The sequence below is a fragment of the Mangrovimonas sp. sgz306409 genome (assembly GCF_059735265.1).
On the sequence record NZ_JCAPEU010000001.1, the window covers coordinates 1 to 115,343 of the forward strand.

Annotated in this window: 109 protein-coding genes, 2 tRNA genes and 2 pseudogenes (1 of these 113 running past the window's edge); 55 read left to right on the top strand and 58 right to left on the bottom strand. The window is 38.9% G+C overall.

From position 1 onward, the window contains the following. Positions 1 to 146 precede the first annotated feature (146 nt). Both AC6I5C_RS00005 and AC6I5C_RS00010 read right to left on the bottom strand, forming a co-directional pair. A complete protein-coding gene (locus AC6I5C_RS00005; RefSeq protein WP_497903360.1) occupies positions 147 to 533 on the bottom strand; it encodes a hypothetical protein in 387 nt (128 codons plus the stop codon). Between the two features lie 162 nt (positions 534 to 695). Beyond that, positions 696 to 768: transfer RNA gene (locus AC6I5C_RS00010), tRNA-Gln, on the bottom strand. Between the two features lie 152 nt (positions 769 to 920). On the opposite strand from AC6I5C_RS00010, the gene AC6I5C_RS00015 reads away from it, so the two are divergent. Both AC6I5C_RS00015 and AC6I5C_RS00020 read left to right on the top strand, forming a co-directional pair. Continuing rightward, positions 921 to 4,238: a glycosyltransferase family 117 protein gene (locus tag AC6I5C_RS00015; protein WP_497903361.1), complete on the top strand. Its 3,318-nt coding sequence runs from the start codon at positions 921 to 923 to the stop codon at positions 4,236 to 4,238. A 48-nt stretch (positions 4,239 to 4,286) separates the two neighbouring features. Continuing rightward, positions 4,287 to 4,949, top strand: coding sequence for a polysaccharide deacetylase family protein (locus AC6I5C_RS00020; protein WP_497903362.1), 663 nt, complete (start codon positions 4,287 to 4,289; stop codon positions 4,947 to 4,949). Between the two features lie 6 nt (positions 4,950 to 4,955). Here AC6I5C_RS00020 and AC6I5C_RS00025 read toward each other — a convergent pair whose 3' ends face one another. The 3 genes from AC6I5C_RS00025 to AC6I5C_RS00035 form a co-directional block, all read right to left on the bottom strand. Beyond that, entirely contained in the window at positions 4,956 to 5,252 is a 297-nt protein-coding gene (locus tag AC6I5C_RS00025; protein WP_053976990.1) for a thioredoxin family protein, read from the bottom strand. 108 nt (positions 5,253 to 5,360) lie between these two features. Beyond that, positions 5,361 to 6,587, bottom strand: coding sequence for a metallophosphoesterase (locus AC6I5C_RS00030; protein ID WP_497903363.1), 1,227 nt, complete (start codon positions 6,585 to 6,587; stop codon positions 5,361 to 5,363). A gap of 104 nt (positions 6,588 to 6,691) precedes the next feature. After that, entirely contained in the window at positions 6,692 to 8,104 is a 1,413-nt protein-coding gene (locus AC6I5C_RS00035; protein WP_497903364.1) for an aldehyde dehydrogenase family protein, read from the bottom strand. Positions 8,105 to 8,277: 173 nt separating this feature from the next. On the opposite strand from AC6I5C_RS00035, the gene AC6I5C_RS00040 reads away from it, so the two are divergent. Beyond that, positions 8,278 to 8,559, top strand: coding sequence for a hypothetical protein (locus AC6I5C_RS00040; protein WP_497903365.1), 282 nt, complete (start codon positions 8,278 to 8,280; stop codon positions 8,557 to 8,559). A 125-nt stretch (positions 8,560 to 8,684) separates the two neighbouring features. Next, entirely contained in the window at positions 8,685 to 11,525 is a 2,841-nt protein-coding gene (gene polA, locus AC6I5C_RS00045; protein WP_497903366.1) for a DNA polymerase I, read from the top strand. Positions 11,526 to 11,579: 54 nt separating this feature from the next. Here the strand turns inward: polA and AC6I5C_RS00050 are convergent, their stop codons facing one another. Next, positions 11,580 to 11,912, bottom strand: coding sequence for a DUF2853 family protein (locus tag AC6I5C_RS00050; protein WP_053976985.1), 333 nt, complete (start codon positions 11,910 to 11,912; stop codon positions 11,580 to 11,582). A 267-nt stretch (positions 11,913 to 12,179) separates the two neighbouring features. Here AC6I5C_RS00050 and AC6I5C_RS00055 point away from each other — a divergent pair, with 267 nt between their 5' ends. The 8 genes and pseudogenes from AC6I5C_RS00055 (at position 12,180) to AC6I5C_RS00090 (ending at position 19,346) form a co-directional block, all read left to right on the top strand. Further along, entirely contained in the window at positions 12,180 to 13,004 is an 825-nt protein-coding gene (locus AC6I5C_RS00055) for a PAS domain-containing protein (RefSeq protein WP_053976984.1), read from the top strand. A 57-nt stretch (positions 13,005 to 13,061) separates the two neighbouring features. Further along, positions 13,062 to 14,387 carry an adenylate/guanylate cyclase domain-containing protein gene (locus AC6I5C_RS00060; RefSeq protein ID WP_053976983.1) on the top strand — a complete coding sequence of 442 codons (1,326 nt, stop codon included), beginning with the start codon at positions 13,062 to 13,064 and terminating at the stop codon, positions 14,385 to 14,387. 214 nt (positions 14,388 to 14,601) lie between these two features. Continuing rightward, positions 14,602 to 16,269 carry a formate--tetrahydrofolate ligase gene (locus AC6I5C_RS00065; RefSeq protein ID WP_497903367.1) on the top strand — a complete coding sequence of 556 codons (1,668 nt, stop codon included), beginning with the start codon at positions 14,602 to 14,604 and terminating at the stop codon, positions 16,267 to 16,269. Positions 16,270 to 16,400: 131 nt separating this feature from the next. Next, on the top strand, positions 16,401 to 16,751 hold the full coding sequence (locus AC6I5C_RS00070) for a DUF2200 domain-containing protein (RefSeq protein ID WP_053976981.1): 351 nt from the start codon (positions 16,401 to 16,403) through the stop codon (positions 16,749 to 16,751). Positions 16,752 to 16,866: 115 nt separating this feature from the next. Further along, positions 16,867 to 17,604 carry an outer membrane beta-barrel protein gene (locus AC6I5C_RS00075; protein WP_497903368.1) on the top strand — a complete coding sequence of 246 codons (738 nt, stop codon included), beginning with the start codon at positions 16,867 to 16,869 and terminating at the stop codon, positions 17,602 to 17,604. Positions 17,605 to 17,674: 70 nt separating this feature from the next. Next, positions 17,675 to 17,746: pseudogene (locus tag AC6I5C_RS00080) on the top strand (DUF2200 family protein); the annotation flags it as partial. A gap of 281 nt (positions 17,747 to 18,027) precedes the next feature. Continuing rightward, on the top strand, positions 18,028 to 18,630 hold the full coding sequence (locus AC6I5C_RS00085; RefSeq protein ID WP_497903369.1) for a zinc ribbon domain-containing protein: 603 nt from the start codon (positions 18,028 to 18,030) through the stop codon (positions 18,628 to 18,630). Positions 18,631 to 18,680: 50 nt separating this feature from the next. Continuing rightward, complete coding sequence (locus tag AC6I5C_RS00090) at positions 18,681 to 19,346, top strand: hypothetical protein (protein ID WP_497903370.1); 666 nt, start codon at positions 18,681 to 18,683, stop codon at positions 19,344 to 19,346. A gap of 277 nt (positions 19,347 to 19,623) precedes the next feature. Here the strand turns inward: AC6I5C_RS00090 and AC6I5C_RS00095 are convergent, their stop codons facing one another. Together AC6I5C_RS00095 and AC6I5C_RS00100 are read right to left on the bottom strand one after the other, a co-directional pair. Further along, positions 19,624 to 23,661, bottom strand: coding sequence for a pectinesterase family protein (locus tag AC6I5C_RS00095; RefSeq protein ID WP_497903371.1), 4,038 nt, complete (start codon positions 23,659 to 23,661; stop codon positions 19,624 to 19,626). A gap of 320 nt (positions 23,662 to 23,981) precedes the next feature. Then, the gene (locus AC6I5C_RS00100) at positions 23,982 to 25,307 is read right to left on the bottom strand and encodes a pectate lyase family protein (RefSeq protein WP_497903372.1); all 1,326 of its coding nucleotides are present in this window, start codon (positions 25,305 to 25,307) and stop codon (positions 23,982 to 23,984) included. Positions 25,308 to 25,556: 249 nt separating this feature from the next. Here AC6I5C_RS00100 and AC6I5C_RS00105 point away from each other — a divergent pair, with 249 nt between their 5' ends. Both AC6I5C_RS00105 and AC6I5C_RS00110 read left to right on the top strand, forming a co-directional pair. Next, positions 25,557 to 25,949: a hypothetical protein gene (locus tag AC6I5C_RS00105; RefSeq protein ID WP_497903373.1), complete on the top strand. Its 393-nt coding sequence runs from the start codon at positions 25,557 to 25,559 to the stop codon at positions 25,947 to 25,949. A 264-nt stretch (positions 25,950 to 26,213) separates the two neighbouring features. After that, on the top strand, positions 26,214 to 27,542 hold the full coding sequence (locus AC6I5C_RS00110) for a DUF5723 family protein (RefSeq protein WP_497903374.1): 1,329 nt from the start codon (positions 26,214 to 26,216) through the stop codon (positions 27,540 to 27,542). A gap of 52 nt (positions 27,543 to 27,594) precedes the next feature. On the opposite strand, the gene AC6I5C_RS00115 is transcribed toward AC6I5C_RS00110, so the two are convergent. Then, complete coding sequence (locus tag AC6I5C_RS00115; protein ID WP_497903375.1) at positions 27,595 to 29,451, bottom strand: helix-turn-helix domain-containing protein; 1,857 nt, start codon at positions 29,449 to 29,451, stop codon at positions 27,595 to 27,597. 293 nt (positions 29,452 to 29,744) lie between these two features. Here AC6I5C_RS00115 and AC6I5C_RS00120 point away from each other — a divergent pair, with 293 nt between their 5' ends. The 3 genes from AC6I5C_RS00120 to AC6I5C_RS00130 all read left to right on the top strand — a co-directional run bounded on the left by AC6I5C_RS00120 (position 29,745) and on the right by AC6I5C_RS00130 (position 31,533). Then, complete coding sequence (locus AC6I5C_RS00120) at positions 29,745 to 30,338, top strand: hypothetical protein (RefSeq protein WP_497903376.1); 594 nt, start codon at positions 29,745 to 29,747, stop codon at positions 30,336 to 30,338. 210 nt (positions 30,339 to 30,548) lie between these two features. Continuing rightward, positions 30,549 to 30,860 carry a hypothetical protein gene (locus tag AC6I5C_RS00125; RefSeq protein ID WP_497903377.1) on the top strand — a complete coding sequence of 104 codons (312 nt, stop codon included), beginning with the start codon at positions 30,549 to 30,551 and terminating at the stop codon, positions 30,858 to 30,860. Between the two features lie 319 nt (positions 30,861 to 31,179). Beyond that, the gene (locus AC6I5C_RS00130; protein WP_497903378.1) at positions 31,180 to 31,533 is read left to right on the top strand and encodes a hypothetical protein; all 354 of its coding nucleotides are present in this window, start codon (positions 31,180 to 31,182) and stop codon (positions 31,531 to 31,533) included. A 73-nt stretch (positions 31,534 to 31,606) separates the two neighbouring features. Here AC6I5C_RS00130 and AC6I5C_RS00135 read toward each other — a convergent pair whose 3' ends face one another. After that, positions 31,607 to 31,876 (bottom strand): LexA family protein, encoded by a 270-nt coding sequence (locus tag AC6I5C_RS00135; RefSeq protein ID WP_497903379.1) that lies wholly within the window; start codon positions 31,874 to 31,876, stop codon positions 31,607 to 31,609. Between the two features lie 237 nt (positions 31,877 to 32,113). Here AC6I5C_RS00135 and AC6I5C_RS00140 point away from each other — a divergent pair, with 237 nt between their 5' ends. Next, positions 32,114 to 33,055, top strand: a complete 942-nt coding sequence (locus AC6I5C_RS00140) for a T9SS type A sorting domain-containing protein (RefSeq protein WP_497903380.1) — start codon at positions 32,114 to 32,116, stop codon at positions 33,053 to 33,055. A gap of 277 nt (positions 33,056 to 33,332) precedes the next feature. Next, complete coding sequence (locus AC6I5C_RS00145; protein WP_497903381.1) at positions 33,333 to 34,265, top strand: hypothetical protein; 933 nt, start codon at positions 33,333 to 33,335, stop codon at positions 34,263 to 34,265. A gap of 242 nt (positions 34,266 to 34,507) precedes the next feature. Here the strand turns inward: AC6I5C_RS00145 and AC6I5C_RS00150 are convergent. From AC6I5C_RS00150 to AC6I5C_RS00175, 6 genes are all read right to left on the bottom strand, one after another. Next, positions 34,508 to 34,581 (bottom strand) — tRNA-Asp (locus tag AC6I5C_RS00150). An 81-nt stretch (positions 34,582 to 34,662) separates the two neighbouring features. Next, positions 34,663 to 35,592 carry a DUF58 domain-containing protein gene (locus tag AC6I5C_RS00155; protein ID WP_497903382.1) on the bottom strand — a complete coding sequence of 310 codons (930 nt, stop codon included), beginning with the start codon at positions 35,590 to 35,592 and terminating at the stop codon, positions 34,663 to 34,665. Positions 35,593 to 35,610: 18 nt separating this feature from the next. Then, positions 35,611 to 36,153 (bottom strand): ClpP family protease, encoded by a 543-nt coding sequence (locus tag AC6I5C_RS00160; protein ID WP_497903383.1) that lies wholly within the window; start codon positions 36,151 to 36,153, stop codon positions 35,611 to 35,613. An 80-nt stretch (positions 36,154 to 36,233) separates the two neighbouring features. Further along, the gene (trxA, locus tag AC6I5C_RS00165; protein ID WP_053976964.1) at positions 36,234 to 36,551 is read right to left on the bottom strand and encodes a thioredoxin; all 318 of its coding nucleotides are present in this window, start codon (positions 36,549 to 36,551) and stop codon (positions 36,234 to 36,236) included. A gap of 153 nt (positions 36,552 to 36,704) precedes the next feature. Next, on the bottom strand, positions 36,705 to 41,093 hold the full coding sequence (gene dnaE / locus AC6I5C_RS00170; protein ID WP_497903384.1) for a DNA polymerase III subunit alpha: 4,389 nt from the start codon (positions 41,091 to 41,093) through the stop codon (positions 36,705 to 36,707). Between the two features lie 216 nt (positions 41,094 to 41,309). Then, the gene (locus tag AC6I5C_RS00175; RefSeq protein WP_497903385.1) at positions 41,310 to 42,005 is read right to left on the bottom strand and encodes a DUF6252 domain-containing protein; all 696 of its coding nucleotides are present in this window, start codon (positions 42,003 to 42,005) and stop codon (positions 41,310 to 41,312) included. Between the two features lie 168 nt (positions 42,006 to 42,173). Here AC6I5C_RS00175 and AC6I5C_RS00180 point away from each other — a divergent pair, with 168 nt between their 5' ends. The 3 genes from AC6I5C_RS00180 to AC6I5C_RS00190 all read left to right on the top strand — a co-directional run bounded on the left by AC6I5C_RS00180 (position 42,174) and on the right by AC6I5C_RS00190 (position 44,085). Beyond that, positions 42,174 to 42,701, top strand: a complete 528-nt coding sequence (locus tag AC6I5C_RS00180; protein WP_053976961.1) for a 30S ribosomal protein S16 — start codon at positions 42,174 to 42,176, stop codon at positions 42,699 to 42,701. Between the two features lie 127 nt (positions 42,702 to 42,828). After that, positions 42,829 to 43,356 carry a ribosome maturation factor RimM gene (gene rimM, locus AC6I5C_RS00185; RefSeq protein WP_497903386.1) on the top strand — a complete coding sequence of 176 codons (528 nt, stop codon included), beginning with the start codon at positions 42,829 to 42,831 and terminating at the stop codon, positions 43,354 to 43,356. Between the two features lie 15 nt (positions 43,357 to 43,371). Next, positions 43,372 to 44,085, top strand: a complete 714-nt coding sequence (locus tag AC6I5C_RS00190; RefSeq protein ID WP_497903387.1) for a tRNA1(Val) (adenine(37)-N6)-methyltransferase — start codon at positions 43,372 to 43,374, stop codon at positions 44,083 to 44,085. 59 nt (positions 44,086 to 44,144) lie between these two features. On the opposite strand, the gene AC6I5C_RS00195 is transcribed toward AC6I5C_RS00190, so the two are convergent. Beyond that, positions 44,145 to 44,759, bottom strand: a complete 615-nt coding sequence (locus tag AC6I5C_RS00195; protein WP_497903388.1) for a YceI family protein — start codon at positions 44,757 to 44,759, stop codon at positions 44,145 to 44,147. 282 nt (positions 44,760 to 45,041) lie between these two features. Here AC6I5C_RS00195 and AC6I5C_RS00200 point away from each other — a divergent pair, with 282 nt between their 5' ends. Beyond that, on the top strand, positions 45,042 to 46,220 hold the full coding sequence (locus AC6I5C_RS00200; protein WP_497903389.1) for an acyl-CoA dehydrogenase family protein: 1,179 nt from the start codon (positions 45,042 to 45,044) through the stop codon (positions 46,218 to 46,220). Between the two features lie 60 nt (positions 46,221 to 46,280). Beyond that, a complete protein-coding gene (locus tag AC6I5C_RS00205) occupies positions 46,281 to 47,186 on the top strand; it encodes a metallophosphoesterase (protein WP_497903390.1) in 906 nt (301 codons plus the stop codon). Here AC6I5C_RS00205 and AC6I5C_RS00210 read toward each other — a convergent pair. The 11 genes from AC6I5C_RS00210 to trmB all read right to left on the bottom strand — a co-directional run bounded on the left by AC6I5C_RS00210 (position 47,173) and on the right by trmB (position 56,276). Next, entirely contained in the window at positions 47,173 to 48,561 is a 1,389-nt protein-coding gene (locus AC6I5C_RS00210; RefSeq protein ID WP_497903391.1) for a di-heme oxidoreductase family protein, read from the bottom strand. The genes AC6I5C_RS00205 and AC6I5C_RS00210 overlap by 14 nt on opposite strands. Before the next feature lie 19 nt (positions 48,562 to 48,580). Next, positions 48,581 to 49,663 (bottom strand): imelysin family protein, encoded by a 1,083-nt coding sequence (locus AC6I5C_RS00215; RefSeq protein WP_497903392.1) that lies wholly within the window; start codon positions 49,661 to 49,663, stop codon positions 48,581 to 48,583. Between the two features lie 28 nt (positions 49,664 to 49,691). Then, a complete protein-coding gene (locus AC6I5C_RS00220) occupies positions 49,692 to 51,035 on the bottom strand; it encodes a putative porin (RefSeq protein ID WP_497903393.1) in 1,344 nt (447 codons plus the stop codon). A gap of 60 nt (positions 51,036 to 51,095) precedes the next feature. Further along, positions 51,096 to 51,425, bottom strand: coding sequence for a 2Fe-2S iron-sulfur cluster-binding family protein (locus tag AC6I5C_RS00225; protein ID WP_497903394.1), 330 nt, complete (start codon positions 51,423 to 51,425; stop codon positions 51,096 to 51,098). Between the two features lie 50 nt (positions 51,426 to 51,475). After that, positions 51,476 to 51,823, bottom strand: a complete 348-nt coding sequence (locus AC6I5C_RS00230; protein WP_497903395.1) for a four helix bundle protein — start codon at positions 51,821 to 51,823, stop codon at positions 51,476 to 51,478. Positions 51,824 to 51,866: 43 nt separating this feature from the next. Continuing rightward, complete coding sequence (locus AC6I5C_RS00235; RefSeq protein WP_497903396.1) at positions 51,867 to 52,928, bottom strand: NAD(P)/FAD-dependent oxidoreductase; 1,062 nt, start codon at positions 52,926 to 52,928, stop codon at positions 51,867 to 51,869. A 99-nt stretch (positions 52,929 to 53,027) separates the two neighbouring features. Next, a complete protein-coding gene (locus AC6I5C_RS00240) occupies positions 53,028 to 53,270 on the bottom strand; it encodes a NifU family protein (RefSeq protein WP_497903397.1) in 243 nt (80 codons plus the stop codon). 23 nt (positions 53,271 to 53,293) lie between these two features. After that, positions 53,294 to 54,427 carry an Mrp/NBP35 family ATP-binding protein gene (locus tag AC6I5C_RS00245; RefSeq protein WP_497903398.1) on the bottom strand — a complete coding sequence of 378 codons (1,134 nt, stop codon included), beginning with the start codon at positions 54,425 to 54,427 and terminating at the stop codon, positions 53,294 to 53,296. Positions 54,428 to 54,640: 213 nt separating this feature from the next. Further along, complete coding sequence (locus AC6I5C_RS00250) at positions 54,641 to 54,970, bottom strand: MGMT family protein (RefSeq protein WP_497903399.1); 330 nt, start codon at positions 54,968 to 54,970, stop codon at positions 54,641 to 54,643. After that, positions 54,967 to 55,599: a LysE family translocator gene (locus AC6I5C_RS00255; protein WP_497903400.1), complete on the bottom strand. Its 633-nt coding sequence runs from the start codon at positions 55,597 to 55,599 to the stop codon at positions 54,967 to 54,969. Before AC6I5C_RS00255 ends, AC6I5C_RS00250 begins: the two co-directional genes overlap by 4 nt. Beyond that, positions 55,596 to 56,276 (bottom strand): tRNA (guanosine(46)-N7)-methyltransferase TrmB, encoded by a 681-nt coding sequence (gene trmB, locus AC6I5C_RS00260; protein ID WP_053976947.1) that lies wholly within the window; start codon positions 56,274 to 56,276, stop codon positions 55,596 to 55,598. The genes AC6I5C_RS00255 and trmB overlap by 4 nt, the downstream gene beginning before the upstream one ends. 159 nt (positions 56,277 to 56,435) lie before the next feature. On the opposite strand from trmB, the gene AC6I5C_RS00265 reads away from it, so the two are divergent. Beyond that, on the top strand, positions 56,436 to 57,491 hold the full coding sequence (locus tag AC6I5C_RS00265; protein WP_497903401.1) for a glycosyltransferase: 1,056 nt from the start codon (positions 56,436 to 56,438) through the stop codon (positions 57,489 to 57,491). Here AC6I5C_RS00265 and AC6I5C_RS00270 read toward each other — a convergent pair. Both AC6I5C_RS00270 and AC6I5C_RS00275 read right to left on the bottom strand, forming a co-directional pair. Continuing rightward, positions 57,465 to 58,514, bottom strand: coding sequence for a sensor histidine kinase (locus tag AC6I5C_RS00270; protein WP_053976945.1), 1,050 nt, complete (start codon positions 58,512 to 58,514; stop codon positions 57,465 to 57,467). The two genes, AC6I5C_RS00265 and AC6I5C_RS00270, sit on opposite strands and share 27 nt — an antisense overlap. After that, positions 58,514 to 59,197, bottom strand: a complete 684-nt coding sequence (locus tag AC6I5C_RS00275; protein WP_053976944.1) for a response regulator transcription factor — start codon at positions 59,195 to 59,197, stop codon at positions 58,514 to 58,516. Before AC6I5C_RS00275 ends, AC6I5C_RS00270 begins: the two co-directional genes overlap by 1 nt. 286 nt (positions 59,198 to 59,483) lie before the next feature. Here AC6I5C_RS00275 and AC6I5C_RS00280 point away from each other — a divergent pair, with 286 nt between their 5' ends. Continuing rightward, complete coding sequence (locus tag AC6I5C_RS00280) at positions 59,484 to 61,211, top strand: T9SS type A sorting domain-containing protein (RefSeq protein ID WP_497903402.1); 1,728 nt, start codon at positions 59,484 to 59,486, stop codon at positions 61,209 to 61,211. Between the two features lie 71 nt (positions 61,212 to 61,282). After that, on the top strand, positions 61,283 to 62,263 hold the full coding sequence (locus AC6I5C_RS00285; RefSeq protein WP_497903403.1) for a LuxE/PaaK family acyltransferase: 981 nt from the start codon (positions 61,283 to 61,285) through the stop codon (positions 62,261 to 62,263). A gap of 104 nt (positions 62,264 to 62,367) precedes the next feature. On the opposite strand, the gene tyrS is transcribed toward AC6I5C_RS00285, so the two are convergent. Next, entirely contained in the window at positions 62,368 to 63,681 is a 1,314-nt protein-coding gene (gene tyrS, locus AC6I5C_RS00290; RefSeq protein WP_497903404.1) for a tyrosine--tRNA ligase, read from the bottom strand. A gap of 90 nt (positions 63,682 to 63,771) precedes the next feature. Between tyrS and AC6I5C_RS00295 the strand changes: the two genes are divergently transcribed. Continuing rightward, complete coding sequence (locus AC6I5C_RS00295; protein ID WP_497903405.1) at positions 63,772 to 64,785, top strand: NAD-dependent epimerase/dehydratase family protein; 1,014 nt, start codon at positions 63,772 to 63,774, stop codon at positions 64,783 to 64,785. A 6-nt stretch (positions 64,786 to 64,791) separates the two neighbouring features. Here AC6I5C_RS00295 and AC6I5C_RS00300 read toward each other — a convergent pair whose 3' ends face one another. From AC6I5C_RS00300 to AC6I5C_RS00310, 3 genes are read right to left on the bottom strand one after another with little or no spacing between them, the layout of a single operon-like run. After that, positions 64,792 to 65,283, bottom strand: coding sequence for a DUF4296 domain-containing protein (locus AC6I5C_RS00300; protein ID WP_497903406.1), 492 nt, complete (start codon positions 65,281 to 65,283; stop codon positions 64,792 to 64,794). Then, complete coding sequence (locus AC6I5C_RS00305; protein WP_497903407.1) at positions 65,280 to 66,626, bottom strand: dihydroorotase; 1,347 nt, start codon at positions 66,624 to 66,626, stop codon at positions 65,280 to 65,282. Before AC6I5C_RS00305 ends, AC6I5C_RS00300 begins: the two co-directional genes overlap by 4 nt. A gap of 1 nt (position 66,627) precedes the next feature. Further along, on the bottom strand, positions 66,628 to 67,350 hold the full coding sequence (locus AC6I5C_RS00310; RefSeq protein ID WP_497903408.1) for a polyprenol monophosphomannose synthase: 723 nt from the start codon (positions 67,348 to 67,350) through the stop codon (positions 66,628 to 66,630). A gap of 103 nt (positions 67,351 to 67,453) precedes the next feature. Here AC6I5C_RS00310 and AC6I5C_RS00315 point away from each other — a divergent pair, with 103 nt between their 5' ends. Further along, the gene (locus tag AC6I5C_RS00315; RefSeq protein WP_497903409.1) at positions 67,454 to 68,101 is read left to right on the top strand and encodes a DUF4271 domain-containing protein; all 648 of its coding nucleotides are present in this window, start codon (positions 67,454 to 67,456) and stop codon (positions 68,099 to 68,101) included. 22 nt (positions 68,102 to 68,123) lie between these two features. Further along, positions 68,124 to 68,873 carry a uroporphyrinogen-III synthase gene (locus AC6I5C_RS00320; RefSeq protein ID WP_053976935.1) on the top strand — a complete coding sequence of 250 codons (750 nt, stop codon included), beginning with the start codon at positions 68,124 to 68,126 and terminating at the stop codon, positions 68,871 to 68,873. A 77-nt stretch (positions 68,874 to 68,950) separates the two neighbouring features. Here the strand turns inward: AC6I5C_RS00320 and pckA are convergent, their stop codons facing one another. Together pckA and AC6I5C_RS00330 are read right to left on the bottom strand one after the other, a co-directional pair. Beyond that, positions 68,951 to 70,567 (bottom strand): phosphoenolpyruvate carboxykinase (ATP), encoded by a 1,617-nt coding sequence (gene pckA / locus AC6I5C_RS00325; RefSeq protein WP_497903410.1) that lies wholly within the window; start codon positions 70,565 to 70,567, stop codon positions 68,951 to 68,953. Between the two features lie 64 nt (positions 70,568 to 70,631). Continuing rightward, on the bottom strand, positions 70,632 to 71,024 hold the full coding sequence (locus tag AC6I5C_RS00330; protein WP_497903411.1) for a DUF423 domain-containing protein: 393 nt from the start codon (positions 71,022 to 71,024) through the stop codon (positions 70,632 to 70,634). Between the two features lie 75 nt (positions 71,025 to 71,099). On the opposite strand from AC6I5C_RS00330, the gene AC6I5C_RS00335 reads away from it, so the two are divergent. The 4 genes from AC6I5C_RS00335 to AC6I5C_RS00350 all read left to right on the top strand — a co-directional run bounded on the left by AC6I5C_RS00335 (position 71,100) and on the right by AC6I5C_RS00350 (position 76,479). Next, positions 71,100 to 72,464 (top strand): saccharopine dehydrogenase family protein, encoded by a 1,365-nt coding sequence (locus tag AC6I5C_RS00335; protein ID WP_497903412.1) that lies wholly within the window; start codon positions 71,100 to 71,102, stop codon positions 72,462 to 72,464. A 59-nt stretch (positions 72,465 to 72,523) separates the two neighbouring features. Further along, positions 72,524 to 73,285, top strand: coding sequence for a LuxR C-terminal-related transcriptional regulator (locus tag AC6I5C_RS00340; protein ID WP_497903413.1), 762 nt, complete (start codon positions 72,524 to 72,526; stop codon positions 73,283 to 73,285). Positions 73,286 to 73,359: 74 nt separating this feature from the next. Beyond that, the gene (locus AC6I5C_RS00345) at positions 73,360 to 75,882 is read left to right on the top strand and encodes a T9SS type A sorting domain-containing protein (protein ID WP_497903414.1); all 2,523 of its coding nucleotides are present in this window, start codon (positions 73,360 to 73,362) and stop codon (positions 75,880 to 75,882) included. Between the two features lie 126 nt (positions 75,883 to 76,008). Beyond that, on the top strand, positions 76,009 to 76,479 hold the full coding sequence (locus AC6I5C_RS00350; RefSeq protein WP_076662958.1) for an Lrp/AsnC ligand binding domain-containing protein: 471 nt from the start codon (positions 76,009 to 76,011) through the stop codon (positions 76,477 to 76,479). Between the two features lie 106 nt (positions 76,480 to 76,585). Here AC6I5C_RS00350 and AC6I5C_RS00355 read toward each other — a convergent pair whose 3' ends face one another. The 4 genes from AC6I5C_RS00355 to leuS all read right to left on the bottom strand — a co-directional run bounded on the left by AC6I5C_RS00355 (position 76,586) and on the right by leuS (position 82,501). After that, entirely contained in the window at positions 76,586 to 77,290 is a 705-nt protein-coding gene (locus tag AC6I5C_RS00355) for a Bax inhibitor-1/YccA family protein (protein WP_497903415.1), read from the bottom strand. Positions 77,291 to 77,385: 95 nt separating this feature from the next. Then, positions 77,386 to 78,090 carry a zinc metallopeptidase gene (locus AC6I5C_RS00360; RefSeq protein ID WP_497903416.1) on the bottom strand — a complete coding sequence of 235 codons (705 nt, stop codon included), beginning with the start codon at positions 78,088 to 78,090 and terminating at the stop codon, positions 77,386 to 77,388. 70 nt (positions 78,091 to 78,160) lie between these two features. Further along, a complete protein-coding gene (gene ald / locus AC6I5C_RS00365; protein WP_497903417.1) occupies positions 78,161 to 79,267 on the bottom strand; it encodes an alanine dehydrogenase in 1,107 nt (368 codons plus the stop codon). Between the two features lie 414 nt (positions 79,268 to 79,681). Then, positions 79,682 to 82,501 carry a leucine--tRNA ligase gene (gene leuS / locus AC6I5C_RS00370; protein ID WP_497903418.1) on the bottom strand — a complete coding sequence of 940 codons (2,820 nt, stop codon included), beginning with the start codon at positions 82,499 to 82,501 and terminating at the stop codon, positions 79,682 to 79,684. A 329-nt stretch (positions 82,502 to 82,830) separates the two neighbouring features. On the opposite strand from leuS, the gene AC6I5C_RS00375 reads away from it, so the two are divergent. Together AC6I5C_RS00375 and AC6I5C_RS00380 are read left to right on the top strand one after the other, a co-directional pair. Then, positions 82,831 to 83,709 (top strand): cell division protein FtsX, encoded by an 879-nt coding sequence (locus AC6I5C_RS00375; protein WP_497903419.1) that lies wholly within the window; start codon positions 82,831 to 82,833, stop codon positions 83,707 to 83,709. A 27-nt stretch (positions 83,710 to 83,736) separates the two neighbouring features. After that, entirely contained in the window at positions 83,737 to 84,378 is a 642-nt protein-coding gene (locus AC6I5C_RS00380; protein ID WP_497903420.1) for a class I SAM-dependent methyltransferase, read from the top strand. Positions 84,379 to 84,836: 458 nt separating this feature from the next. On the opposite strand, the gene AC6I5C_RS00385 is transcribed toward AC6I5C_RS00380, so the two are convergent. Continuing rightward, complete coding sequence (locus AC6I5C_RS00385; RefSeq protein WP_497903421.1) at positions 84,837 to 85,706, bottom strand: hypothetical protein; 870 nt, start codon at positions 85,704 to 85,706, stop codon at positions 84,837 to 84,839. A gap of 337 nt (positions 85,707 to 86,043) precedes the next feature. Between AC6I5C_RS00385 and AC6I5C_RS00390 the strand changes: the two genes are divergently transcribed. From AC6I5C_RS00390 to AC6I5C_RS00410, 5 genes are read left to right on the top strand one after another with little or no spacing between them, the layout of a single operon-like run. After that, positions 86,044 to 86,313, top strand: a complete 270-nt coding sequence (locus AC6I5C_RS00390; protein ID WP_497903422.1) for a DUF3098 domain-containing protein — start codon at positions 86,044 to 86,046, stop codon at positions 86,311 to 86,313. A gap of 51 nt (positions 86,314 to 86,364) precedes the next feature. Continuing rightward, positions 86,365 to 87,156 carry an undecaprenyl-diphosphate phosphatase gene (locus AC6I5C_RS00395; protein WP_307901223.1) on the top strand — a complete coding sequence of 264 codons (792 nt, stop codon included), beginning with the start codon at positions 86,365 to 86,367 and terminating at the stop codon, positions 87,154 to 87,156. 15 nt (positions 87,157 to 87,171) lie between these two features. Next, complete coding sequence (truB, locus tag AC6I5C_RS00400; RefSeq protein WP_497903952.1) at positions 87,172 to 87,864, top strand: tRNA pseudouridine(55) synthase TruB; 693 nt, start codon at positions 87,172 to 87,174, stop codon at positions 87,862 to 87,864. A gap of 36 nt (positions 87,865 to 87,900) precedes the next feature. After that, positions 87,901 to 88,440 carry a hypothetical protein gene (locus tag AC6I5C_RS00405; protein ID WP_497903423.1) on the top strand — a complete coding sequence of 180 codons (540 nt, stop codon included), beginning with the start codon at positions 87,901 to 87,903 and terminating at the stop codon, positions 88,438 to 88,440. 49 nt (positions 88,441 to 88,489) lie between these two features. Continuing rightward, a complete protein-coding gene (locus tag AC6I5C_RS00410) occupies positions 88,490 to 89,233 on the top strand; it encodes an energy transducer TonB family protein (RefSeq protein ID WP_497903424.1) in 744 nt (247 codons plus the stop codon). Here the strand turns inward: AC6I5C_RS00410 and AC6I5C_RS00415 are convergent, their stop codons facing one another. Continuing rightward, positions 89,234 to 89,419: a hypothetical protein gene (locus AC6I5C_RS00415; protein ID WP_497903425.1), complete on the bottom strand. Its 186-nt coding sequence runs from the start codon at positions 89,417 to 89,419 to the stop codon at positions 89,234 to 89,236. Positions 89,420 to 90,234: 815 nt separating this feature from the next. On the opposite strand from AC6I5C_RS00415, the gene AC6I5C_RS00420 reads away from it, so the two are divergent. The 7 genes from AC6I5C_RS00420 (at position 90,235) to AC6I5C_RS00450 (ending at position 94,652) form a co-directional block, all read left to right on the top strand. After that, positions 90,235 to 90,684, top strand: coding sequence for a hypothetical protein (locus tag AC6I5C_RS00420; RefSeq protein WP_497903426.1), 450 nt, complete (start codon positions 90,235 to 90,237; stop codon positions 90,682 to 90,684). 28 nt (positions 90,685 to 90,712) lie between these two features. After that, positions 90,713 to 91,369 carry a hypothetical protein gene (locus AC6I5C_RS00425; protein ID WP_497903427.1) on the top strand — a complete coding sequence of 219 codons (657 nt, stop codon included), beginning with the start codon at positions 90,713 to 90,715 and terminating at the stop codon, positions 91,367 to 91,369. A 57-nt stretch (positions 91,370 to 91,426) separates the two neighbouring features. Continuing rightward, the gene (locus AC6I5C_RS00430) at positions 91,427 to 91,855 is read left to right on the top strand and encodes a GNAT family N-acetyltransferase (protein ID WP_497903428.1); all 429 of its coding nucleotides are present in this window, start codon (positions 91,427 to 91,429) and stop codon (positions 91,853 to 91,855) included. A gap of 169 nt (positions 91,856 to 92,024) precedes the next feature. Then, the gene (locus tag AC6I5C_RS00435; RefSeq protein ID WP_497903429.1) at positions 92,025 to 92,858 is read left to right on the top strand and encodes a YARHG domain-containing protein; all 834 of its coding nucleotides are present in this window, start codon (positions 92,025 to 92,027) and stop codon (positions 92,856 to 92,858) included. Between the two features lie 300 nt (positions 92,859 to 93,158). Then, positions 93,159 to 93,623: a hypothetical protein gene (locus AC6I5C_RS00440; RefSeq protein ID WP_497903430.1), complete on the top strand. Its 465-nt coding sequence runs from the start codon at positions 93,159 to 93,161 to the stop codon at positions 93,621 to 93,623. Positions 93,624 to 93,690: 67 nt separating this feature from the next. Beyond that, positions 93,691 to 93,966, top strand: coding sequence for a hypothetical protein (locus AC6I5C_RS00445; RefSeq protein WP_497903431.1), 276 nt, complete (start codon positions 93,691 to 93,693; stop codon positions 93,964 to 93,966). Then, entirely contained in the window at positions 93,963 to 94,652 is a 690-nt protein-coding gene (locus tag AC6I5C_RS00450) for an ATP-binding cassette domain-containing protein (protein ID WP_497903432.1), read from the top strand. The genes AC6I5C_RS00445 and AC6I5C_RS00450 overlap by 4 nt, the downstream gene beginning before the upstream one ends. Before the next feature lie 277 nt (positions 94,653 to 94,929). Here the strand turns inward: AC6I5C_RS00450 and AC6I5C_RS00455 are convergent, their stop codons facing one another. Continuing rightward, positions 94,930 to 95,547 (bottom strand): thioredoxin family protein, encoded by a 618-nt coding sequence (locus AC6I5C_RS00455; RefSeq protein ID WP_076662939.1) that lies wholly within the window; start codon positions 95,545 to 95,547, stop codon positions 94,930 to 94,932. A 92-nt stretch (positions 95,548 to 95,639) separates the two neighbouring features. Here AC6I5C_RS00455 and AC6I5C_RS00460 point away from each other — a divergent pair, with 92 nt between their 5' ends. After that, the gene (locus tag AC6I5C_RS00460; protein WP_497903433.1) at positions 95,640 to 96,203 is read left to right on the top strand and encodes a DNA-3-methyladenine glycosylase I; all 564 of its coding nucleotides are present in this window, start codon (positions 95,640 to 95,642) and stop codon (positions 96,201 to 96,203) included. A 50-nt stretch (positions 96,204 to 96,253) separates the two neighbouring features. On the opposite strand, the gene aat is transcribed toward AC6I5C_RS00460, so the two are convergent. From aat to AC6I5C_RS00475, 3 genes are all read right to left on the bottom strand, one after another. Continuing rightward, the gene (aat, locus tag AC6I5C_RS00465) at positions 96,254 to 96,880 is read right to left on the bottom strand and encodes a leucyl/phenylalanyl-tRNA--protein transferase (RefSeq protein WP_497903434.1); all 627 of its coding nucleotides are present in this window, start codon (positions 96,878 to 96,880) and stop codon (positions 96,254 to 96,256) included. 317 nt (positions 96,881 to 97,197) lie between these two features. Then, positions 97,198 to 97,572 carry a DUF3127 domain-containing protein gene (locus tag AC6I5C_RS00470; RefSeq protein WP_076662936.1) on the bottom strand — a complete coding sequence of 125 codons (375 nt, stop codon included), beginning with the start codon at positions 97,570 to 97,572 and terminating at the stop codon, positions 97,198 to 97,200. A gap of 53 nt (positions 97,573 to 97,625) precedes the next feature. Then, positions 97,626 to 98,495 (bottom strand): flavin reductase family protein, encoded by an 870-nt coding sequence (locus tag AC6I5C_RS00475; RefSeq protein ID WP_497903435.1) that lies wholly within the window; start codon positions 98,493 to 98,495, stop codon positions 97,626 to 97,628. Positions 98,496 to 98,616: 121 nt separating this feature from the next. On the opposite strand from AC6I5C_RS00475, the gene AC6I5C_RS00480 reads away from it, so the two are divergent. Continuing rightward, positions 98,617 to 99,768 (top strand): sensor histidine kinase, encoded by a 1,152-nt coding sequence (locus AC6I5C_RS00480; RefSeq protein WP_497903436.1) that lies wholly within the window; start codon positions 98,617 to 98,619, stop codon positions 99,766 to 99,768. A 10-nt stretch (positions 99,769 to 99,778) separates the two neighbouring features. Next, positions 99,779 to 100,132, top strand: coding sequence for a hypothetical protein (locus tag AC6I5C_RS00485; protein WP_497903437.1), 354 nt, complete (start codon positions 99,779 to 99,781; stop codon positions 100,130 to 100,132). A 4-nt stretch (positions 100,133 to 100,136) separates the two neighbouring features. Here AC6I5C_RS00485 and AC6I5C_RS00490 read toward each other — a convergent pair whose 3' ends face one another. Together AC6I5C_RS00490 and greA are read right to left on the bottom strand one after the other, a co-directional pair. Further along, positions 100,137 to 100,526, bottom strand: a complete 390-nt coding sequence (locus AC6I5C_RS00490; protein ID WP_497903438.1) for an HIT family protein — start codon at positions 100,524 to 100,526, stop codon at positions 100,137 to 100,139. Between the two features lie 88 nt (positions 100,527 to 100,614). Then, the gene (gene greA, locus AC6I5C_RS00495) at positions 100,615 to 101,091 is read right to left on the bottom strand and encodes a transcription elongation factor GreA (protein ID WP_497903439.1); all 477 of its coding nucleotides are present in this window, start codon (positions 101,089 to 101,091) and stop codon (positions 100,615 to 100,617) included. Between the two features lie 248 nt (positions 101,092 to 101,339). Here greA and AC6I5C_RS00500 point away from each other — a divergent pair, with 248 nt between their 5' ends. Continuing rightward, positions 101,340 to 101,771 (top strand): Rieske (2Fe-2S) protein, encoded by a 432-nt coding sequence (locus AC6I5C_RS00500; protein ID WP_497903440.1) that lies wholly within the window; start codon positions 101,340 to 101,342, stop codon positions 101,769 to 101,771. A gap of 76 nt (positions 101,772 to 101,847) precedes the next feature. Here AC6I5C_RS00500 and AC6I5C_RS00505 read toward each other — a convergent pair whose 3' ends face one another. From AC6I5C_RS00505 to AC6I5C_RS00540, 8 genes and pseudogenes are all read right to left on the bottom strand, one after another. Beyond that, complete coding sequence (locus AC6I5C_RS00505) at positions 101,848 to 104,037, bottom strand: TonB-dependent receptor (protein ID WP_497903953.1); 2,190 nt, start codon at positions 104,035 to 104,037, stop codon at positions 101,848 to 101,850. Positions 104,038 to 104,323: 286 nt separating this feature from the next. Next, on the bottom strand, positions 104,324 to 104,734 hold the full coding sequence (gene arfB, locus AC6I5C_RS00510) for an alternative ribosome rescue aminoacyl-tRNA hydrolase ArfB (protein ID WP_497903441.1): 411 nt from the start codon (positions 104,732 to 104,734) through the stop codon (positions 104,324 to 104,326). Then, positions 104,724 to 106,289, bottom strand: a complete 1,566-nt coding sequence (locus tag AC6I5C_RS00515; RefSeq protein WP_497903442.1) for a DUF4301 family protein — start codon at positions 106,287 to 106,289, stop codon at positions 104,724 to 104,726. Before AC6I5C_RS00515 ends, arfB begins: the two co-directional genes overlap by 11 nt. Next, positions 106,289 to 106,810: an AAA family ATPase gene (locus AC6I5C_RS00520; RefSeq protein WP_497903443.1), complete on the bottom strand. Its 522-nt coding sequence runs from the start codon at positions 106,808 to 106,810 to the stop codon at positions 106,289 to 106,291. The genes AC6I5C_RS00515 and AC6I5C_RS00520 overlap by 1 nt, the downstream gene beginning before the upstream one ends. Positions 106,811 to 106,899: 89 nt before the next feature. Beyond that, a pseudogene (gene pnuC, locus AC6I5C_RS00525) lies at positions 106,900 to 107,445 on the bottom strand (nicotinamide riboside transporter PnuC); the annotation flags it as partial. Beyond that, a complete protein-coding gene (locus tag AC6I5C_RS00530) occupies positions 107,429 to 107,689 on the bottom strand; it encodes a thiamine-binding protein (RefSeq protein ID WP_307901196.1) in 261 nt (86 codons plus the stop codon). The pseudogene pnuC and the gene AC6I5C_RS00530, both read right to left, overlap by 17 nt. Before the next feature lie 46 nt (positions 107,690 to 107,735). Next, on the bottom strand, positions 107,736 to 108,500 hold the full coding sequence (locus AC6I5C_RS00535) for a phosphoglycerol geranylgeranyltransferase (protein ID WP_497903444.1): 765 nt from the start codon (positions 108,498 to 108,500) through the stop codon (positions 107,736 to 107,738). 3 nt (positions 108,501 to 108,503) lie between these two features. After that, entirely contained in the window at positions 108,504 to 109,130 is a 627-nt protein-coding gene (locus tag AC6I5C_RS00540; RefSeq protein WP_497903445.1) for a 4'-phosphopantetheinyl transferase family protein, read from the bottom strand. A gap of 130 nt (positions 109,131 to 109,260) precedes the next feature. Between AC6I5C_RS00540 and ahcY the strand changes: the two genes are divergently transcribed. Beyond that, positions 109,261 to 110,577, top strand: coding sequence for an adenosylhomocysteinase (gene ahcY, locus AC6I5C_RS00545; RefSeq protein WP_497903446.1), 1,317 nt, complete (start codon positions 109,261 to 109,263; stop codon positions 110,575 to 110,577). Between the two features lie 118 nt (positions 110,578 to 110,695). After that, positions 110,696 to 111,169 carry a very short patch repair endonuclease gene (locus AC6I5C_RS00550; RefSeq protein WP_497903447.1) on the top strand — a complete coding sequence of 158 codons (474 nt, stop codon included), beginning with the start codon at positions 110,696 to 110,698 and terminating at the stop codon, positions 111,167 to 111,169. Positions 111,170 to 111,222: 53 nt separating this feature from the next. Here the strand turns inward: AC6I5C_RS00550 and AC6I5C_RS00555 are convergent, their stop codons facing one another. Further along, on the bottom strand, positions 111,223 to 113,325 hold the full coding sequence (locus tag AC6I5C_RS00555) for a S46 family peptidase (RefSeq protein ID WP_497903448.1): 2,103 nt from the start codon (positions 113,323 to 113,325) through the stop codon (positions 111,223 to 111,225). 175 nt (positions 113,326 to 113,500) lie between these two features. Between AC6I5C_RS00555 and AC6I5C_RS00560 the strand changes: the two genes are divergently transcribed. Continuing rightward, entirely contained in the window at positions 113,501 to 114,280 is a 780-nt protein-coding gene (locus AC6I5C_RS00560) for an amidohydrolase (RefSeq protein WP_497903449.1), read from the top strand. On the opposite strand, the gene AC6I5C_RS00565 is transcribed toward AC6I5C_RS00560, so the two are convergent. Further along, on the bottom strand, positions 114,269 to 115,343 hold the 3' portion of the coding sequence (locus AC6I5C_RS00565) for an Ig-like domain-containing domain (protein ID WP_497903450.1). 536 nt of this gene lie beyond the right edge of the window; the window shows 1,075 of its 1,611 coding nt (coding positions 537-1,611); its start codon lies off the right edge, out of view — the gene reads right to left on this strand; it ends in the stop codon at positions 114,269 to 114,271. The two genes, AC6I5C_RS00560 and AC6I5C_RS00565, sit on opposite strands and share 12 nt — an antisense overlap.

Consider the following 115,343-nt stretch of genomic DNA (forward strand, 5'->3'; position numbering starts at 1 on the left):
CCTTAAAGCCTCTTTTGAATACATACTATATATAATGTATACAAAGGGCATAAATCCAAAATACCCCTAACCTTATATATAAACGATACACCAAAACAGCAAAAACTTCTATTCACCCACCATTATTCCGAATGAAGAAACATCTTTTAATAATGCGTAAAAACTATTTTGATATCAATGGAGGGATAATCAACAATCAATTCCCCATTCACAACAGTCCCTATGCCTAATAAATAATTGCCTGGATTAGTATAAAATTCATAGTGATTACCATTTTTCTTCCACAATGACTTATAGTCCGGCTCCGAATAACAACTTTCTGGTGTTGCAGCAGCATCTTTAAATTTCCAACTATAAACACCGTCTTCTTCAACCTTTAAATATTTGTGCTCAACACAGGCCAGAGGCACCAAGTGACCATCGTAATATCTCTCGACGGCTTTCCAGCTACCAACCACATTATCCAAGTCATCATTTGAACAGGAAAAAAATAATACCAAAAATGAACAGAGAAATACAAATGTCTTTTTCATAAGTAGAAATTAAAACCTCCAAAGATGTTCAAAATAGAAAATAGACACAAGGGAGTAGCAACATTATTTTCCTTAGAAAGAATACTTCAATGCAATGAAACCGGAAAACAAATCACAAAACACCATGAAACAAAAAAGCCTCCCGAAATCGGGAGGCTTTTGTTGGCCTACTAGGGCTCGAACCTAGACTCTTCTGGACCAAAACCAGACGTGTTGCCAGTTACACCATAGGCCATCGCTTTGTTTTGCGAGTGCAAATTTAATACAATCTTTGACATGCGCAAAAGTTTTTTTAAAAAAATTTTCAATCAACCTAAGGTTTACCTAAAAGCCATAGTGTTTATCATATTTATTACTAAATTCGTCCGCAACAATAGACAACATCTTATGACACATTTCAACTTCAAGAAATGGAATACCATCCTGGGATGGATCGCTTTTACAATAGCTCTTATCACTTACGCTTTAACCATTGAACCCACCGTAAGCTTTTGGGATGCTGGAGAATACATTTTAACTTCTTCAAAGCTTCAAGTTGGACATCCACCTGGAGCGCCATTGTTCCAAATGCTAGGAGCGTTCTTCTCCTTATTTGCATTAGAACCTTCACAGGTAGGAATGATGCTAAATATGATGAGTGCCGTTTCCAGTGCATTCACCATTTTATTCATGTTTTGGACCATTACCCTATTATTAAAGAAATTGGTAAAAGAAGATGAAGAAGGCATGACCCAACAGGCTGCAATGGCTATTTTGGGGAGTGGTTTGGTAGGAAGCCTTGCTTTTACCTTTACAGATTCGTTTTGGTTCAATGCTGTTGAAACTGAGGTTTATGCCATGGCTACCCTTATCATGTCTGTAATGTTTTGGTTGGGATTACGCTGGGAACAGGATATGCACACACCTAGAGGAAACCGTTGGCTCATTTTAATTGCCTTTATCATAGGGCTTTCCTTCGGGGTTCACTTTATGGGGTTATTGACCATTCCTGCCATTGGTTTGATTTACTTCTTTAAGAACTACAAAACTGTAACAGTTAAGAATTTTATCATTGCCAATGCCGTTGCTATTGCCATTTTATTGTTCATTTTTAAATTATTGGCTCCAAATATCATGAGAGCCTTCAGTGCCTCAGAGTTATTTTTTGTAAATACTGTTGGATTACCATTTAATTCAGGATCTATTATTGCAGGCATAGTGTTGATTGGCTTGATTTATTTTGGACTGAAATATACTCGCGACAAAGGCTATAAGCATTTAAACACTGGCATTCTATGCCTTACCTTTATAATTATAGGATTTTCATCTTGGTTGATGCTTCCTATTAGAGCCAATGCCAATACCATTATTAATGAGAACAACCCTTCCAGTGCCCGAGAGCTTTTGGCCTACTATAACCTTGAGCAATATCCGGAAACCCACCTTTTCTACGGTCCCTTGTTTACAGACCAGTATACAGGTTATGACGAAAACCAACCTTTTGTGGACGACAAACCGAAATATGAAAAGGACTATGAAAAGGGCAAATACGTTGTCGTAAACAATTATAAGAACGCCAAACAGAATTACAACTCTACACAGGCCGCTTTACTACCTAGAATGTGGAGTACAGAGCATGCCGAAAACTATATGCGCTTTACAGGCCTCTTGGACTTCAAGATCAAACCAGAGTACCAAATGGAAAATGAGGTACGTTCCTTAGTGAATGATTTTAGAAAACGTGTTGCCGAAGGACGTATCGATTATGAAGGCTATCACAATTTCCTAAAGCAGTACGGACAACAATTCTTGGATATCGAAAAGCCTTCCTTAGGAAAAAACATCAGCTATATGCTGGAATACCAACTTGGATACATGTATTGGAGATATTTTATGTGGAACTTTGTTGGGAAGCAAGATGATATCCAAGGGAAATTTGATGACCTCCATGGCAACTGGATCAGTGGCATCAACTTTATTGACGAACTACATTTAGGCATGTCCCAAGACAACCTTCCTAGTGATGTATTAAATAATAAAGGACGTAACACCTATTACTTCCTACCATTTATATTAGGATTGATTGGTTTCATGTTCTTATTGAACAAAGACAAGAAAACATTCTGGACTATGCTGGTATTCTTCCTGTTTACAGGTTTGGCCATTCAGTTCTATACCAATGTAAGACCTTTTGAACCTAGAGAACGTGATTATTCCGTGGTAGGATCTTTCTACGTTTTTGCCCTTTGGATAGGATTTGGAGTGTATGCCCTTTATGATCTATTGAAAAACTTCACCAAATCAAAGTTCTTGGCACCTGCAATTACCACTGTGTGCCTAGTATTAGTGCCAGCTATTCTTGCTGCCAACAACTGGGATGACCACGACAGATCCAACAAACGTACTGCACAAGCTATGGCTGCACAATATTTGGAGTCTTGTGCGCCTAATGCTATTTTGTTTACTATTGGAGACAATGATAGTTTCCCACTTTGGTATGCCCAGGAAATTGAAGGCATCCGTACCGATGTGCGAGTAGTGAACACCAGTTTATTCCAAACCGATTGGTATATCGATCAAATGAAACGAAAGGCTTATGAGAGTGATCCAATCCCTTCTCAACTTACACATGACAAGTATAAATATGGTACCAGAGATGTTATTATAAAAAGAAGAATTTCTGACGATACTGTGTCAATTAAAGACTTTTTGAACTTTATCACTAGCGACAGTCCTAAAGCCAAATTTAAGTATAGGTTACAGCAAGATGGTGAAGATCCAAGTTACTACCCAGAAAACTTATTGAATTCAAACTACTTCCCTACGGAGAATATCAGAATTCCTGTTGATAAGGAAGCTGTTTTGAAAAATGGCATTGTTAAGGAAAAAGATGCCGACAAGATTGTGCCTTATATAGATGTACGCATCACTTCTGGAGCCATCTATAAAAACAGGTTGATGATGTTGGATATTATTGCCAATAACAATTGGGAACGACCAATCTATTTCACGGGTGGAGCTTTTGGAGACGAAGATTATATCTGGATGAAAGATTATCTGCAATTGGATGGTCTATGTTATAAATTGGTTCCTATAAAAACTCCTGTAGACAGAGCAAATCCATTTGACATGGGCCGCGTAGATAGCGATTTGATGTACGACAAAGTAATGTCTTGGGATTGGGGTAACAGTGGCACCGATATTTACCACGATGTAGAAACCCGTAAAAACGGAATTACTTACCGCGGAAACCTTGCCAGACTTATCGAACGGTTGATTAATGAGGAAGACTACGAGCGTGCCGAAAAAGTTGCCGATTTGGCCATGGAAAAAATGCCAGTAGACATTTACGGATATTACACCTTATTGGAACCATACATTAGCGCCTACTATGAAATGGGACAAAAAGAAAAGGGTCGTAAACTCTACAAGGAAGTTTCTCAAAAATACCAAGAGAAACTTACTTACTACAGTGGCTTGAGTATAGAAAACCAAACGCGTTATTTGGACGAAATTGTTACGGATATTGAACGTTACAGAAGTTTGGTAGACATCTTGGTAATCTATAACGACAAAGATTTTGCAATGGAAGAAACCCAAAAATTCAACAATTATTTGAAACTCTTTGGGCACTTTACAGATGAAGAACCTGCTGTAGAATCTTTGATTGAAGATGAAGATATAGCTGTGGACACCATCGACAGCATTTTGAAACTGGAAGAATAAGGCTAACAAATCATGCCTCTTGGGATTGCTTTTTAAAGACACCCTATCATGAAAGTTGCACCCATCAAAACACCGGAAGTAGTGAAGCGAATGTTCCCAAACTATGTTTGGGACATGCCTTCCGGCGAAAAAACGATCTACCTCACCTTTGACGATGGTCCTACTCCAGAAATTACCGAATGGACTTTGGACATCCTCAAACAATTTGATGCCAAAGCCACCTTCTTCTGCATTGGAGATAACGTCAAAAAATATCCCGAGATATTCCACAAAGTTTTAGAGGAAGAACACCGTATTGGTAACCACACCTTCAACCATCTTAAAGGCTGGAAAACCGAAACCGAAGACTATCTCGAAAACACATTAAAGGCCCAACAGATCATAGATACCGAAAGTGACCAAATTGGCTTAAGCAAAACTTCTCTTTTAGCACCTAAATTATTCAGACCTCCTTATGGCAAAATAAAGCCTTCCCAAACCGAAGGATTGCTTGCACAAGATTATAAAATTATCATGTGGGACGTGATTTCTTATGATTGGGACAAGGACATTTCCAAAGAACAGTGTTTGGAATATGTAACTTCAAAAGCAAAAGATGGAAGCATCGTAGTGTTTCACGATAGCGTAAAGGCAAACAGAAATATGAGTTATGTGCTTCCAAAAGTTCTGGAGCACTTCAAACAACTGGGATATACTTTTAAATCCCTATAGAGATTCTTAAATAAATTCTTGAATAATACCGATAAGCGTATTAGCATCTTGCTCCCCACTGTGACGCCATTTCATCTCACCATTCTTATAGATAATCAAAGTAGGTAGACCTTTTACTCTAAGGGCATCGGCAAGCTCCTTATTTTTGTCGACATCAATTTTGATGACCTTGGCTTTATCTCCAAGGGCTGCTGCCACATCCCTTAGTACAGGGTGCATGGCGATAGATGGTTCACTCCATTCTGTGAAAAAATCCAATAGAACCGGGATATCAACATCTATTAATTCCCCAAATTTTGACATACATAATTGTTTTAGGCCAAATCAGTTATACAAACCTACATATATTTTCCCAATTTAAACAATATCATATCAAAATTGTAAGGTTTCTACTAATTCTTTCAATAAAAACTAGGATACTTTTCCTTTCCTTAACTCAATTACAGTTACCTCCGGCCAAATACCAGTTCGTCCAGGAAATCCTAAATATCCAAATCCGCGGTTGACATTAATATATTGTCCCATTTGCTCATAAACGCCTGCCCAATATTTATAACGCCATTTGGCAGGACTCCACTTCACCCAACCTGGAATTTCGATCCCAAATTGCATGCCATGGGTATGACCACTCAAGGTTAAGTGATAATGGTAATCATCATGAACCACGACATCTTCCCAATGGGATGGGTCATGACTCATCAATATTTTAAAGTCATTTTCATCAACAGATTGCACTGCTTTTTTAAGGTCGCCTGCTTTTTTGAATGGCCCTCTCCCCCAATTTTCAACGCCAACAAGTGCCAAACGCTGCCCATTTCGTTCTATAAAACGGCTTTCGTTCAACAACAAATCAAAGCCCATATCCTTTTGAATTCGCTTCAACTCTTCCAAATTGGCATGTTTGTCTGCCTCAGAATTCCATTCCACATAATCGCCATAATCATGATTTCCCAATACCGAATACACGCCATCCTTAGCTTCCAATTGTCCAAACAAATCCTTCCAATCATGCATTTCTTCTGCCTTGTTGTTAACCATATCACCAGTGAACAAAATCATGTCACTCTCCTGCTTTTTGATAAGGTCAATACCATAGGCCACCTTGTTTCTGTCATCAAAACTACCACTATGAACATCACTAATTTGAGTAATCCTATAGCCGTCAAAAGCTTCGGGAAGATCTTCAAAATGCAGCGTATATTTCAACACTCTATAATCATACTTCCCCTTATACATACCGTACAATAAGGATGAAAACGGAATGGTTGCCAAACCAAGCGCCAACTGACTTACAAACTTTCGCCTGGAGGGAATATATAAAGACTCTTTTCCTGAGACGTACTTATCATACACCCCAAAAAACAACCTAAGTATATCTTCACCCAAAAGAATGGGAACCACTACAATATTAAAAGACATGAACACCAGCAAAAATCCAAAGGCATAACTTTTGGACTGCGTCAATACCCGACCTTCCGGCCCAGCAACAAATTGGAAGATAAAATTCCCCAAGACTAGGAGGGCAATTGCAATGAAGACATATTGCACCCAATTATATTTAAAAATTGTTTTAATGGCCTGCAAACCATAAGCCGTTAGCAGCGCATAAACAATCCCGAAAATAATCCAACGAACCATAATTCAAATTTGCCCAAAGATAACTTCATTTTAATGGTATTGCCATCCATCTAACTATATTTAACTATACCTTAAGATTTTAATACTTTAAAATGAGCTATTCATTAAAACCACTTAATGGTCATATTGATTAATTTTTGTTTTAAGGACGTATACGGAGGAAACAACAGTTCAATAGCTCCTGATGTAAGCTGTTTTAAAACCGCCCGCTGATTTGAAAACTCCTGAAACCCAAAATACCCATGACTTTTACCGATTCCACTGGTGTTACTTCCTCCAAATGGCAGATAATGATTGGAATATTGCAGCACATTGGCATTAATTGCGGAACTCCCAGCTCTGGTATTCTTTAAAATCTGGTCAATGAAGCGTTGGTTTTTACTGTAGATATATAGCGCCAAAGGTTTGGATTTACCATTTACATATTCCAAAATATCCTCTACTGTATCATAGGTTTTAATAGGAAGAATAGGGCCAAAAATCTCTTCCTGTAACAAAGTAGCTTCATCAGTCAAGTTGGAAACCACCGTAGGAGAAATATAGCAATCTTCCTTTATAGCTTCTCCTCCTATATCAAAACTAGCCCCGTGGCTCTTGGCATCATCCAAATGCCCAACCAACCTATCGAAATGTTTTCTGTTTACCACCCTACAATAAGCCGATGATTCGTGCGGATTCTTAGAATAAAATTCTTCTAACTGCAATTGCAGTGCTTTAATAAAATCATCCTTTACCGATTCTTTGACCAACACATAATCTGGCGACAAACAAATTTGCCCGTTGTTTATGAACTTCCCCCAGGCAATCCGTTTTGCGGCCAGTTTTAGATTGGCGGTTTCATCTATAATTGTGGGCGATTTTCCTCCCAACTCCAAGGTAACAGAAGTCAAATGTTCCGAAGCAGCTTTCATCACCAACTTTCCCACACCGGGTGACCCTGTAAAAAAGATATGGTTGAAGGGCAGTTTCAACAATTCTTGGGACACTTCAACATCTCCTTGTACCAAGGCAACCTCCTCTTCAGGGAATAGAGATGTAATAATCTCTTCCATCACTTTTGAAATATGAGGCGTCATTTCCGAAGGTTTCAAAACCACCGTATTCCCGGCAGCAATGGCCGATACCAAAGGTCCAAATGTTAGATTCAACGGGAAGTTCCATGGCGCCATAATCAAACAGACACCTTTGGGTTCATGTTGATACCATGACGATGTCCCCAACAACGCCAATGGAGTTTCTACTTTTTGAGGCCTCAACCACAGCTTTAAATGTTTGCAAGCAAACTTGATTTCGCTTACCACTGGATAAATTTCCGTAAGATCGGTTTCTGCAAATGGCTTTTTAAAATCATTGTACAGAGCTTTTTGGATTGCTTCCCTATACCTAAATTCTATAGCCTCCCGTAGCTTTTTCAGCTTTTGAATTCGGGTTTTGTAATTGGTATTTCCTAAATGGAATTGATTCTGTTGTTGTTTTTCAAACAAGCTATCATACTTATTGGTAGCGGATTGTAGCATTTACTGTGATCTAATTTAGAAGATTGAAGGCTCTAAGGTGCATTTCATCGATATTTTTGGTGCTGTTTGTCAGATAATCCATTTATCGACGTTTTTCATCTAATTAATTTACTGTAACCGTATCAGTTATGTTTCTTTGACTTGCATTACAAACAAAAACCCACTTTTAGGTCATGAAAAAAGTTATCGCATTTATAGTATTAGGCTTTCTACCAATCATGTTAATTGGACAAAACAATACTACTGAAAACTTACAACAAGATACTAAAATAATTAAGGAAACTTCGGTCGAAAAAACCGAATCCACCAAAGAGATTAAAGAAGGTACAGAGCTAAAATCGGCCATCAAGGCTCAGGTTTTAGACCTCAACTATAAAAAAAGTAATGATATCATTAGCGTGAAAGCTTACAAGAAAAGCCTCCAAATCAAGGCGAAGTCCATAAAGCTTTGCTAATGCATTACCGGCCAAAAAGAGAAAACCGAAGTTCACGCTTCGGTTTTTTTCTGGAATAAACGCAACGCACATTTCTATTCGCCCCTAACTTTTCGTAGTTTTGAAGTTCTTTCAAAAACAAATACATGTCAGCACCTAAACGTCTTTTTTTAGTCGATGCCTACGCCCTGATTTTTAGAGGGTACTATGCTTTTATCAAAAACCCAAGAATCAACTCCAAGGGAGTGGATACCTCTGCCATATTAGGATTTATGAACTCCCTTTTGGATGTCATCAAACGGGAACGCCCAGACCACTTGGCCGTATGTTTTGATAAAGGTGGTAGTACAGACCGTGTGGAGATGTTTGAGGCCTACAAAGCCAATCGTGACGAAACACCAGAAGCCATTAGGATTGCGGTACCCTATATCCATGAAATCTTGAAATGTATGCACATTCCTATCATGGAAAAAGAAGGATACGAAGCAGATGACATTATAGGAACCCTTTCAAAACAGGCAGAAAAACAAGGCTACCAAACCTTTATGGTCACTCCAGATAAGGATTTTGCCCAATTGGTTTCAGACAATATTTTTATGTACCGCCCTGTATTTGGTGGCGGCTATGAAACTTGGGGAATTCCCGAAGTGAAAGAAAAATTTGAAGTGAATGACCCCCTGCAGGTAATTGACTTTTTGGGAATGATGGGAGATTCTGCGGACAACATCCCGGGACTTCCAGGAGTTGGGGAAAAAACGGCCAAAAAGTTCTTGGCCCAGTTTGGCAGCATGGAAAACCTTTTGGACAATACCCATAAGCTAAAGGGAAAAATGAAGGAGAAAATAGAAGCCAACAAAGAACTTGGCCTAATGAGCAAAAAACTAGCCACCATCATGCTGGATGTGCCTGTGGAATTCTGTGAAACCGATTTTGAAATGTCTGAACCCGATGTTGAAGCGGTAAAGAACATTTTTCAGGAATTGGAATTCAGAAGGCTGATTGACAATTTTATTAAAACTTTTGCTGCTCAAGCAGACACTACCCCTGTCGACAACTCTGCAGAAGGCAACTCGGTTGTTACAACCTCAGCAAAACAAACGACGGCTGGCGCAGGTCAATTTTCTCTTTTTGGAGACGATTCCAGTTCATCTGCTCCAACAACTGAATTCTCTAGAAACACCTCCATTTCTACCTCGCATTTTTATCAAAGTGCCGATTCACCATTGGCCATAAAATTATTGATCAAAAACTTGATGCAACAGACTTCGGTGTGTTTTGACACCGAAACTACAGGCATCAATCCTTTAACGGCAGAATTGGTGGGAATAGCATTTTCATGGGAAACAGGAAAAGGTTTCTACGTGCCGTTTCCCGAAGACCGTGATGAAGCACAAGCATTGATTGAGCAGTTCCGAGAGTTTTTTGAAAGCGACACTATTGAAAAAATAGGTCAGAACCTTAAATACGATATTAAGGTTTTGGCCAAATACAATATTCAGGTAAAAGGCAAACTGTTCGACACCATGTTGGCTCATTACCTCATCAACCCAGACATGCGCCATAATATGGATGTGTTGGCTGAAACCTATCTCAACTACACGCCTATTTCCATTGAAAGTCTTATTGGCAAAAAAGGTAAAAATCAATTATCCATGCGACAGGTATCTCTCGAAAAACAAAAGGAATATGCTGTTGAAGATGCCGACATTACCCTACAACTAAAAGAACACTTTGCCAAAGAATTGGGAGCAGCCAATACACAAGCTCTTTTCGATGATATTGAAGTGCCGCTTTTACGGGTTTTGGCTGCCATGGAATTGGAAGGTATTAATTTGGACCAGGAATTCCTGAAGCAACTTTCGGAAGCCCTTAATAAGGACATCGCCGATTTGGAGCAAAAAATATATACGGAAGCTGGAGAAGAATTCAACATTGCCTCTCCAAAGCAATTGGGAGACATCCTTTTTGACAAATTAAAATTGGTAGACAAACCCAAAAAGACCAAGACAGGGCAATATGCCACTTCCGAAGATATTCTGTCCTACCTCGCCAAAGACCATGAAATCATTCAACATATTTTGGATTTCCGCGGCCTAAGCAAATTAAAAAGCACATATGTAGATGCCCTACCTCAGCAGGTAGAACCTTCCACTGGGAGAGTGCATACAGATTATATGCAAACCGTGGCTGCTACAGGACGCTTGAGTAGTAACAACCCAAACTTGCAGAACATTCCTATCCGTACAGAACGCGGTAGACAGGTTCGTAAAGCTTTTATTCCACGTAACGAAGACTACACCCTTTTGGCAGCAGATTATTCTCAAATTGAGTTACGCATCATTGCTGCTCTAAGTGAAGAAGAAACCATGATCAACGCTTTTAAACATGGTGAAGACATTCACGCTTCAACGGCTTCAAAAGTATTTAATGTGCCCTTGGAAGAAGTTACCAGAGAACAGCGTAGCAATGCAAAAACCGTCAACTTTGGAATTATTTATGGCGTGTCTGCCTTTGGATTGAGCAACCAAACCGATCTTTCAAGAAGCGAAGCCAAGGAATTGATAGATACTTATTATGCTACCTATCCAAAATTAAAGAGATTTATCAGTGAGCAGGTAGATTTTGCCAGAGACCACGGCTATGTACAAACCGTTTTGGGAAGACGCCGCTATTTAAAAGATATCAATTCTAGAAATGCAGTGGTGCGAAGTGGCGCAGAACGTAATGCTGTGAACGCTCCTATACAGGGAAGTGCCGCCGACATTATTAAAATTGCCATGATCAATATTTATAAGAAATTGGAAGAAGGCAATTACAAAACCAAGATGTTATTACAGGTCCATGATGAATTGGTGTTTGATGTGTACAAACCAGAATTGGAAACCATCAAGACCTTGGTCAAAACCGAAATGGAAAGTGCCTACAGCTTAGCAGTGCCATTGGTGGTTGATTTAGACACAGGAGACAATTGGCTGGAAGCCCACTAATACAGAAAAAGCTATCGAAATTCGATAGCTTTTTTTTCTTTCCGGATGAATTTTCTAGCCCAATTCTTTAGCTACTAGATAATAAAATGCAGGCCGGTTTTTATTTTTAAACTCAGACATTGTTTCGGCGACCTTTGTAATGGCAGCCATGGCCTTGTCCTTATCGGTGATTCCCAACTTCTTTTCAACAAAATTCCTACGCACCGTTTCCAACTCCGATGGATCCTGGGCCGCTACCAAGGACGCATCGTGGTTGTCTACCATAGTTTTCAAACTATTTACGTAACCGTCCAATTGGGCATGGTCAATATCACTCACACCACATTTGTTCAGTTGGCTGACAGCAATTTCTTTAAGCTCTGACAATTTTGCTTCTACGTCATTCATGTTCTTAAAATTTTATGGATTAATAATTGATTTTCAAATAGATAGGTTAAATTAAGCAATTTACAGCACATTACCTCAATCCCTTTTCATCTATTTTTTAACCCTCCCGATTAATTAACTTTTGCATAATGGACAGGTCCATTTTCAACTTAAAAAATTTCATCCGCACACTGATATTTAGACTTAACACTTTCAGTTTTAAACTTTTTTGTAATTTAAACAGCATAAAATCCAACCAAAGATCTCCAACCACAACTCATAAATACTATGGAAAGTTTACTCAATATTGGCCTGAGCATTGTTGCCTCCTTAATCATGCTTGGTTTTGGTTATATTATTGGACGCATTAGGGAACGTAAACAGCAACAAGGCACGCCTCTTGAAGACTATCCTTTTTATCCTTTTAAAGTGAACCAAGACAATTTGCTATGTTTCGATCTAGATTTGTTTAATGAGGCCGTGAGCGAACTTCTTCAAAAAACCAACCCCCAAGCAGGAAGACAATTGGTACTTATAGGAGAACAAAACAATGTAAAACACCTTTTGAAAAATCCGTTCAGAAAGCGCTATAATAAATTGTATAAAAAATATAAAGGCGATCAAGTTTTGGATGAATCGGTTAATTATCTAAAAAACTACAAACGCATTGTGCAACATATTGGCGATAGTTTCCCAGATTCTGGCATTGAGATTCTACTTCACAACCTTACCAACCCTTCCAAAGCTCTTTATTATATCAAGAATAATGTCACTGGTCGCAATATAGAAGCACCCGCTACCAATTTGGTATTGGACCTAAAAAGACGCAATTCACATAACGAAGACAAAATCAATTACGAACTCAATATTGGTGCCCGGAAATTTAAATGCACTACCATTCCTATTTATAAAGAAAAGGACGGCTTGATTGGCGCCATATGCATTAACATAGACTACAACTACATTAATGACGAAGTGCGTCACAACCCAAAGATTATGAATTCTTTTTTGGATTCCATAATAAGGACAGACATGGTGCTTAATGAAAACATTTTGAGCAAATCTGAATTCCAGAAAGCCCAAGAAGGCAAACGGCATTTTAGAGACTTTTAAAACTGTACATCAGCATATTATATTTTAGTATCTTTATAAGAAACAAAGCTTTCTAACATGGCTAATGTAAAGATTCCCGTGGTTACCTATACTGGCATCAACCAACAGATTGAACACACCGATCCTGACTCTACGCTCCTAGAACTGTCCATCAACAACCAAATACCACACATGCACGAATGTGGTGGCAATGGTTTATGTACCACTTGCCGAATTCGGGTTTTGGACGGCCTGCACAACCTTACGCCTAGAACCCTTAAGGAGCAAGAAGTAGCCAGTATCAGAAAATGGGATCCTTCCATTAGATTGGCCTGTCAATGCTATCCAAAAGGAGATGTCAGTATTCAGCGTTTGGTTTGGACCAGTGCCGAAGTCAACAAATTACAATTGGAAACGGTTCCTGAAGGTTCGGCTGAAGAACGTGCCATTGCCATTTTATTCTGTGACATTAGAGGCTTTACCAAAATGGCTTCGGAAAATAGCAACTTTGATGTTGCCCATATTCTTAACCGGTTCTATACCGTATTGGGAGATCCCATCTTAATTAACAATGGCGTCATCTATCAATATGCTGGTGATGAAATCATAGGACTTTTTGGAGTTTCAGGAGGGCTTCGGAACAAAAATTGCCAAGATGCCGTAAGGGCGGCATTGGGTATGCAATATGCGATTGAACGACTCAACCGTTTTGAATTGGTAGATTTTGATGTAACCATTAAACTGGGCATAGGCATCAATTTTGGAAAAGCCTACATTGGCCACTTGGGCCATCCAAAACATAAGCAATTTGCGGTAGTTGGCGACCCTGTTAATACGGCCAGCCGTATCCAATCCTTCAACAAAACGGCCCTGACCAATATCTTGATTTCGGAATCCATTTATAAAGGATTACCCGAAGGCACTTTGGAAACAGGACAAGTCTTTACCCCACAAATGGACGGTCATGAACACCAAACCACACTCTACGAACTGAAAGGTTTCAAGGAAATGGATATTCAATTGGAACTGCAGCGTTCCTTAGACTACATCTTACGCAATGAAGAGGCCTTTGCTACCAAGTTCTATAACCGGGTATTTGAAAAAGCTCCGGAAGCTAGAGCCCTTTTCAAAAATAACATGGCTTCCCAAGGGCGGTTGCTCACCCATATGTTAGGAGGTATTGTCTATTCTATGAGCAGGCCAGAACATCTTACGTTAGGTCTTAAAATGTTAGGCGAAAGTCATGCCAGATATGGGGTTAGTGAAGCCCATTATCCAGTGGTCTTATCTTCACTTTTGGAAACCATAGAAGAGGAACTAGGCGATTATAGCAGTGGGCAATTACTAAAAGCTTGGGAACAGGCCTTGACCATCATTACCACCGAAATGAAAAAATACGCTTAAAGCCATTTTTCTCCATACACTTCCCATAAGGTATCCATAGGGTTGATATGGGGATGCTATAGGGCAGCTATTGCATTCCTATAAAAGGAATTTCAATACAAAATGCTTAGTATTTCTTCTTATAAAACCTCCTTTATCCTCCTTCTTTTTATAGGCTTTTAAGTATCTTTATACCTTAAGTTCATAACTCAATAATACATAAACGACCATTACAATGACGGATCTTCAAATATCGCAAAGCGTCGCCCCAAAGCATATCCGCGACATTGCAGCCACACTAAATATCGACGAATCTCAACTGGATTATTACGGATCGGACAAGGCAAAGCTTCCTTTGGACCTTATTGACCAAAACAAGGTTGACCAAAGCAATTTAATTTTGGTCACTGCCATTACTCCAACCCCTGCCGGCGAAGGAAAAACCACTACTTCTATTGGTTTGGCCGATGGCCTGAGTAAAATTGGCAAAAAAACGGTAACCGTTTTGCGCGAACCTAGTTTAGGCCCTGTATTTGGGATTAAAGGCGGTGCGGCCGGAGGCGGTTGGAGCCAAGTAATCCCAATGGTAGACATCAACCTACATTTTACGGGAGATTTCCACGCAGTAGAAAAAGCCAACAACCTTTTGGCAGCACTAATAGACAATAACATCCAAAGTAAAACTAGAAGTTTAGGCATTGACCCCCGAACAGTGCTTTGGAAACGCTGTATGGACATGAACGACCGCGCCCTTCGCAACATTGTGGGCGCCTTGGGAGGAAAAGCAGGTGGTGTGCCTCGTGAAACAGGCTTCAACATTACGGCTGCTTCCGAAATTATGGCCATTCTTTGTATGAGTACGAGTTTGGAAGACCTTACGGAACGCATGGGCAACATTTATATAGGAGATACTTGGGAAGGAAAACCAGTATTTGCCAGAGACCTCAACGCCCACGGTGCTATGGCTGTTTTGATGAAAGATGCCATTAAGCCTAATTTAGTTCAAACTTTGGAAGGAACACCCGCTATTATCCACGGTGGCCCGTTTGCCAATATAGCACAAGGCACCAACTCAATCCTTGCCACAAAAATGGGAATGAGCCTTGCCGACTATGTAGTCACCGAAGCTGGTTTTGGTGCCGATTTAGGGGCCGAAAAATTCATGAATATCAAATGCCGAAATGCAGGACTCTCCCCTAAGGCGGTTGTATTGGTAGCCACTATTAGAGCTTTAAAATACCACGGAGGAAAACCCTTGTCGGAATTGACACAAGAAGACACCAAAGCTCTTGCCAAAGGACTCCCAAATTTGGAACGTCATGTGGACAGTTTGAAAAGTTTCGGGGTACCTGTGGTGATTTCCATAAATGCTTTTGATAGTGATACCGAAGCTGAAAAACAATTGCTCTTTGAACACTGTGAGAAAATGGGAGTACCTGTAGCCCTAAGCTATGGATGGGCCAAAGGAGGTGACGGTTGTACCGATTTGGCAAATTTAGTGGTTGAAGCTGCTGAAAATTGCACCGAAAAAATCAGCCACACTTATGAATTATCGGATTCCATCAGAACCAAAATGGAAAAAATTACCAGAACCATTTACGGAGCCAAACATGTCATCCTTTCCAATAAAGCAATGAATCAGATGAAGCGCTTTGAAGCGCTTGGTTTTGGAGACCTTCCGGTTTGTATGGCTAAAACGCAGAAAAGTTTGAGTGATGACGAAAAGAAACTGGGCCGCCCGGAAAACTTCGATATCAATATTAGAGAATTTGAAGTTGCTTCAGGAGCAGGATTTATCATTCCAATTGCCGGCGCCATTTTGCGAATGCCAGGATTGCCAGCCACACCTTCGGCAGAACTTATAACCATAGATGCCGACGGCAACATTGAAGGCCTATTTTAAACTGCATTACTAAATTATGAAAAGCCCAAAAAGATAAATTTTGGGCTTTTTGTTTGCCTTAATTCACTTGAACCATTTATTGTGTATCTTGTTATTACCAAATCCAACACTGTTAACAAAACCAAAAGATCATGAAAAACACGAGAATATATAAAATGGCATTTGCCAGCGTCTATCCCCACTATGTTGCCAAAGCAGAGAAAAAAGGCCGCACCAAAGAGGAAGTAGACACCATTATTTGTTGGCTTACGGGATATGACCTAACCGAACTTCAGGAGCAAATAGATACCAAGGCCGATTTTGAAACCTTTTTTGCAGAAGCTCCCGAAATCAACCCCAATGCTTCCAAAATCACAGGTGTTATCTGTGGTTACCGTGTAGAAGAAATTGAAGAAGATCTCATGCAACAAATTAGGTATTTGGACAAACTTATTGACGAATTGGCCAAGGGAAGAGCGATGGAAAAGATTTTGAGAACATAAATTAGCAATAAAACAAAATTGGAAGAATCCCAAAAGGACTTCACACCCTTTCAAAATGTAAGAATTTTACTTAAATTCGCCCCAAATCAAGAATAAAATTCAATAACCAACCTACATGAAAAAACAAGCTCTTTTTGTTTTAGCCCTAATTTTATGTGCCAACCTATATTCGCAAGAACAAACTAAAACCTTTGAACTATCTGTTGGACCAACACTTTCAATTCCAAAGACTAGTAAACTAACGAACTCCGATGTAAATGGAGCTCCTGAAATAAAATCATCAATCAACATTGGAGCTTTTATTCTGCCAAGTATGAATTATTCCTTTAACGAAAAAACCTCCCTTGATTTAGGATTAGGATTTTTCCTAGATCGCTTTTCCATTGAAGATAAAATAGGAGTCACAACCAATAACGTAAACCGTAACATTGGTCAATTACAAATTCCTGTAAACGTCAACTTTCATTTTGGAAATAATAGGTCTTATTCCTTTGGCTTGGGTGCTTTTTCAAGTCTTGTACTGTTTGCTAATGAAAAAGGTAAAGCAAAAAACAACTACTCAGAAATTGTCATTATTGACCCATCTGATCCCTTTTTCTCTTCAAATTCAACAGAAAATTATAGCAAGAACATCAAAGAAGACTACAACACCATAAATTTTGGAGCTTTCATCCAATTAAAAAAGAGTCTTTCATTTTCTACCAACACCAATGGATTCATATTTATTCGAATCAATCAATACTTCAATGCTATAAAAAACAAAGAAAACAGTTCCCAATTGAACGAATATATTGAAGCAAAAAATGAAAAAGAACCTAGTACAATCAATTTTGGAATAGGTCTTTTATTGTAGAAACAGTTCCTTTCTTTTTTTTCTTAATATTATTATTACTACTCAGTTTAAGAATTGGAGTTGCAAATAAATTAGGTATTTGGACAAACTTATTGACGAATTGGCCAAGGGAAGAGCCATGGAAAAGATTTTGAGGACCTAGAAGTTACTTAAAATTTTTTTTCTTTTAAATCTTAATTCTAAAAAATCACCCATAAGATTAGCTTTTCAAAATAAGACCTTCTATTAGCTCCTCATCAACCTGAGGCTTTTCCACATTAAGTTAATAACTTATCCTTCACAAGGAAGAATATTCGTATGTTTTTATGAATTTACTTTTATATTTGAGTTGTCCTGCCAATTCAAAATGTGATGTTTACGTATTGTAAAAACACCTTGAAATGGCCCCCTATTAACTAATGTAAAACTATTAACTAACTACCTATGATTATTTATGGAAGTAGAGCCGTACACTTAAACTCGGTCCAATCAAAAACTACAACGTGCCCTAGTTGTGGCACACAAGGTTCAATCATTTTTAGCGTCTTTAGAAAACATGCCCATATCTTTTGGATTCCATTGTTCCCTATAGGCAAACAGGGAGTATCACAATGCGAACATTGCAAAAATGTTTTAGAGCCACGTGAAATGCCGGAACGCTTGAAAAGAGAATACACTGAACTGAAAAATGATGCCAAAGGCCCCATCTGGCAATTTGCAGGATTGGGACTCATTGCCTGTCTAGTGGCTTTTAGCAGTTACACTAGCAGTGAAGATAAAAAAATGGAATTGGAATATATTTCTTCGCCCCTAGCAGGTGATATCTATGAATACAAGAGTGAATCTGGCAACTACTCTACTCTTAAGGTTACTTCAGTTTCCAATGATAGCATAACAATATCTCCAAATGATTACGAGATTTCTAAAATGTCTAAACTTTATACCATTGACAAACCAGAAAATTACTCGTCATCTACCTATAAAATTTCCCTTAAGGAAATTCAAGAGATGTATAGCTCGGGAGAAATTTTCGACATCAACCGATAAAACCATAGTTTACAATTCGTAAAATAATTAATCAACCAAAATTGAAAATCATGAAGTTTTTAAAATTTACACTATTTCTCTTTGCCCTATCAACTTTGACCAATTGTGCCTCTGGGTATAAAACTATTAACCCAAAATCCATTTATTATGTCTCCAGCCATGAGCTTGATAGCGTAAAACTGTCTTACAAATATGAATTGCTTAATAAAAGATATACCAAAAAGGAAGTTAAAAAAGGCGTCAAGGTGGTGGCTGTAAAATTAACAAACAACTCTAATAAAGATTTAATGTTTGGAAGAGATATAAAACTTAGCTACACAGATGGCACCGAAATTTATGTGTTAGAAAGTGAAAAAGTTTACAAAACCCTGAAACAAAAGCCAGCCACACATCTTTTATATCTACTTTTAACACCGGTAAACTTTTACACCACCAAAACTACCAATGGCTATACCGAAACAACAAGCTCATTCCCTATTGGTTTAATACTTGGTCCGGGCCTAGCCGGTGGTAATATGATTGTTGCGGCTTCAGCTAACAAAAATTTCAAGAATGAAATGTTGGAATACAATATTAACGGCACAGTTATAAAAAAGGGAGAAACAAAATATGGGTTAATTGGAATTAAAACAGACTCTTTCGATGCCTTAAAATTAATGTTAGAACCTATTTCAGAGAACAGTGCAACCGAAGAAACTACAACTCCTCAATCTTAACACATAATTTTATGGTATAGATTGAAGTTTTCAAAATGAACATTTATAGTGCTCATAGCTTATTGCTAATGGGCACTTTTTTTTTAACAATTAATCTCACAAAAATACATTTAAAGATCTACTTAATTTCAATTGGGTTTCAAACTACCCATTTTAATTACTAAACTTTCAACAAAAAAGCTCCAAAATATTTTGGAGCTTTTTAAAACAAATCACAGTCTAAACAGGATTGTTTACCATACTAATTGATCCTGCCTATTTTTTAAAACAACTAACTTTAATGTGCTATCAATTTTACGGTTTTTGAGCCATCTTGAGCATTTAATTTTACAATCCAAAGACCATTGGAAATATCTATTGACGTGTCTTGATTGGTTTCAAACTCATGTACCAAAGCTCCTGTTAAAGCATACACTTTTACCTGAGTTGCAGAAGACACATTGGAAATAAATAACTGCTGACGGTAAGCACTCACGTTTACCGCAGTTTCCATAATGTCATCTTCAATTCCCAATGAGCCGTCTAATTCCGGAAAAGGGTCCCAACCATCATCTCCTTGGGTAAAATTAAGAGTGTTGATGGCGGTACCATCAGTCAATTCTGCAGTGGTCAACACAGTAGACCATGGCGCACGGCTACTTGAATTATCTACTCCTTCAGCATTTTCAATAGTACCATATTCATACATCATAGACGACTCGCCTCCCAAACTACTGGTCCAGCCTGCTGGTGCAATCAAAGACAAGCCCTCTGATCCTGGATATGTTGACTCGTCAATAGTCGTATTATAGAATACCACTTCACTGGTATTTGGTGTCCAAGGACGTCCAAAGTACCCAGGTTTAGAACCATAAGTAGACGCCGTCTCCACACCAGGAACTGGTGACACTACATGACATTCATACATTAAAAACCCTCTCCCACTGGTTTGTTGCGCAGCTGTAATATAGGCTGCATCGTTGCTAGAATCACTGGTATTCAATACCAAATCGGTTTGATAAAATACTGCTGTCATCCCTCCAAATAGATAATCCACGGCTCCCATCATGGCACCTTTGTAAATGGCGACACGAGCTCCGGATGCTCCATAGAAGGAATCCTGACGACCAATAACGCGGCAATTGTTCAAGATTACCCTATCGGCACTATTGGCAATTCCAATGGCAGCGGCCTGTGTTACATAACCAGCCGAGCGATCCTGAACACTTGTATTTCCATAATCGGTTGGACGGGTTGGTTCACTTGGCGCTTTTGCCAATACGGTATCTTCCGATTCCTTTTGGGAAATGTATTGGTTAAAAGAGTTTTCTAAAATGATGTTTTCAAAAGTTACATCCTCGGCAGTAATCACTACAGTAGCATTCCAATAGGAAGTTCCTCCTCCAGTTCCTTCTTGATTCACATAATTGGTATAACCGTTTTCAGTATTTACCGCCAAAGCTTCAGCACTCCATTTATTGTCCGTGCCTTGGCTAAAGAAGTTATATTTCTGTCCATAATAAGACGTAATACGAACGGCATTGGCATCTATATCTACACCTTCGTTCAAAATTGCGATGCTCGGAGTAGAAGACGCATTTTTCAATGTCACGTTATGACTTGAAACCACTAACATCTCTTCATAATTTCCTGGGTCGATTACAATACTAACCAATTCGTTGTTTGGACGTTCCATATTTTCAACAGCATTCAAAGCAGCGTTAATCGTTTGGTAATCCTTGTCAACACCCACCGTGATTATGGCACTATAAGCTACAATATCTACCACTTTAATAGAACGGAAATAAGAAATTCCTCCTACCGAAATAGTCACCGTACCATCGACCGTCCCCTCATATACATATTCAGAAACGACACTAGAACTAGTACTTCCAGAGATATTTGCCACCACATCGCCATCTTCGATGGTATAATTAGATTGGTAGTAATCGGTTACAATCACTTTTTGATCAACAGCAATTGGCACTGTAATCGTTGCTCCTGTAGAAGCCACTAGGTCTGGTGGACTGTGATCTCCTCTTACGCTCACACTTCCTGAAAAAATCAATCCTTTATAAGCTGCTGCATTGGAAATGACTTTATCATCGAATAGCCATTCACTTACAGGATCAAAAGAAAGTTCCTTAGTGGTATCGGCTCCATCAACAGTTACATTGGAAGTTAGGGCCAATTCAATTGGATAGGCGTCCAATCCATCGTACGTAATACTATAAACCCCATCACGTAAAGCTACAGTAGTAACATCGGTAAAAGTATAGGTATAGCCTTCTTCATTATTATTGGTAAAGGTCAAACTCAAAGCACTCATTTGCTCAGCATCCAAATCCGGAGCAATAATGCTTACGCTATATACTGGCTTTAAAGTGAAATTGACATCGGAAGTAGCAGCTGCCGTTCCTATAGTAATGGTGTTATCCAAAATCTCATAGTCGTTAACACCTTCTGCAGAAATGGTATATTCTAAATCGGCTTCAAGGTTTACCGTATAGGTCATTGCTTCGGCATCCACAGTAACTATTGGTTGGTAAATGGTTTCCACTAATGGATCTGGAGTGAAATGTAATTCCAAATTAGAAAGGTCTGACAACCCAGTGATAGCACCACTTAAATTGTATAAGTCTACTTGTAACACCGTAATGTCATGCATAGTGCTTTCCTCAGTTACTTCCACAGTATCTCCGTTGGTAATAACATACCCATTGGCACCACCTAAACTTAAGGCATAAGTATAAGGTGCAGGCACTTCGATGCTATAAGTTCCATCAGTTACTACAGCTTCATACATTTTACCCGCTTCGTTGGTATACTGCACAGTATATCCTTCAGGAATTCCAGGCGCTTCAGTAGCATCCACCGTTCCAGTTATGGTGATGTAATTGGCGGCTTTTCTTAATACCCGGAAATAACTAGGCTTCCCTATATTGTCATATACATGGTATTCTCCAGCATATTGGGCCACGAATTGCAGCTCTACCTCTGCGGCAGGCATTTCCACCTCATCTTTTTGGGCAGCCGGGTCGGCGGCATATTCAAAATTGATATTTCCTCCTGAATCTGTTCTGGCATGAATGGTAACTTCATCATCTTCCTGTAAATTAAGCGTCAGGTAACGGTTCGTATTAGCTCCAGAATTAACGTATACTCTTCCAGTGAAATTAGTTGAACTGGCAATATTTTCATCCCAACGGGTAATATTGGTGTTGGTAGTTCTTAAACGATCGCTGGTACCATTGGTAACATAACCCAAATCGCCAGCTGAAAATGACGGAAGATTTATGCCACTCGTTCCTGGAGTTACACCATCATACCAAGCGTTAATTACTTCTTCATTCAAATGATTATTATACAAAACCTCATCAAATTGCTCTGCCCCAAAATCCCAAACATCTGTCATAATGATAGACGCAGGAAGATTGGTCACCTGAATGGCAGGCGTATAAGCATTGGAGCCATTAAATGTAAAATATAAGGTAGTAGCCCCTCCTACATAAGTAAACTCGTAGTAGCCTGTTTGGTCTCCCATTTCAGGGTAGGCATCCATATCAACGTCCATAACCCCCAAATCGTTACCTCCCAAGGTGGTTCCTGCACTCATAGTGCCCGCGCTATACACCGATCCATAAAAGCGAACCGTAGTATTGGTTCCCTCCACATCAATTTCCAAAGAGTTTCCTTCCTTAAAGGCCACCCCATAACCGGCACTGTGCCACTGAGATGTTGCCGCTTGGGTTCTTACCTTTCCGTCAGGACTCGTGGTAGACGTTACGGGATCCCATTGTACTCCAGTATTGGTAAAAGTAGATTGGTCTCCCAAATTATAAATAGTATAGGGATAGGTGACCTCTATAGCCGGAGTGTAAGCATTGGAACCACTAAATGTAAAATATAGGGTTCCAGCCCCTCCCGTATAACTGTATTCATAATACCCTGTTTGGTCTGCCATTTCTGGATAGGCATCCATATCTACATCTAAAGTGCCAAGATCGTTTCCCCCTAAGGAAGTACCGCCATCTAAGGTTCCTGCACTGTAGACGGATCCATAAAATCGGATGGTACAAGTACCCGTAACGTCTATTTCCAATGAATTCCCATTTTGGAAGGCAATGCCATATCCGGCACTATGCCACAAACTTGTAGCGGCTTGGGTTCTAACGTTCCCATCTGGACTTGTAGTAGAAGTCACAGGATCCCACTGATTACCGGAATTGGTAAAGGTGGATTGGTCCCCTAAATTGTAGCTGGTCGTGGTCTGCCCTTGAACGGCAGCTACAACACATAAAAGGAACAGTTGCAAAAGAAAGTAATGTTTTTTCATGTAGTAACAATTTGTTCTAGTTAATTATCAAAAAACGCCAAGTCAATGACTGGCATTAACTTGTGACATTCTTCACCAACAATGGTAGGTTTAGCCAATTAATAAGGGGAATCGATGACATTTTAAGAAGGTCGACAACTACTTAAAATTAATGTAATCGATTACGTAAATATATTACAAAATTGTTATAATCAAAAAATATTACTCAAAAAAGTGTGAATTTCACATTTATACCGCAACAAAAAAACCAATTTATTAATCCTATATAAAAAAACCCTAAGAACTCGTCTTAGGGTTTACAAGGGTTTTTAAACTATTTTCTATCGTTTCATCAAACGGAAGCTTTCGGTTTGTCCATTAATTCGAAGTAAACATAAATACATGCCTTCTGAAAATTGACTCAAATCTATGGCGTATCTTTCTAGCCCATCCATTTCATGAGTATTTGGAAGAGTATATAATTTTTGTCCTGTTACAGTAAAAATTTCTACAGACACATTTCCATTAAGTTTGGATGGGAATTCGATATAGCACATATCTTTCACAATCGTTGGATATACTTTTACTCCTATGCTTTCTAAGTCTTGAAGGCCCAGATTATCACAAGAGGAGGAAATTTCCCCTGCATCAGTAATATCGAGAGTAGCTCCAGCGCCACAACTTTCATTACTAATCACCTCAGCAACATCTTCTACCTCAATCACGGTATAGCTATACGTAGGCGCCGTAACTGTGCCAACATTAGACTCTCCATTTAAGCAGTTGTCAAATACCAAGGACACGGTTCCTCCGTCGGAACTCGCATTTTGGTACACATTGCCTACATTCGCAAAATCTGTATTTTCCACATAACAGGTAAGATCATTGATACCTCCTCCCAATCCTAGGGCTGTAGAGCTCGATACATCTGTATTGACATAACAGTTTAGAATATGCAATTCGGCATTTCTGGCTCGAGGCATTCTGGCCTTCACACCATCTGCCCAAAAGCAATTTTGAAAGGTCACGCTGTAATGACCATCTACAGGAGCATTGGTACTGCTAGAACCCACCAAATTGGAAAATCTGTGGTCATTAGATCCTCCTGGACCGCCGGGAACAGCAGGCTTTAAATAGGTAAACTTACACCAAGACACCGTTACATTATCTGAATTTCCCTTGATATCGAAATTGCCATCTACACCATCCTGAAACTCGCAATGGTCCACCCATAAATTGGTACAACCATCAGCAGTTAAATTATCACGACCATCCACATCATAGGCCCCTGGACCTTCAAAAATCAAGTTTCTTATAATCACGTTATTCGATCCATTTTTCAAGTTCAAAATCCCTGAACCACTTTGAGTTTGGCTATTGTTAACCAATTTGGCACCCGGCAACCCTAAAATAGTTTTGTCGGTCACCACTTTGCTAATTTGCTGACCTTCTGGAATAGTGATGGTTCCGGAAACCAAAATGACTTTGGGACCAGCCGTCTCAATATTCGTCTTTAAAGCTGTATAAGTAGTAACCGTAATAGGAGTGGCACTCCCACCTCCAGTAGCAGCAGCCCCAAAGCCTTCCGGCGATTCCATATAATAATTTTGCCCATTTACATGGAACATACCCGCCAATAAGGCAGCAAAAAGTAATCGTTTTTTCATGAGTATCTCAAATTAAATTAGGAAGGAATCACAATGCCATAGCCTAGAAAGCATTTCGTTACTATTTCAACAATGTAATCGATTACCAAATTAAGACATAATATTCAATTCTCCAATACCAAGGACCTAATAGCGTTGTTAAAATGAAATTCTACAACTTTCGAAAAGTGCAGCTTAAGAATAAAAAACAAACTGTTGTTTGCTGATTTTTAATTGATTACATTTAAGAAACCATTAAAATCAATTATTATGAATACCAAAGTAACATACCTTGGAGTGATACTTTTCACTCTTATTTCATTTAGCTTTCAGGCCCAAACCATCACTAAACCCTCGGCCCAATTTTCATCAGATTTACTTTCTACCCTTAATCCAGGCAATGATTTAGGAATTTCCTCTGAACTCAAGGACAAAATTGAGTCAGAAAATCGAAGCTATGTCCAAGACATTTTGGACATTGCCAGTGGAGATGACGACGATGATACCAAGATCAAAAAACTGACGAATAGAAAAAATCAACGGGATGGCGTCCTTGAAAGTGCCTTTGGAAATGACGATATGCTGAAATCCTACAAAAAGAAAATTAACAAAGAAATCAAGCCTTTCAAGCGAAAATATAAATTAGCCAAATGGGTTTTATAATATAAAATCCCTTGCCACTTCGAGCAAGGGATTTTTTTTATTCTTACCTAATTAGAACTTCTCCACTTTCCAAAAAACAATGCCTCTTCACTTCTACCATTTGCCTACGAAGCATCCATTCCTTAAAACACTAAAATTTCCTCCGATATAGTTAGAGTCCAATGGATTTAACTAAAAAAATTTAATGTAAAATTTTCACGTCTGTAATATTTCACTTTCAAAACTTTTAATATATTTGGCCGCTATCAACCAACAAAAACCCTCATGAAACAACTTTTTTTGTTTGCATTCCTTTTTCTAGGACTTGCTACTAACTTTTCCATGCAATCCCAAAACTATGTAGGCCACAGCGTTGACAATTATGCTGGAGTCCACAGTGTCTTACTTAACCCTTCCAATGTTGTGGATTCTCCCTTTAAAACGGATATCAACTTCTTTTCTTTTAGCTCCTTTGCAGGAAGCGACTATTTAAGTTTCAACTTTAAAGACCTTTTTAAAAGTAATGGAGAATTCGATTTTGAAGAAGATTCCAATACCACAGCCAGCAACAACAATAATTTTTTCCTTAATATGGATGCATTGGGTCCTTCCTTCATGATGAACATAGCCCCAAAACACAGTATAGCCATCACTACAAGGGCAAGAATCTTTTTGAATCTCCACAATATGAATGGTAAACTCTTTGACGATTTGGAAAACGGATTTGAGGACGACCAAGATATCGACATCAATATCAACGATTTGAATGGCACAGCACATGCTTGGGGAGAATTCGGCCTGAGCTATGGAACTATACTCCTAAACAAAGAGCATCACTTCCTAAAGGCAGGAGTCACCTTAAAATATATTCAAGGAGCAGGAAGCATCTACATAAACGCCAATCAAATAGAAGGCCACTATAACGCAGATACCAATCTACTTGCTACAACTGGCAATCTTAACTATGCCTCCACGCCTGGTTTCGATACTGACGATTTGGATTTTTCCAATTTAAGCACTGGATTTGGGGCCGATATTGGAGCCACATACGAATGGCGCCGAAAATCAGTTATAGACTCCACTTCAAAAAAACTTAAGGACTACAAATTAAAAGTGGGTGTATCCGTTACAGATATAGGTTCGGTAACGTATAAAGGTACAACAGAAACCAGTCATGACTTGAACAACATAGTAAATACCGACGAGTTTGAGGACAAAGAAGTAGAAGATATTCTTGACGAATATTACGATTACACAGAAAAGCTTACAGACAGTAAAATACAATTGCCAACTGCCCTACATTTCTTAGCAGATTATAGTATTGTAAAATCATTATTTGTGAGCGTACAAGGCTCATTTTCTCTAACCGACAAAAGCAATTCCACTGCATCGAGTATTATCAATGCAATAACTATTGCCCCGAGATACGAAATTAAATGGTTCAGTTTTTATCTACCGGCGAGCTTTAGGGAATACGGAAACTTTGCTTGGGGCTGTGGTCTAAGAGCAGGGCCACTAATGGTAGGCTCTGGCTCCATACTCTCCAATGCCTTTTCAAAATCGACCAAAACGGCAGATATTTATCTAGGACTTAAAATCCCTATTTATCAATAAAGACAAAAGTGCCCCAAAATTGGGGCACTTTTTATATCCCAATATATTAAAATCACTCCTCAAAGTTTTTATGCTGCCCCATATTTTCAACCAACTTTAAAAATCTAGGTTCCTTCCTTAGTTCTTTAAAATCATAATTGTTTTTCATTCGTGGCATCAAAAGTTCCCTAGCTTCATAGCTCTTCTCCAAACACTCCAAAGCTTTTTCATAATTTTTAGCCATACAGTATAAAGTTCCCAATTTATAGTAAGGTTCCCCACTTTTAAATTCTAACCGATCGGCATAGGCCCTTAACACCGCCTCCATACCTCCATTTTTAAACAACAGATCAATTTCTTCCATATCATCTTCATTGACCGATTCCATTTTCTTGAAACAGTTCAGCGCCTGTTCTTGATCGTCCAACCACATTAAATTTTTCATACAAAAAGTATAGTCCGGTATTCCAGAAATTTCTGCCGACTTAGTTTGTTCTTCTAAAGCTCTTTTAAAATTGCCCGTATTGTAAAACACCATGGCGCTTATGCTATTTCCAACTCGCGAATTGGGGTTGTACTTTAACGCCAGGTCAATCTGCTCCCTTGCCTCTCTATTTCTTCCCAAAATGTCCAACAGCTCAGCATAATATTGATGCCCCGTAGCATACTGAGGATCTATGGAGACTGCCTTTTTCAACTCTTCTTCTGCCATTTCCCAATTCCAATCATACCAAGCTAAAATACCCCCTAACGTAGCATGGGCAGAAGCGTCCTTGGAATCTAAATTCAATGCCATATCCACATACTTGCGGGCTTTAGCAATCCCCGTTTCCACATCATACCAGCCCCACCAAACCATGATAAAATAGGCATCGGCCAAACCGGCATAAGCCAAGGCATATTGGGGATCTATCTCTATAGCCTTTTCGAAATAATAAATGCTTTTCTTCAAATCCTCCTCTGTACGTCGGTGCCAAAAAAAGCGTCCTTTTAAATAGGTATTAAAGGCTTCAAAGTTTTTAGGTGCGTTAGTTTGATGTATTCTATCCTTATTTGGGCCAATAGTCACTTTAAGCTGTTTGGCCACGTCCTGGGCAATCGCTCCCTGCAACTCAAAGATATCCTCATAGGCCCGTTCATAATTTTGAGACCAAAGATGCCTGTCCTCCTTGGCATCTATCAACTGCAGGATAATTTGGGTTTTATCGGCATACCGCTGAACACTGCCTTCCAATATATAGGACACGTTGAGCGCCTTTGAAATTTCAGGGATGGTATTGGTAGTTCCCCTGTAATGTTCCATGGTAGTCCTGGAAATGACATTTAGCCCATCTACATGAGACAATTGGCTCGTGATCATGTCCATAATACCATCGGAGAAATATTGGTTGGAAGGGTCTTCGCTCAAATTTCTAAAGGGCAGCACCGCCAGGGACAATGGCTGATTTTTGGGACTGATATACCACAAATTGAAAATTACCAAGCCTGCCACAAAGGTGGCCATTACTGCTACCCAAATTCTTTGGCCTACGCTGGAAGAACGCGCATCGGGCATGGATTGTTCTTTCAATCTATCCACATTATTAATTGAATTGAGGGATTTCAATTCACCTGGAGAACATTTGTAATGGTCGTGAAAGCATTTAATAAAATAGGAAGGACTGTTAAACCCCACAGCATAGGACACTTCGGAAACGGTTGAGACATTATTTTCCAAAAGCGTGTGTGCCTTCTCAAGACGAAACGACCTGATAAATTTACTAGCCGACATTCCTTTAAGAGTTTGCAATTTTCGGTGCAATTGAGACCTGCTAATTCCCGCCTCTGAAGCCAACTCTTTCACTCCAAAGTTCTCATCCTGATAGTTCTCTTCTAAAATCCCGTACAGCTTTTCAATAAAAGCTTGATTCATTGATATCAGCGGATCCATATCCCCACATGTCATTAAACAACCTCAATGGCTACAAACCACTTCTCTAACTCAGCTAATGAGCTGATTCTAAAATTACTAAAAATTAAAAAAAGCTTTAACCTGCATTGCTTCTTTTTCATAAACCTTAAGGATGTGAATTTATCGTATGCCACGGAATCACCCACTTTTGTTACAGGGTTTGCAACATAGTTTAAGGTGCATGCAACATGTATTTTCCCAAAATAAACACGTCCGCAATACCTTTATATACACGAATAATCAAAAACATAACCATATAAAATTTAAGCATCATGAAACCACTTTCACTATTCCTTTCGGCATGCACCCTGTTGTTGAGCTTCACGGCATGCGACACCCAAGAAACCGATATGATAAGCAACGAAAGCGCCACTCAAGCCAAGATGGCTAATGGCTCTGTAGAAAAACCATTAAAATTGAATTTTTTCACCAAGCGAAATTATAGTTTGACTGGGGAGGGTTATTGTACCGAAGCCCCATTCGTTGGATTTAACTACCAAGTTGGTGCTGGAACAGGCACCCATTTAGGAAACTTTAGCGTTACCATTAAATTTTGCGAAGCTGGATTGACCTATACCAACGTTGATGGCGTGCTGATAGCTGCCAATGGAGATGAGCTATATTTTACTAATCCCGATGACGGATCCTACGGTGAAGTCATGATTATTGACGATCCCTTTTATGAAGGTTATTTTGAAGACCCTATTGTTTTTAATGGAGGTACTGGCAGATTTGAAGGCGCCACTGGAAATGCCACTTTTATTAGTTATGTCAATTCCTTTGATGATGACGGAAATTTCATCCCCGAATTCCAAACAGACCACCAAGTTACAGGCACCTTGGTTCTCCCCAAAGGCAACAAATAGTTGAACAAGACGAATAAATTCTGTAAAAGTCTCGATAACATTTTGATTTTAAAGTGGTATCGGGACTTATTTTTTGCTTCAGTCCGGTTAACAATAAGGGACATTAAAAAATCTCAGCCTTCATTATTTAAATTTATATCACTCTCCTAAAAATCAAACATTTAAAATTTCGTAACTTTATATAAATCAGAACCTTAAATTGTTTCCAACATGAAGTTATATTACTTTTTACTAGGCCTATTTCTGATTTTTAGCTGTTCAAGTGAAGATGATGAAAGTTGCACTTATGAAATCTCCTATTTTACAGATTGTGAATGCACCTATGAAGAGCAATCCTGCTTAAAAATTGCCTTCATATACAAAAACGAATTAGAACGACTAAGGGATATTTATGTAGCTGACGGTAGCCATTGTGTATATGTTGAAAATATAAGCACCACAACCAGACAGAACCTATCGGGCTACATCAAAAAAATTCCAGATGAATGCTATGAAATGGACTGGATTCAAATTACCCAATAATACTAATTAGACTCCTCTCACCGAGTCCTTTACTTTTATATAAAAATCACTCCTCTAGACAAAGCTGAAAGAATCTCCTTAATGATTGTTGAAAAATCCGTTAGGTTAGAGAAAAAATTTTACTTAATTTAGTGATTACAAATTACTTACAACACAAAACCTCAAATCACATTTTCTATAACATAAACTCAAATCCTATTTTAAACATTTTATTAATGAGTTTAACTTATAACTTTAAATTATGAACAAATTAACTTTATTATTTGTCTCTGCTCTACTTTTTAGTGCAGCAAGTGCTTTCGGGCAAGCAAGAAGCGAATTGAACTTTGGCTTTGTAGGTGCTAACTATGAAATTCCTATTCACAGGAATATTACCATTGCTCCAGGAGCTGGAACCAGTTTAGATTTTGACTGGCTAAACCTCGGGGTAAAAGGAAACTACTATTTCGACAATTTATTTGGATTAAACGCTCCTGCTTGGGACGTTTACGGAGGTGCTAATTTGGGATATTCCGTCTATATGGGAAGCGGCCATGACGATAGCGATATTGATTTCGGCTTACAAGTTGGTGGCCGTTGGTTCTGGAATGACAAATGGGGTATATACGCTGAAATAGCAGGCGGAAACGTTTCTGGACTATCCCCCGGTATTGGCTTAACCGTCAAATTATAGATAACACTATTTCCTGAATTGTAAATACAACTAATAACATAAAAAATGAAATTGGGAGCTATGGCTCCCTATTTCATTTTATCTCAATTCCCTTTATATGTAATCGTCCAATATTAATACCAGCATCTATCATGGAATCTCCCCTTACCCTACCATAAAAAGTAGTACTTGGGTTCTTTACCAAATGCTTGTTTAAGTCTATACTAAGGTCTAAGAAATCATCTACGGGAGATGGAACCCCCACACTTATTCCACTTGAAACTATTGAAAGCTCCAATTCTGTAGAAGTATCTACTGTGTAGAAATCTATATTTCTTCGTTTATGTAAGTTGATGAGTTTCATTAATGCATAGTTAGAATATAACTCTTTCTATTTCAAAATAATCTTTACTCTTTAAATGTCATTTATCCCCTTTATATCATTCTTTATCAACTAATAATACATCTTCATCTACCTAAATAATTTTCATTTATTTATTGTTTAAATTTATTAGTAATAGCCAAGCTATTAATTCTTCCCTAGAATTAAATCTGAATCAATATTCAAAAAATTTAAACAATCAATCATAAGATTAAAATCATGGGAAAGATTAGTAAGCTTAAAGACATCACAGGAACAATTCTTGTTACTGCAAATGACAACAATACTCTAGAAAAACGCACTAGAGCTAAATTAAAGGATATCCTAGATCAACCAAACGCAATGGAACTTATGACACCTCTTTTCAAGTTTAAAAATCCTCAAGTGTTTTGTATTCTATTAAACCTGTTATTGGGATTAAATTATTTAAATGCACAAATCATATATACGGATATTGTGCCTGATTTCAACAGCACCAGTGTTGGTGATTTTTATAACCTAGACCTAAACAATGATGGTACCATAGATTTTACTTTTGAATCAATTAACAGTACTCAATTGATATGGGTAGAATCTACCAATGAGGTTAATGCCATCCGTGCGACAGGAGGTCCTTTTGAACCATATTTTTTACCGCTTGAAGAAAATACTGTTATTGCATATCCAAATGAATACTATGATTCGTACGGCTATTTGGCCTTAAAGATATGCGAAGCATATCCTTCTTATTGTGCCTATGATTGGGAAGGGGTAACTGACAAATATTTAGGTTTAAAGATCCTTATCAATGGGCAAACACATTATGGATGGGCTCGCTTAGATGTTTCAAGTCCTACCCAATGGACAATTAAGGATTATGCATACCAAGGCACTCCTAACTTAACTATTCTTGCAGGAGAAATGTCCCCACTTGGAGTAAATGATTCAAACATATTAACCAATCTTAAAATTTTAACATCCAATAATCTCATTACAATATTCAATTTGAATGAAACTACACAATTTACGTTGTTTTCCATTACAGGAAAAGGCGTACTTAAGGGAAGTGTTTCTATAAATAACAACATCATTGACACTTCTATGATTTCTTCTGGATTATATATTATAGAACTAAAAAACCCCAATACAGGAATAACATTAAAAAAGAAATTGATTATTTGAATTTTATAGCTAATAAGCAAACAAACTTCAACCAAAATAAACGAGCCTAAGAAGGAAAATAAAAGGGTTTCACCTATGGAAAGAAGAGTTTGTCACTAAATCTGTTAAATAAATAGCATTAAAGTATAAATAAAACAGGGGCTAACTCCCCCCTGTTTATTTCACAGATCTAAGCTATCTCTTTCCACACCCATATAATCCTGAATACAATCCAAATTCATTTTTATAAATAACTTAAATATCTTAAATTAGAGTCATACCAACCAACATTTCAGGCATGATTACTAAGTCTTTATTATCGTTTTGTTTTCTCCTTTTAACATCCACACAAATCTTAGCCCAAGTCACTACCATCCCACCTCTTCCACCTTGCAATTGCAATGGTAATTCTGGAGCAGGAGGAGTTATAGGATTGAGTGTTTACTTTCTTGACGGAATCTACAACAATCCCATCTCATGGAGTTTTGGAATAAATATAGACAGTAACTTTAATGACGTTTTGGTTATATATATTGATGCAGGTACACCAGGAAGACCTGTAATTGACAATACTATAGATGATGATACAGACGGCCACACCATTGCCATCACCAATAGCAATATTAACGGTTTAGGAAGTATCATCACATTCCCCGATGGCTTTGAAGCCACCCATGCAATAGCAGTAGATAGTGAATCTGGCGGCTTATGGTCAATACCAAGTTCAGGTACCATAGGGACAGGTGACCTGAATTACATTACGGATTTAAGCGTTACAATTGATACATCTCTTGATTTATATTTTGATTGGGAGGATTTAGGATTAAATACTGGAGACTCTTTTAAATATGTTGGTCTATATGTAAGCCATTTGGGCGCCACCTATGATGAAGGTATTGGCGATGGCATTACTGAAGGCACTAGCGGTGCCGATGATGTTACATTTACCAGTTTTAGATACATAGGGTCATGCAATCTAACTCTTGAAACAGAAAACAAAAACAGCAACGTATTTTCTGTTCATTACAATAATGGAAATTTACTTATAGAAAACCTAAATGAACGCATATCCATTAGTGTGTATGATGTAACAGGCAGAAACACTCATACCAGCGAGTATAACATATACGGTTCAAAAAGGATTCCATTAGAGCTCGCTAAAAATCAATTACAGTTTGTAAAAATAGAAGGCTCTTCAATGACCAAAATTTTAAAGGTCATCCCAAACTGATTCCCTATCTACAAATGGAACACTTTTAAACAAAAACTTGATAAATTGGCGTTATTGAAGAACTACAAACACCCTTAAAACAAAAAAGCATCCCAATCTTCAATTAAGAAAAAAGGAAAGCTTCTCATTGGCAAGTCTCCTGTTGGGGAGGCTCACAACTCCCAGATTGCCCTGGGAACAACACAACTAAACTTTAAGCCAAAAAAAAGCTCCAATTTCTCGGAGCTTTTAAGGCAATTTTGCGGTCTGGACGGGACTCGAACCCGCGACCCCCTGCGTGACAGGCAGGTATTCTAACCAACTGAACTACCAAACCGTTGCTTCATTGCGGTTGCAAATATACAACGCTTTTTCAATTGCACAAACATTTTTTGAAGAAAAAATGAAAAAAATTTCACTACAAAAACTTATTACGCTCTATCATATACGTTGTCAACACTTTATCAAAATCTTTTTTTATGTCGGCTTCTACATATTTTATTCCGTATTGCCCACATTTTAATCGGAGCTCATTAAAATAAGCCCCAACGGCCTCCTCATAATTATCCTTAATGGTGTCTGGATATAGGTTAATATACTCTCCCGTCTCCACATCGATGAACCTTTTTGGGGTATTATCGAAATCAAATTGAAGTTCTTTCTCCTTATCGAACACATGAAACAGCACCACTTCGTGCTTATTGTACTTTAAATGCCTCAAGGCTTCAAACAACTTTGCTTCATTGGTAGAAGTCTGGAACATATCGGTGAAAAAGAAAATCAAGGAACGTCTATGGATCTTTTCGGCTATTTGATGTAAATAGGTATAGGTCTCCGTTTGCCTTTGTTCTGGTTTCGACATGACCATATCACTTAACCGATGTAATAACATCTGATGATGGCGTTCACTGCCCTTTTCAGGCGCGTAATAATCATAAGCATCACTATAAATGCTCAAACCTACCGCATCGCGCTGTTTCTTTAAAATATGCATCAAAGAAGCCGATGCCAAAGCTGAAAAGGCAATTTTGTTTAAATGGTCTATTGAAAACTGGCGCATCTCAGGGTAATGCATCGAGCTACTGTTATCTATAATTAAATGGCAGCGCAAATTGGTTTCTTCATCATAACGTTTGGTGAAGAGTTTATCGGTTTTAGCAAAGAGTTTCCAGTCAATATGCTTGGTACTCTCACCCCGATTATAGATTTTATGTTCGGCGAACTCAGCCGAAAACCCATGAAAGGGGCTTTTATGCATGCCCGCAATAAACCCTTCTACCACCTGTTTGGCCAGTAGCTCAAGATTTTTGAATCCGCCTGTTTTATTTAGCTCCTGTTGTAAATCCATTCAAATAAAAACACTCATTTATATAACAGCATCCACAATGCCATATTCCACCGATTCCACTGCTCCCATCCAATGGTCACGGTTAAAATCCTTCATGACCTTATCAAAATCCTGACCACAGTTATCGGCCAAAATTTGAGCACTCAATTCTTTGGTTTTAATAATTTCCAAAGCTGTAATCTCAATATCGCTTGCAGGTCCTCTCGCTCCCCCACTTGGTTGATGGATCATCACTCTGGCATGAGGTTGAATAAAGCGCTTGCCTTTTTTCCCCACAGAAAGCAAAATAGAGCCCATAGAAGCCGCCAAACCTGTGCATATGGTAGAGACATCGCTCTTAAGCGATTTAATGCAGTCATAAATGGCAAAACCCGAGGTTACATAGCCTCCTGGACTATTAATGTATAATTGAATATCCTTGACCTCTAAGGCATCTAAATACAACAGGCGGTCAATAACATGTTTGGCCGACTTATCGTCTACTTGTCCCCACAGGAACACTTTGCGTTGGTCCAACAATTTACTATCTATAAGATCTTGTACTTTTGGTTGTTTACTCATGGTATATCATTTTTTCCTAAAAATAAAAAAAGGTTTGCTGAACACAGCAAACCTTTCACATTTCTTTTGGAAAGTATTTTTTATAATAGAGAATCGATAGCTTCTGTATAAGCACTCTTTTGAGCTACACCAACTTGACGACCTACAACTTCACCGTTTTGGAATACCAAAACCGTAGGAATGTTACGTACACCATATTTTGCAGCAAATTCTTGGTTAGCATCAACATCAACTTTACCAACAACAGCTTTACCTTCGTATTCTTTGCTAATCTCGTCAATGATTGGTGCTACCATTCTACAAGGACCACACCATGCCGCCCAAAAATCGACCATAACCGGTTTGTCACTATTCAAAACGGTTTCTTCAAACGTTGCATCTGTTATCTCTAATGCCATAATCTATAATTTAAATTGTGTTTTACTTCAGTTTTCTATGAATATGCAAACTTAGTCAAAAAATTTGCCAAAGCTTACATACTGACAATATGTTTTGATTATATCCACATTGTTTCAGCTTATTATGCTAATTTGGCATAAGTCCAAAACCACCTAATTAAGTTTGTAAAGGATATTTTGATTCTCCAATTCCTTTAGCAATTCCTGTGAAATCCTCACCTTCTGTTTTCGGCCAATCATTTCCAGTTTTATTTGCTCCTCATTATCATATACCGTAAAGTTCAATGCCTTTTCACCAGAGTGCATCCTTATCAAATCGCTAAGCATGTGTACTTTTTCCTCTTGCAGGTCAGCAATATTAAGTTGAATGGACAACTTTCTGGCATAGGTTTCCATAACATCATGCAACAATTGGAAATAGTTGAACTGCATCCTCGGCTCTCCTCGCTGCCCGGTATCCTTGTTGGTAATCCATCCTTCACGAACAAACACTTTCACAAATACAAAGGAGTTCTGCACTAAAAAGTGACGGAATTTCAAATACTCTTCACCAAAAATCCTAAATTCAACACTATTATTGTAATCGTCCATCGTGAACATGGCCCAACCTTTCCCCTGCTTACTCACCCTGTGCTGCACATCCGTCACCACACCTCCAACAGTCAGTTCACGGTTGACAAACTGATCCAGTTGCGTCAATGCCGCCAAGGTGGCATTACAGAAGGTATTCAATTCTATTTTGAAATCATCCAATGGGTGTCCTGAGATGTAAATCCCTACCACTTCTTTTTCCCGAGCCAATTTTTCCATAGTCCCCCAAGTCTCGCAAGGCGGTACCACAGGCTCTTCAATCTGCACATCACTAGACTCTCCGAAAAGACTTACTTGTGCAGAATTCTCGTTCTCTTGGTGCTTGTTTCCATATTTAATCGCCTTTTCCAAAAAGGTAATACCATCTCCTTCATCATGGAAATATTGCGCACGATGGGTTCCAGAAAAACAGTCGAACCCACCAGCCAAGGCCAAGTTTTCAAAAGCTTTTTTGTTCGCGGCTCTTAAATCGATACGTTTGGCCAAATCGAAAATAGACTTATAAAAACCGTCTTTCTTTCTATTATCAACAATGGTTTTTACGGCACCATGGCCCACTCCTTTAATTGCTCCCATACCAAAACGCACGGCATTTTGATCGTTTACGGAGAATTTATAAAAGGATTCATTAACATCAGGCCCAAGTACATTCAGTTTCATGCGCTTACACTCCTCCATAAAGAAAGTCACCTGTTTGATGTCGTTCATGTTATTGGAAAGTACCGCTGCCATATATTCCGCAGGGTAATGCGCCTTTAAATAGGCCGTTTGATAGGCAATCCAAGCATAACAAGTAGAGTGTGATTTGTTGAAGGCATAACTAGCAAACGCTTCCCAGTCTTTCCAAATCTTCTCCAACACCTTACGCGGATGCCCATTGGCTTCCCCTCCGTCCAAAAACTGAGGCTTCAACTTTTCAAGTAAAGCGAATATCTTTTTACCCATCGCCTTACGAAGCATATCGGCGTCACCCTTGGAGAAGTTGGCCAATTTTTGCGATAGCAACATTACCTGCTCTTGATATACTGTAATCCCATAGGTTTCCTTAAGATATTCCTCCATGGCCGGCAAATCGTAAACAATTTCCTGGTCACCATGCTTACGGGCAATAAAGTCTGGGATGTATTCCATTGGTCCAGGACGATACAATGCGTTCATGGCGATAAGGTCATCAAACACCGTTGGCTTTAAGGACTGCATGTGTTTTTGCATCCCAGGCGATTCGTATTGGAACACTCCAACCGTTTCACCTCGCTGGAACAGCTCATAAGTCATTTGATCATCTAGAGGAAAATTCTCCGGATCCAACTCTATGCCATGTTTGGCCTTTACAATCTTTACGGTGTCCTTAATCAGGGTCAATGTTTTCAACCCCAAGAAATCCATTTTTAACAGACCTGCAGACTCAACTACCGAGTTATCAAACTGCGTCACATACAAATCGGAATCCTTGGCTAAGGACACGGGTACGAACTTGGTAATATCATCTGGGGTAATGATCACCCCACAGGCATGGATTCCTGTATTTCGAACAGAACCTTCCAAAACCCTGGCCATGTTTACAGTCTCCGACTCTAAACCTGCCCCTTCCGAAATATTGAAAAGTTCCTGTATCAATTCAATCTCTTCGGATTTGAACTTCGCCTTCAACCCTTTTTCATCCAAACCAAAAATCTTGTTCAGCTTGGTCATGTTTGGGATCAATTTGGCAATCCTATCAGCTTCAAACAAAGGCAAATCCAACACCCTTGCCGTATCACGAATAGACGACTTGGCCGCCATGGTTCCGTAGGTGATAATCTGAGCCACCTGACTGCTTCCATATTTACCGATTACATAATCCATAACACGGCTACGTCCTTCATCATCAAAATCGATATCAATATCGGGCATACTCACACGGTCCGGATTCAAGAATCTCTCAAAAAGCAGATCGTACTTGATTGGGTCAATATTGGTAATCCCCAAACAGTAGGCTACGGCAGATCCCGCCGCCGATCCACGACCTGGCCCTACCGACACGTCCATGTTCCGAGCTTCCCGGATAAAGTCTTCCACAATCAAGAAGTAACCCGGATATCCCGTTTTCTCGATAACGTCCAGCTCAAAGTCTAAACGCTCAGCAATGGAGGGAGTAATTTCTTCATAGCGCCTTTTGGCTCCTTCGTAAGTTAAATGCTTCAAATACGCATTCTCCCCACGTTTGCCTCCATCTTTTAAATCGTCTTCATGCTGAAATTGCTCAGGAATATCAAACTTTGGCAAGAGTACATCCCGTGCCAAATCATAAGCTTCTACCTTATCTAGAATTTCCTGAATATTTGAAATAGCCTCTGGAATGTCCTTGAACAAGGATTTCATTTCATCGGCCGACTTGAAATAATATTCTTGGTTTGGCAGTCCGTAGCGATAGCCTCGGCCTCTACCAATTGGGGTACTTTGCTTTTCCCCATCCTTCACACACAACAAAATATCGTGTGCATTGGCATCTTTCTGATCTACATAATAGGTATTGTTGGTAGCAATTACCTTAACATCATGTTTCTTAGCCAAATCAATTAACACCGGGTTCACACGGTTTTCATCTTCCTGATTGTGGCGCATGATCTCTACATACAAATCATCCTGAAACATCTCCTTCCACCATAACAAAGCTTCCTCTGCCTGGTTTTCCCCAACGTTCAATACTTTACTCGGCACTTCTCCATAAAGATTACCCGTCAAAACAATCACATCTTCCTTGTATTGTTTGATGATTTCCTTATCAATCCTTGGAACGTAATAGAATCCTTCGGTAAAAGCAATCGAAGATAATTTGGCCAAATTATGATACCCATTTTTATTCTTGGCCAACATCACTATTTGATATCCGTTGTCCTTACGGCTTTTATCCAACCGATCTTCACAAACAAAGAATTCACACCCTACAATAGGTTTGATTTCCTTTAATTTAGCTTCACCCCCAGCTGCAATTGCTTCTTCATTTTTAGCCTTAACTCCTTTGTTGTGATTCAATACTGCGCGCACAAAATGAAAGGCCCCCATCATATTGGCATGATCTGTCATAGCCACACCTGGCATGTTGTTTTTTGCAGCAGCAGCTACCAAATCCGGAATGCTAATAGTAGACTGCAATACGGAGAATTGGGAATGGTTATGTAGATGCGCGAAATTAGCTTCCTCAAGATCTGATATGTTCTGCTGAATTTCAGCTTCGGTAATATCTGGAGTCTGCTGCTTTTCTAGACGCTTTCTAATAGCATCACTGGCCTTTTTAAGGTTGATGTGTTTTAAGCCAATTAATTGGATTTCTCCAGGATTGGCTTCATTAAACCTATTGAAATATGTAGGCTCTACATCAAGAGCTTCAACAGTAAATTCTTGACGACGCACCAATTCGAAGAAACAACGTGTTGTTGCCTCAACGTCGGCGGTTGCGTTATGTGCTTCGGCAAAAGGCTGATTGAAGAGGTATTGGTGCAATTCCGTTAAGGTTGGCAACTTAAATTTACCACCACGTCCTCCAGGAATTTGGCACAATTCCGCTGTATGTTCCGTACAGGTATCCAAAACCGGCAATTCCTGAAGTGCATTGGCCACACCTTCTCTATAGAATTCTGCCCCCATAATATTGACATCAAAGCCAACATTCTGTCCAACTACAAATTTGGTTTTGGATAAGGCTATATTGAATTTTTCCAACACCTCACTTAAGGACACACCCTGTTCTTGGGCCAATTCGGTAGAAATACCGTGGACCTTCTCGGCATCATAAGGAATATTGAATCCTTCAGGCTGTATCAAAAAATCCTGATGCTCTACACAGCGTCCTAACTCATCGTGTAATTGCCATGCAATCTGTATCGCTCTTGGCCAGTTATCGGTATCTGAAATAGGGGCATCCCAACGCTTGGGCAAACCAGTTGTTTCGGTATCAAAAATTAAGTACATAAATCTCCTGTTGTAATTCCAGTATTGGTAATAATTGCGGTTTCAAAGAAAGGCATCTACATCTGTATCAACACCTTAAAAAACGATTTTGCAACTATTGAAAAGCCTTTAAAAATACGCATAAATAAAACGCAACAAAGCCAAAGTTATAAAGAGTTGTAAACAAAAAAAAGCGCCTTGTAGAAGGCGCTTTTTAATATCTTATTCTCAGTTTCCTTATGGATTACAATCTCCCAAAGCATCGATAGCTGCCTGCAACACCCCTGAAGTATCTCCACAAGAATTAATTTGTACAGCTAGAGCTTCTTTATAAGCATTACACAAATCAGCATACTCAGCAGATTCACTGCTTGCTGTTGCAAAGGCTGCTGCCGCTTCCGCCGTAGCTTGTTGTGCTTGTTGGCAGCTAGTGCCACCACCAATCACCAATAGCCCACCGGTAAGCGGTACGCGGTAAAATTCACCTTGGATAAAATTCACACTCTTTTTACCATCGGCAGAAAAAGCATTGAACTTAAAGGTTCCAGTAACGGTGTTAGTGGAGTTATCAAAATCTACAATTTCAATCTCCCCGTCTGCAGGGTATACTTGTAAACTAGGGTCTGGAGCATTCAAGGTAGAATAAGTCACCCCATAGGCATCCTTAAATCTTGCCTCACTTTGGTGTTCACCTCCCAAATAGTAAGTTCCCACATTATCCAAGGTTGTCACCAAGGAAAGGGTTTCATAATTATTACCTCCTTCAACAACCAAACCACCTGCATCAATATCTGCGGCATAAAACTTGGCTCTCCACAATTCACCGTCCTTTTTCCCCAATAAAGCAGGGGTATTGAACTCAAGATCATCGCCACAGCCAAAGACCGTAAACAGGGCTAACGTAAATAATGCTATATATTTTATCTTATCCATAGGGCTTTTTTTTCGGACACAAATTAAAATAACGTTTTGAAAAACCCAAAAGTATAATAAAATTTCAATTAATGCCGATTTCTAAAAAATTTATGCTATTAATTAAAATTGTAGTATCTTTGCACACTTATTAATAACCGAGGTCGCGAACCTCACTAATTAATTGATATGTCAGTTAAAATCAGATTACAAAGACACGGTAAAAAAGGAAAACCTTTTTTCTGGATCGTTGCAGCAGATGCAAGAGCAAAAAGAGATGGTAAATTCTTAGAAAAATTAGGAACTTACAATCCAACTTCTAACCCAGCTACTATTGACTTAGATGTTGACGGTGCTGTAAAATGGCTTCAGAATGGTGCACAACCAACTGATACGGCTAGAGCTATTTTGTCTTACAAAGGAGCTTTACTTAAAAACCATTTGGCTGGTGGAGTAAGAAAAGGAGCTTTAACAGAAGAGCAAGCTGAAGCTAAATTCAATGCTTGGTTGGAAGAGAAAAGCGGGAAAGTGGATGCTAAAAAAGACACTTTAGCAAAAGCTGATGCAGATGCTAAAGCTAAAGCATTGGAGGCAGAAAAAGCTGTAAACGACGCTAGAGCGGCTGCGGCTGCTGAAGCTGAGGCAGAAGCTAAAGCTGCTGAAGAAGCTGCAAACGCTGAAACAGCAGAAGAAGAAACTGCTAACGAAGAAGAATAAAAAATTTATTTTTTATACTTTTAAAACTCCGATAGTCACTATCGGAGTTTTTTGTACCATTCCGTTTGTCTCCCACATCCCCAAGAACATTTAACTTATTTCATTTTTCAGGCAAAACCCACTCACAATGCAAAAAAAAGATTGCTTTTATCTAGGTAAGATTGTAAAAAAATACAGCTTCAAAGGCGAAGTACTGGTAAAACTAGATACAGATGAGCCAGAACTTTACGACAATCTAGACTCTGTTTTTGTAGAACTGCGCAACAATCTGGTGCCATTTTTTATTGAATCCTCTCAGTTGCACAAATCGGATTTGCTCCGCATTAAATTTGAAGAAGTCGACACCGAACAGGATGCGGACAGCATCATGAAATGCGATTTGTATTTACCTTTGGAATTTCTACCTAAGCTGGAAGGCAACAAATTCTATTTCCACGAAGTCATTGGTTATGCTATCGAAGATGTCAACTTTGGACCTATTGGGACCATTAAAGATATTAATGACAGTACCGCACAAGCGCTGTTTGAAATAGACAGGGATGGCATTGAAATCTTGATTCCAATGAACGACGAATTCATTAAGAAAGTGAACAGGGAAACCAAAACTATTTTGGTAGAAACGCCAGAAGGATTGATCGATTTGTACCTAGAATAGATTATTTGCAGACCAATGAACAAGCCATTTGCATTTAAGCAATTTACCGTTGAACAAGATAAGTGCGCCATGAAAATAGGCACGGACAGTGTACTTTTAGGCGCATGGGCTTCTGTGGAAGCCAACCCATTTTCTGTTTTGGATATTGGGGCTGGAACAGGGGTTTTGTCCCTTATGCTGGCACAGCGCAGCAATGCTGAACTTATCGATGCCCTGGAGATTGATGATGATGCCTACGAACAATGTGTTTCCAATTTTGAAAATTCCCCTTGGGGAGATCGTTTGTTTTGCTACCATGCCTCATTGGAAGAATTTGTAGAAGAGATAGAAGACAAATATGATCTGATCATTTCCAACCCGCCTTTCTATGCTGATGCTTACAAAACAGACAATACTCAACGTGACTTGGCCCGTTTTGAAGACGCTATGCCTTTTGGTCACCTATTGGAAAGTGCCGCGCATTTATTGGCTGAAACTGGAATCTTTTGCGTGATCATACCGTATTCTGAAACAGATAATTTTATCGCATTGGCGAAGGAATTCCAATTATATCCAAACAAAATTTTACAGGTAAAAGGCACCCCAGAAACCGAAATCAAGCGCAGTCTCATTCAATTCTCATTCCATGAAACCCAAGTAGACACCAAAGAACTTATCATAGAAACAGCCCGCCACCAATACACCGAAGATTATATTGCGCTTACCAAAGATTTCTATTTGAAAATGTAACATAAAAAAAGCGTTGTTCACACATGACAACGCTTTTCCTTTTTTATTGCTGCAATATATTACTGTAAACTTACTACAGCCTTTAGATTTACATCCGTCCAAGTCTTTCCCTCGTGCAAAGCATTACAAGCGGCGTGCAAAGCATCAAAAGCAGTGTTTGCTCCAAAGTCCTCCAAAAGATCAATACTTCCTTCAAAGGTAACTGATTTACCATCTGCAGCTGGCACAAACGAAAATTCCTTGTTAATGGTTTTGTCATTAAGTTTAATTTCCAACTGCGCCTTACCATCTTTTACCTCTACGATTCGTCCTGAAATATCTCCCACAAGTTGCGCAAAAAATTCATTCTTTAAAGTTGTGTCCCTAGCTGCATCTCCCGTACTCACAGTGGTTTTATCCATGTTAAAGGTAAGCCCTTTAAACTTGTCCTCGAGAACGTCGGCTTCTGTCAATTCTCCATAAGCTATTTCAGAAAAGGTACCATTCACCCCAGCTTTGGCCGGTGTTTTAAATGCCGTCCATGTAAAATCAACATCTTTAATGCTTGGCTTCTTTTCAACCTCCACTATTTCTTGAGCGGTTTCTTCAACGATGGGTTCCGTTTCCTTTTTGGTTTCGCTTTTACAAGACACCAACAGCCCAATCAAGGCCACACTATAAATTACTTTCTTCATATTGTTTTAAAATTCAATAACTGGTTAAATGATTTGTTCCAAACAAATATAGCGCATATCTTTTCCTACACCTTGAAAGAGCCTCGTTTTTTAGTTTTTCTATACTATCTAGAGTTTCCTAACTGCTTCACGAATTAAATTAGCATCTTGAAAACGTTTTCGCTACTTTTGTGAACCGCTCAAAAAAGCCATTGAAAATAACGGACTTAAATAATGCGGCATAACATAAAAATAATTGACATGGCAGGCGAACAGTGCCGCCATCACTTTTAAAAATATAGCATGAAACCAGATTTATTTGAAGCACCAGACTATTACCAACTTGACGAATTGCTAACCGAAGAACACAAATTGGTTCGCGATGCTGCCCGTGAATGGGTAAAGCGCGATGTATCTCCAATTATCGAAGACTATGCCCAACGCGCAGAATTCCCAACACAAATCATCAACGGATTGGCAGAAATAGGCGCCTTTGGCCCTTACATTCCTGAAGAATATGGCGGGGCTGGATTGGATCAAATTTCCTACGGTTTGATCATGCAAGAAATTGAAAGAGGGGATTCTGGAGTGCGCAGTACTGCTTCTGTGCAATCTTCCTTGGTAATGTATCCTATTTGGAAATATGGAAACGAAGAGCAACGCCAAAAATACTTACCAAAATTAGCTAGCGGGGAATGGATGGGCTGCTTCGGTTTGACTGAACCAGACCACGGTAGTAACCCTGGAGGCATGGTTACCAATTTTAAGGATATGGGAGACCACTATCTTTTAAATGGTGCCAAAATGTGGATTTCCAACGCACCTTTTGCTCAGGTTGCCGTTGTATGGGCCAAGAATGAAGAAGGCCGTATCCATGGGCTGATTGTAGAACGTGGCATGGAAGGATTTTCAACTCCTGAAACTCACAACAAATGGTCCTTAAGAGCCTCGGCTACTGGGGAGCTTATATTTGATAACGTGAAAGTTCCTAAGGAAAACTTGTTACCAGGAAAATCTGGTTTGGGAGCGCCACTTGGTTGTTTGGATTCCGCGAGATATGGAATTGCTTGGGGAGCCATTGGAGCTGCTATGGATTGCTACGATACAGCTTTAAGATATAGCAAGGAGCGCACACAATTTGGCAAACCTATTGGTCAGTTCCAATTGCAACAAAAGAAATTGGCCGAGATGATTACCGAAATCACCAAAGCACAATTATTGACTTGGCGTCTGGGGGTATTGAGAAATGAAGGCAAAGCGACTTCGGCACAAATCTCTATGGCGAAACGCAACAATGTGGATATGGCCATCAACATCGCTCGTGAGGCTCGCCAGATTTTGGGAGGTATGGGAATTACTGGAGAATACAGCATCATGCGCCATTCCATGAATTTGGAAAGTGTGATTACTTACGAAGGTACCCACGACATCCACTTGTTGATTACCGGTTTTGACATTACAGGCCTCAACGCCTTTAAATAATTGATTTAAAATATGTTACTAAAAGCGAGTTTTTACTCGCTTTTTTTGCATCTTTATACTATGTCTTCAAAATCCAGATTAGATAGGGCGTATAAAAATGCAAAGGTCATCCCCTTTGATGACAGTAGTAAATTCATACTTTTTAGCGACTGCCACAGAGGTGACAACAGTTTTGCCGATGATTTTGCCAATAATCGCAATATCTACCTTCATGCGCTAAAACAATATTTTGCAAAAGGCTTTTATTATTGCGAATTGGGAGATGGTGACGATTTATGGGAAAACCTTTTCTATAGCCACGTTCTTCAAGCCCACAAGGACGTTTACAGGCAAATACAGCTTTACTTTAATCAAAATAGGTTTACCATGTTATGGGGCAACCACGATATGGTCTACAAAAACCCTGAATATGTCAAAAAACAACTGTATAGTTATTTTGATAAACGAAGTGGCACCCATAAACCATTATTCCCAGGCATTGAAGTTCATGAAGCCATCATCCTTAAACACTCCCAAACAGGGCAAGAACTGTTTTTAACCCATGGCCATCAAGCCGATTGGTGGAATTATGTCTGTTGGAAATGGAGTCAGTTTTTAGTAAGAATTCTTTGGAAACCCTTAAACGTTATGGGCATTGCAGACCCAACGAGTCCTGCCATAAATTACAAGGAACTCATAAAGGTAGAACGCCGCATCAAGGATTGGATTCAAGAAAACAACAATTTAATCACTATTGTTGGGCATACGCATCGCCCAAGATTTCCCTCTCCAAATGAGATTGCGTTTTTTAATGATGGAAGCTGCGTGCATCCAAGATGCATTACGGGAATAGAAATTGAAAATGGACAAATTTCCTTAGTGAAATGGGAAACCTCCACCACAGATGACGGCACCCTAAAAATTGTGCGTGAAATGTTGGAAGGCCCTAGAAAGCTATCCGAATACCATATGTTTAAAGCGAATTAACGAAGTCCAAAAGGTCTTGTCTTTCACTAGCCGAAAGGTTTTTAAAACCATTTTTGGCAGCTTCTGCTTCACCTCCGTGCCACAAAATGGCTTCTGTTACATTCTTGGCTCTACCGTCATGTAAAAAGTGCGTATGGCCATTTACAACCTGTGTCAAACCAATTCCCCATAACGGACGCGTTTTCCACTCTTGTCCATCGGCTAAAAAGTCTGAACGATTGTCTGCCAAACCAGGCCCCATATCGTGTAACAGCATATCCGTATAAGGATAAAATTCTTGATTGGCCAAAACATTGATAGCTGCCTCTTCTGAAATCATTTTGGGAACATGACAACTGGCACACTGCAACTCCTCAAAAATTCTGGCACCATTTTGAATATGCTCCTGATCCAAATTTCTTGCAGCAGGAACCCCCAAAGTTTTACAATAAAATGCCACCTGTTCCAAAACGTCATAGGTCACTTCAGGATCATCTCCAAAACCATCATTACCGTTGGATTGGTCATGGCCAGTTTCTTGAGGAAACAAAGGAGTTGTGATTCCCATATCCTCCAAATAAGCCCCAGCACATTGCTCGATGATGGAAGCTGTGTTGGCTTTCCATCCAAAACGGCCCAATGTCATAGATTCTGTGACATGATTGTAAACGTAGTTGGCCTTTCCTGAAATGCCATCGCCATCGGCGTCATTGACATCTTCATATTGCAAAATGTAGTATTCCGGAATTACCTCCAGCAATCCCAATCCAAACACTGGCGGCGCCAATCTTGGGGACAGATTTGCTTCCGAAGGAAAAGGAATATAAGTATCCACAACATTATAGGTAGGCTTCTTTAAGATAACTTCGGTACCATCTGCTAAAGTCTCTACTTGATTTGTAAACTCCACCGAAAACTGTACTTCTGGTTCATAACCGTAAATGGCTTGGTTCTGCAACTGTTTTCCAAATCCAGGCACCGCTACGGGTCCGCCCAAGGCATCCGTTCCTGGAAGACTGGCCCTTAAGAAAAACCCACTTAAACTATTAATGTTTGATGGAAACGCACTTCTTCCATCTTTTGGATGGCAAGAAATACAAGAGGTATTATTGAATACAGGACCAACACCACCATTGACCTCTGCAGGGGCCGATACAAATACCGCTCCGAATTCCAAATCGGCATCAAAATGATCGGCTATTTGAGAAGCAGACAGGTTAGCAGCAGGAGTGCTGAACGAATTACTTGAGGTAAGATACACTGTAGTCTCTCCTCCCGCCGCAGTTCTTTCGGTTAACGGATTTACCGACTGATAGCCTTCTTGGTCATCTTTTTGACACGATACTACCATTCCCATTAAAAGGGCACCTACCAATAACCTGTTCGCTTTTCTCATTTTATTAAAAATATCTTGATTATAGGTTACCTATTAAAGGCAACAATTGACTATCCAATAAACTTTGAAGTTCCAATACTTTTTCCTGTGCTAATCCAACAGCATCACGATTGTCGTAAATTGCTTCTGTGAAAGTGCCAGGTATCGCATCAATAGCATAGATGGCAGCGGTGATAGCTCCCTGAATTTCCTGATCCAAGCTACTGTCTACAGTCGCTACAATTTCAGAAATTCCTTTCCCATTAATTCCATTATAATCTCCTACGTATACATTAAGGATACTTCTCATGTTGTTAGAGAAATCCAATTTAGAATTGTTGCTAAAACGAGATTCTTCAGCTTCTGGTTTTGCACCACCATTGTTTCCGTTTAAAGGCTCTTCAATTTTACCATTTCCAACCTCATCAGCAATGATAGAAAGTCCTTCTACGATTTCTTGGAGCGCACCTTTTTGTGACGTATAGATAGATCCAGACTCACCAGCGTTAACGAAATTGTTGGCGAAATTTCCACCTGAAGCAATCCATCCGTTGTACAATTGAGCTGTTTTAGATTGTAAGTTTTCTGTAGCAGCTACCAAATATTCCAACTCACGTTCTGTAAGTTCAGAAGCCGCTTTATCTCCCTCGATTCCCCAAACAAAGTATTCAATGGTATGGAATCCACGAGCTTCATTGTTACTCTCCAATAAACTTTGAGTGATAGGATTACCACTGTTCAAAATACCGTTGATAGCATTTACGTCTACTGGCCAAGAATCAATAGCTGGATCGATACCTTCAGTATCTACTGGTCCGTATAAAAATCCTTCAGAGTTTTCCCAAGGCTGACGTGTTGCCTGCCACGCCTCTTTTACTGTTTGCAATGCTGTTTCGTCTCCAATAGTTAAGTTGGCTACAGCCTCTTTCAATGCGATTGCATTGTTGTTCATTGAATTGTAAGTTTCTGTAATTACAGACACAGACAAGTTTGTCAATACCTCTTGGTATAGCGCTTCATTTATAGCATCATCGTTGTTAGAATCTTCGTTGCTATCGCTACAAGACACAAACACCGTGGAAATAAATGCCAGCATTAAGATTGATTTGATTGAGTTGCTCATTTTCATTTGATTTTAACTTGTTTATATATTAGAAAAAGAATCCTATTCCTGTACTGAATGTTTTTTCATGCTGTTTCTCACCGGTATATTCCAAAGTGGCCAAGTCATAATTTTCAGAGCCTAACTTTCTATCGGAATAGTGCGCCTTGAACACAATTTGAGGATGCACAAACCAGTTTAATCCACCTGTGATACTACTGCGCTCCCATCTTGGGTTATCAATAATTTCACCCGTTACAGAATGCATCGTATCGTAGTAATCGTATCTTACAAATGGGTACAACATTTGTTTTGTGGAAGCCTTTAAATGAGGTAAAACATTATAACCTACCTCAGCAGAAACTCCCAAGGCTGTTTTTCCTACTGGAGTTCTTTTAACTCCTAAATTATTGGAAAGATTAGCATTTTTCTTTGAAACGATATCGGAGTTTTGAATGTTCCCGTAAAGACCAATGGCGTTAAAGCGAAGGTTCCCTTCGTTATAGCTAACGTGTCCTTCCACCATGGCAACATAGGCAGTATCGTCCATATCATTTTTAGGTCTGTTGGCAGCAGCGTCGTTCATATAAGCTGCAAACCCAATAAAGGTGTCTTTATGCGTTCCAAACTTATAATCTAAACGCAATGCCAAAGCCACACTTTCTGCATTGGCTGTCTCAAATCTAGATTGGTATCCATTCTTGATCCATCCTCTTGAGGAAAATCCACTGGCATCCAAACCGCTTACCACATAAAACTTATAAGTGAATCTTTTTGCAAAGGTTCCGTATAATTCAATCCCGTTTTCATACCATCCCAAAGGCAGGATTTCGTTTTCCATTTCTTGACGGTGCGTGGTAAAATAGCGAGTTGGTGTATCCAAAGTTTGGTGCAAGCCAAAGTACATTTTCATGCGTCCTACACGCGCATTGAAATAAGGAAGAATTTTAAAATTGATATGTGCCTGCTCCAATTTAACACCTCCACCTTTTTCAATTTCCTGTTCAAATTCACCAAACTCTTCTTGGGTGTCCAACTCCAATGTGGTCGCTGTACCGCCATGTTCAAATTCAATCTCAGATTTGAAATTGATCCAATCGTTGAATTGGTATTTTAAGTATAAGTTAAGACGTTCTGGATCGAACTGATTTTTTAGGTTAGGGTCTGTATCGTAATCGTAATTGTAGTAGTTGACTACACCATAACCATTCAATGAAAACCGGCTAAGGGAAAACCAGTTTTGTTTTTTGTCGGTCATGGAATCTTTTACTTCTTGTAAAAGTTCCTGTTTGATTTCAGACTTAAGCTGATCGTAAGTAGCCTGATCTATGGTTTGCTGGGCGGAAACTGCCCAGCCAAAGAATACCATTAAGAATGTAATGTGCCGATTCATTTGAAAAATTTGGCACAAAATTAACGTTATTTGGATTTAATCCAAATAAAATTTATAAAATTAAGACTCAGGGGCCAACTCCACTTTTAGACCTTCCATTTCTGGCGTCATCTGAATCTGACAACCTAGACGGCTATTGTCCTTTACGTAGAAAGCTTCGGCTAACATGGCCTCTTCTTCGTCCTGCATTTCAGGCAATTCATGATCGGACAGCACATAGCATTGGCAAGAAGCACACATTGCCATACCTCCACAAACGCCAATAGTGCCCTCTGGAGCCAATTCATAACTTCTTACCACTTCCATTAGGTTCATGGCCATATCAGTAGGTGCCTCAATTTCATGAGACACCCCTTCTCTATCTATAATTGTAATGTTTATGTCTGACATAAGTATCTAGTAAATAGTATTTAGTAATTAGAGTCATCGATGTATATACATCATTTCAATGATTTTATTAAACCGTATAACATTCGAGATATTTCATTAGAATCTTCAATCAACTGATTTGTGATGTCTTCAGAAAGAAATCCTAATCTCGCCGCTAAATACAGCATTGATCTAACCTCACTGCTCGACCCTGTTGCAAAGTATAAAAACCTTATAAATTCAGCATTTGAATTTCTATCAAAACCTTCGGCTATATTGTTAGATACAGAAATAGAAGCCCTCGTTATTTGATCTTTAAAAACATAGTCCTTTAGCCCAGAAAAGTTATTGTAAATAGCAACACAAAAATCTTGAGATTTCTTCCAAACCTGAAGGTCTTCAAATTTCTGAACTGCCATAGAGTTATTTTATTACTATTTACTAACTACCACTTACTAAATACTATTCAATTGATTTAACAACTGCCTTAGGCGCTTCCTTTCTGGTTCCATCAAAACCATCAATCCCACTTACAGTTGTATATTTTAACACATAGCGTTTCCCTGGATTGATAATTTGATAGGCTGCCTGACACATTAAAGTTGCTTCATGGAATCCACAAAGAATCAACTTTAATTTTCCTGGATAAGTGTTCACGTCTCCAATGGCAAAAATGCCTGGAATGTTGGTTTGGTAATCCATAGCATTGTTCACTTTGATGGCATTCTTTTCGATTTCCAAGCCCCAATTGGCAATAGGGCCCAACTTAGGCGACAAACCAAAAAGAGGAATAAAATGATCGCATTCAATCTCAAATTCGGTTGGAATATGATCTGCTCTGGTTACTACAACACCGGTTAAATGATCATCACCCAAAATCCCGATAACCTCTCCCGGAGTAATAAGATTGATCTTTCCTTTATTTTTAAGTTCCTGAACTTTTTCAACGGAATCCAAAGCTCCCCTAAATTCATTTCTTCTGTGAATCAAAGTTACCTCTGAAGCTACATTGCTCAAAAAGATACTCCAATCCAATGCAGAGTCTCCCCCACCAGCAATGACTACTCTTTTGTTGCGATACACTTCAGGATCTTTAATCATGTATTCTACACCATTATCCTCGAAGTTGGCAATGTTATGGATTAAAGGCTTTCTTGGTTCAAAACTCCCCAAACCACCAGCAATAGCAACCACCGGTGCATGGTGCTTTGTTCCTTTATTGGTAGTAACGATAAAGCTACCGTCTTCCAATTTCTCAATAGTTTCGGCACGCTCACCAAAGGTAAAACCAGGTTCAAACTGCTTTCCCTGTTCTAAAAGCTTTTCGGTTAGATCCCCCGCAAGAATTTCCGGATAAGCAGGAATATCATATATAGGTTTTTTGGGATATATTTCGGAACACTGTCCTCCAGCTTGCGGCAATGCATCTATAAGATGGCATTTTAATTTTAGTAAACCAGCTTCAAATACCGTAAAAAGTCCTGTTGGTCCAGCGCCAATAATAAGAATATCTGTTTTAATCATGAATTAGTTCTTTCTGCAACAAACATATGCACATGAAATATTGCTCTATATGATATTTATCATTTTTGGGAATTAATTGATTTTTTAGAGACTCCCTATTTACCCCTCAACATTGATTACCTGCTCAATTTGAGGCGCGTACTTTTTAATGGTCATCTCAACCCCAGACTTCAAAGTCATCTGGTTCACGCTACATCCTACACAAGCACCTTCCAACTGCACTTTTACCAATTTATCGTCTTCAATAGAAACTAGGGAAATGTTACCTCCATCACTTTCTAAAAAGGGACGGATTTCATCTAGCGCTTTCTCTACATTTATTTTTAATTCTTCTGTTGTCATTATATAAGTAAAAAATGTAACTTCTATTTTTTAACAGCAGAACATCCTGCCATTGTTGTAATTTTTATCGCTTCAGTTGGCGGTAAATCTTCATTTCTTCTGACTACTTGCTCTACCACATTTCTAGTAAGGGCTTCAAAAGATTGCTCTAAAGGAGTTGCCGTTTGCAGTGCTGCAGGACGTCCTACGTCACCCGCTTCACGAATGCTTTGCACCAAAGGAATTTCTCCCAAAAATGGCACATCCAAATCTTCAGCTAAATTCTTGGCTCCTTCTTTTCCGAAGATATAGTATTTATTATCTGGCAATTCTGCTGGTGTAAAATAGGCCATATTTTCTATAATACCTAAAACCGGCACGTTAATACTGTCCTGTTGAAACATAGCTACACCCTTTTTAGCATCGGCCAAAGCAACGTTTTGTGGCGTACTCACCACAACCGCCCCAGAAATAGGCAAGGATTGCATAATACTTAAATGGATATCACCGGTTCCCGGAGGCAAATCGATTAACAAGAAATCCAATTCTCCCCAAGCCGCATCAAAAATCATTTGGTTCAAGGCTTTTGCCGCCATTGGTCCACGCCATACAACGGCTTGGTCTGGTCTGGTGAAAAATCCAATAGATAATACCTTCACGCCATAACTTTCGATTGGCTTCATTTTAGACTTTCCATCCACATTAACAGCCACGGGCTTTTCATTTTCAACATCGAACATAATTGGCACAGAAGGTCCATATATATCGGCATCCAAGATTCCTACATTGAATCCCATTTTGGCCAAGGACACGGCTAAATTGGAGGTTACCGTAGATTTTCCAACCCCTCCTTTACCGGAAGCAACCGCTACGATATTTTGAATTCCAGGAATTTTCTTCCCTTTAATTTCGTTTTTTGGTTTTTCAGGAGCGTCAACCTTCACGTTTACTTTAATTTTTGCCTTTTCATACACCTTATCATGGATTATCTTCATAATCTCCACTTCGGTTTTCTTTTTAGCTTGCAAACTTGGGTTTGAAATGGTAACATCCACAATCACCTCATCTCCAAAAGTCACTATGTTGGTTACGGCACCACTCTCAATCATATTTTGTCCTTCACCCGGAGCTGATATATTTTCAAGTGCCTTTGATATGTCTTGTTTATTTAACTTCATAATATGCTCTCTTCGCAGAATTTTCTCTTTATTGAATCTTGTTTGCAGCTTTAATTTCTCAATTTATCTAGGACCATTCCGCCCTAACTTCAACCAAATCACAAGAAGCTAAAGCTCACTAATTTAGACTTATTCTAAAATGCAAATATACTGTGAAATGTTTAGAATGAGAAACAGTTTAATTGAAATGATTTATGCCTAAATTTTGTTTGATTATAATTCTTTTGACGGGTCCCAAAATACCTTTTCAAAGTTTTGCACTTGGTTATCCCTTACCCTTATTCCTTCGCTTTCCAAAAGCTGTTGCATATGGCTGGAACCTTCAAAATGAAACTTACCGGTTAGCAACCCTAAACGGTTTACCACGCGATGGGCAGGCACATCCTTCCCTGTTGAACCATTCATGGCATAGCCCACCATTCGGGCACTTCTGGCGGCACCAAGGTATTTGGCAATAGCGCCATAACTGGTTACTCGCCCACTTGGAATCAGTTTGGCTACCTCGTATACTTTTTCAAAAAAACTTAAGGTTTCGGGTTTCATTTCAAGTCCTTAATGATATTGACCAAGGTGATTAAAGAAATGATTCCCGTAATCCCCCCAATAATATAGTTCATGTTCTTTTGGGAGGTAAATTTCAAATGCTTGATTTTTTCAAAGAAGAACATGTAAATGTACAACATTGCAAAAGAGCCCATGGCAGCTCCAGCAACATAGGCCGCAATACTCGTGGTGTCAAATTGCAGCCAACCTAAAGAAGCCAAAGTAATGGCCATATACGCCTGAAACGGAATAGGAAACACATTGATACTGGACATAAAAACGCCTTGAAAAAATCGGCTACGCTTGCTTTTAGGCTCCAGCTCCTCCTCTACTTTCTCCCTTCCCTTGGCAACCAATAGAAAATACACAGTGACCAATACAAAAATCACAAAAGCTACCCGCTGTAAAATTTCTACAACATCAGGGTGTTTGTTTAAGTACCTAGCAAAAACGGTTGCGATAAGGGTTTGGATAAATACAATAATACAAGCGCCTATAGAAAATACGATACCTCTTGTATGACCTTCCCTTAGGCTGATTTTGGCAGCAGTCATATTCAACAAACCAGGAGGCATAACTGCCAAAAAAGCAGCCAAAAACCCTAAAACAAAGGCTATGGTAATATTCAAGAATCTTTGATTTTAAACCTAATATACGTAATTGGTTTGTTTTGTTCTAAATATTGACTCTCATAAAACGTTTGTATGCTCGTTACTTCTTCTGGGCTTCCTTCCTGCCTGTACACATCATGGTTGGAATACAACACCTCATGTCCTTCACCATGTAACAAACCTAGGGTGTAACCATGCATAAATTCGCTATCGGTTTTTAGGTTAACAATACCATCTGGCTTAAGAATGTGCTTGTAACGTTTCAAAAATTCGGAATTGGTCAAACGGTGCTTGGTACGTTTGTACTTAATCTGCGGATCTGGAAACGTAATCCAAATTTCGTCCACTTCATTTTCAGCAAAGGCATACTCGATCAATTCAATCTGCGTTCTCAAAAAGGCAACATTATCAATCCCATCTTCCACTGCTGTTTTGGCCCCTCTCCAAAAACGGGCTCCCTTAATGTCAATTCCTATAAAATTCTTTTCTGGATATTTTTGCGCCAAGGCCACGGAATATTCTCCTTTTCCACATCCCAATTCCAACACCAACGGATGATCATTTTTAAAAACTGTGTCATTCCAGTTCCCCTTCAACGCAAATTCTGCATTCACCAATTCATCCCTTGTAGGCTGAAATACATTTGAAAACGTCTCATTTTCCTTAAAACGCTTGAGCTTATTTTTACTTCCCACTACTTCAATTTAATGTTTATAATAAGATTCGGTAAAATTAAGGAAATATATGGAAGCAGTATTATACTTATCTTTGATTATTAGTGCATCTTGGGAGGTTTGGCTAGCGCAAGTTTCCCATTGAAAACTATAAGCAACAGAAAGCCCTTTAGCGTCACTATGAAAAAACGCATTTTAGTCATGCCCCTTAACTGGGGATTGGGTCACGCCACCCGCTGCATTCCAATTATCCGTGCTTTAATAGCCCATAATTTTGAACCTATCATTGCTTCCGATGGTGATGCCCTGGCTCTTTTAAGAAAAGAATTCCCCAATTTGGAATCCTTGGAACTGCCTTCTTATAAAATCCATTACGCAAAAAAAGGACAGTGGTTCAAACTGAAATTGATTGCCAACGCTCCAAACATTTTAAAGGCCATACAAAACGAAAACAAGATGGTCGACCAGATCATTGCATCCCACAATATTGACGGCATCATTTCAGACAACAGACTTGGGGCCTACTCCAAGAAAGTTCCTTCGGTAATTATTTCCCACCAACTACGAGTATTAAGTGGCAATACCACCTGGTTCAGTACACGCATGCATCAATCCTACATTAAGAAGTATAATGAATGTTGGGTGCCGGACAGTTTAAAATCACCAAATTTAAGCGGGCAACTAGGCCATGTTGATAATTTTGAAATCCCCTTAAGATATCTGGGCCCTATTAGCCGTTTTGAAAAACAGGACTCCAAAGATGTTTATGACATCATGGTATTATTGTCGGGACCAGAACCACAACGTACCCTTTTGGAAGAAAAAGTTTTGGAGCTTTTTAAAGATCAGCCTATAAAAACTGTTTTTATAAAAGGGGTGATGGATGCCGAGCAAACCTGTGAACAAATAGGCAACATGACCATTTACAATTATATGAGCAGTGACCAATTGGAAACCACCATCCACCAAAGTTCACTTATTGTATCCAGATCTGGATACACTACCGTGATGGATTTGGCCAAACTTGGGAAAAAAGCCTTTTTTATTCCAACGCCTGGTCAATTTGAACAGGAATACCTTGCCAAAAGATTGGACAGCCAAAAATTGGTACCATACTGTAAACAAGATGATTTTAACCTAGAGCAGTTGCAGCGGGTGAATGCCTACCAAGGACTTTCTGAATTGGAATACGATGTGAATTACAAAAAGCTATTCAGCCTTTTCAAGGGTGAATGAAAATTCACTTCCAACACCAATTTCACTCTCTACATAAATCTTTTCGTCATGAGCCTCTATGATATGCTTCACGATGGCAAGACCCAACCCAGAACCTCCTTCTTTGCGAGAGCCACTCTTGTCTACACGGAAGAAACGTTCAAATAGTCTCGGGATATTTTCTTTTCCAATACCTTCTCCGTTATCCGTTACCCTAACGATTACTTTGTTCTTGATTAGGTTTTCGATACTCACTTCTGTAGTTCCCTTATCGCGTCCATATTTTATAGAATTTACAATAAGGTTTGTAAGTACTTGTTGAATACGTTCCTTATCAGCCCTTACCATCACTGGAGACGTATAATCCATATCAAAAACCAAAGATATTTTCTTTTTGGCCGCTTTCATTTCCAACATGTCAAATACGTTCTCCACCAACTCCACAATATCAAAAACCTCAACGTTCAAACTCAGATCACCAGCTTCCAATTTGGTAATCATATCCAAATCGCTCACAATATAGATGAGGCGCTCCACACCTTTATTGGCTCTTTCCAAGTACTTTTCACGAATTTTCTTATCGTTTTGAGCACCATCAATCAAGGTTTCCAAATACCCTTGAACCGTAAACAAAGGGGTTTTAAGCTCATGGGCTACATTCCCCAAAAACTCCTTTCGGTATTCTTCTCGAACCTTCAAGGTTTCAATCTCCAGCTTTTTGTCTTTGGCGTACTTGTCTATTTCATGGGTAAGCGTTGCCATATCTGTAGTAATGGGCTGTTTTCTTAAGGAGGCAGATTCCAATAAAGTTAAATCGTCATAAATCTTTTTAACCCTACGGTATATAAAACGTTCCACACGGTATTGGATTACAGCAAAGGAAAACAGATAGGAAACCACTGCAAACCCCAAAATTAACACCCACCAATATTCTAGATTGGAGGTATATAAAAAAACACTCATAAAGAGCGTTAAAAAAAGTGTAATGTATGTAGAAGTTCTAATAGCGAACTTATACGATTTCTTTATTTTTTTCTTCTGCATTAATCTACAAACTTATAGCCTACTCCTTTAACGGTTTTAAAGCTATCATCTCCTATTTTTTCTCTCAGTTTTCTAATATGAACATCAATCGTACGTCCACCTACCACTACTTCATTACCCCAAACCTTATCCAGTATTTCCTCTCTTTTAAATACTTTCCCAGGTTTAGTTGCCAACAAAGATAATAGTTCAAACTCTTTTCTAGGCAAAACGATTTCTTCTCCCTTAACCGAAATTTTGTACTCTTCTCTATTGATGGTCAAGTTACCAACTTTCATCACGTTTTCTGCGGAATCCTCCTCCTTCAAACGTCTCAATAAAGCCTTTACTTTACTAATCAATACTTTTGGCTTGATAGGCTTGGTAATATAATCATCGGCTCCAGCTTCAAAGCCTGCCACTTGGGAATAATCTTCTCCTCTGGCCGTAAAAAACGTAATGATGGTTTCGCTTAATTCTGGAACCTTTCTGATTTGTTCACAGGCCTCAATTCCGTCCATTTCAGGCATCATTACATCTAAAATGATCAACTGAGGTTTTTCAGCCTTAGCCTTTTTAACAGCCTCAAGACCGTTTTCCGCCGTAATCACCTGATAGCCTTCAGAACTAAGGTTGTACCCTACAATTTCCAAAATGTCCGGTTCATCGTCAACCAGAAGAATTTTTATGTCCTTTTTTTTCATCGGTTTTGTTGTAATCTTTTCAGCGTCAAAGATAAAACTAATAACAAAAATTTATACTTCGTTACACAATGATAACATTAAGATAACTTTTCACTTACCCTTAAATAATCTCCTACAAAGTTCCCATTTTTTTTCGAATAATTTCAAACTACAATTTTTAACCCTCAATTTAAAATCAACGTTAATTTATTGTAAAATAAGCATTTATATTTTCATTTAATCAAAATTACTCTGTTTTCTGTTTATATTTGTAGGAACAGCATTACTAATTTAAACACTGAAATTTATGAAAAAAATTTACTTTTTAGTATTTACGCTTACTACAATGTTATCTTTTGGCCAGGATATGGTAATATCCGGCGTTTTTGACGGTCCATTATCGGGTGGTCTACCTAAGGTTGTCGAGCTTTATGTTATCAATGACATTGGCGATTTATCCCTTTACGGTTTTGGTTCTGCCAACAATGGAGGAGGTACCGATGACGAAGAAGTCACTTTTTCTGGATCTGCCACAGCTGGAGAATATCTTTATATTGCTTCAGATGAAACTTCTGTTGTAGAATACTTTGGAATTACCCCAGATTTCATTTCAGATGCTGCCAATGTAAATGGCGACGATGCTTTGGAATTATTCTTCAACAGCTCTGTTATTGACACTTTTGGAGACATCAATTCAGATGGAACTGGAGAGGCTTGGGAATATTTAGACGGATGGGCTTACCGTGTTGACGGAACTGGACCTGACGGTAGCACTTTTATGTTGGACAATTGGACCTATAGCGGTCCCGATGCCACAGATGGCTGTACCAGCAATGGCACCTGCGCTTCTGTGTTCCCAATTGGCACTTATAGCACCGAAAGTTCCACTACTCCAAGTTTAACCATTCTATCTCCTAGCAATGGAGAAGAATTTATCCCAGGAACGACCTCTGTAACCCTTTCCATAAGTGTTCAAAACTTTGTGGTTGGCAATCCTGGGGAAGGCATTGATGGTCATATTCACTGGACTATCGATAGTGGTGAAGGCGCTGTTTCCCAACCTATGAAATACGATACAGACGATGTTAGCATTACTGTAACCAACGGAGGCCAATATGTTGTTGAAATGATTTTGGTAGACAACAACCACGCCCCTATCACTCCTGCGGTAAGTGCCACGGTTGAATTTGATGTTGAAGAAATCATGCAAGTAGAAAATCTAGCCGCTTTAAGAGCAGATGTACTAGCTAATGGAGATGAGCATTATTACGAATTATTGAGCACTCCCACCATTACTTATACAAGAACATTCAGAAATCAAAAGTACATTCAAGATGCCAGCGCCGGTATTTTAATTGACGATAATGCAGGTATCATCACAACAAGTTTCACAGAAGGAAACGGCATTAGCGGACTTGTTGGCCAAGCGATTGAATATAACGGTGTATTGGAACTTGTACCAATGCAAGACGCATCTGTAGCAACAGGAAGTGCCGTAACTCCAGAAGTTGTAACTATTGCCACCCTATTAACGGATTGGGAAGATTACGAATCGGAGTTGGTGGAGATTGTTGATGCCACATTTACAGATGCCGGAGCAACGTTTGCATCTGCCAGCAACTATGACCTAAGTGATGGATCAACCATTAATTTTAGAACTAATTTTAGTGAAGCCGATTACATTGGCAGCACCATTCCTTCTGGAGCAGTTCCTGTAGTTGCTCTTGTTAATGAATTTAACGGCACGCCGCAAATTACTTCAAGGAGTTTAATAGATATGACACTTTCAGTAAATCAATTTGAAAACGTTGAGTTTTCCCTTTACCCTAATCCTACAAGCTCTGGTTTTGTGACTATTTCTACTGCTAACCAAGGTGATATTTCAGTAACAGTTCTTGATATGTTGGGTAAAAATGTATTTAACTCCGAAGTTTTAAATGGACAAATAAATGTGAGCACTCTGCCCCCTGGATTATACCTTTTGAAATTGGAACAAAACAATGCTTCAGTTACCAAAAAACTGATCATCAAATAAGAACATTTCTTCTGTATCTTAAAAAAGCGTTGCCATGGCAACGCTTTTTATTTTTACCTACTTTTGTTACCATGATATCAGCCCAAGACATTTTCGGGATACAAACTCAGGAAGAGTTCCAAAAAGTAGCCCTGGACGTTTTTAAGTTTCAATTCAAGCACAATAAGGTATACCGATCCTTCTGCGATTTGCTGTACATCCATCCCAGCGATATTTTTAACTATCGGGATATTCCTTTTCTGCCTATCCAGTTTTTCAAGTCGCATGAAGTACTGAGCAGTAAAGAAGCTATTCAAAAGACATTCAGTAGTTCGGGCACCACCGGATCAATCACCAGTAAACATTATGTTACAGACCTTTCTATTTATGAACAAAGTTTTAGAAAGGGGTTTGAACATTTTTACGGCCCTGTTGAAGACTATGTGGTTTTGGCCTTGTTACCGTCCTATTTGGAACGCGATGGTTCATCGCTTATCTATATGGTGAACGACATGATTAACCAATCCAAACACCCAGAAAGCGGCTTTTACCTTCATAACCTGAGCGATTTAAAAGAGAAACTTTTAGAGTTGGAATCCCAACAGAAGAAGACTTTACTCATTGGGGTTTCCTTTGCACTTTTGGATTTGGTGGAATCCTTTCAATTTGATTTAAAACACACTATTGTTATGGAAACTGGCGGCATGAAAGGCCGTAGAAAGGAATTGATTAGAGAAGAACTCCATCAAATTTTGAAAAAAGGGTTTGGGGTAGAACATATCCACAGTGAATATGGTATGACAGAATTATTAAGTCAAGGTTATTCCAAAGGGCAAGGTATTTTTGAATGCCCTCCTTGGATGCAAATCCTTACTCGCGATCCTGAAGATGCGCTTACTTTAGTAGGCAACAATAAAACTGGAGGCATCAATGTCATTGATCTTGCCAACCTAAATTCCTGTGCTTTTATTGCCACACAAGATCTTGGCCGTGTTTATCCAAACAACACATTTGAAGTCATTGGTCGTTTCGATCATTCAGATATTAGAGGCTGTAATTTAATGGCCCTGTAAGGTTCATAAATTTTTACCGACCAAGGGTTTGCTAAGAAAAAAGCAAATTTATTTTTTTAGTTGGTTGGTTAATTGAACGCCCGGTTTTGCTTCCGGGCGTTTTTTTATGCTACTAACTTAATGATGTAAGTGTTTTTCTTTCCTTTATTGATGATGATATACTGTCCGTGGATCAAATCTTCTTCACTCAAGATGTAATCTTCCTTCACCTTTTCTTTGTTCACCGCCACCGCATTTTCCTTAAGTGCTCTTCTAGCTTCGCTGTTAGACCCTAAGAATCCTGTTTTGGCTGAAAGCGCTGCAATCATATCCAGGCCTCCTTCCGCAAATTCTGCTTTAGAAATCTCCGCTTGAGGAACCCCTTCAAATACATCCAAAAAGGTACTTTCATTTAAAGTTTGAATGTCTGCCTTAAAGGTTTTGCTGAACAAGATATTGGAAGCCTTTATCGCATTTTCCAATTCCTCTTCAGAGTGTACAAATGTGGTCACTTCTTCTGCCAATCGTTTTTGAAGGATTCTTGCATGCGGCATTTCCTTGTGTTCTGCAATTAGCGCTTCAATAGTTTCCTTATCTAAAAAGGTGAAAATTTTAATATACTTTTCAGCATCCTCATCGGTGGTGTTTAACCAGAATTGGTAGAATTTATACACCGAAGTTTTATCGGCATCCAACCATACATTTCCACCTTCAGACTTCCCGAATTTAGAACCGTCTGCCTTTGTAATCAACGGACAGGTCATAGCGTAGGCCTTGGCTTCTTCCCCAACATTCATACGACGCACCAACTCCGTTCCTGTAGTAATATTTCCCCATTGGTCACTTCCCCCCATCTGCAACAAACAGTTGTAGTTTTTATACAAATGGTAAAAATCGTATCCTTGGATTAACTGATACGTAAACTCAGTAAAAGACATTCCAGCACTCCCCTCATCACCGGACAAACGTTTTTTAACCGAGTCCTTGGCCATCATATAGTTAACCGTAATACGCTTTCCAACATCACGAGCAAAGTCGATGAACGAAAAGGTCTTCATCCAATCGTAGTTGTTAACCAATACAGGCGCATTGGCTTCTGTAGAATTGAAGTCCAAAAATCTAGACAGCACTCCTTTTATACCTTCCACATTGTGATTCAAGGTTGCTTCATCCAAAAGGTTTCTCTCGTCGCTTTTCCCTGAAGGATCTCCAATCATTCCCGTAGCTCCACCTACCAAAGCAATTGGTTTGTGGCCAGCTTTTTCCAAATGCACCAATAAAATAATCGGCACCAAACTTCCTATATGCAAAGAATCTGATGTGGGATCAAACCCAATATATGCAGTAGTCATTTCCTTATTCAACTGTTCTTCGGTCCCGGGCATCATATCGTGCACCATTCCTCTCCATCTCAATTCTTCAACAAGCTTATTTGCCATAATATTTTCTATTGATCACTTATTTTTCGCAAAGATAAAAATCAATGTAGAAATCCTCATGCTTTATGAATAATTCTTTACTTTAGTTCCATGGTTTTAGTCACAGGAGGCACAGGTTTGGTAGGGTCGCATTTGCTCTACAAACTCATCAGTAACAATGAAAAAGTTAGGGCTATTTACAGGAATCCCGAAAGTCTTTCTTCCGTTAAAAAGGTTTTTTCATATTACTCGCAGGATTCAGAAAAACTGTTTGACACCATTGAATGGGTTAAAGCCGACATTACTGACATTCCATCCTTAGAAATCGTTTTTCAAGGAATCACACAGGTCTACCATTGTGCGGCTTTAGTGTCCTTTGCTCCCAACGACTATTACAAACTTCGAAAAATAAATATTGAAGGCACTGCCAATGTGGTCAATTTATGTTTAATCAACGGCGTTTCAAAACTATGCTATGTGAGTTCTATTGCCACCGTTGGAAAACCTCCAAAACCAGAGATGCTTATAGACGAAACTACGCCTTGGAACCCAGAAGATGACAATAGTGTGTATGGCATCACGAAATACGGCGCCGAAATGGAAGTTTGGCGGGGCTCTCAAGAAGGTTTGGATGTGGTTATGGTAAATCCAGGGGTAATTATAGGTCCTGGCTTTTGGAATGGAAATGGTAGCAGTGGACTTATTAGAAGGATTCATAAAGGCATCCCTTACTATACTACTGGTACAGGTGGCTATGTAGATGTGGATGATGTTGTGAACATTATGCACCAATTGATGCACAGTAAAATTACCAACGAAAATTTCATTTTGGTTTCGGCCAATCTTCCTTTTAAGGATTTTCAGTATAAAATAGCAACGGCCTTAGATGTAAGCCCTGCAAAAAAGGAACTTCCACAATTGTTTTTGGAAATGGGTTGGCGATTGGACTGGCTTAGACATAAACTCACTGGTGCCAACAGGCAACTTTCAAAGCAAATGGCCAAGACCATTAGAAACATATCTTTCTACGATAGCTCAAAAGTAAAAAACACCTTGAACTACACCTTCAAGGATATTGATACAAGTATAGAGGGTGTATGTCAAATTTTTTTAGAAGACCTTTAAGAGACGTCAATCTATTGGTGGTAATCCTGGCTTTCTTAAAGTTGCCTTTTTTATTGAATCTACATCAATCTTTTTATCGGTTTTGGTTGCCCTTACAGAATCCCTTACCTTTTTAACCGAATCTTGTTGACGTGTTTTTTCATTTTCCTCCGCCTCTCTTATAGAATCAAAATGGTTCTTTTGAACATCGATGCGTTCCTCAACTCTTTTAATGATGGCATCATAGGTTTCAGTATCATACGCATAATAGTCGTTACTTTGGGCAAACTGCAAACTATCAATACCATGCTTTTTGAATACATAATCCTCTGGATGGATTCCTTTATCTTCCAAAGTTTGTTTTTTCATGGACTTGGCTGCATTCATCAAAAAAACGTCATATAAAATATCCGACATCTTTTCTTTAGCAATCAGGTTGTCTGGCTTTTTAGGCCTTTGCTCATCCTTACAGCCCCAACAGCAAGCAAGTAACAGAGAAAAAATCAGTAGTTGCTTCATCTATCAAAAGTTAATCGCTTGGCAGCTTTCCCGTTGGTAAACTTAAAGTTATTATATACCAAACTACCGTTTACAAAGGTGTGGGTTATGCGGGATTTAAACGTAGTTCCCTCAAACGGCGACCAACCACATTTATAAAGAATATTCTCTTTTTTTACAGACCATGGGCTGTTGATATCTACAATCACCAAATCGGCAAAATAGCCTTCACGGATATATCCTCGTTTTTCAATTTGGAACAAAATGGCCGGATTATGGCACATCTTTTCTGCAATTTTCTCCAATGAAATTTTTTCTCTGTGATAAGCCTCAATCATGGCTACCAGAGCATGTTGTACCAACGGACCTCCCGAAGGCGCCTTGGTATACACATTTTTCTTTTCTTCCAAAGTATGAGGTGCATGGTCTGTAGCAATCACATCAATACGGCCATCCAATAAGGCTTTCCAAAGTCCGTCCCGATCCTTGGTCGATTTTACCGCAGGATTCCACTTGATAAACGTTCCTTTAGTGTCGTAATCTTCGTCACTAAACCATAAGTGGTGCACACAAACTTCAGCGGTAATTTTTTTCTCCTTAAGTGGGATTTTATTAGTGAACAGTTCTGTTTCTTTTGCTGTGGACAAATGGAAAATATGCAATCTTGCCCCTGTTTTCTTTGCCAATTCAATAGCTTTTGAAGAAGACAAATAACAAGCTTCCTCACTTCTGATCGCTGGGTGGAACTTGATTGGAATATCATCTCCATACTTTTCTGTATACTTGGCCATGTTGGCCTTGATGGTTTCTTCGTCCTCGCAGTGTACGGCAATCAACAAATTAGTACTGCTGAAGATTTTTTCCAAGGTTTTTGGATCGTCTACTAACATGTTTCCTGTGGAAGATCCCAAAAACAATTTCAAAGCAGCAACATTCTTTTCATCAACTTTTAAAATCTCCTCCAAGTTGTCATTGGTACCACCAAACATAAAGGAATAATTGGCATGCGATTTTTCGGCAGCGATGGCAAATTTCTCCTCCAATTTTTCAATGGTTGTGGTTTGCGGAACCGTGTTGGGCATTTCAATAAAAGAAGTAATCCCTCCTGCAATGGCCGCTTTGGATTCTGACTCAATATCTGCTTTATGGGTCAATCCTGGCTCCCTAAAATGTACCTGATCATCGATAGCGCCAGGGAAGACATAATTCCCTTCGGCATCAATCACCTTTACCGTAGATGATTTTGCACTAATGGAATCTGCAATCTCCTTGATATACTCTCCTTCAATTAATATGTCTCCTTCAAAAATTTTGCCCTCATTAACAATCTTGGCATTTTTAATAAGTACCGTACTTGCTTTCATACTATTTCCCAACTAAGCTTTTTAATTTCATATTCAACACCCCAAAAATGGCTTCGGAAATGATACCACTGCTCATTTTCGATTTTCCTTTGGAGCGGTCCGTGAAGATCACGGGCACTTCTATTATTTTAAATTTTTTAAGATACGCTTTAAATTTCATTTCAATTTGAAAAGCGTAGCCCACAAATTTGATGCCATCCAAATTGATAGCTTCCAGGACTTGCCGCTTGTAGCATACAAAACCTGCTGTGGTATCCTGCAGTTTCATCCGGGTGATCAGCCTTACATATTTCGATGCAAAATAAGACATCAACACCCTGCTCATAGGCCAATTAACCACATTCACGCCTTTAATGTAACGTGAACCAATGGATACATCGGCACCTTCAATGGCACAGGTATTGTAAAGTCTTACCAAATCCTTGGGGTCGTGCGAGAAGTCGGCATCCATTTCAAAAATATACTCGTACTTCTTTTCCAAACACCATTTGAAACCATCTATATAGGCCCTTCCCAACCCCGCTTTGCTCTCACGCTTTAACAAAAATAAGGAATCTGGAAACTCCTTTTGAAGTTCCACCACCTTAAGTCCTGTTAAATCTGGGGAGTTATCATCAACCACCAAAATATCGAAGGCCTTGTCCTGAGTAAATACGGCCCTGATTATGGCCTCAATATTTTCAATTTCGTTATAGGTTGGTATGATGACAATGGCATCCCTCATGCAATCAAATTTTAGCAAAAGTAAGTTTTTTAAAGTATTATTTTTATTGAAAAGTCCTTAATTAAAAGTTAAACAGCTAAAAAATTCTTAGTAATTTAGCGCTATGTTAAGAGAGGTTGTTTCCAACGAATGGTTTACTATTTTAATTGTTATGAGTTTAAGCTTTATAGCAATGGCCAAATTTATGTTCGAGCACCGTTTTTACGACTTTCTAGTCCTTATTGGGAATTCCAAATATTTAAAAATCTACGGAAGAGACCAAAAATTTGTGGATGGCTTTGATACCCTCCTTTTTTTGAACTTGATTATTTCGGTGTCCATTTTCACCTACATAACCTATTCTACGCTCATAGACCCTGCAAATTTCAACTTGTTAGGCTTTTCAAAATTGCTTATCGGAATTGGAGCACTGCTACTTATAAAAATTCTGTTGGAACGTCTTTTGGGCAGCCTTTTTGAAATTGATGACGTCATGGACCAATACCTGTTCCAAAAGACCAGTTTCAAAAACCTGAGCGGTCTGTTTCTATTGCCAATCAACATCTTACTAATATACACCATTGCCCCGTCAAAAGCCGTTATTTTTGGCACCTTAGGGCTGATGGTACTTATCAATATCATTGGATTTGCAACCACTTTCAAGAGCCACCAAAATATGATAATGAATAACTTATTCTATTTTATTTTGTATCTTTGCGCACTTGAAATTGGTCCTTATCTAATTTTATATCACATATTAATCAATTACTAAGCTTAAACCTATACCAAAGCCTATGAAAGTGAAAACAATTTTAGTGTCGCAACCAGAACCTAAAATAGAAAATTCGCCTTATTTTGATCTTCAGGAAAAACAAAAAGTAAAAATAGACTTCCGCCCTTTTATTCATGTTGAGGGAGTTCCTGCCAAGGAAATCAGACAACAAAAAGTAGATTTGAGCCAATATACTGCTATTATACTTACCAGTAGAAATTCTGTGGATCACTTTTTTAGAGTAGCTGATGAGATGCGCTTTAAAGTGCCAGATACCATGAAATATTTTTGCCAGTCTGAAGCCGTGGCTTTTTACTTGCAAAAATACGTAGTGTACCGTAAGCGTAAAATTTATGTTGGAAAACGCACCTTTGCAGAACTTTCTCCATTAATTAAAAAATACAAGGACGAAAGCTTCCTATTGCCAACTACCGACAAATTGAAGCCGGAAGTGCCAGATACCATGAATGCCCTGAACGTAAAATGGAAAGAAGCCGTTTTTTACAGAACCGTTATCAGCGACCTTTCGGATCTTGAAGACGTGTTTTATGACATTTTAGTGTTCTTTAGCCCATCTGGTATTGAATCATTATTCCACAATTTCCCAGATTTCAAACAGAACAATACGCGCATTGCCGTATTTGGAAATACCACCATAAAAGCCGTGGAAGAAAAAGGACTACGTGTAGACATTGCCGCACCAACTCCTGAAACACCATCCATGACTATGGCCTTAGAGAAGTATATTGAAAAAGTGAATAAGGGAAAATAAACCTTTACTCTTAACCATAAAAAAAGCGATTCAAAATTGAATCGCTTTTTTATTTTCCTTTTTCATATTTATAGCATCTAGAAGGCGTAACGTTGCGGCCCTCCTCTTCTAATTTCCTCGTTTGCGTAGCTTTCAAACTTCTTGAAGTTTTCCCTGAATGCATTGGTCAACTTAAAGGCCATCTTGTAGTAAGCCTCGTCATTGTTCCAGGTAGTTCTTGGGCTCAACACTTCGGTTGGCACTCCAGGACAGCTTCTTGGTTGTGCAACCCCAAACACCGAGTGGATGTGATAATCGTCATATGAATACAATCCTAAATCACCGTTCAATACGGCATTGATCATCGCCCTAGTGTATTTCAATTTCATTCTGGTTCCAACACCGTAAGGACCTCCAGTCCAACCTGTGTTTACCAACCAAACGTTCACACCTGTTTCTTTCATTTTTTTGCTCAACATTTCAGCATACTTGGTTGGGTGCAAGGGCATAAAAGGCGCTCCAAAACAAGCTGAGAAAGAAGGCTGTGGTTCCAAAACCCCAGCTTCGGTACCTGCCACTTTAGCTGTATAACCCGAGATAAAATGATAAGCAGCTTGAGCAGGAGTCAATTTTGAAATAGGAGGCAATACCCCAAAGGCATCGGCTGTCAAGAAGAAAATGTTCTTAGGATTTTTCCCTATAGAAGGTTCTTGAATGTTATTGATATGTTGAATAGGATAACTTACACGTGTATTTTGTGTAATGGAAGTATTGGAAAAATCAACCACCCCATTATCATCCAAAATCACATTTTCAAGGATCGCTCCTTTTGTAATAGCTTTGAAAATATCTGGTTCATTTTCTTCGCATAGGTTAATAACCTTGGCATAACATCCACCTTCAAAGTTGAACACCGTATTTTCATTGGTCCAACCGTGCTCGTCATCTCCAATCAATTTTCTGTTTGGATCTGCCGAAAGGGTTGTTTTTCCAGTTCCAGACAATCCAAAGAAAATTGCCGTGTCACCTTCTTCACCAACATTGGCACTACAGTGCATTGGCAAAGTGTTCTTGTAAACTGGCAAAATAAAGTTCAATGCAGAGAAGATTCCCTTTTTGATTTCTCCAGTGTATCCGGTACCACCAATTAGAGCCACTTTCCTGGTAAAATCCAAAATTGCGAAGTTGTGTTGGCGGGTTCCATCCACTTCAGGATTAGCCATAAAACCTGGGGCATTTACAATGGTCCATTCTGCTTCAAAACCTTCCAATTCCTCCTCAGTAGGACGCAAAAACATGTTATAGGCAAACATGTTGCTCCAAGGATATTCATTGATCACACGAATGTTCAATCGGTAGTTATCATCGGCGCAGGCATAACTGTCGCGCACAAAAACTTCCTTTCCTGAAAGGTATTCCGTTACTTTATTGTATAATTTTTCAAACTTGTCAGACTCAAAAGGAATATTGATATCTCCCCACCAAACTTTGTCTTTGGTAATCTCGTCTTTTACGATAAAACGGTCTTTTGGAGATCTTCCAGTAAACTCTCCTGTATTGATTGCCAACGCTCCAGAGGAAGCTTCCACTCCCTGTCCTTTGGCAATTGTAATGTTGTGTAATTCTTCTGGGGATAGTTGATACTTGACCTTAGCATTCTTGATTCCGTAGCTATCTAGCGAAATCGTTTTCGTAGTTTGGGTATTTTCTACCATAATTTTGTTTGTGTTGTTTGTCCCGCAAAATTAACAACAATATTTTAAAGTTCCATCTAAAACCTTATTTATCGGTTTTTAATTTAAAAAAGTCCCGGAACATCAAGCCCCAAGAGGCTATCAAAAGCAGCCCTCCTATTGGGGTGATAAAACCTATCGTTTTGAAGTTGAACCCTGTAAGGTCATTGGTAGCCAAGCCATAAATGGAGCCTGAAAAAAACAGGACGCCAACCATGACTAAATAGAACATTATTTTTTTGGTTTTCGGTTGAATAAATTGGGTACTTCCAACAAATAACAGCAATAAAGCATGGTACATTTGATAACGCACCCCAGTTTCAAATGTCTGCTGTGCGTCTACAGCGATTAATTCCTTTAAACCATGGGCGCCAAAGGCCCCTAAAACTATGCTAATGCCTCCCAAAAGCGATGCTGCAATCAAAATGGTTTTATTCATATATTTTAAAAATTTGGTTTTTAATGCCTTAACATTTTATTACATTCGTAACAAAATTAACTAACTATTCTCATTATGCGAAAGATTTTAGTGATTGGTTCAGGGAAATCTGCTTCTTACCTGATCAAATATTTATTGGACAAATCCGACGAAGAACAACTTTTTGTAATCGTTGGTGACGTCAACTTTACCAACGCAAAAAAACTGATCAATCATCACCCTAATGCCCAGGCCATAGTTTTGGATGTAAAGGATAAAAAGTCACGACAATCCGCCATTCAAAATACAGATATCGTCGTGTCCATGCTCCCGGCTAGAATGCATGTAGAGATTGCCAAAGACTGTATTTCTTTCAACAAAAATATGGTAACCGCTTCCTATGTTAGTGAAGAAATGCAAAATTTGGACAAAGTCGCTAAGGAAAAAGACCTCATTTTTATGAACGAAGTTGGGGTAGATCCAGGAATCGACCATATGAGTGCCATGAAGGTCATAGATCGCATAAGAGAACAAGGTGGTAAAATGTTATTATTTGAATCTTTTACAGGTGGTTTGGTAGCCCCTGAAAGTGATAACAACCTTTGGAACTATAAATTCACATGGAATCCACGCAATGTGGTTTTGGCAGGTCAAGGAGGCGCGGCCAAGTTTTTACAAGAGGGCACCTTTAAATACATTCCTTACAACCGCCTTTTTAGACGTACCGAATTTTTGGACATTGAGGGTTATGGTCGCTTTGAAGCCTATGCCAATCGTGACTCCCTAAAATACCAAAGTGTCTATGGTCTTGACGACGCCATCACACTATATAGAGGTACTATTCGTAAAGTTGGGTTTAGCAGAGCCTGGAATATTTTCGTGCAACTAGGCATGACCGATGACGAATATACTATGGACGGCAGTGAGCACATGAGCTATCGCGACTTTGTAAATGCCTTTTTGCCTTATAGTCCTACAGATTCGGTGGAACTAAAACTTCGCCACGCCCTTAAAATAGATCAGGATGACATTGTGTGGGACAAATTGGTGGAGTTGGATATCTTTAGCAGCACAAAAAAAGTTGGCTTGAAAAAAGCAACCCCAGCAGAGATTCTTCAAAAGATTTTGGAAGATAGTTGGACCTTGGGCAATGACGACAAGGACATGATTGTGATGTACCATAAGTTTGGCTACGAACTCCATGGAAAGAAACATCAAATAGATGCTACTATGGTTTGTTTGGGTGAAGACAAAACCTACACTGCCATGGCAAAAACTGTAGGACTCCCTGTAGCTATTACAACTTTGGCAGTCCTAAACGAAAAAATCACAAGGCCTGGCGTGCAAATACCAATCCATAAAGATGTGTATGGCCCCATTCTTCAAGAATTGGAACAATATGATATTGTGTTTAATGAATACGAAGTCCCTTACTTAGGTTATAATCCGTTAATTTTATAGTTTTTTTATTCAGGTAATTATTTTTTTGTGGTAATTTACGCACAAAAAAACCAACAACCTTGAATACCCTAAAACTTTACGAAGATGTTTTTACATCGATCAACCAATACGACGACTCTATTGTAAAAACCCATTTGGAAAAACACCATGAACTGGATGATTTCATTCCAGCTCATAATTCGTATTTTATCATTACCAATACCACAACTCAAACCTACCCATTCGTAGGCAAGGGGTTTCATGCCAATTTAGGATTAGATTCAGAGCGTATGAAAACAGAGGGCATAGCCTATTGGCAACAATTTATCCATCCTCAGGATCGCATCATCTGGCTATCTATGATGAATGATTTAATGGCCTTCACCCTCACTAACGTATTACCTGAAAACAGAAAACAACTCACCTATTCCTGGAATTTTAGGATTAAAACTATTTGGGGACACTTCAAAACAGTTTTTGCCCACACGCTCCCCATTGTACTGGATGATTTGGGTAAACCTGTAGTAGGGATTACCCAACACACTGTTATAGGCGAAGGCGAGCAAACCCCAATAATAGGCACCATTAAGTATCTAAATAGTGATGGCATTTATGAAACCCTATTGCATAAAAACTATTCTAGATTTTATCTTGGAACCATTTTTTCTAAAAGAGAGCTCGAGATTTCAGAATTACTATCGCAAAATCTAAGCAGTAAGGAAATTGCCCAACAGTTAAACATTAGCAACCACACGGTGGATACCCATAGACGGAACATTTTAAAGAAAACAGGATTAAAAAACACCTCATTTTTGGAAAGCTTCTTTAGAGGGCCAGATTAAAAATACTCATTCTTGAGTATTTACTTACATTTTTTGTAGGGCTATTTTTGCAATTCTAACCAAAAATAGTTTTTATGAAAATTACTACTTGTTTATTTTCCATTCTGTTACTTCCAAGCTGTTTGCTTGGACAGAATAGTTTTATTGAGCACAAAATTAACCAACCACTAACCTTTATTGAAGATGTAAGGAGTGCCGATTTGGACAATGATGGAGATATTGATATTGCTGCCATCTCTTCCTTTGACAACTCTTTTGTTTGGTACGAAAATGACGGTGATGAAAACTTCACATCCCATTTTACACAATTATCTTCGATTAACGATTATGAAGGGAAGTTAAGCTTACATGACCTAGATGACGATGGAGATATAGATATTATTATGAGTAGAAACTCAAATTCAGTAGAATGGATGATGAATGACGGCTCGGGGAATTTCGGCACACCAATAAGCATTTCATCAGCTTCAATTAGTGGTGAAAAGCTTTATATAGTGGACATGGATAATGATGATGACCAAGATATCCTTTACGGCAACAATCTTTTATTGAATGACGGAAATGAAAATTTCACCTTAAATGTCCTAAGTGTTATTACCTCTTCAATTGGCAATGCCTCTACAACGATTGTAGATTTTGATCAAGACGGTCTACTTGATTTACTTGCCACAGAGAGGTATAATGGTATTGCCTGGTATAAACAAGAGACAGACGGTACTTTTACCGAAAACTGGATTATAGAAAACCCTACAACATATTATGTTGAAAGCATAGCGGGAGACATTGATGACGATGGAGATATGGATGTGATTGTAACTTACACTACTTCAACTTCCGGAGGTGGAACCGCTATTAAAGTTTTACACAATTCAGGAGACGATATTATATTTACCACCACTAACCTTTACGAACCGGGAGAGGTCCATAACCTTTTATTGGTAGACATTGACGAAGATGATGATCTTGATTTAATCACTAGAATTACCGATACTTACGAAGGAGAAGAAACGGGGATTCGATTGTTTTTAAACACCACTGGATCTTTTGATACCTCCTTCAACAGAAAATTACCCAACAGCAACAAATGGTCTGACAATTGGGGAAGTGGAGGCGAAACCTTTCATTTAAGTGATGTCAATTCTGACGGTAAACTGGACATTGTTAGCGCTAAAAGGAATTTTGGAAGAATCACGTATTACGAAAATGAAATAGTAGATGAATCTATAGATGGAATTACATTCAGCCATAAAGAAGTATCAAATTCTGCAGGTGATGATGCTATCGGAGATATAGCACATGGCAATTTACCCCTTGCTACAGGAGATTTCAATAATGATGAGTATTTGGATGTAATTTGTGCAGCTTCGGGGGATAATCAATTAGAATTCCACAAAGGCACAGGAAACAATATTACTTTTAATAAAACCAGCATTCTCAATAATGATCTTAATTTTGTTAAGGCTGTAAACTTGAATGGCGATGAAAATCTTGACATTGTTTGGTCCTCACAAACACTGAATACAGATTCTACCTATTCCATATTTGTAGGCGCACTCTTTGGCAATGGAAATGGAACATTTACTACCAATTCCATTTACACCTATCAAGCAGGGTCATCTTTCTCTCTAAACATTAATGTTACTGATGTTGATAATGATGAAGATCTTGATATCTTGATTCTTAAGAATGATGAGATTATTTTAGCAGTTAATGATGGTATTGGTTCTTTTACCACATCAACGGCCTACACTATTTCAAATAATGTAATTGTTTCTGGTTTCCCAACCGAATTAATCGATATTGATGGAGATACTTTAATAGACATTCCGGTGACACGTTCTATGGGAGGAACATATACAAGCACAGCCTATGCCTACTTAAAAGGTAATGGAAGCACATTTACACTTCAAAATAATTTCGCCAATTTAAGTGGAAACGAAATACAGTCTTACTCTTCTAGTGTTATGATTGCCAATGACATTGATAGTGATGGTGACATAGACTTCATTAGCAATGGCGCTTCACTGATAAACAATGGTGCCGACTTATATGAAGTTAGAACTGACATTATAGGGGATCCTTTTAGTGTAGGAACAAAAACGAACTTAAAAATTGCAGATATAGATAATGATGGAGACAAAGATATTATTGCATTATATAACAATGTAATCCTATTTGAGAATGACAATATGACTTTCACGTCCACCACAATTTCTGAAGGCACAAATGATCATTCATTTGAATTTGAAGTACTGGATTTTGATAATGACGGGGATCTTGACATCCTATACAGTTCCGTTTTTGCACATAAAATTGCCTGGATAGAAAACAACACTGAAACCTTATCGATTGAAGACAACACTGAGAAAGATACTTTGGAGCTATTGTACTATCCAAACCCTGTAAAGGACGCTCTTACATTAAAGAGCAACATTTTGTTCGACAACTATAAAGTATTGGATTATTCAGGAAAACTTGTAAAAAAAGGAGAAGTAAAAAACTCTCAACTATCACTTTCTAACCTTACACCTGGCCTATATCTTATCCAATTATATAATGAAGGCAACATTACAACCTTAAAAATTGTAAAAGAGTAAATCAACCATAACCAACCATAAAATGGGCCAGATGGTCCATTTTTAAACAAAAGACCGCAAAGAAATTTCTCTGCGGTCTTTTATGTTTTCTTATTTCTGTATCTTTATGTTCCAAAAAAACATCTTTTGAAAGTCGTCAATCAAAATATCCAAATAGACGGTATCGATAAAAAGATCCTCAGGGCACTTATGGAAGATGCCCGAACTCCCATTTTGGAAATTGCCAGACAAGTAGGCATTTCTGGGGCAGCCATCCACCAGCGTTTACGTAAATTGGAAAAGTCTGGATTGATTGCCGGCTCCAAATTCATTATCAATCCTAAAATTTTAGGATATACCACCATGGCCTTTATTGGGATTTATCTGGATAAAGCCGTTAGCAATCCCGAAGCCGTAAAACAACTAAAAAAAATACCAGAGGTCATCGAGTGCCACTACACCACCGGAAACTGGAGTATTTTCATTAAAGTCCTTTGTAAGGACAACGAGCACCTTATGCACCTTCTGAATAAAGACATTCAATCCATTTCTGGGGTTTCCAGAACCGAAACCTTTATTTCCTTGGCACAGCAAATTGATAGACAGATCAATGTGTAGTTTGTCTGCCCTCAGATTCAAGCATTACAAAAACAACAAACATTTCATAAAAGAAAGAGAGCCCTTGATTAAGGGCTCTCTTTTTATAATTGTTGACACGAATTCTTTAGTCTCTAGACATTAAGATACGCAATACATACCAAAACAATAACATTAGGGAGGCAAACAAGCCCAAGGCTGCAGGAATGTAATCGTCTGGAGTGTATTTATTTACCAAATTGGATGTTTGGTATAAAATGGTACCTCCCGCCAATAGGCACATACCCACAGAAAACCATAGGCCCAAATTGAATCCGAAAATAGCGCCGGCTATAATTAAACCAAGGGCTATAAAAAAGCCAATGGTCAAACCTGTTCTCAAAAAGGAGAAATCTTTTTTGGTCAAGAAAACCACAGCCGACAACCCTGTGAACAATGATAAGGTAACAATAGCCGCTTGATTAAGTAATTCAGGCCCCGATTGGGTAAAATTGATGGCCATATAAATCAATGGCACAAAAATAAGGGCCTCTGCCAGGATATAAATTCCAAAAGCAAGGTATTGCATATTTTTATCCTCAGAACGCATCGCGGTGCTTTCAGCATAATTAGCCACTAACATAAAGCCTCCTAATAACAAGAGCCATTTAAAGCCATCCATCATAGAAAACATAAAGTTGACAACAGCATCACTTTGCAATAAAAGGTATTCAAAAAGAATAAAGGCCAATACACCCCCTGCTACATGGGTATAGGTCTTTTTGTAAAACTCAACACGGTCGGTTTCTGCCAGTTGGTTCAACAAGAATTTGGGTTGAACATTCTGTTCCATAAAATATAAGTTAGTTTATTGGTTTAGATTTTGAAAGTAGCAAAAAAAAGTCAGATGTAACCATCTGACTTTTAATTTTTATAAGATTGTCCCTACTAATCACGGCCACCAAATACCTGCATAGCCCAGTACAATAAGGAAGCTAAAGCACCAATAGCAGCTACCAAATAGGTGCGCGCCGCCCATTTTAAGGCATCTTCAGAACCTGCATACTCCTCTGGAGTGAGCATGTGTTTGTTTTTCAACCATGCCAAAGCTCTGTTGCTGGCATCATATTCTACTGGTAGGGTAATAAAGCTAAAAAGCGTTGCAGCTCCCATAAATACCAAGCCCAATATGGCTATCCAAAAGCCCATTCCAACACCAGCCGCGGCACCTAATACCAAGCCTCCTATCACTAGCCATTGCGACATGCCCGAAGTGACACTTACCACCGGTACCAAAGCCGAACGCATTTGCAAGGCTTTATATGCTTGGGCATGTTGTACCGCATGTCCACATTCGTGAGCTGCCACGGCAGCCGCGGCGGCATTACGTTGACTGTACACCGCTTCACTTAGGTTCACCGTTTTATTCTTTGGATTGTAATGATCTGTCAACTGTCCTCTGGTAGAAATCACCTGAACATCTGTAATGCCATTATCGGCCAACATTTTTTCGGCAATTTCCTTTCCACTCATGCCATTTCTTAAATGAACTTTTGAGTACAGTTTAAATTTCTGTTTTAATTGACTACTTACCAACCAGCTTACCAGTGCAATACCACCAATTAGCAAGTAATACCCCATATATCCGCCCATAGTTTTTGAGTTTAAAATTTGTTCTATAAAGATAACAAAAAGCAGGCCATTTTATGGTAAGGAAATTTTGTCAGTTACTCACATAATCTGACGGCCAGCCGAAAGATTCTGCAATACCATCATATACAATTTCACCTTTGACAATGTTCAATCCTTTAGACAATGAAACATCCTGTTTACAAGCTTCTTCCCAACCCATATCAGCCAATTTCAACACATAGGGCAAAGTAACATTAGTGAGTGCCATAGTAGAGGTGTAAGGCACAGCTCCCGGCATATTGGCCACACAGTAATGCACAATATCGTCTATAATAAAAGTTGGATTCTCATGAGTGGTCGGTTTGGTGGTTTCTATACAACCGCCTTGGTCTACCGCCACATCAATTAACACCGTACCAGGACGCATGTCCTTCAACATGTCCCTTGTAATCAATTTAGGTGCTTTTCCTCCTTTTATCAGAACCCCTCCAATAATCAAGTCATGGGTTTTGATGTGTTTTTTAATATTGTAGACACTTGAAAATTCAGTCACCACATGATTGGGCATGATGTCATTTACATAGCGCAAACGTTTCATATTAATATCCATAATGGTAACATGGGCTCCCAAACCTGCCGCCATTTTAGCAGCCTGTACCCCAACTACGCCGGCTCCCAGCACCAACACCTTGCCTGGAGGCACCCCAGGCACACCACCTAGCAACACGCCTCTTCCTTTTATAGGTTTTTCCAAATACTTTGCCCCCTGCTGAATGGCCATTCTTCCGGCAACTTCAGACATTGGAGTCAACAATGGCAAGGAGCCATCTTCATCTTCTACGGTTTCATAGGCAATACATACCGCTTCGCTTTTGAGCATCGCCAAAGTCAGTTGTTCACTGGAAGCAAAATGGAAATAGGTAAAGATAATTTGATTAGGCCTTACCAAAGGATATTCCGAAGCAATGGGCTCCTTTACCTTTACAATCATATCGCTTGACGCATATACTTCTTCAATGGTATCCAAGATAATGGCACCCACTTCCAAATAATCTTCATCAAAAAATCCACTTCCTTCGCCGGCAGTGGATTGCACATAAACTGTATGGTTTCTATTGATTAATTCAAACACACCGGCGGGGGTCATGCCCACCCTACTTTCGTTGTTTTTAATTTCTTTTGGAACGCCAATTTTCATGGTATCGAAGGTTTTAAGGTTATGATGGACTTAAAGATACAAGGAATCTACGAAAGCATATAAATGAAAATCAGGTTTTTGGGATTTTTATAGAATCCTCAAAAAGTGCATTCCATTTAAAGGATTTTTTAATTGAAAAGGAATACCATTTTTATCAGTTCGTCATTTCGAGTGATTGGTTAGGATGCCAATCACAAACAATTGTATCGAGAAAAAGAACTGAAACTAGTAAATGTTCTCTATACAAAATTCTTTTCAAGAATTTCACTCGAACTGACGGTTAGGAATACTTCAAAAAAAGTTCTCGATACTGATTTCTTGCAGAAATCCACTCGAACTGACGGTTAGGATGCTAAAAAAAAAAGAGGCTCCGATACGAAATCGAAGCCTCTCAACTATATCACATTAGGCCAATTAACCTACAATGTTCACAATCTTTCCAGGTACAATAATGACTTTTTTAGGGGTACGTCCTTGCAACTGCTCTTGGGTTTTCTCATGAGCCATCACCGTTTTCTCGATGTCCTCTTTACTCATATCTAAAGGCAACTCAAGCGTAAAACGCATTTTACCGTTAAAGGAAATAGGGTAGTTTTTACTGCTTTCCACCAAGTGCTTTTCATCAAACACAGGGAAGGCGGCAGTAGAAATACTTCCTTCATTACCCAATTGGCTCCAAAGTTCCTCAGCAATATGTGGTGCATAAGGAGAAATCAATACCAATAACGGTTCCAACACTTCTTTACTAGTACATTTTTGGGCAGTCAACTCATTTACGGCAATCATAAAGGTAGACACGGAAGTGTTGAATGAGAAATTCTCAATATCCTCTTCTACCTTTTTAATGGTTTTATGAAGGGTCTTTAAGTTGTCCTTGGTGGCTTCGCTATCGGTTACTTTTAGAGCATCGTTCTCTAAGAACAATTTCCAAAGTTTCTTTAAGAAACCATGCACACCTGTAATTCCCGCCGTATTCCAAGGTTTGGCCTGCTCCAATGGCCCTAGGAACATTTCATACAAACGTAAACTGTCCGCTCCATACTCCTCACAGATATTGTCTGGATTCACAACGTTGTATTTGGATTTTGACATTTTTTCAACCTCGCGGCCTACTTTATATACCCCATCTTCCAATACAAACTCTGCGTCCTTAAATTCCTCTCTCCAATTTTTGAATGCTTCTACGTCCAATTCATCTGAAGCATTTACAAAAGATACATCCGTATGGATTGGCTGTACTTTTTGCCCTTCAATTAATCCTTTTGACAAGAATTTATTTTCACCTTCAACTCTATAAACAAAAGCCGAAGTTCCCAAAATCATTCCTTGGTTGATCAACTTTTTAAATGGTTCTTCAACCCCTACATACCCACGATCCTTAAGGAACTTGGTCCAGAAACGGGCATACAACAAGTGCCCTGTGGCGTGCTCGCTTCCACCAATATATAGGTCGACGTTTTCCCAATATTTTAAAGCATCTTCACTTGCAAAGGCTTCACCGCGTTTGGCGGCTTCTTCCATATAGCGGAAGAAATACCAAGAACTCCCAGCCCATCCTGGCATGGTGTTCAATTCCAAAGGAAATACCGTCGTGTTGTTTATGTTCTCGTTGCTAACCACTGTATTGGTTTCGGTACACCACGCCCAAACATCGGCACGGCCCAATGGCGGCTCCCCTGTTTCGGTTGGCAAGTACTTTTCAACTTCCGGCAAGGTGATTGGCAAATGTGCATGATCAATCATTTGTGGCATGCCATTCACATAATACACTGGGAAAGGCTCACCCCAATAACGCTGACGGCTAAATACCGCATCGCGCAAACGGTAATTGGTTTTTCCATTACCTTGACCAAGGGCCTCCAATTGTTCGATGACCTTTTTGGTAGCGTCTTTATAATTCAATCCGTTTAGGAAATCGCTGTTGGCAATGATGGTAGCTTCCTTATCTGCAAAAGCCTCCTCGGAAATATCCACCCCTTCAAAAATATTAGGAATGGCAATATTGAAATGCTTCGCAAAATCATAATCGCGCTGATCTCCACAAGGCACGGCCATTACCGCCCCTGTTCCGTAGCTGGCCAATACATAATCGCCAATCCAAATTGGAATAGGTTCTTTACTGAACGGGTGCTCTGCATAAGCCCCGGTAAACACTCCAGAAATGGTCTTCACATCGGCCATACGCTCACGTTCACTACGCTTTGCAGTCGCTTCAATGTAAGCATTTACCACTTCTTTTTGATCATCGGTTACGATTTTTGACACCAAGTCGTGCTCTGGTGCCAAGGTCATAAAGCTCACCCCAAAAATGGTATCAGGACGTGTAGTGAACACTTCGATCACCTCATCATGATCATTCACATTAAAGGTGACGCGAGCTCCAACCGACTTCCCAATCCAGTTGCGTTGACTTTCTTTTAGCGAATCCGTCCAATCGATGATTTCCAAACCTTGTAGCAAACGCTCTGCAAAGGCAGAAATACGCATGCTCCATTGGGTCATTTTTTTACGTACTACAGGATGCCCCCCACGTTCGGACACACCATTTACAATTTCGTCATTTGCCAAAACCGTACCCAAAGCAGGACACCAGTTAACTTCGGTTTCTGCCAAATAGGTCAAACGGTATTGCAAAAGGATTTCCTGTTGTTTTTCAGAAGAGAATTGATTCCATTCCTCTGCTGAAAACGCTTCTATAGTATCATCGCATGCCGCATTGATATTGGCGTTCCCTTCCGTAGCAAATTTTGCCACAAGAGTATCTATATGCTCTGCTTTGTTGTTGTCATAATTGTACCAAGACTCAAACAATTGGATAAAGATCCATTGTGTCCATTTGTAATATTCTGGATTGCTGGTACGTACTTCACGAGACCAATCGAATGAAAAGCCAATTTTATCCAACTGCCTTCTATAGGTCGCAATATTGGTTTCGGTAGTGATGGCAGGATGCTGTCCTGTTTGGATGGCGTACTGCTCTGCCGGCAAACCAAAGCTATCGTACCCTTGTGGGTGCAATACATTAAAACCCTTATGACGTTTGTAACGCGCATAAATATCGGAAGCAATATACCCTAGTGGGTGCCCAACATGCAGCCCCGCACCACTTGGGTAAGGGAACATGTCCAATACGTAGTATTTGGGTTTATCGCTGTTGTTTTCGGCTTTAAAGGTTTGGTTCTTTGCCCAGTAGTCTTGCCACTTTTTCTCAATTGTATTGAAGTTGTATGTCATACCTATAATATTCTATTTTTAGTTCCCCCATTCATTTTCTTTGCTTGTCCAAAGAAAACGAATCAAAAGAAAGGACACTTTTGCGAGGAATTTTTCCCAATGTCAAACAGACATTGAAAAAACCCTTGTCAAAACTTCGCGTTCCGCTTTGCTTCACTATATTCGAAGTTTTGCCAACACATTCTGCGCAAAAGGTTTCGATGCTTTGCATCGATTTGGTTTTAAAAGCGCAAATTTAAGGTTAATATAACAATGTTGAAAGTTTAAACGTTGTAAACCTAAGGGGTATAGAATTCTTTTATATTTTTACGTCGCTAACAAGATTACATATGAGCTCTTCTTTTGACAGATACCAAAAGCGCAAGTTAATTTCATCCTATTTTTCAGTGGTCATCAGTATTGCACTGGTACTGTTTTTATTAGGTTGTTTGGGCCTTTTGGTGTTGAATGCCAAAAAGGTGGCAGACCACTTTAAGGAGCAGGTAGTATTGACTATTTATTTGAACGATTCTGCCAAGGAAGTGGAGGTGAACCAACTTGAAAAGAGCCTTTCCATGGCCGATTACACCAAATCCATCACCTACGTTTCCAAAGAAGAAGCTGCCGAACTCATGAAAGCAGAGACCGGTGAGGACTTTATGGATTTTGTGGGCTACAACCCTTTGCAGAACTCCATCGACGTCTACCTAAAGGCCGATTATGTTACCAACGCCACCTTAGATGAAATTACCGAAGAACTCTCTACCAAAGCTTTTATTGAAGAAATCCGTTACGACAACGACTTGGTAGAGCTCATGAACGATAACCTTAAGAAAATCACTTTTTGGGTGTTGGTCATTAGCGGACTGTTTACCCTCATTGCGGTATTATTGATCAACAGTTCTATAAGGCTGGCAGTATACTCCAAGCGTTTTATCATCAAGACCATGCAAATGGTTGGGGCTACCAAACGCTTTATTAGAAGACCTTTTGTGTTGAAAAATGTTCAGTTGGGCATTATTGGCTCTATCGTTGCTCTGGCAGGAATGGCCGTAGTATTGCATTACCTCAACAAAACTTTCCCTGAACTAGGCCTTTTAGGGCAACCGGTATTGATTGCCGCCTTGTTTGCGGCCGTGTTCCTGATGGGAATTTTAATTACTTGGATCAGTACTTTTATTGCCACCCAACGTTTCTTGAACCTGAAAACAGACCAGTTGTATTATTAAACAACTTAAGGCAGAACACCACACATTATGCATTGTACCCTTTGTGACAGCCAGCTCAACCAAAAGGCCGATGCCTATTATTTTATCTGCCATACCTGTGGAGCCTATGTAATGGACAAGGCCCACTACTTTACGGCCGAACAAGAAAAAGCCCATTACGAGTCCCATAACAACGATGTCAACGACCTTGGCTACCAAAACTTTACATCCCCAATTACCAATGCCATATTGGAAGCTCAAACACCTGAGCATTTAGGCTTGGACTATGGCTGTGGCAGTGGTCCCGTAATCACCAAAATGCTTCAGGAACAACAGCATCAAGTACACTTGTTCGATCCTTATTTTTATCCTGATCCAGCTTACAAAAATCACCGTTACGATTATATTTTTAGCTGTGAAGTCTTTGAACACTTTTACAATCCCAAACAGGAGATTGCCCAATTGCTAGCCCTTTTACAACCCGAAGGCCGTTTGTATATCATGACGCATTTGTACCAAGGCCATCAGGACTTCAGCACCTGGTATTACCGCAAGGATGCCACCCATGTATTTATCTACACCGAACAAACCATGAGGTATATTGCAGAAAAATTCAACTTGGTTATTGAGAGTTTAGGAGAACGAATGACGGTGTTTAAGAGAGATAATGTAAAAGAGAGTCATTCATAATAAAGGCCAGAAATAACTATCTTTTGCATGGATTAAAACTATTACTATAAGTTCTTATCATTTAAGATTAAATCAAAAAATTATAGAAAGATTTAACACCCATCATCGCAACTGTACACACTCTGAGATATACTACCTTTATTTACCAATCCTCCTTACCTTTATTTCTTTTTTTCACTAGAAAAATAATGGCAAAAATAATTGTTAAGCAAATCATTATTATCTGCAAATAAAAATAATCATCCTTTTTATCTAAATATTGAATAACAAGGAGAATTACAATAGGAATATATACAATATATTTTTTCAAACTATTACCATTCATTGTTTAAACTATTTAAAATCAACCAGTCTTCAAAGTCACAAACAAGACTGTAAAACCTAGGAAAACATAAGGTACTTCACTCTTCATAAAATCACATCGCTTTTGAAACTCAAATATAACAACCTCAACCTATTTATTTTACTTCAATAGAAAACGCAGGAACAAAGGTGTCTTTTCGGCCATCCCAAAATGTCATTCTACTCCATTTATCAGTTCCAAAGGCAGACCTCATAAAGGTCAATTGTTCTGTACTACAAGCACTATAGGCGATACTGCTGTCATTATAACTGTTGTTTTGCAATAAAGTGCCCTCATCATCTGCAAGACCCATCCATTCAATACCTACAAACACACCTTCCTCAGGAAAGATCATATGATAGGTCTTTAAATCCAAAACCACATCTCCCCTTTCCCCCTTAGCAAGAGCAACAGTGATATCTTGATAAGCATTGATCCTCTTACCTGGGGTATTGCTCTCATTGGTATAGAAATTAATCTTTAACACGGCCGTTTTATCCTCACTTCTTCTTCTAACTTTAAACTTAAAGGCAGTCATTTCGAGATTACTTAAGTGTTGGTTATTTTGGACAAACGTTACTATTTCAATCCCTCTTTGTGCTGAACAAAAGGCACTTCTCTTTCGTACAAACTCATGCCCCATCCACACAGCTTCTTCTTTTCGTTGGGTAATAACTACTTCTGGCAAATCATTAAGCAATTCTTCCAATACAACGTCTACATTGCTATGCTCCCAAGTCACCTTTTGTGTACCAAATCCTAAATGCGAAATCAACAAAACATCAATATCCTTATCAGGTGCAATCAAAGCCAAGCCCTTTTCGTTGGCATACATCCCCCCAACAATGGAATCCTGTTTTAAAAAAGTGATTGTAGCATAAGGGATAATCTCCCCGTTATCGGTTTTTATGGCTACTTGCTGGGCAAAGCCTATTACCGTGTTCAAAAGGAACAAGGCTAATAAAAATGGTTTAGTGATATTCATGATGGTTGGTTATAAGATAATGGTTATTCGATAGGAACAATTCTATTTAATTTCCCCCACTTATAAAATGTATTTTCTTACAATTAACTCCAAATTAACTACTCTTGTTAAGAAAATCCCAATTCAAAAAAAAACATATTTCCAATGGATCATCTATGTAAATCACTTACTCTTCAAATCCCAAATGATTATCGCAGCTCCCTCCAAATTTACAGCTCCTTAACGCGAAAGTTTTAAATAAAACCGTTACTTTGCACTTGCCTAAAGTGCCTTGTAGTACTAAGGCCATTGTCCAGGTTGTTGGCAATGCAATTTGTTTCAAAGAATTTTACAGCATATGGGAGCACAAAAGCAAAAAGAAACCAGCAAACAAGACTTTCTTTTCGGGAAGAAAAACTACCAGTTCATGCTTATTGGCTTGGCCTGTATTGGCCTTGGATTTATACTAATGGCTGGAGGCGGTAGTGACGACCCTAATGTATTCAACCCTGATATTTTCAATTTCAGACGCATCCGTGTGGCCCCTACCCTCATCTTGATTGGCTTCGCGATTGAGATCTATGCCATCTTGCTCAACCCGTATAAAGCGCCAAAATCCAACAACTAGTTAAGGCCTTCGCCGTTCTGTTTGACATCCCATTATTGATATTTATACCGCATGGACATTATCGACGCCATCATCCTTGGAATTGTACAAGGGCTTACCGAATTTTTACCCGTATCCTCTAGTGGCCACCTCGAGTTGGGAAAAGCCATTTTGGGAGACAGCTCCATTCCTCAAGAAAGTTTAATGTTTACCGTGGTATTGCATTTTGCCACCGCCCTAAGCACCATCGTCGTGTTTAGAAAAGATATTTTGAGCCTATTGGAGGGTATTTTTAAGTTCCAATGGAATGAAGACCTTCAGTTTGCCTCCAAGATTGCCCTATCCATGATTCCCGCTGTCATCATCGGGGTGTTTTTTGAATCGGAGTTAGAAGAACTTTTTGGCGGTAACATCCTCTTGGTTGGCTGTATGCTATTGGTAACTGCCGCCCTATTGTTTTTGGCAGACCGCGCCAAAAACACCAACAAACCAGTAAGTTTTAGCAATGCCTTTGTTATTGGTATATCGCAGGCCGTTGCCATGTTGCCCGGTATTTCGCGTTCTGGAGCGACTATTTCCACATCGGTACTGTTGGGGAACGACAAAACCAAAGCGGCCCGTTTTTCATTTTTAATGGTGGTGCCCCTTATCTTTGGAAAGATTGCCAAAGATATCCTTGGCGGCGAATTGAGCTACGAAAGCTCCAACTTTACCGCTCTTAGCATTGGCTTTGTAGCGGCCTTTGTGGCGGGACTTTTTGCCTGTACCTGGATGATTGCCTTGGTGAAGAAAAGCAAACTTTCCTATTTCTCGGTGTACTGTGCCATTGTGGGCCTAATTGCCATTGTGGTAGCCTTAATGTAATTTGATTTTGTGATGATGACTGCTGAAGATTTTAAAGACGGACAAGTATTATTAATAGACAAACCCCTTACCTGGACCTCCTTTCAAGTGGTGAACAAACTGCGTTGGGAAATCAGGCATGCCCATAATATTAAAAAAATAAAGGTAGGCCACGCCGGAACTTTAGACCCTTTGGCCTCCGGGCTTTTGGTAATCTGTACCGGAAAAATGACCAAGCAAATTGACACCTTTCAGGCGCAGATAAAGGAATATACCGGTACCATAGTGTTGGGAAGCACCACGCCTTCCTACGATTTGGAAACCGACATTGATGCCACCTATCCAACCAGCCATATCACCGAAGCGCTGATCCACGAAACCACCAAAACCTTTTTGGGAGATATCGAGCAATACCCACCTGTATTTTCGGCCATAAAAAAAGACGGGAAACGTTTGTATGAATTTGCCAGAGCTGGTGAAGAGGTAGAAATAAAACCAAGAACCATTAATATTTCTGAATTTGAAATCACCCGTATTGGGGAGAACGAAGTCGATTTTAGGGTGGTGTGCAGCAAAGGAACTTACATTCGTTCCTTGGCGCACGATTTTGGGAAAGCCTTGAACTCTGGAGGACACCTCTCGGTGTTGCGCCGTACCAAGATTGGCGATTTTGATGTGGCCAATGCCCTCACCCCAGAAAATTTTATAAAGACCCTAGTTTCGGAATAGTTTTTGTGTAAGGGTTTTCATAATTAATCAACCTCTATGAAGCCATACCTTTTTGCCTTAACTCTACTTGTAAGCGTATCGACCTTTGCCCAAGGAGGGCTCAAAAACAAAGGTGTTTTCTACAAATTTTCCTTAGCCGCTACCCTTAGGACCAATTCAGACTACGTAGTAACCCGAGACGACGGCAACACCCTTATCCAACTTAACGGGCTATTCATTAACAACTCTTTGGGCTATCAGTTTGACAGGCGTGCCAGTGTGGCCCTAAACGTAGAGTACGACCATTACTTTAAACAGAGTTTCAACTTTATGCCGGTGTATGCCACCTTCCGTTACAATGTACTGGATTTTGACGACCGATTGTTCCTTCGTGCAGGTTATGGAAAACTCTTCGACATGGGCGCACATTTTGAAAACGGCACCATGTACAAGGCCGGTATAGGCATACAGACCTTTGATGCCAATTATAGAAATTCCTGGCTGTTCGGACTGGATTTTAGCCGAAAACGCTTTGGCTACAGACAGGAAGAGAAACTTTCCAGTGTAGCCATTTTCATCGAATTTATGCTCTTTTAATCCATTTTAGTTAAATTAACGTATATATTTATGCACTCAAGTCGCAAATTTGGAATTCATAGAGAAACATAAAGCCTTAATTATCACCACGCTCATCACGGGAATTGTGGTCATGATGCTCTTTAGCTTTCACATAACCAAGCAACAGGCCACCATAGCCGAAAGCTATTATGAAATGGAACCGCCTACCCCGGAGGAAATCGAAGAACTCAAGGAACTGGAAGCTTTAGAAGAAGCCTTGGGCAAAACTACCAATCAGGCTTTTAATGAAGACCAAGAGTTTAAGGACATGATGAAAAACTTCAAGTCCATGAACGCCAACGATTTTGAAAAAACCACCCAACAATTGGAGGAAGCCGCCCCAGACATGGAAGCCAATGATGTAGTGACCTCCAGCAATACCTTTAACGGCTCTGGCAACTATAGTGTAAACCAAGACGAATTGGAACGCTATAAAAAGGCCAAGGACATGTTGGCCATGAAAACGGCAGACAAGAGTGAGAAAAATGCCAATAACAACCCTTTAAGTACCCTAACCTATTCCCTAAAAGGTCGTGAACTACTGAGTAACGAAACCCCGCGTTACCTGTGTGAGGAAAGCGGTAAAATTGTGGTGAATATTACGGTGAACAACACAGGCGAAGTAACCGATGCCTACATTAACAAATCCTCAACTTCCACCAACCAATGCCTTTTGGACCACGCTTTGGAATACGCAAAATCGGCACAGTTTGATAATGGCAATCTCTCAAGCCAATTGGGGTCCATTACCTTTTATTTTAAGGGGAAGTGATCAACTGAATCTCAGTATCTTAACATTCTTTACCATTTCGGAAATTACTCCCGATAAGCCATCACTCGCAGTGATTGTTCTGTATGAAAATGCAGAACCATAGTATCGAGAAGCCTTTATATACCACCCAATAGTTCTCGATACACCATCTGCCTTGCCGATGGCACTCGAACTGACGTTGCTCATGCTGGCTAAGTGTCATTCTCTGTAACTATTAGGCTCCACCTCACTTCGGGTGATTGTTCTGCACAGCAATGCAGGACAATAGTAACGAGAAGTATTTACCTATCACGCCATTGTTCTCGATACACCATCCGCCTTGCNAGTATCGAGAAGTATTTACCTATCACGCCATTGTTCTCGATACACCATCCGCCTTGCCGATGGCACTCGAACTGACGGTGCTCATGTTGGCAAAGTGTTATTCTCTGTAACTATTAGGCTCCACGTCACTTCGAGTGATTGTTCTGCATGGTAATGCAGAACAATAGTATTGAGAAGTGTTTTACAGCCCCTACCTATCCAGCAAACTCAAAACACTCCACCTCCTTAATTAATCACCTGACCTGGTATCACTTACAAAAAATATTTCACATTTGCAATAGGGTGACGTCTTATGACTGCTTATGACGTCTTATGACCGTTTATGACTACTCTTGACGCTTAATGACTGCTCAACCCATTTTTATAGGGGGTTTGTTCGAGGATGGTTCGAGGTTTCTTCGAGGATGGCTCGAGGCTATTTGGGCAGGAGGCACCCCTCCCCGAACAAAGGCCGAAGCAAGCCCTAATCACAGTGTACACAAGGGCTTGCAAACTACATACAACCCTAAAACTGTCTTTCCTTGAAAGCGAAGGTATATTTGTAGCGCTATGATTACAAATTGAAAGTAAAAACGCTAGGGATATGGTGGAAAAGTGTATATTTAGGGGAGATGAAAAAACAGCAAACCATAAATAGTAACTAATTTTTATATTATTTAATACACCAACCGAAAACCATGAAATACCCAAGTAAACTTATCTCAGTAGTATTATGCTTAATGTTCTTTTTTTCTTGTGCGGAATCAGAAACAATTTCCAATGAACAATATTTAAAAAAATTGTCAAACACACTTATTGAAACATTAAACAAGGAAGGCATAAAAACAGACTTCACTAAAGAGTCCATTAAAGATGTTGAAGCTTGGCTCGGAAACCAAGAAAAGAAGACGCAAAAAGAACTAATCAACCAAGTCGGAGCCTATTTAGGAGAAAGTATTATAAAATCATATGGTGGAAATTGGGAAAACCAAAGTGGAAATTGGGGAATTAAACTAAGTGATAACAACTATGTATACCCTATTGGAAAAGTTTACAAATTTGTTTACGATGGACCAGAAGACTCATTTTATTCTTTATTCACACTGATTCCAATAGTTTTTAAAATGGATATGGAGAAACAATTATGACACAATACTAAATAGCCTAAACATTTTAATGAAATTAAGTCCTAAAACCGATGGAAAATGGATCAACGTAAGCCCGTTTAAACCATTCCGAGACATCGATATCATTGTTTTCACAGATGATGAGATAGTATATTTCGTTTTGGAAAGCAATGAATATTCATTATTCCTAAAAGAAAAAAAGATCGAAACCTATTCTGAAAAAATAGCCAAAGTAGACTTCCAATTCATAAACCCAAATTGCATACGTTTCTTTAGAAAAGGAACGAAACATACAGTGGTCAACCTTTTGCCAACTAAAACTGATGACGTAGTCAACCATTTGCCAACTAAAATTGAAGACAAAATATTTGAACAAGATTATGTGAGGTTACTTCCTACGGAAGCAAAAATTTCGGAAAACAGAATACAACTTATGAAATACAGATTTGAAAGCGACAAAGGAAAAATGGTTATTGAATTCAATAAAATATTAGATCAACCCGAAGGCCTTGAAATGTTAAAGGAAACAGACTATACCGGAAGGAAAATGTTTTTGGAAAAAATAGATGAAACACTATTGATTGCCATATATTTTGGCACCACAAAAATATCACTAATCCCCATTAAGGAAATCGATGAAGATAAAGTTATTCTATATGGCCTTCCCGAAGCCCCCTTTGAAGCCATAGCTAAAAGAATTATTTGACAACGCTATATAACATCCTGCTGGTCGCATCGCTTTTGCAAAAGTCTTAAAACAAAAATGGAAGACATATTAATTGATACCGAAAAAGAAAAGCTAAACGTGACGTTTATACACGATTTTATTTCCAATGCCTATTGGGGAAAAGGACGAACCCTAGAACAAACCCAAAAGAGTATAGACAATTCTTTAAATTTTGGAGTCTATAGTAATGGTAAACAGATTGGCTTCGCTAGAATAGTGACAGACTTTACCATTTTCGCCTATGTCATGGATGTTTTTATTACTGAAAAAGAAAGAGGCAAAGGATATTCCAAAAAATTAATGGATTGCATCATAAATTATCCAACCTTGAAACATGTTGAAAACTGGAAGTTAGCCACCACTGATGCGCATGGTCTCTATGAAAAGTATGGTTTCAAAAAAATTGAAAATAATGAGAAATTAATGGAACGAAAGCTAAGAAATATTGTCAACAATACAATGTAAAACAAATGGTGCTACTTATGTTAACGCTACCTTTGATATAAATATTTAAACCAACCATTCACCTCTTTCGGATAAGATCCAATCATAGTGATTTAAAAAAACAACCACCATAAAAGAGCTATTTGAACATTATAACCCTATTCAAAAATTACATTTATAATTGATCCTTATGAAAAGACTATTGCCCCTATGCTTTCTGATAATTACCCACTTTATATATGCCCAAGAAGAGATAGACTATGAGTATAGAAATGAAATGTACAGTAAGTCCTTAACCGAATTAAAGCTTATAAGAAATGAGTTTTACGCTAAGGCAGGTTACATATTTAACAACCAAGAACTAAGGGAACACTTTAGCCAATTCAGTTGGTACAGGGGCACCAAGACTATTGAAGAAATTTCGTTAACAGCAGATGAGGAAGCCAAAGTGAATTTTATAAAAGAAGTAGAAAACGCAAAGAAATTAAATAAAAAGCGACTTGAAATTCTCAATCTACTACCCGAAATACCTAATGCATCAATGGCCTATTGGAGATGGCCAAAACAGGAAAGAATTGCTTACGTGATAAATTGCGAAAATGTTGGTTACTTAATAAATGACAATTCAGGGATGATGCAGAAGCGATTTATTGATGACAATCACCTATTTGTACAGGTAGTTGATGGGAGTTGGCAGTTGTTCGAAATTCCAATTGACAATACCAAGTCTTTAATCCTAACTCAAGACTCCGCTGGAGATAGTGAAATAATGAACTTTTACGAATACAGCCATATGGACATCACTCCTTTAGATATGACAACCGTGTTCCCCATCAATTGGGAGCAAAACTTCTTACCTGAAGGAGCACATTGCGATTTTGATGAATTCCCATTGCTATTGGACTTCGAGATAAAAGATGATTTGATAGTTGTCTCAACCTGGTATGAAGACGAATGCCAATTAAAAAAAGAATTAACCTTTAAATTGAATAAGGAAAAAGTAATATACGAATTGTTCAATTAAAGGAGATTAAAGTGTTTAAGTTCGTTTATATCTAAATTGTAACTACAGAAAACTTCAGTTTCATTCTAGTCTAAATTTTATTCACTAACATAGATACCAAACCAACCAAATAACAGAAATATAGATACTTTTATGAAGTCTTTTAGATTTATTAATTAAGTGCACGGTGTACTTTTAGTTGAATACACTTATTTTTTTCCTCATAAAAAAGCCCCATTACTTATGCTTTTAGTAACTTTATACAAGTACGGCCATAGCGCTATTATACCCAGATTAAGATAGCTCATCAATACATTTTAAATGACTCTTACCTCTCTTAAAATAAGAACCTCGATTCAGGACAACCCTAAACTGGAACGGGCCTATGTCCAGTTTGGCAAACTCCTTAACGAATTGCAAAAAAGAGACCTTCCAGAAGCTATTATACACACCATCAACACCTACATTGAATCCTTAAATGCTCTCTCCGACAATGATAAAACCCTAAGGTCACAACTAAAAAAGTGTCAGACCAAGATTGTGGAATTGCTAGAGAAAGAATTGCATTTAGTGCCTAAAAATTATTACCAACAAAAATGGTTGGCTATTGGGATTGCAGTGTTTGGTATTCCGCTGGGAGTGGTTTTTGGCACCAGTCTTCACAATATGGCCTTCTTAGGCATTGGACTTCCTATTGGTATGGCCATTGGGATTGCCATTGGCTCCGAAAAGGACAAAAAAGCACAAGCCGAAGGCAAACAACTGGATTTGGAATTAAAATATTGAATACCTAACTTTTCAAACCCTTTTGCCCTATAAATTATATCAACCAAAGTAATACCATACTTATAGCTTGAGACTCCTAAAAAACCTTTTGTTATTCCAAAAACCACATTTCTTTCTAGCCTATGCCATTGCCATTGTACTAGGGCTTTTGTTTGGAGGGGAGCCTGCAACCATTGGATGGTGCTTTTTGTTTACGGCTCCGCAGATGCAATTCTTCTTCTACGATCTTAAAGACAAACAACAATACTATTATTACTACAATCTAGGTTTGAGCAAGCGCACTCTGTGGGGGTCGACCATAGGTATTTGCCTGATCAACCTTGTAATACTGTCGATTGTATGAACCATCTACACATAGACAGTGTTTCAAAAAGTTATGACACCAAGGTCATCCTAAGTGATGTGTATATGTCCTGTAAAAAAGGGGAGACGGTTGGTTTGATTGGACGCAATGGCTCAGGAAAATCTACCTTGCTCAAAATTGTTTTTGGTATCGAAAAAGCCGATTTTAAATTTATAAGAATAGGTAACACTATTATTAAAAGCGTGGCCGACGGCAGACGATTGATCAATTACCTGCCTCAAGACAACTTTTTACCCAACAATATTGCCATCAAATCTTTAATTCATTTGTTTCTTGCTAAAGAACACAGAGCAGCCGTACTTGAAAATGAGTACATACAACCGTTACTATATAAGCAGAACCAGCAGTTAAGCGGTGGCGAAAAACGAATTGTTGAAATTTTGCTGATGGTACATTCCAATGCCAAATTTGTGCTCTTAGACGAACCCTTTAATGGACTGAGCCCTATTATGAAAACCTATGTAATTGAGTACATCAATGGACTGAAATCGTCCAAAGGCTTTATCATCACAGACCACGATTATGAAAATGTCATACAATTGGCAGACCGTATTGTGTATTTACAAAACGGTTTCCTAAAATCATTACAGGACCTTAAAGAACTGGTAACCTTGGGATATATGTCTGAAGGAACGTTTGAAAACATTGAAAAATTACATCAATAAATTAACAACTTCAAGAACAAAACATTAAAAAAAGCCCCACATCACTGCGAGGCTTTTTCACACATATTAACCAATCTAATTAAAACCTATTATTATTGTCGTTATGTTTTACAGGTACTCTTTGAGGCACCAATTGTTTTCTTGTTTTATAAATTCCTAAACCCAAAACAGGTATCAGGAGTATTGTAGTTGTTATTACTATTGTTGTCATCATCAAAAATTCAATTACGGTTATGTTACACATCCAACCTATATAATAAGTGGACTCTTGCCAAACTTATAGCAATAACCGTACCAAATCACTGATAACAGACTGTCCTTTGTCGGTATTGTACCAAACCTGCAGCTCTTCCTTAAATTCAGGAGTCAATGCGCCATGTTCAGCCTTGTAAGCTTCCACCAATTGTGTGGCAGCTTCGGGTCTTGGTCCAAAGGTACTGACCACTTCACCAGTAGTATCTTCCACCATGATCAATTTTGGAATGGAACGACCACCATTGGTTAAAAATTCATCCATTAAGGCTTCATTCTCATCTCTAAAGACCAACTTCAGAGAAATGTTATCATTAAGTTCGGCTACTTTATTAATGGCAGGCACTACGTGTGCAGCATCCCCACACCAACTTTCGGTGATTACCAGCCAAGTTACCTTAGTTTGGAATTTCGCCACAGCTTCTTGAATATCTTGGGGCACTTTTATGGTCTTGTCCCACCGCTTCATACGGCGGTCGTTGAGTACTGTAAAATTAACACGGTCTTCCGATTGGTCCTCTCCTGATGTAGCTTGTTGAGCTACCAAGTCCTTGACCTTTTCACGATATTGTTCATAGTTCATACTATGTGTCAAGCTCGCTTTGACAATCTCGTCTACTCTGTTAATTTGTGATATATTCATACTCTAAAATTTTTTGACAAAATTAAGGCTAAAATGCCTATTTTTAGGTAACTGTTGTTACATTAAACAGCTCATTTTTCAACAAAATCACTATGGAAAAACAAAGATGCGGATGGTGCCTAGGAGACCCACTTTATGAGACCTATCATGACGAAGAATGGGGCGTTCCTGTGTATGATGATACCAAGCTTTTTGAGTTTTTGATATTGGAGACCTTTCAGGCCGGGTTAAGCTGGATAACCATCCTTAGAAAGCGTGAGAACTTTAGAAATGCCTTTGATAATTTTGATTACAAAACCATTTCACAATACAATGATGATAAGGTAGAAGCACTGCTTCAAGATGCCGGCATCATTAGAAATAGATTGAAAGTAAAAGCCACTATTACCAATGCCCAGGCCTTTATGAAAATACAGGATGAATTTGGAAGCTTTAGCAAGTACATTTGGGGATTTGTAGATGGCCACCCCCTTACCAACAAAATAGAACACTATAAAACGGCTCCAGCCACTACCCCATTGAGCGATACCATTAGTAAAGATTTAAAGAAAAGAGGCTTTAAGTTTGTAGGTTCTACTGTTGTGTATGCCCATATGCAAGCCACAGGTATGGTAAACGATCATGAGACCAAATGTTTTAGGTATAATGAGGTTTGAAAGGAGTAAAATGTTTTACTTACTTCTAAATAAGATTTTCATTCATCTGCTTACAGATATTTCACAAATTCCGCTCTAGCCATGTCCTCAGCACCTAAACTTTCCAGATGGTTGGTATACACTTGGCAATCTATCAATTTATAATTGGTGTTTTGAATATAGGTGATGAAGCCAGCTTTACTGGCATTGCTAACTTTGGAAAACATGCTTTCACCACAAAACACCCCATTACCCAAATCAACGCCATAAAGACCACCTACCAATTCATCATCCTGCCATACCTCAACTGATTTCGCATAGCCCAATTCATGTAAGGCCGTATAACCGGCAATCATATCTTGGGTAATCCAGCTACTAGGCTGTCCATGTCTCTTGATTTTGGAGCAAGAGGAAATAACTTCAGTAAAGGCCTTATTCACCGTCACCACAAAATCTGTATTCCGAAGCACCTGCTTCATACTTTTGGAGACTTTTAAACGCTCAGGAAAGAGTACAAATCGTGGGTCTGGCGACCACCATAGAATGGGATCGTCGTCATCAAACCACGGAAAAATACCATTCCGATAGGCCAACAACAAACGCTCTACAGATAAATCACCCCCAATGGCCAAAAGCCCTTCTGGTGAGGTTTCCCTAACGTCTGGAAAATTTATTTCATTTGTAAGAACACTTACCATCTACTACAACGTTTTCGTGAATATTCACACAACTTTCCTTTCAAAAACCAATAATTTTTATCAATTTTGAAATGGCCTGCATAATAAATTACTTATTATTCATTGCATTTTGATAATTACTTTTTATTTAGGCCGCACCTAAAACCACAATACTAAAGTCCTGGGTTTCCCAGGGCTTTTTTTATGGCTTGCTCCTAAAATTACATTCTTTTTTTGAGCTTTCAGGAATTTAAATCGGCTACTGATTTCTACATACAAAAAACCCCACTTTTTAAAAGTAGGGTTTCTGTATTGCATCTAAAATTCTTAGACAATTCCTAGAAAGGAAGATCGTCATGCTCATCTTCATTCAAGTTTCCTGCTGGTTCAAAAGCATCTGCAGGTGGCATTGGAGGCATACCTCCTGAAGCTTCAGCCTGTGCTGCTTCGATACGCCATCCTTGAATAGAGTTGAAATATTTAGTTTCACCTTGTGGATTCACCCATTCTCTACCTCTAAGGTTGATACTGATTTTTACGGGCTGCCCTACTTGGTAAGAATTTAATAAGTCGGTTTTATCCTGTACAAATTCCACCATAATGTGTTGTGGATATTGTTCGTCTGTAGTAATAACAATCTCTCTTTTTCTAAACCCGCTGCTTCCGAAACTTTGGGTTGTCCCAATCATTTTAATTTTTCCCTGAATTTCCATTCTTCTTACTATTTATTCTTATTTGTAATTTCTAAATCTTATCTAAACTACCGCTATGATAGTAGTACTTTCCAAGCACTTGCCACATCCCCAAAACTCAAATAGTTTTGCGCTAATTTGTGTTTTTCCCGATGTGTCATGCTCGTTACATTGGGGTAACGCTCACTAATATCCTCTAAAAAAGCTGCAATATCCTCCTGAAAAGGCAGCTGCTCCACATTCCCCAACATTCCCAAATCATTCCCTGTCAAGATCATGCTATTTCTGACTTCTTCTGGAAGCGCATCCACACCAAGTCCTAAAGTTTGCAATGGCTTAGGTATTTCAAAAAAACCATTTCTGGCCCTGCTGTAATAACTACCACCTGCTCTAGCCACCAAATCCAATTTCTCTTGATCGATACGCTGATCGTCGTCCAACACTTCTTCAGAAATATGAAACTTCACGACTTCACAGATTATCAAGTTTCCGGCACCTCCCCCTGTTCCCAACTTCACAATGTCATTCACCTTGCACTCAAATTGCACTGGTGATTCGGCCACTCTAAAAGGCTTTACCAAATCTGATTTCAACATGGTCAACCCAGCTTTCTCAAACTCATTGACACCTTTACCATACTCGGTACTGCTCAAGGAAGCCTGTTGTACCAAATCAAAATTCACCACATTAATAACCACTTCCTTTACCGCTTCTGCATTCTCTAAGGTATGCTTATTTGTATTGTCCCTAACTCTTCGCGCCGGTGAAAAAATCAATATAGGCGGATTGGCACTAAACACATTAAAAAAACTGAAAGGCGATAAATTAGGATTGCCTTCCTCGTCAATGGTACTCGCAAATGCAATAGGCCTTGGTGCCACAGCACTTAACAAATACCCATGTACTTTTGCAGTAGGCATGTCCTTTGGGTCAAATGAGATCATTGGCATAATTGATTTGAGGCAAATGTAACCATATTACCAAAGTAATAAAAATGATTTGAAAACCTTAAGCACAATATTATTAACAGAATTCCATTATATTTAGAATTACAAAAATTTTAGAATGGCCTTATCTACCAATAGAAACATTTTACGTTGGACCATCATCGTAGTATCTTTTGTCACTATTTCCCTTATCCTTTGGAATACGTATATTTTCTTTCAAAACTTCAAGGCAGAAGAACGCACCAAGATGGAAAATTGGTCATTGGCACAGGAAGAAGTAAGCAAGGTTACCGATTTAAAATCCAATGTAGGTGAATTACCATTGGAAATCCTTAAAAGTAATACCACAACCCCTATGATTTTGGTAAGCTTGGAAGGTATCACCTATAACAACATTGATGAAACTAAGGCTGAGGATTCTTTATACATCCAATCGCTAATTGAAAAATTTAAAAGCGAAAACCAGCCCATTGAAATTCGATACAAGGACAAGGTACTTTCAACTCTATACTACGGAAATTCACCATTGTTGAATAAACTAAAATATTATCCACTAGCCCTCTTGCTTATCATCTTTTTGTTTGGCGCCGTGGTGTATTTTTTCTACCGAAGCAATAAAAATGCCGAACAAAACAAACTTTGGACCGGAATGGCCAAAGAAACGGCCCACCAAATAGGCACCCCACTTTCTTCACTTGTAGGATGGATAGAAATTTTAAGGTCGGAAAACGTCGATCCAGATTATATTTTGGAAATGGAAAAAGACGTACAACGCCTTCAAACCATAACAGAGCGTTTCAGTAAAATAGGCTCTATGCCCACCCTTACCAAAACCGATATTGTGAAGGAAACCATAGATAGTTATGCCTATTTAAAATCCCGTTCTTCAAAACTGATTGATTTTGACATCACCGTTCCAAATGATGAAATATTTGTAGATCTCAACTCGCAACTTTACAGCTGGACCATTGAGAACTTGGTAAAAAATGCTATCGACGCCATGAAGGGCAAAGGCAAATTAAGTGTTGCCATAGAACAGGACACCAAACATGTAAAAGTAAATATTACAGATACGGGAAAAGGAATTTCCAAACAACAGTTCCATCAAATTTTTGAACCTGGTTACACCAGTAAAAAACGGGGTTGGGGACTTGGGCTATCTTTAGCCAAACGCATTGTAGAAGATTACCATAACGGCAAAATAAAGGTCCTACACTCCGAAATCGGTAAGGGTACGACCATGCAGATAAGTTTAAAAATTCTTTCGTAAATTTGAGTTTATGAGCGCATCATTTTTCACCCTAAAAGAAGTTGACCTTAACAACAATTGCCCCGAGTGCTATTCCAAAAAAGGCCTACACTTAACCTTTAAGCAAAAGTTGGTGGAAAACGTCTTTTACAAAGCCGTCACCAAAGACACTAGCCATACGCTCTATTGCCATACCTGCAATACCGAAATCTATCCCGTCCAATGGACCCATGAAATAGAGCAGGTATTCGCCTACCAACAGCGTGCCACTCCGGCCAAACCAAGGTCTGTGAAACTCACCAAATTATCATGGATACTTATTGCCTTAGACCTTTTGCTCATTTTGGCTATTATCCTATACGTGTTTGGCGTTTTTGAAAATTGACAAACTATAAATGTGAGGCAATAGCCTTGGCAATTGCTTCAAATTCTTCAGGTTGCAAGGCTTCTTTGGAAAGAAAACGGGCATCATCCATTCTATTCAACGGAATTAAGTGTACATGCACATGAGGCACTTCCAAACCAATCACCGAGACACCCACGCGTTTACAAGGAACCGCCTTTTCCAATGCAATGGCTACTCGCCTTGAAAACGCCATTAAACCCATATAGGTAGCTTCGTCCAAATCGAAAATCTTATCAACTTCCTTTTTTGGAATACATAAAGTATGTCCCTTTGCATTAGGGTTGATGTCCAAAAATGCCAAAAACTCATCAGTTTCAGCAACTTTATAGCAAGGAATCTCTCCGTTAATAATTTTTGTAAATATTGATGTCATGGTCATTCAGAATTAGATTTAAAGATAAAAAGATTCCCGCAGAACGGGAATCTTTTACTTAAATTTTAAACTGGTCTATAGAGACCGCCTATGATCTTGAAATTTCTAGAATATCAAATTTCATAACACCATTTGGTACTTGAATGTCTGCAACTTCTCCAACAGATTTCCCTAATAACCCTTTACCAATTGGAGAGTTTACAGAGATTTTACCAGAGGCCAAATCGGCTTCTCCATCAGCAACCAAGGTATAAGTCATTTCCATACCGTTGGTTTGGTTTTTGATTTTCACTTTTGAAAGCACTAATGCCTTAGAGGTATCCAATTGCGATTCGTCAATCAAACGTGCACCTGCCAAAATATCTTCCAACTTAGAAATTTTCATTTCCAATAAACCTTGCGCCTCTTTAGCGGCATCATATTCGGCATTTTCACTCAAATCTCCTTTGTCCCTTGCTTCAGCAATAGCTTGAGAGGCTTTTGGGCGTTCTATATCCTTAAGTTGTCTTAACTCATCTCTCAATTTCTTCAGTCCTTCCGCAGTGTAATAAGATACTTTACTCATAACTTCATTATTTAAATTGTAAACTGTAGCCGAAGTTCGTTCAGCATAAAAAAAATCCCGCTAGCACGAGATTACATACAAATTTACACAATTTTTTTAAATGTTAACTAGGTCTAAAGGTAACTAAAAAAATGGGAGTTCAAAGTAGGTGGTACTTTATAATTATTCGTTAAATTTTTAAAGAGCTCATATGCAAGGCCTACAGAAAGCCTTAATTTTATCGTAATTTGCACTTCTATTTTATAGCTATGAAAAAACTAATGACCTTTTTAACCCTACTGCCTTTATTGGTAGCCTGTGGTGGTAACGACGACCAAAACGAATGCAATTTCCTACCCAATGTTGGTGTGAATGCGTCTTTGAATATGAACTTACCACAGTACAGCCAATTGCAATTTCCAAGCAATCCTGTGTATGTGGGCAATCAAGGAGGTGTTGGAGGTTTTTTTGTGGTGAATACAGGTTTTGGATTTATGGCTTTTGATGCTGCCGACCCCAACCATGCTGTGAGCAATTGTTCAACTTTGAGCATTGATGGCATTGAAGGTGTTTGTGGCTGTACCGATGCCAACACCTATAGCTTGATTACAGGACAACCACTTTACAACTCCGAATTGCCCTGCGGCCTGAGAATGTATGTAGTGGAACAAAGTGGCAACATGCTGTACGTCTACAATTAAAAAAATATCCTTTCAAAATAAAAAAAGCCAAAACTGAAGTGTCGTTTTGGCTTTTTAGTTTTAAAAAATAGCGTTTTTAGAATTTCAAGGTCATTCCCAACAAAAAGTTAGTGGTAGCCTGAGGATAATACCCAGCACCTTCAATGGTGGTTACTTGGTTTGGATCGGACCAAGTATCATCATAAGTGTAGTAATACCCATTAGACACATACTTTTCATTGAAAATATTGTTCACCAATCCTGTAAACAAAATAGATTTAAAGATTGATTTCGTTTTTAGCTCGTAAGTAATATTGAAATCGTTTACAAAATAGCTGTCCAATTTTGAATTCTCAGCATCGGTATTCCCCATAAATTGTTCGCCTACATATTTACTCAATACAGACATTTGTAGGCTGGACATTGGTTGAAACACTAAAGCATTAGCCGCAATAAACTCTGGGGAGTAAGAGATGTTTGTTTTCCCTAAGTTGACCAATTCTCCATCTATGGAAGCAAAGGTTTCCTTGTTCTTATTGGAACTCAAAGTAAAGTTAGGCTGAATGGAAAACCTTTTAGACAAGGCTACGGCTGCTTCCACTTCCAATCCTAAACGATAACTATCGCCACTATTGGTTCTAATAGGGTTTCCTACATCATCCAGGTTACCAGTTAATACCAATTGTTCGTTGTATAGCATATAGTAAGCATTCACATTCAATCTCAGTTTTTGAGCGTCGTGTCTCCAACCCAATTCAAAATCGTTAAGCTGCTCAGGTTTTACAGTGGCATTGTTTTCAAAATCGTCTCTGTTAGGTTCTCTATTGGCTCTAGCATAAGAGAAATACAAGTTATTATAGTCATTCATCTTATAGGTCACTCCAGCTTTTGGATTGAAAAACGTATAATTTTCATCCACATTAAAAGGCACTCTATCAGATGTCAAACCCGTTACCGTATAATCTACATTTCGAACCTGAACATCGCCATAAAGACTCAACTTCTCATTAAATCGATAGGTAGCCTTGGCAAACACACTAAAATCGCCTTTCTTTCCATTACCATCGTAATAATGGTCTCCTATCTCACTGTCACTTGCATACTGTGCCCAAATAATTTCTCCAAAATGGTCACCATCATAAAAACTATACGAAGTCCCCAAAGTCATATTTAGGGCATCATTTTTATAGTTGACATTGGCATTTACTACATAAAAATCATTATCCAACCAACGCCGACGAATCAAATCTGTGGTATTGATGGTTTCACCTCCAATTTGAATTTCTGCCAAATCATAATCGGCAAAATCTTCATCTTCCTTATATTGTTCAAAGAACCCGCGGCCATAAGTATAATTCAGTCCCAAGTTCGTAGACCAATGGTTATTGTAACGTTGGTTCCAATGCAGTTGGTAATGGTCTTGTTTGTAATCATCTACCTCATTGTCATAAAAATGCATGTTTCCATCGGCGTCAAAATACATTCCTGCCGTATTAAAAGTTCTGTCATTTTCCAATAGGTCCAAATCCTCCAAACCATTCCAAGACTGATAGGTTTTCTCCTTTCCTCCAAAAGCCAAGGCTTTAATCAAGGTATTTTCATCTACATAAGACCCTTGCAAAAAATAAGATTGCAAATCGGAAGAGGCTCTGTCGATATAGCCATCCGATTTAATTTTCGACAAACGCCCTGCAAACTCAAAATGATCGTTCATTAATCCAGTACTGAACTTCACCGTATGTTTGCGTGTGTTATAACTTCCAAAGGAATTGGAAATTTCGGCACTCGCTTCTTTCGAAACGGCATCGGTCAGCACGTTAATACTAGCTCCAAAAGCCCCAGAACCGTTGGTGGAAGTCCCCACGCCTCGTTGTAACTGTAAACTTTCTACTGAAGAGGCAAAATCACCTAAATTCACCCAAAAGGTTCCCATAGATTCGGCATCGTTATAAGGAATCCCGTTAATGGTCACATTGGTAGATTGGGCATTAATACCACGTACACGAATATAGGTATATCCAATTCCGGCTCCTGCATCGGTAGACGTTACCACCGACGGCAAATAATTTAAGAGCACAGGAATGTCCTGACCTAAATTGCGCTTTTCAAGCTGCTCCTTGGTAACATTGGAATGTGTGATTGGAGATGTAGCTTCTACCCTAACGGCCTTTACCAGAACTTCGTCCAGTTTTTCAACTTCGGTAGAATCTTTTGTTTGTTGTTGTTGTTGTGCTTTTCCGGTGACTGATAGCACCAAAAGTGTTAAAAAAAGAAATAGTTTTTTCATATCGATTAAAAAATCATAATCGAATAAAAAGAGGTCATTATTCTTTTGTTGTTTTACAATAGATTTTGAAGCAAATGCTTCTATTACCATACGTTAAAACTTAATACCTTACTAATGGTTAACCAGTACTAAATGCCTGCAGACATTTTTAACGCTTCATTCCTAAACAGCATTACCTGTTCTAGGTTCAATGGGTATGATCTCAGCCGATATTAGGCACCCCTTTTTGAGAACGCTGCAAATTTAGGGAAGAATAGAGAATTAACCTACCTAAACAAAGATATTTTCAATTCAAGCTAGGTGGTTTCCTAAAACTCTTTTTTTCAGACTGTTTCCGTTTGTCCTGAAGTCGCTTTTTCTTGACGCCTTTTGGAATTTTGGTCGGCACACGCTCCTTTTGCACCTCTAAAGCCTCCTCAATCAAGTTCAAAAACTTCTGGATGACAAGGTTTTTGTTTTTGAATTGACTCCGGCTATCGTCACTATACAATACCAAAACCTGCCCCTTGTTTACCCTATTGGCAAGCGCGTCAAGCACCCGTTGTTTTTCATTTTCTTCCAAAACCTTGGAGGCCATCACATCAAAAAATAACTCCACTTTAGTAGCTACTTTATTAACGTGTTGCCCTCCCGATCCTGAACTACGAACTGCCTTAAAGGTCAGTTCTGAAATAAGTGCTTCCTGATTAATGTCCATTAAGAACTTGGTGTGGTGCTTTCAACAAATCGTTCACCGTTTTTACAGGATTAAAGGTAATCAATGGCACCTCCACAAACACGGTGTTCCAATTGGCCATACTTCCATTCCAAAGCCCTGGAAGCTCCAATGCCTTAAGGTTTCTCCCGTTTTTGGTCTTTTCGGTAATAAACGCCGCCGAAGGATCGACATATTTGGTCAAATTGAATTTTTCACCCTTATAATCCTTAACACTACACACAATATCCACAGGGTTAAAATGTGTCGATTTCGTTAAAATAGATTTTTGAGCCTTGTCCTTCATATTGATTTGGGCAGATTCCACAATTTGAAGAGAAATTACACCATCTTCATTCTTCACCCAAAAAGGTCCCCCTCCAGGCTCTCCTTCATTTTTCACCATTCCACAAATACGGATAGGACGGTTTAGTTTTTCCTGAAGGTACTCTATTTGATATTTAGACTTATATTTCTTGAATTCTGGAGAAATCTTGACATCCATTTTCTTGCTCAAGAATTTGGCAATTTCCTTAAGATCCTTCTCTTCTAGATTGTCTTCATCCAATTTTCTTAGATAGGTAAAGGCCTGTTCTTGAAGTTCCATTAAAATTCCTGCCAGTACTTTTTTATACTTAGCTACCTCTTCCTTGTATTTATACACCACCACATTGTCAATATTCTTCATAAAAATGACGTCGGCTTCAAGGTCGTTTAGGTTTTCAATAAGCGCACCATGCCCAGAAGGTCTGAACAACAAAGAGCCATCCTCTTCCCTAAACAACTTGTTTTTTGGGGTTACCGCAATGGTATCTGTAGATTCTTTTTGATAGGAAAAGGAAATTTCAAACTTAACACCTGTTTTAGTTTCTACCTTTTGTTGAATTCTCTCAAACTCACTTTTGAACTTGTCTTTATATTTTTCTGAAATGGTGAAGTGTAATTTTGCCTTACAATTATCAGAAGAATACAGAGCGGTTTCAAACAAATGCTCTTCAAAAGCTGTTGAAATCACCTTGTTTTTATACTCATGAAATGGCAACAGTCCCTTTGGATAGTTTCCGTAGTCCAACATATCCTCATCCAACATAGCCTTTACAAACAACCAAGCCTTTTCGTCCCTCGACTTTTGGTTGTAATCGGGATAAGTTTCCAAAAGCTTTGCCATGACCTCATCATAAAATGGAAACTTTTTAAGTCCTAGAAAGAATAAAGAAAGATCCTTAGCATTGGTATTGTTGATATAGGAATTCAAGCTTTCAGTCTCAGGATCATAATCCTGCTGAAACTGGAATAAAAACTTGAACATTCTGGTAGCAGCTCCAGAAGCAGGCACAAACTTTAACAGCTCACTTTCATTCTTTTTATCTTCAAAAACCTTTATATAGGCCGCCTCTTCCTCTGCAGTAAGCTTAGTAATGCCTTTTCCAATAGTGGCCGCCGCAATAAGATGGGTAAACGGGAGTCCGTTTTTAAAAATTTTAATCTGTTGTTTTACTTTTTTAGGGGTGAGTCCCTTTTTTTCTATCTGTTCTAAATCTGCTTCAGAAAATTTCATCAAGTCTGTTTTAATAGATTATCAATATGCTTCACCGCAACGTTAAAGCGTTCCTCTTCAGAACCCTTAAGTAAAACATATGGTTTGCTATGTGTTCTTAAAGCCGTTTCAAAAGCTTGAAACATGTGCTCCCTTTCATTAGGTCTGTCACGAATGTCATCCGCTTCCCACGGTACATCAATATTAGTCAAAAAATAAAGATTATACTGATTCTTTCCAACTATTTTATTCAAAACTTCAGGACAAAAACCATCATAATACATTGAACTATAAACTTTTGTCTCCAATAAATCGGTGTCACAAATCAATAGTTTTTCAACCTTTGACGTCAGTTCATTTTCTAGTTTTATTTGCCCTATGGCAATAGGCAGCACATCCTCTTCAGTGAGTTGTTCTCCCTTTTTCATTTTTTCTTCAGCATAAATCCGTGAAAATTCAGGAACCCAAAGCGTATCGTAATGCTTTGCCAAGCGTTGTGCCAATACCGTCTTCCCTGTAGATTCGGGCCCAAAAAGTACCACTTTTATGCAGTTTGAATCTTGTTGTCTAAGCTTCGCTTCCATTGGCGATATCCTTGAATTGCTAAAAATGTAAAAATGAGGTACTGTAACGATAATATCCCTAAACCTCTATAGGCATACAATGGTACGGTAATTAGATCGGCGAAAATCCAAAGGGTCCAATTTTCCAGTTTCTTGATAGCCATGTACCACATTGCTGTAAAGAAAATTCCCGAAGTAAAAATGTCTATATAGTTAGGAATTTCCAATTGGTAACCATAAGCCGTGTAGACCAAATAAGTTACCAACATTGTCAACAAAAACATGCCACCTCCTATTAATTTTTCTTTGGTATTGGTTCTGGAAATAGCCACCACATGCTTGTCTTCTTTTTTTCTGGCCCAGTTCCACCATCCGTAAATACTCATGACTGAATAATAAAAATTCATCATCATGTCTCCCAAATATCCCGCCTTGTACAATAGAAAAACTGTGATTACCGTTGCCACCAAACCCGTTGGATACACCAAGATATTTTCCTTCTGGGCATAGTAAACACTTAAAATCCCGAAGACAAAGGCAATGGCCTCCAACACAATAAACAGTGCAGGAGTACCACGATAGGGATCTATGAAAAAATCAAAAATGTGGTTCATAGTCGTGACGATCGGATTTCACAATTTTCATGTACAACAATCCTCTTTCTATCAACTCAAAAGCTTCCTTGATTTCACTTGTTAGTAAGCTCATTACCTCATCATAATCGCCATACACTTGAGTGCTCAAAGGGTTTTCCAAAACGGTAAGCCCAGAAGCTCGCAGTTTTTTTATAAAGTGAATAATAGCCGGTTCGTAGTTATCTTGAAGCGGTGTCAATGTTAGTTCTACTGAAATTTTCATGGTGTTTTAATTCCCTAATAGGATTTATTTAGAGTTATGTTTTTATTCAACCAAATCCGTTCAACGGTTTTGGTGTTTCTAGAATATTTTCTTTTTGCTGAAGTCTTTCAAAAAAGGTCTCATCTTGTTCAAAAGCTGTTCCAATCACTACCATATCGGCACCTGCATTATAGGCTTGAGCTAAGGCTTCCATATTTCTAATGCCTCCTCCAACAATCAAAGGAATCCTTAAATCCTCTTTTACTTTCTTGATAATATCGGCATCAATAGGATGTAAAGCGCCACTACCTGCTTCCAAATAGATTAGTTTCATCCCCAGCAGTTCCCCTGCTTTGGCCGTATCTACAATATTCTGAACATTATCTTTTGACATTGGCAAAGTATGCGTCACGCGCTGGACCGCTGTTTCCTTCCCATTTTCAATAAGTAAATAGCCTGTAGCGATGATTTCCAAATTGGCCTCTCTCAACTTTTGAACCGCCTGCACTTGTTTCCCGATAAGGTAATCGGGGTTTCTTCCCGAAATTAAGGACAAAAACAAAAGGGCATCTGCCTGTTCTGAAATTTGGCATACATCTCCAGGAAAAATGATTACTGGCAAAAGAGTATGCTTCTTTATCTCTGCCACCAAAATTGGCGTGACATGTTCATCAACTTCACTCCCGCCTACAAAAATATGGGTAGCGATAGATTTATTAATCCTCTCTATCAAATTGGCGACTCTATCAATTTGGAGTTTATCGGGGTCCAACAACACTGCCAACAATCGTTCGCCTGCAGCGCTTCTTATTAAAATATCCTTATAAATCATCAGTTACGGAAGTGTATAAGCACAGGTAAATCCTTCAAATTCCAAAAACGCCACGTGATAGCGGCTCTTTTTGTTTTTATAATCTATCCACGCCGTGGTTTCGCCATCATTCATCATAAACGGAATCACCAAAGTATGCTGCAAAAAACTCAATCCTGGGGTAGCAAAAAGCTTATACAAAGACTCCTTAACACACCAAATCACTGTAAGCTTATTGATATAATCGGCCTCGGTATTCTTCAAATACTTAAACTCATAGTCCATAAACTTATGAGCTATCACCCCTATTTTTTCCCGCTGTTTTTCAATATCAATCCCAACCACATCATCACTTACCACTACGGCAGAAAAGGTAAAAGAATGGGTTATAGAAATATGCTTTCCATCTTTTAAATGAGGTTTCCCATTTTCGTCATAAAACAAATCCTCGTCAGTATAGCCAAACTCAGCTAGTAAATGGCGTACACTTAAGAACCCTCGCTGGTGCAATTCACTTTTCATGTTTTGCACACGCTTTAAACTTTCCGGTTTTAGGGTAACAGGCTGAAACAACTCCTGATAGGACTCTGTTATCTTCCAGATTTTAACAGAAGTTTGTGCACTAGGATTAAGGGTTTTATATAGAGGCATTTACTTTTCTGAAAGTTATTGGTTATCTTTGCACCGCTTAAAAAGCAATGCCACTTTGGGTAAGCGAATTTAACCATTTTAGGGAGTATTGCCAAAGGTGTCATCTTATAACACTAGAAAAACATAAAACATGGATACAAAAACTGTGGCGTACGAGCCATTTAAGGTAAAAGACCTGTCATTGGCTGACTGGGGACGCAAAGAGATTGAATTGGCAGAAGCAGAAATGCCTGGATTGATGAGCTTACGTGAGGAATACAAAGAGACTCAACCGCTTAAAGGTGCTCGTATTGCTGGATGTTTGCACATGACCATTCAAACGGCTGTTTTGATTGAAACCCTTCAAGCCCTTGGTGCCGAAGTTACCTGGAGTTCTTGCAACATTTTTTCTACCCAAGATCAAGCTGCTGCTGCTATTGCCGCTGCGGGAACGGCTGTTTATGCTTGGAAAAACATGACCGAAGAGGAGTTTGATTGGTGTATTGAGCAAACTTTATTTTTTGGTGAAGACCGCCAACCGCTTAACATGATTTTGGATGACGGTGGAGACCTTACCAATATGGTATTGGACCGTTACCCACATTTGGTTGAAGGTATTAATGGTTTAAGTGAAGAAACGACTACTGGAGTTCACAGATTGTACGAGCGCATGAAAGCAGGAACGTTGCCAATGCCTGCTATCAACGTGAATGATTCTGTAACCAAATCTAAATTCGACAACAAATACGGATGTCGCGAAAGTGCGGTTGACGCTATTCGTCGTGCTACCGATGTGATGTTAGCCGGAAAACGTGTTGTGGTATGTGGCTATGGAGATGTAGGTAAAGGGACTGCCGCTTCTTTTAGAGGTGCCGGAAGTATTGTAACTGTGACTGAAATTGATCCTATTTGTGCTTTACAGGCAGCTATGGATGGATACGAAGTAAAACGTTTGGAAACTGTTGTTGGAAAGGCTGATATCGTAATTACCACAACTGGAAATAAAGACATCGTTCGTGGTGAGCACTTTGAAGCTATGAAAGATAAAACCATCGTATGTAACATTGGGCATTTTGACAACGAAATTGATGTTGCTTGGTTGAAAACAAATCATGGAGCAACAAAAGTTGAAATCAAACCTCAGGTTGACAAATATACTATCAACGGAAATGATATTATCCTTTTAGCAGAAGGACGTTTGGTGAACCTTGGTTGTGCGACTGGACATCCAAGTTTTGTAATGAGTAACTCGTTTACCAACCAAACTTTGGCACAAATTGAACTTTGGACCAACAAAGATGCTTACGAAAACAAAGTATACATGTTGCCTAAGCATTTAGATGAGAAAGTTGCCAAATTGCACCTTGCCAAAATTGGTGTGGAACTTACTGAGTTGAAACAAGACCAAGCCGATTATATCGGTGTACAAGTTGAAGGTCCTTTCAAACCAGAATACTATAGATACTAAGAGAATTCAAATTCTTTATAATACAAATCCCAAGCCTCAAGGTTTGGGATTTTTTGTTTTAGGCTGAATGTTTCAGCCCCAAATATCTCCTTAAAATTCCGTATATTCCTTAGACGTCATGGCATATCCAGAAGACAATATTAAAGTGCCTCGTTTTAGTGAGGAAGCAGGGTTTTACACCACTAAAAAACGCTCCAAGATTATGAGTCGTATTCGTGGCAAAAACACCAATCCAGAGCTGCGCTTTAGGAAAGCGCTTTGGCAAAAAAATGTCCGATACAGAGTGGATAGCAAAAGCCTACCTGGCAAACCCGATGTGTCCATCAAAAAATATAACCTTGCCATTTTTATTGATGGGGAATTTTGGCATGGCTACAATTGGGACGAACGAAAGGATCAGATAAAAAGCAACCGCAAGTTTTGGATTCCTAAGATAGAACGCAATATGCAGCGAGACTATCAAGTAAACCAAGCCTTGGAAGCCATGGGTTTTACCGTTTTCAGGTTTTGGACACATGAAATCAAGACCAACCTGGACCAATGCATCAATGATGTTTTAGTCTATATCACTACAGGCCGGAATGATTGGTAGGCAAACTCAATAAATAAGACAAAAAACCCTTTCAAATTTGAAAGGGCTCATTATTAGTTTAGGTTTTGTTCTTGCTTAGGGTGTACCAGCGTCATTTCCTCAATTAAATGCGAGGCTCCCGCATATTTATCAATCACGAATAAAATGTAGCGGACGTCCACCATAATGTTTCTACAAATTTCAGGACTATAATAAATGTCGCTCATGGTTCCCTCCCATACGCGATCAAAATTCAAGCCTATCAAGTTGCCATGGGCATCCAAAGCCGGACTTCCTGAGTTCCCTCCAGTGGTATGGTTCGTCCCGATAAAACAAACCGGTAATTTCCCAGTGCTATCAGCGTAATTACCATAGTCTTTGCTTGCATACAATTCTCGTAATCTTTCAGGAACCTCAAACTCATAATCACCCGGCACATATTTTTCCATCACACCATCCAAATAGGTGATAGGATCATAATACACGGCATCCTTAGGCTCATACCCTTTCACCTTTCCATAAGTCACACGAAGGGTACTATTGGCATCCGGAAAATAACGCTCATCAGGCATTACCTCCATCAAGGCTTTCATGTACAGCTTTTGATATTTATTAATTTCAGCATTCAAGGCATTAAAATCAGGATCTAAAGAGCTGTAATATTCTTCAATAAAAGGTTTCGCATATTTATAAGCCTTATCCTTATTCAGTTTTTTAATAACCTCCTTAGCATCGCCATCCAACACTTTCATGGCCGATTTTAAATCGGTGAAACTTGTGTTTTTATAAATGGTGGCATCCACATTTTGGGTATACAAAGGCATGATGGCTTCAAAAACACCTTGATCTACATCTGCATTAAAATCCTTATAAATACTGACCAACTTATCTACAACGATATCTCTTGAACGATCAAAAGCTTCCTCTCCTTTCGCTGCAGCTCGCTCCATTTGGTCCAATCTGAACATAATATCCATAAGCTCATTATTACGCTTAAAAATCTCATTGAAATTTCCACGCTTAACATTAACAGCTTCAATCTGCGCATATAATTGTTCCAACTGAGGCAAAACATTTCCATACTGCTCAACAAGGCCCTTCTCTTTTAAAAGACTTGTAAACTCAGCCTCCATATTACGTTTAATGGCTACAGCATTACTTTTTTCCAAGCCTAGATTTTCACCAATCCATTTTTTCCAATAGTTGGCAATTCTAGCTTGCTTTGAAGCATATTGAATTCGTATTTCGTCATTCTTTTTCATATACCCATCAATCACCTTTAGAGCCGCTTCCCTAATAGCAATATTACTTGGGTTCACTTTTTTTACAATCTGCTCAACTGCCACTGCTGGTAAATACTCATTGGTGCGTCCTGGAAACCCAAATACCATGGTAAAATCATCTTCGGAAACCCCGTCCAAGGACACCGGTAAATAGTGTTTAGGCGTGTAAGGCACATTGTCTGCTGCGTATTTTGCCGGGCGGTTATTTTGATCGGCGTAAATTCTAAACATAGAAAAATCTCCGGTATGGCGAGGCCACACCCAATTGTCTGTATCGCTACCAAACTTACCAATACTGTTTGGAGGTGTTCCCACCAAACGCACATCCTCGAAACGTTCTGTTACAAACAAAAAGTACTGGTTTCCTTTGTAAAAAGACTTTATTTTTGCTCTCTGCCAATCTTCTTTCTTCACGTCTTTGAGCACTTTGCTACTATTAGAATCGGTTAAAGACTGTAATTCCTTGGCAGACATTTCTGCATTGGTTCCCGCCAAAACTTGCTCGGTCACATCATCAATTCTTACAATGAATTCTACATAAAGATCATTGTTTGGCAATTCTTCTTCCAAGCTCATGGCCCAAAATCCATTCTTCAAATAATCATTTTCCAAAGAAGAGTGTGCTTGAATTTGTCCATATCCGCAGTGGTGATTGGTTAGGATCAATCCCTTTGGAGAAATCACCTCAGCAGTACACCCACCATTGAAATGCACCACGGCATCTTTTAGACTGGAACTGTTGACATCGTAAATATCCTGAGCGGTCAGTTTACTTCCTAAAGACTCCATTTCGGCTTCGTTCATTCCTTCCAAAAGTGACGGAATCCACATCCCCCCTTGTTGGGCAGTTACCTGAAGCGTGATAAAGAGTAAGAGTATCTTGAAATATTTCATAAGTAAGTTTTTAAGAGGCGCAAATTTAAGAAACCCTTTTGAAAACCAAGAGCTCTTTATCAAACCTTTAACGCAAGAACTTGCTTACAAAAAGAGAACATCCCTATATTTCATTAACACAAAAAAACTTAGATTTTGAAGAGCGGATTTATAGTAATATGATTACATTTACTGTATGCAGGACCAACTTAAAGTAGCTTTTATTCAACAGGAACTCGCCTGGGAAAATCCTAAGCAGAACCGCAAACAGTTTAAGGAAGCCATCGAAGGCATCAACCAAAAGGTAGACCTCATTTTACTACCGGAAATGTTCACCACTGGATTTACCATGAATGCCAAGGAACAGGCTGAAACCATGGATGGCAAATCTGTAGATTGGATGAAGAAATTGGCTTCGGAAAAGGATGCCGCCATTGTGGGAAGTCTGATTATTGAAGACAATTCCAAAATCTACAACCGACTATTGTTTGTTCACCCAGATGGAACAATTGAACATTACGATAAACGCCATACCTTTTCCTTGGCAGGAGAAGACAAAGTCTATGCCTCAGGGATGGAAAAACTAATTGTAGATTATAGTGGTTGGAAAATTTGCCCTTTAATTTGCTACGACCTGCGCTTTCCTGTTTGGAGCCGTAACAAAGAGGATTACGATCTACTGATTTACGTTGCCAATTGGCCCAAACCCCGCATTGTAGCCTGGGATACTTTATTAAAGGCCAGAGCCATTGAAAACATGTGCTACACTGTGGGTGTGAACAGGGTTGGTGTCGACGAAAAGGATAATGAGTATTGCGGCCATTCTACAGCCTATGACATTTTGGGCAACAATATTTCTCCAATTAGACCAAATAAGGAATATGTTGGCATCATTACTTTAGAGCGTAACCACCTGAACTTTTACAGAAACAAACTGAAGTTTTTAAACGATAGAGATACGTTTTTAATCCAATAGCGGAAACTCGATAATTGGATCCCAATTGGCTCTAGCATCCTTGATCAATTCTGGATAGTAACTGATACGTTCTGGTTGACGTTTTTGCAAATAACTCCCCGTATCCCATTTTTGGTTGCCGTTGGTATCAAAAATGACTCTTAAATAGTAATTCACCGGTTCAATAAACCTAAAGTCAAACACTCTATTTTCGGTAGCGAATTGCTCATATTTCACCTCGCCCTTTTCGGTTGTTAACTGAACAATCACCGGAAACTTGGCATTCTGCAAAGTCACACGCATGTTGGAATAATCGGTGTAATTTTTGGTCTTGACATTGAAGTTTAGGGTATCATTAACATGACCAAAAAATCCCGTTAAGGCCTCTGGCAACATTTCAATGTTGTAACTATTAGATTCTGTTTTATCAAACTTAAACGTATAGATATTTTTTAAGGTATCGAATTCTGTTTTGTAAGCCACCTCCAAAGTATCCTTATCGGTAATTTTAATCTTTTGTTCATCAATATTCACAAAAGGCGTAGTGCCTTCAATGGCAAAATCCTCGTTAAAAGATATCGTTCCAGACTTCAGAGGCTTCACCTCCAAGCTGTCTCTTTCCAACTCTCTATATTTATGAATCAGGGTATCTGTATACTTGTCATTTCTAACCACAAATCTCGCTGAATCCATTTCCATTTTTGGTTTGTACCAATAATACAAGGTATCAGCTTTGGCATCTTTGGTGATTCTGGTTTCATAGTCGGAAGGTGTTTCCTCCAATAACTCTATTTTCATGTTTTTGGCATTCCCCTCATAACCAAACGCTATTTTTTCACCAGCTATCTGCTTTGGTTTTATCGCTCTAAAATCCAATTCCTCAGAAAATAGTTTTAACGTGTAAATAGTATCGTTTGGAACTTTTACAACACCTCTATGAAATCCAATTTTATCAACCTTAGGTTCAAAAGTAAAGTTCCCATTTTTATCATTAAGGGCTACCATCATATACTCCCCTTCCTTAAGATTTTCCAAACTAAAAGTGGTTAAACTATCAAGTGTATTGGTGACATACTTAGGTTTC

Bases quoted from the DNA above. Each gene is read 5' to 3' on its own strand.
- AC6I5C_RS00215 (WP_497903392.1), bottom strand. From the start codon at position 49,663: ATGAGCAACTCAATCAAATCAATCTTAATGCTGGCATTTATTTCCACG.
- AC6I5C_RS00190 (WP_497903387.1), top strand. From the start codon at position 43,372: ATGAACAAGCCATTTGCATTTAAGCAATTTACCGTTGAACAAGATAAG.
- AC6I5C_RS00035 (WP_497903364.1), bottom strand. From the start codon at position 8,104: ATGCTACAATCCGCTACCAATAAGTATGATAGCTTGTTTGAAAAACAA.
- AC6I5C_RS00020 (WP_497903362.1), top strand. From the start codon at position 4,287: ATGAAAGTTGCACCCATCAAAACACCGGAAGTAGTGAAGCGAATGTTC.
- dnaE (WP_497903384.1), bottom strand. From the start codon at position 41,093: ATGTACTTAATTTTTGATACCGAAACAACTGGTTTGCCCAAGCGTTGG.
- AC6I5C_RS00490 (WP_497903438.1), bottom strand. From the start codon at position 100,526: ATGACATCAATATTTACAAAAATTATTAACGGAGAGATTCCTTGCTAT.
- AC6I5C_RS00160 (WP_497903383.1), bottom strand. From the start codon at position 36,153: ATGAGTAAACAACCAAAAGTACAAGATCTTATAGATAGTAAATTGTTG.
- AC6I5C_RS00025 (WP_053976990.1), bottom strand. From the start codon at position 5,252: ATGTCAAAATTTGGGGAATTAATAGATGTTGATATCCCGGTTCTATTG.
- AC6I5C_RS00050 (WP_053976985.1), bottom strand. From the start codon at position 11,912: ATGAATGACGTAGAAGCAAAATTGTCAGAGCTTAAAGAAATTGCTGTC.
- truB (WP_497903952.1), top strand. From the start codon at position 87,172: ATGACTGCTGAAGATTTTAAAGACGGACAAGTATTATTAATAGACAAA.
- AC6I5C_RS00300 (WP_497903406.1), bottom strand. From the start codon at position 65,283: ATGAAGCAACTACTGATTTTTTCTCTGTTACTTGCTTGCTGTTGGGGC.
- rimM (WP_497903386.1), top strand. From the start codon at position 42,829: ATGCAAAAAAAAGATTGCTTTTATCTAGGTAAGATTGTAAAAAAATAC.
- AC6I5C_RS00530 (WP_307901196.1), bottom strand. From the start codon at position 107,689: ATGAAAATTTCAGTAGAACTAACATTGACACCGCTTCAAGATAACTAC.
- AC6I5C_RS00430 (WP_497903428.1), top strand. From the start codon at position 91,427: ATGGAAGACATATTAATTGATACCGAAAAAGAAAAGCTAAACGTGACG.
- AC6I5C_RS00110 (WP_497903374.1), top strand. From the start codon at position 26,214: ATGAAACAACTTTTTTTGTTTGCATTCCTTTTTCTAGGACTTGCTACT.
- AC6I5C_RS00280 (WP_497903402.1), top strand. From the start codon at position 59,484: ATGAAAAAAATTTACTTTTTAGTATTTACGCTTACTACAATGTTATCT.
- tyrS (WP_497903404.1), bottom strand. From the start codon at position 63,681: ATGGCAAATAAGCTTGTTGAAGAATTGAGATGGAGAGGAATGGTGCAC.
- AC6I5C_RS00345 (WP_497903414.1), top strand. From the start codon at position 73,360: ATGAAAATTACTACTTGTTTATTTTCCATTCTGTTACTTCCAAGCTGT.
- AC6I5C_RS00075 (WP_497903368.1), top strand. From the start codon at position 16,867: ATGAAAAAACAAGCTCTTTTTGTTTTAGCCCTAATTTTATGTGCCAAC.
- AC6I5C_RS00120 (WP_497903376.1), top strand. From the start codon at position 29,745: ATGAAACCACTTTCACTATTCCTTTCGGCATGCACCCTGTTGTTGAGC.
- AC6I5C_RS00385 (WP_497903421.1), bottom strand. From the start codon at position 85,706: ATGAATATCACTAAACCATTTTTATTAGCCTTGTTCCTTTTGAACACG.
- AC6I5C_RS00560 (WP_497903449.1), top strand. From the start codon at position 113,501: ATGCAGGACCAACTTAAAGTAGCTTTTATTCAACAGGAACTCGCCTGG.
- AC6I5C_RS00390 (WP_497903422.1), top strand. From the start codon at position 86,044: ATGGGAGCACAAAAGCAAAAAGAAACCAGCAAACAAGACTTTCTTTTC.
- AC6I5C_RS00315 (WP_497903409.1), top strand. From the start codon at position 67,454: ATGTTAAGAGAGGTTGTTTCCAACGAATGGTTTACTATTTTAATTGTT.
- AC6I5C_RS00175 (WP_497903385.1), bottom strand. From the start codon at position 42,005: ATGGATAAGATAAAATATATAGCATTATTTACGTTAGCCCTGTTTACG.
- AC6I5C_RS00295 (WP_497903405.1), top strand. From the start codon at position 63,772: ATGGTTTTAGTCACAGGAGGCACAGGTTTGGTAGGGTCGCATTTGCTC.
- AC6I5C_RS00250 (WP_497903399.1), bottom strand. From the start codon at position 54,970: ATGAAACCCGAAACCTTAAGTTTTTTTGAAAAAGTATACGAGGTAGCC.
- AC6I5C_RS00065 (WP_497903367.1), top strand. From the start codon at position 14,602: ATGACGGATCTTCAAATATCGCAAAGCGTCGCCCCAAAGCATATCCGC.
- AC6I5C_RS00405 (WP_497903423.1), top strand. From the start codon at position 87,901: ATGAAGCCATACCTTTTTGCCTTAACTCTACTTGTAAGCGTATCGACC.
- AC6I5C_RS00360 (WP_497903416.1), bottom strand. From the start codon at position 78,090: ATGGGCGGATATATGGGGTATTACTTGCTAATTGGTGGTATTGCACTG.
- AC6I5C_RS00460 (WP_497903433.1), top strand. From the start codon at position 95,640: ATGGAAAAACAAAGATGCGGATGGTGCCTAGGAGACCCACTTTATGAG.
- AC6I5C_RS00515 (WP_497903442.1), bottom strand. From the start codon at position 106,289: ATGAAATTTTCTGAAGCAGATTTAGAACAGATAGAAAAAAAGGGACTC.
- AC6I5C_RS00380 (WP_497903420.1), top strand. From the start codon at position 83,737: ATGCATTGTACCCTTTGTGACAGCCAGCTCAACCAAAAGGCCGATGCC.
- polA (WP_497903366.1), top strand. From the start codon at position 8,685: ATGTCAGCACCTAAACGTCTTTTTTTAGTCGATGCCTACGCCCTGATT.
- arfB (WP_497903441.1), bottom strand. From the start codon at position 104,734: ATGGACATTAATCAGGAAGCACTTATTTCAGAACTGACCTTTAAGGCA.
- AC6I5C_RS00375 (WP_497903419.1), top strand. From the start codon at position 82,831: ATGAGCTCTTCTTTTGACAGATACCAAAAGCGCAAGTTAATTTCATCC.
- AC6I5C_RS00015 (WP_497903361.1), top strand. From the start codon at position 921: ATGACACATTTCAACTTCAAGAAATGGAATACCATCCTGGGATGGATC.
- AC6I5C_RS00425 (WP_497903427.1), top strand. From the start codon at position 90,713: ATGAAATTAAGTCCTAAAACCGATGGAAAATGGATCAACGTAAGCCCG.
- AC6I5C_RS00070 (WP_053976981.1), top strand. From the start codon at position 16,401: ATGAAAAACACGAGAATATATAAAATGGCATTTGCCAGCGTCTATCCC.
- AC6I5C_RS00285 (WP_497903403.1), top strand. From the start codon at position 61,283: ATGATATCAGCCCAAGACATTTTCGGGATACAAACTCAGGAAGAGTTC.
- trxA (WP_053976964.1), bottom strand. From the start codon at position 36,551: ATGGCATTAGAGATAACAGATGCAACGTTTGAAGAAACCGTTTTGAAT.
- aat (WP_497903434.1), bottom strand. From the start codon at position 96,880: ATGGTAAGTGTTCTTACAAATGAAATAAATTTTCCAGACGTTAGGGAA.
- AC6I5C_RS00005 (WP_497903360.1), bottom strand. From the start codon at position 533: ATGAAAAAGACATTTGTATTTCTCTGTTCATTTTTGGTATTATTTTTT.
- AC6I5C_RS00535 (WP_497903444.1), bottom strand. From the start codon at position 108,500: ATGATTTATAAGGATATTTTAATAAGAAGCGCTGCAGGCGAACGATTG.
- AC6I5C_RS00440 (WP_497903430.1), top strand. From the start codon at position 93,159: ATGACTCTTACCTCTCTTAAAATAAGAACCTCGATTCAGGACAACCCT.
- AC6I5C_RS00210 (WP_497903391.1), bottom strand. From the start codon at position 48,561: ATGAGAAAAGCGAACAGGTTATTGGTAGGTGCCCTTTTAATGGGAATG.
- AC6I5C_RS00135 (WP_497903379.1), bottom strand. From the start codon at position 31,876: ATGAAACTCATCAACTTACATAAACGAAGAAATATAGATTTCTACACA.
- AC6I5C_RS00145 (WP_497903381.1), top strand. From the start codon at position 33,333: ATGATTACTAAGTCTTTATTATCGTTTTGTTTTCTCCTTTTAACATCC.
- ahcY (WP_497903446.1), top strand. From the start codon at position 109,261: ATGGATACAAAAACTGTGGCGTACGAGCCATTTAAGGTAAAAGACCTG.
- AC6I5C_RS00480 (WP_497903436.1), top strand. From the start codon at position 98,617: ATGGCCTTATCTACCAATAGAAACATTTTACGTTGGACCATCATCGTA.
- AC6I5C_RS00205 (WP_497903390.1), top strand. From the start codon at position 46,281: ATGTCTTCAAAATCCAGATTAGATAGGGCGTATAAAAATGCAAAGGTC.
- AC6I5C_RS00055 (WP_053976984.1), top strand. From the start codon at position 12,180: ATGGAAAGTTTACTCAATATTGGCCTGAGCATTGTTGCCTCCTTAATC.
- AC6I5C_RS00320 (WP_053976935.1), top strand. From the start codon at position 68,124: ATGAAAGTGAAAACAATTTTAGTGTCGCAACCAGAACCTAAAATAGAA.
- AC6I5C_RS00100 (WP_497903372.1), bottom strand. From the start codon at position 25,307: ATGAAAAAACGATTACTTTTTGCTGCCTTATTGGCGGGTATGTTCCAT.
- AC6I5C_RS00415 (WP_497903425.1), bottom strand. From the start codon at position 89,419: ATGAGCAACGTCAGTTCGAGTGCCATCGGCAAGGCAGATGGTGTATCG.
- AC6I5C_RS00225 (WP_497903394.1), bottom strand. From the start codon at position 51,425: ATGTCAGACATAAACATTACAATTATAGATAGAGAAGGGGTGTCTCAT.
- AC6I5C_RS00200 (WP_497903389.1), top strand. From the start codon at position 45,042: ATGAAACCAGATTTATTTGAAGCACCAGACTATTACCAACTTGACGAA.
- AC6I5C_RS00355 (WP_497903415.1), bottom strand. From the start codon at position 77,290: ATGGAACAGAATGTTCAACCCAAATTCTTGTTGAACCAACTGGCAGAA.
- pckA (WP_497903410.1), bottom strand. From the start codon at position 70,567: ATGGTAGAAAATACCCAAACTACGAAAACGATTTCGCTAGATAGCTAC.
- AC6I5C_RS00230 (WP_497903395.1), bottom strand. From the start codon at position 51,823: ATGGCAGTTCAGAAATTTGAAGACCTTCAGGTTTGGAAGAAATCTCAA.
- AC6I5C_RS00090 (WP_497903370.1), top strand. From the start codon at position 18,681: ATGAAGTTTTTAAAATTTACACTATTTCTCTTTGCCCTATCAACTTTG.
- AC6I5C_RS00195 (WP_497903388.1), bottom strand. From the start codon at position 44,759: ATGAAGAAAGTAATTTATAGTGTGGCCTTGATTGGGCTGTTGGTGTCT.
- AC6I5C_RS00245 (WP_497903398.1), bottom strand. From the start codon at position 54,427: ATGAAGTTAAATAAACAAGACATATCAAAGGCACTTGAAAATATATCA.
- ald (WP_497903417.1), bottom strand. From the start codon at position 79,267: ATGAAAATTGGCGTTCCAAAAGAAATTAAAAACAACGAAAGTAGGGTG.
- AC6I5C_RS00275 (WP_053976944.1), bottom strand. From the start codon at position 59,197: ATGAAAAAAAAGGACATAAAAATTCTTCTGGTTGACGATGAACCGGAC.
- AC6I5C_RS00180 (WP_053976961.1), top strand. From the start codon at position 42,174: ATGTCAGTTAAAATCAGATTACAAAGACACGGTAAAAAAGGAAAACCT.
- AC6I5C_RS00265 (WP_497903401.1), top strand. From the start codon at position 56,436: ATGAAAAAACGCATTTTAGTCATGCCCCTTAACTGGGGATTGGGTCAC.
- AC6I5C_RS00435 (WP_497903429.1), top strand. From the start codon at position 92,025: ATGAAAAGACTATTGCCCCTATGCTTTCTGATAATTACCCACTTTATA.
- AC6I5C_RS00540 (WP_497903445.1), bottom strand. From the start codon at position 109,130: ATGCCTCTATATAAAACCCTTAATCCTAGTGCACAAACTTCTGTTAAA.
- AC6I5C_RS00270 (WP_053976945.1), bottom strand. From the start codon at position 58,514: ATGCAGAAGAAAAAAATAAAGAAATCGTATAAGTTCGCTATTAGAACT.
- AC6I5C_RS00450 (WP_497903432.1), top strand. From the start codon at position 93,963: ATGAACCATCTACACATAGACAGTGTTTCAAAAAGTTATGACACCAAG.
- AC6I5C_RS00095 (WP_497903371.1), bottom strand. From the start codon at position 23,661: ATGAAAAAACATTACTTTCTTTTGCAACTGTTCCTTTTATGTGTTGTA.
- AC6I5C_RS00105 (WP_497903373.1), top strand. From the start codon at position 25,557: ATGAATACCAAAGTAACATACCTTGGAGTGATACTTTTCACTCTTATT.
- AC6I5C_RS00140 (WP_497903380.1), top strand. From the start codon at position 32,114: ATGGGAAAGATTAGTAAGCTTAAAGACATCACAGGAACAATTCTTGTT.
- AC6I5C_RS00030 (WP_497903363.1), bottom strand. From the start codon at position 6,587: ATGGTTCGTTGGATTATTTTCGGGATTGTTTATGCGCTGCTAACGGCT.
- AC6I5C_RS00420 (WP_497903426.1), top strand. From the start codon at position 90,235: ATGAAATACCCAAGTAAACTTATCTCAGTAGTATTATGCTTAATGTTC.
- AC6I5C_RS00115 (WP_497903375.1), bottom strand. From the start codon at position 29,451: ATGGATCCGCTGATATCAATGAATCAAGCTTTTATTGAAAAGCTGTAC.
- AC6I5C_RS00040 (WP_497903365.1), top strand. From the start codon at position 8,278: ATGAAAAAAGTTATCGCATTTATAGTATTAGGCTTTCTACCAATCATG.
- AC6I5C_RS00235 (WP_497903396.1), bottom strand. From the start codon at position 52,928: ATGATTAAAACAGATATTCTTATTATTGGCGCTGGACCAACAGGACTT.
- AC6I5C_RS00455 (WP_076662939.1), bottom strand. From the start codon at position 95,547: ATGAATATATCACAAATTAACAGAGTAGACGAGATTGTCAAAGCGAGC.
- leuS (WP_497903418.1), bottom strand. From the start codon at position 82,501: ATGACATACAACTTCAATACAATTGAGAAAAAGTGGCAAGACTACTGG.
- AC6I5C_RS00060 (WP_053976983.1), top strand. From the start codon at position 13,062: ATGGCTAATGTAAAGATTCCCGTGGTTACCTATACTGGCATCAACCAA.
- AC6I5C_RS00220 (WP_497903393.1), bottom strand. From the start codon at position 51,035: ATGAATCGGCACATTACATTCTTAATGGTATTCTTTGGCTGGGCAGTT.
- AC6I5C_RS00335 (WP_497903412.1), top strand. From the start codon at position 71,100: ATGCGAAAGATTTTAGTGATTGGTTCAGGGAAATCTGCTTCTTACCTG.
- AC6I5C_RS00505 (WP_497903953.1), bottom strand. From the start codon at position 104,037: ATGAAAAAACTATTTCTTTTTTTAACACTTTTGGTGCTATCAGTCACC.
- AC6I5C_RS00240 (WP_497903397.1), bottom strand. From the start codon at position 53,270: ATGACAACAGAAGAATTAAAAATAAATGTAGAGAAAGCGCTAGATGAA.
- AC6I5C_RS00485 (WP_497903437.1), top strand. From the start codon at position 99,779: ATGAGCGCATCATTTTTCACCCTAAAAGAAGTTGACCTTAACAACAAT.
- AC6I5C_RS00555 (WP_497903448.1), bottom strand. From the start codon at position 113,325: ATGAAATATTTCAAGATACTCTTACTCTTTATCACGCTTCAGGTAACT.
- AC6I5C_RS00395 (WP_307901223.1), top strand. From the start codon at position 86,365: ATGGACATTATCGACGCCATCATCCTTGGAATTGTACAAGGGCTTACC.
- greA (WP_497903439.1), bottom strand. From the start codon at position 101,091: ATGAGTAAAGTATCTTATTACACTGCGGAAGGACTGAAGAAATTGAGA.
- AC6I5C_RS00500 (WP_497903440.1), top strand. From the start codon at position 101,340: ATGAAAAAACTAATGACCTTTTTAACCCTACTGCCTTTATTGGTAGCC.
- AC6I5C_RS00550 (WP_497903447.1), top strand. From the start codon at position 110,696: ATGGCATATCCAGAAGACAATATTAAAGTGCCTCGTTTTAGTGAGGAA.
- AC6I5C_RS00305 (WP_497903407.1), bottom strand. From the start codon at position 66,626: ATGAAAGCAAGTACGGTACTTATTAAAAATGCCAAGATTGTTAATGAG.
- AC6I5C_RS00085 (WP_497903369.1), top strand. From the start codon at position 18,028: ATGATTATTTATGGAAGTAGAGCCGTACACTTAAACTCGGTCCAATCA.
- AC6I5C_RS00475 (WP_497903435.1), bottom strand. From the start codon at position 98,495: ATGATCTCATTTGACCCAAAGGACATGCCTACTGCAAAAGTACATGGG.
- AC6I5C_RS00125 (WP_497903377.1), top strand. From the start codon at position 30,549: ATGAAGTTATATTACTTTTTACTAGGCCTATTTCTGATTTTTAGCTGT.
- AC6I5C_RS00470 (WP_076662936.1), bottom strand. From the start codon at position 97,572: ATGGAAATTCAGGGAAAAATTAAAATGATTGGGACAACCCAAAGTTTC.
- AC6I5C_RS00310 (WP_497903408.1), bottom strand. From the start codon at position 67,350: ATGAGGGATGCCATTGTCATCATACCAACCTATAACGAAATTGAAAAT.
- AC6I5C_RS00155 (WP_497903382.1), bottom strand. From the start codon at position 35,592: ATGGATTTACAACAGGAGCTAAATAAAACAGGCGGATTCAAAAATCTT.
- AC6I5C_RS00330 (WP_497903411.1), bottom strand. From the start codon at position 71,024: ATGAATAAAACCATTTTGATTGCAGCATCGCTTTTGGGAGGCATTAGC.